A 115343-nucleotide genomic window follows, 5' to 3' on the forward strand; every position below is an offset into this window, starting at 1 on the left:
AGAGCTTCAGCCGACAGCCCCGTCGACGAACGTGTCGAGCCGTGTCATCGTCGGCTTCGCGGCCGAGACGGGTGACGCTGACGGCGATGTTCTCCACCACGCCCGCGCGAAACTGGCCCGCAAGGGCTGCGACGTCCTCGTCGCGAACGAGGTGGGTGACGGCGTGACGTTCGGTCAGGATTCGTCGACGGCTCACCTACTGCGCCGCGGCAGTGATGACGTCGTCACGGTCGGCCCGGCGCCCAAGTCTCACATCGCGGCGGCGCTGCTCGATCTCGTCGCCGACCTCGTCCCCTCTCAGTAACATCAACGATGGGTGCGTCGCACCCAGCCAGCAGCCGCTGCCCTAAGGAGTCATTCCGTTGTCTCGTCTCTTCACGTCCGAATCCGTCACCGAGGGCCACCCCGACAAGATCTGCGACCAGATCAGTGACGCGATTCTCGACGACATGCTGCGTCAGGACCCGCAGGCCCGTGTGGCCGTCGAGACGATGGTGACGACGGGTCTCGTCCACGTCGCCGGCGAGGTGCGCACCGAGGGGTACACGGACGTCGCGAAGCTCGTGCGCAAGGTGATCACGAACGTCGGCTACGACTCGTCCGAAAAGGGTTTCGACGGCCACAGCTGCGGCATCTCCGTCTCGATCGGCGCTCAGTCCGAGGACATCGCGCAGGGCGTGGACAGCGCTCACGAGCACCGCGTCGGCGGCGGCGAGGACCCCCTCGACAGCCAGGGCGCGGGCGACCAGGGCCTCATGTTCGGCTACGCGTGCGACGACACGCCAGAGTTCATGCCGCTGCCGATCCACCTCGCGCACCGCCTCTCCGAGCGCCTGACGAGCGTCCGCAAGAACGGCGACCTCGACTACCTGCGCCCCGACGGCAAGACGCAGGTGACGATCTCCTACGACGGTGACAAGGCCGTCGCGCTCGACACGCTCGTGCTGTCGACGCAGCACGACGCCGGCATCGACCTGGACGGCCAGCTCGCGCCCGACATCACGCGTCACGTCATCGAGCCCATCATCGCGGAGCTCGCGGCGAGCGGCGTCACACTCGACACGAACGAGATGCGTCAGCTCATCAACCCGACCGGCAAGTTCGTCATCGGTGGCCCGATGGGCGACGCGGGCCTCACCGGCCGCAAGATCATCGTCGACACCTACGGCGGCATGGCCCGCCATGGCGGCGGCGCCTTCTCCGGGAAGGACCCGTCGAAGGTCGACCGTTCGGCTGCGTACGCGATGCGCTGGGTGGCGAAGAACGTCGTCGCTGCGGGCCTCGCGAAGCGCTGCGAGGTGCAGGTCGCGTACGCCATCGGCAAGGCGCAGCCCGTCGGCCTCTACGTCGAGTGCTTCGGCACGGAGACGAAGCCGCTCGACGCCATCCAGAAGGCCATCGCGGACACGTTCGACCTGCGTCCGGCCGCTATCGTCGACGCGCTCGACCTGCTGCGCCCCATCTACCAGCCGACGGCCGCGTACGGCCACTTCGGTCGCACGAGCGCCGACGGCGTCGAGAACCCCTTCACGTGGGAGCAGACGAACCGCATCGAAGAGCTGCAGCGCGCGGCCGGCTGAGAGGCGTGATCCGTGCCGCGACCCGCTCGATCGGGCGGCGGCACGGTTGCGTTCAGGCCCCGAAACTCCCGGGATGCCGGGGTTGTCGGAGCACTCGTGTAGAGATGAGGTCATGACGAGCGACGACGTGCACGCCGCGAGCAGCGAACAACTCGCGCTGCTGCGCGACGCCGCGCGCGCCAAGGCACGCGGGGACGATGCCGGCAGCGCGAAGGCTGCTACGGGCGACGGCGGGAGCGAACGGGTCGCCGTGGTCTGGCCGATGCTCGAGGTGCCGCACCTCGATCGCGAGTTCGAGTACCGCATCCCCGCCGAACTGGCCGACGACGTGCGCTTCGGCGTCGCCGTCAAGGTGCGTTTCCACGGCAAGCGCATCACCGGGTACGTCGTCGGCGTGCGCGAGACCCCCGAGTTCACCGGCACGCTGAGCCCGCTGCTCGCCGTCGTGTCGCCCGAGGCCGTGCTCACCGAGCACATCTGGCAGGTGGCGCACGCCGTTGCCGCTCGCATGGGCGGTACCGTCTCCGACGTCCTGCGCCTCGCGATCCCACCGCGGCACGCACGCGCCGAGAAGGCACTCGACGAGCGGATGGCGAATGCGTCGGCGGCGGGTCGATCGATGCCCGAGGTGGCTGAGGCCGGGAACGCTGGTCCTGACGCCGCTTCGGCTGTGCCGGCTGAGCGTGACGACGAGGCTTCGGCTGTCACGGGCGGCGCTGCTGCCCATGATGGTGCGGCTGTCGCTGATAACGAGGCTGCTCCTGGCGAGGCGCTCGCGTCGTGCGGCGGGCATGCCTCGACGAGCGCGACGTCCAGCGGCGCGGTTGCGGCCGACGGGCCTGCACCGGGCGATGATATGGCCTCGACGAGTCATGCGACGAGCGGCGCGGTGGCGGCCAGTGCGCCGGCGCCGCTCAGCGCGTGGCGTCACTACGCCGGGGGATTGAGCCTGCTCACGCATCTTGCCGCGGGGGAGAACCCGCGTGGTTCCTGGGATGTCGCGCCCGGGCTGTTCGGCCCGGATGCCTGGCCTGCCGCCGTCGCGGACGCCGCGGCAGCGGTGCGCGATTCTGGGCGCTGCACCGTCGTCGTCGTGCCCGACGGGCGGGATGTCGATCGCGTCGCCGCGGCGTGTTCGGCCCGGTTGGGCGAGGATCAAGTCGTCACCCTCACGGCGGACATGGGTCCGCAGGCCCGCTACACCGCGTTTCTCAAGGCGCTGCGCGGCCTCGCCGATGTCGTCGTCGGAACGCGCGCGGCGATGTTCGCTCCGGTGCCCGACCTCGGCCTCGTCGTGTGGTGGGACGACGCCGACACCCTTCACGTCGACCCGCACGCGCCGTATCCGCACGTCGGAGCCGTGCTCGAGACTCGCGCCGACCTCGCCCCGGCCGCCCTGTTGAGCGCGGGCGCCGTGCCGTCGGTGCGGGTGCAGGCCCAGGTCGAGGCCGGCGTCAGTGTCCCCGTCGACCCCGTCGAACGCACGAGCGCGCGCGTCGTCGTCACGGGCGACGACCGCAGCGTCGAGCGTCACGGCGCCGCAGCCCGCGCGCGCATCCCCGCCGAGGCATGGCAGGGCGCGACCCGCGCGTTGCAGGACGGGCCGGTGCTCGTCCAGGTGCCGCGCCGCGGGTACATCCCGACGATCGCGTGCGCCCGGTGCCGCACGAAGTCGACCTGCGACGTGTGCCACGGGCCGCTCGGGCTCGACGGCGAGCACAGCGCCCCGACCTGCCGGTGGTGCGGCCACGTCGCGCACGTGCTGACCTGCCCCGAGTGCGGCAGCCACGAGATCCGGTCGCTGACGATCGGGGCCGGACGCACCGCCGAAGAACTGGGCCGTGCGTTTCCCGGGGTGCCGGTGCGGCGCTCCGGGGCGCCGGACGTGCTCGCGAGCGTGCCCGACGAGCCCGCGCTCGTCATCTGCACCCCCGGTGCTGAACCCGTCGCCGAGAACGGGTACAGCGCCGCGATCCTGCTCGACGCATGGGCCCTGCTCGACCGGGGCGGGCTCGACGCCGGTCAGCGTGCCCTCACGCACTGGTGCGCCGCGGCGGGCCTCGTGCGCCCGGCGTCGACGGGCGGCGTCGTCTACCTTGCGGGCGTGCCCCGGCACGTGCCGTTTCCCGCCGTCGAGGCGCTCGTGCGTTGGGCGCCGCGGTGGTTCGCGGCGCGTGAACTCGCCGAGCGCGCCGAGGTGATGCTGCCACCCGCCACGCGGATGGCAGCGCTCGAGGGCCCGCGACGCGCGGCCGCTCGGTACGCCGAAGCGCTCGAGAAGGCGGCGCGCGAGCACGACGTCAGCGTCGACGTACTCGGCCCGCTGCCGCTGCGGCGCCGGCACGTGTTCGACCGGGCGACGCCCCAGCGTCAGGCCACGTCGTCGGACGACGACGAGTCGCTCGTGCGCTTCCTCGCGCGGTGGAACGACCCGACCGATGCAGACGTCCCGGCGCTGCTGCGCGCCCTCACCGCGTCACGCTCAGCCGCGCGCGAACCCGTCATCACGGTGCGCCTCGACCCGCTCCTGGACGGCCTGGCATGACGAGCCCGAGCCGCTCCGCCCGCTACGGTGGCGCCATGATGTCTGGACCTAACCTCACGAGCGGCCTCACCTCGAGTGCCGGCCGCCGCGCCCGGGCGATCGACCTCGACGACCTCGACGGCCCCGACGCCGGCGACCTCGCGAGCCTCGCCGACCTGGGTGACGCGCCGCAGCCGAGCCCGGTCGACATGGTCGTGTTCGACATCGGCAACGTGCTCGTGCGCTGGCAGCCGCGCGCGGCACTGCTCGACGCCGTCGGCGAGGACGCGGCGACAGCGCTGCTCACCGACCCCGAACTCGACTTCTTCGCACACAACCTCGCCGCTGACGGCGGGCGCGCGTGGCGCGAGATCGTCGCCGAGATCGACGAGCGACACCCGCACCACACGGCCGCGGCGCAGGCCTACATCGACAACTTCCACCTCGCCATCGCCGACCCGATCGCGGGCAGCGTCGCCATCGTGCGCGAACTCGCTGAGGCGGGTGTGCCACTGTTCGCGCTGACCAACTTCAGCGCCGAGCTGTTCGAGGTCGCCCGTTCGCTGCACGGCGACGTGCTCGACCTGTTCGAGGAGATCATCGTCTCCGGCGAGGAGGGCGTGACGAAGCCCGACCCGGAGATCTGGGAGATCCTCGAAGAGGTGACGCGCCACCGCGGCGGGTTGAGCGACGCCGTCTTCATCGACGACTCAGCCGCCAACGTCATGGGGGCCGAGCAAGCCGGCCTCGACGCGATCCTGTTCACCGACCCCGACACCCTGCGCGACGATCTGCGCCTGCGCGGGCTGCCGTTGGAGCCGTCAGCCGGCCCGCGCCAGACGAGTGCCGGCGTGTCCGAGACGCCCGACGGCACCGCCGGGGCCGGCGCGGCTCAGCACTAGACTGATTCCTCACGACTCACCCCCTGCGGAGCTGCGCGAGCCGCCCGCTCGAACCGACGAAGGGCCCACCAGCCGATGCGCGTAGTTTTCGCCGGAACCCCGGAGGCGGCTCTGCCGTCGTTGCGGGCCCTGCTCGATTCGGCCCACGAGGTCGTTGCCGTCGTGACGCGCCCCGAGGCGCGTCAGGGGCGCGGGCGCAAGACGTCGCCGTCGCCGGTGCACGAGCTCGCGCTCGAGGCAGGCCTCGAGGTGCTGACGCCGACGAAACCGTCCGACGACGACTTCGTCGCGCGGCTGCGCGAACTCGAGCCCGACGCCGCGCCGATCGTCGCGTACGGCGGGCTCATCCCGCCGTCGGTGCTCGCGATTCCGCGGCACGGCTGGATCAACCTGCACTTCTCGCTGCTGCCCGCCTGGCGTGGCGCCGCACCCGTGCAGCACGCCCTCATGGCCGGTGACGACGTGACGGGCGCCTCGACGTTCCTGCTCGAGGAGGGGCTTGACACCGGGCCCGTCTTCGGCACGATGACGGAGGCGATCGGCCCCACCGACACCTCCGGCGACCTGCTGACACGCCTCGCCGAAGGTGGTGCGTCCCTGCTCGTGTCGACGCTCGACGCCCTCGCGAACGGTGACGTGACGCCGATTCCGCAACCTCGCGACGGTGTCTCGCTCGCGCCCAAGATCCAGGTCGACGACGTGCGTCTCGACTTCTCGGTGCCCGCGTTCGCCGTCGACCGCCGTATCCGCGGCGCGTCTCCGGCGCCCGGGGGGTGGGCGATGCTGCGTGGTGAGCGCGTCAAGCTGCTGCGCAGCCGCCTCGCCGACGCCGACGGGTGCCCGCCGCTGACACCCGGCGAGCTGCACGCCACGAAGACGCAGGTGTTCGCCGGCGCACTCGGCGGCGTCGTCGAACTGCTCGAGGTGCAGCCGCACGGCAAGAAGGTCATGCGTGCCGCCGACTGGGCGCGCGGGCTGCGTTTGAACGAAGGCGAGAGCTTCGGTGAGTGACGAACGACGCGGCGGCAGCGGCTCCAGCCGCCAGAGTGGCGGACAGGGCGGCCGTGACGAACGACGTATGGGCGGCCCCGGGCGCGACGGCCGAGGCGCGCAGCGGAGCGCCGGTCGTGGAGAACAACCTCCACGCGACGATCGCCGTGACGCGCGGGGCCGTCAGCGTTCGGATGCGCGCTTGCGCGGCGCGGGCCACCGCAGTGAGCAGGCGCCGTCAGCGCGCCGGCGCACGGGTGATCCCGCCCGCAGTGCGGCGCTCGCCGTCCTGCGCGCCGTCGACGACGGTGCCTACGCCAACCTCGAGATGCCGAAGGTCCTCACGCGCCATGATCTGAGTGGCCGCGACGCGGCGTTCGCCACGGAGCTGGCCCTCGGCACCATCCGTCGACAGGGGTTCTACGACCGCGTCATCGAGACGGGCTCGGGTCGCGCGCCGTCGCAGATCGACCCGGTCGTGCTCGCCGTGCTGCGCCTCGGCGTGCACCAGATCCTGTCGATGCGTGTGCCCGTCCACGCCGCCACGTCGGAGACCGTCGCCCTCGCCCGCGAGCACGCCGGCTCGGGTGCGGCGGGTTTCGTCAACGCCGTCCTGCGACGCGCGGGGGAGCGCGACCGTGAGACGTGGATCGCCGACCTCACGCGCAGTGTCGATGACGCCGACGAGGTGCGCGCCGTCGCGACTTCCCATCCGCGCTGGGTCGTCTCGGCGCTGCGCCAGTCGCTGCGCGGCCACAGAGCCGCGGGCGGGGACGGTCAAGCGAGCCTCGACGACGCACTCGACGCGCTGCTCGAGGCCGACAACACGCCTCCGCGCGTCAGCCTCGTCGCCCGCCCGGGCCTTGCCACCGTCGACGAGCTCGTCGCATCCGGAGCCGAGGCGAGCGACCTGTCGCCGGTCGGTGCGGTGCTGCCGTTCGGTGACCCCGCGAACATTCCCGCGATCCGGCAGACGAGGGCTGCGGTGCAGGACGAAGGTTCGCAGCTGCTCGCCCTCGCACTCGCCGACGCTGACGTGCCGCCGCGCACGGCATCGGGCGATGACGCACGCGAGGATTGGCTCGACCTGTGCGCCGGCCCCGGCGGCAAGGCCGCGCTGCTCGGCGCGGTCGCGCACCTGCGCGGCGACGTCCTCTATTGCAACGAGGCGAGCGAGCACCGCACGGACCTCGTGCGGCGCACCCTGCGCGCGCTGCTCGACGACGGCGCGGAGATCTACATCGGCACCGGCGACGGGCGCGACCTCGGTCGTGAGGAGCCCGGCACCTACGACCGCGTGCTGCTCGACGCGCCCTGCACCGGCCTCGGCGCGCTGCGCCGTCGCCCCGAGTCGCGCTGGCGCCGTCAACCCTCGGACGTCGCGGAACTTTCCGCTCTGCAGGTCGAACTGCTCGACTCCGCGATCGACGCGACGCGTGCGGGCGGCGTCATCGGATACGCGACGTGCTCGCCGCACCCCGCAGAGACCCTCGCCGTCGTCGCGGAGGTGCTCGGACGGCGCGACGACGTCGTCCAGGAGGACGCCTGGCCGCTGTTCCGCGACGCGTTCGACGAGCCCATCGAGCGCGTCGGCGACCTGCCGTCCGTCCAGTTGTGGCCGCATCTGCACGGCACCGACGCCATGTTCTTCGCCCTCCTGAGAAAGAAGTGACCCGCATGACCGACGCCCGTGACGTCCGCATCTCGCCGAGCATCCTCTCCGCCGATTTCGCCAACCTCGAACGCGAGCTCGACGCCATCAACAACGCCGACTGGGCGCACGTGGACGTCATGGACAACCACTTCGTGCCCAACCTGACGCTCGGGCTGCCGGTCGTCGAGTCGCTGCTGAAGGTGAGCCCGATCCCGCTCGATGCGCACCTCATGATCGACGACCCCGACCGCTGGGCGCCCGCCTACGCCGAGGCCGGGTGCAAGAGCGTGACGTTCCACGTCGAGGCCGCGGCCGACCCGAAAAAGCTCGCACGCGACATCCGCGCGGCCGGAGCTCGCGCGTCGATGGCGATCAAGCCGAACACGCCGTGGGAGCCGTACGCAGATCTGCTGCCCGAGCTCGACATGGTGCTCGTCATGACGGTCGAGCCCGGCTTCGGTGGCCAGTCGTTCATGGCGGAGCAGATGCCGAAGGTGCGCGCGGTGCGCGAGAGCATCCGCACGCACGGCGGTGACGTGTGGGTGCAGGTCGACGGCGGCGTCTCGGCCAAGACGATCGAGCAGTGCGCCGAAGCCGGTGCCGACACCTTCGTCGCGGGATCGGCCGTCTACGGTGCCGAGTCCGCTGCCGCCGCGATCGACGAGCTGCGTGCCCTGGCTGCGGGGCACGCGCACTGAACTGACGTGTGTCGCACCGAGCGGGGTGGGCGAGCTTGCGAGGGAAGACGCGCAGAAGAGCGCGAAGGAGTAACATGTTGGGCGTGTACCCGGGGTAGGTGAAATTCCTAGCCGGCGGTGAAAGTCCGCGACCCGGCCCGCTTCGACAGGGGTCGGTTGACTCGGTGAGATTCCGAGACCGACGGTTAAAGTCCGGATGGGAGGTTGCACGCGGTTGTTCGCGCTCTGCGCGGGCGGCCGACGAGCCGTTGCGGCGTGCCTGAGGGCATCGCGCGTGGCGTTTCGGCCGATGTCGTCGGCGCCTTCGTGGGGTGCGGCGGGCGTCAGCTTTCTCGTGCCCCGGTGATCGGTTGTTCGATCGGACCGGAAGGCATCTCGTGAGACTCGAGCGTCATAGCGCCATGGAGCGCGCCGCGCAGCTGGCTGCGCTATCGCCGCGTGTCGACCCCAATCCTCGTGTCGGGTGCGTCGTCGTCGACGCTGACGGCGTCATCCTCGCGGAGGGCTACCACCGCGGCGCGGGCACGTGGCACGCCGAGGCCGCGGCCATCAACGAAGCGATCGCGACGGGCGTCGACCTGCGTGGCGCGACGGCGTACGTCACCCTCGAACCCTGCTCGCACACCGGGCGCACCCCGTCGTGCGCGCGCGCTCTGATCCGCGCCGGCGTCGCCCGTGTTGTCTTCGGCCAACCCGACCCCAACGGCGCGGCCGCCGGGGGAGCGCAGATCCTGCGCGAGGCAGGCGTCGCCGTCGAACAAGACGACACCCTCGCGGCTGCGAGCCGAGACCTCAACGCGGACTGGACGTTCTCCGTCACCCACGCGCGCCCGTTCGTGCGCTGGAAGTACGCCTCGACCCTCGACGGGTTCAGCGCGGCGTCGGACCACACGTCCCAGTGGATCACCGGCCCGGTCGCGCGCGTCGACGTCCACGCGCAGCGTGCCGAGCACGGCGCGATCGTCGTCGGCACCGGCACCGTTCTCGCCGACGACCCGCAGCTCACAGTCCGCGACGCCCAGGGACGCGCGGGGGTGCAGCAACCGTTGCGCGTCGTCGTCGGCGACACCCCGATCCCCGACACCGCCCGCGTGCTCGACGACGCCGCTTCCACCCTCGTGCTGCCCCGGCAGAGCCCGACCGACGTCCTCGCCGCGCTGCACGCGCGCGGCATTCACGCCGTCTGGCTCGAAGGTGGACCGACGCTGGCCGCGGTGTTCCTGCGTGCCGGGCTCGTCGACGAGATCGTCGCCTATCTCGCCCCCGCCCTGCTCGGCGCGGGCCGCCCCGCGGCCGCCGACCTCGACATTACGACGATCGCGGAGGCCCGCCGCTTCGACCTCGTCGACGCCACGACGCTGCCCTCGAACGAACCGCCCACCACCGACCTGCGCCTGCGCCTGCGTCCCACGAAGGAGATCTGATGTTCACCGGAATCATCGAAGCGACCGGCACGCTCGAGCGCATCGAGCACACCGCCGACGCGGCGATCCTCACGATCGCGGGCGCCGCCGTCCTCGACGACGCCCACCACGGCGACAGCATCGCCGTCGACGGCGTGTGCCTGACGGTGACCACGTTCGACGAGCAGCGTTTCAGCGTTGACGTCATGAAGGAGACGCTCGATCGCACGAGCCTGGGCGCGCTCGTGCCGGGCAGCCGGGTCAACCTCGAATGCGCCATGAGCGCGCAGGCACGGTTCGGCGGTCACGTCGTGCAGGGCCACGTGGATGCGACCGTCCGCATCACCGCCATCGAACCGGGGGAGCGCTGGAGCGTCGTGCGTTTCGACCTGCCCGTCGACCTGGCGCCCTACGTCGTGGAGAAGGGTTCGGTGACGCTCGACGGCGTGTCGCTCACGGTCGCCTCGCGCCAGGAGGCGTCGTTCAGCGTCAGCCTCATCCCGACGACGCTCGAGCTGACGACGTTCGGCGCCGCCCGCGTCGGTGATCTCGTCAACGTGGAGGTCGACGTGCTCGCCAAGTACGTCGAGCAGATGCTCGCGCCGCGCCTCGCTGCGCTCGACATCCGTCTCGTGGAACTCGACGCCCGCCTGGCGGCCTCCGAGGGGCGCGCATGAGCATCTGGGAACAGGCCTACTCGGCGCACCTGACGATCGGCGGTGCGCAGATCACGTGGCGCGAGATCATCGGCAACGCGTTCGGGATGGCGTCCGCGATCGGTGGCATGCGCCGCAAGGTGTGGGCGTGGCCGGTCGGCATCATCGGCAACATGCTGCTGTTCACCGTGTTCGCCGGGCTCGTGTTCGGCATGGACGATCGCGCGCCGATGCTCGGTCAGGCCGGGCGGCAGATCTTCTTCATCATCACGAGCCTGTACGGCTGGTGGGTGTGGCGCGCGAGCCGCCGCGACGGCACGAGCGGTGAGGCCGTCACGCCGCACTGGGCGAGCACGAGCCAGCGCATCGGCTACCTGCTCGCCTGGGGCGCGGGCGTCGTCGTCGTGCACTGGATCTTCACGCTGATCGGCGCGGGTTGGCCGGCGCCGTGGTGGTACTTCTGGTGCGACGCCTGGATCTTCGTCGGCTCCCTGCTCGCGACGTTCGCGATGGCGCGCGGCTGGAACGACTTCTGGCTCATGTGGATCGCAGTCGACGCCGTCGGCGTGCCCGAGCTCATCTATTCCAAGTACTACCCGAGCGCCGTGTTGTACGCGCTCTACGCAGCCCTCGTCGTCGTCGGATTCGTGCAGTGGGTGCGCATCTCACGCCCCCACAGCTTCGCCGAACGCGAGATGGAAGCGGCCTGAGCGATGCACAGCCCGTCGAAGCAGACCGAGACGATGAAAACCGAGACGAGAGGGAGCCTGATGAGCGCCGCACCCAGCGCCGCAACGCCCGAGGAGACGCCGCTGGCGCTGTCGAGCATCGAGGACGCGCTCGAGCAACTGCGGCTCGGACGGCCGGTGCTCGTCGCCGACGACGAGAACCGCGAGAACGAGGCCGACATCGTCATGTCCGGCGCGACGATGACGCGCGAGTGGATGGCGTGGGCGATCCGGCACAGCTCCGGGGTCATCTGCGCGCCGATGCCGGACGCGATCGCCGACCGCCTCCTGCTGCCCCCGATGGTGTCGCGCAACGAGGATCCGAAGGGCACCGCCTACACGATCTCCGTCGACGCGAAGGACGGCGTGCACACCGGCATCTCCGCAGCCGACCGCGCGCTGACGCTGCGGTTGCTCGCCGACCCGAGCACCGAGCCGAGCGCGCTGACGCGCCCCGGGCACGTCTTCCCGCTGCGCGCCAAGCCGGGCGGCGTCCTCGAGCGCGACGGGCACACCGAGGCCTCCGTCGACCTGTGCCGCCTCGCCGGGCTCGAACCGGTCGCGATGATCGTCGAACTCGTCCACGACGACGGCGCGATGATGCGGCTGCCCGGCGCGATCGAGCTGGCGCAGCGCGAGGGCCTCGCTGTCATCACGATCGAGCAGCTCATCGCGTGGCGGAGCCGCCACGACCGCGTCGAACACGTCGCGAGCGCCGACCTGCCGACGCAGGTCGGAACGTTCCGCGTCGAGGCCTACGCCGATCGGGAGAACGGCGCCGAGCACCTCGCGCTCGTCGCGCCGACCGACGGTGATGACGTGCCGCTCGTGCGCGTCCACTCCGAATGCCTGACGGGCGACGCGCTCGGCTCGCTGCGCTGCGACTGCGGCCCGCAGCTCGCCGAGGCGCAGCGGCTCGTCGCGCGTGAGGGCGGCGTCGTCGTCTACCTGCGCGGGCAGGAGGGCCGAGGCGTCGGCCTGCTCAACAAGATCCGCGCGTACGCCCAGCAGGACGCCGGCGCCGACACCGTCGACGCCCAGACGAACCTGGGGTTGCCGATCGAGGCGCGCGAATACGGCGCCGCCGCAGCGATTCTGCGCGACCTCGGCATCGAACGGGTGAGGCTGCTGACGAACAACCCGGCCAAGGTACGCGAGCTCATCGAGCACGGGATCGACGTCGTCGAGACGGTGCCGCTCATCGCGGGGCGCACCGTCCAGAACGCCTCCTACCTGCGCACCAAGCGCGAGCGCATGGGGCACACGTTCGACGCGTGAACCGCGCGTCGCATCGGAACCACCTGCCCGGCACACCACCCGCACGCACGAACCACCACTGCAGATCGATCGAAGGAGAACATCATGAGCGGCCACGGAGCCCCCACCCTCAGCACGGACGCGGCGGGCCTGCGCGTCGCCGTCGTCGCGGCGAGCTGGCACGAGCAGGTCATGAACGGCCTCATCGACGGCGCCCGTCGCGGCCTCGCCGACGCCGGCGTGCGTGACGACGACGTGACGCTCGTGCGCGTGCCCGGCACGTTCGAGCTGACGGCGGCCTGCGCGCGCCTCGCGCCGCACTTCGACGTCCTCGTCGCGCTCGGCGTCGTCATTCGCGGTGGCACTCCGCACTTCGACTACGTCTGCAGCGCCGCGACGGACGGGCTGACGCAGATCGGCGTCACGACCGGCAAGGCGATCGGTTTCGGCGTCCTCACGTGCGACACCGACGCCCAGGCGCTCGATCGTGCGGGCCTCGAGGGTTCGAGCGAGGACAAGGGTCACGAGGCGGCGACGGCGGCCGTCGTCACGGAGATGACGTTGCGCTCGTTGCAGCTTCCGGCCGCGACGCTGTGAGCGGCGCGACGCCGGGCGCTGTCGGCCCGGCGCGAACGCAGCCGGTAGCCTTGGGCACCGTGAAGAGCTTTGAGCAACTGTGGGAAGAACTGAGCGAGAAGGCGGCCACGCGCCCCGAAGGGTCGGGCACCGTCGCCGAGCTCGACGCGGGCGTCCACTTCATCGGCAAGAAGATCGTCGAGGAGGCCGCCGAGGTGTGGATGGCCGCCGAGCACGAGGGCAACGCCGCCGCCGCCGAGGAGATCAGCCAGTTGCTGTACCACCTGCAGGTGCTCATGCTCGAGCGCGGCATCACGCTCGACGACGTCTACTCCCACCTGTGATCGAAGGGTCCTCCATGCTGCGCGTTGCCGTGCCCAACAAGGGCGCCCTGTCCGAATCCGCCGCGTCGATGCTCAAGGAAGCGGGCTACCGCGGGCGTCGCGAGTCGAAGGAACTCGTCGTCGTCGACCGCGACAACGACGTCGAGTTCTTCTTCCTGCGCCCCAAGGACATCGCCGTCTACGTCGGTTCGGGCACCCTCGACCTCGGCATCACCGGGCGTGACCTGCTGCTCGATTCCGGCTCGAGCGCCGTCGAACACCTGCAGCTCGGCTTCGGCGGTTCGACGTTCCGCTACGCCGGCCGCCCGGGTGTCGCGACGTCCGTCAGCGAGCTGGCGGGGCGCCGCATCGCGACGTCGTTCGCCGGCCTCGTGCGGGCCGATCTCGCCAAGAACGGCGTCGAGGCCGAGGTCGTACGTCTCGACGGCGCCGTCGAGACGGCCGTGACGCTCGGCGTCGCCGACGTCATCGCCGACGTCGTCGAGACCGGCACGACGCTGCGCAACGCGGGCCTCGAGGTCTTCGGCGAGCCGATCCTCACGAGTGAGGCCGTCCTCATCCGCCCGGACGCGCGCGAAGTCGGTGACGCCGCACTGACGCTCGTGCGTCGCCTCGAAGGTGTCCTCACGGCCCGCAACTTCGTCATGATGGACTATGACATCGAAGCTTCCCTCGTCGAACGCGCCGCGGCGCTGACGCCGGGGCTCGAGTCGCCGACCGTCTCGCCGCTGCACGACCCGAACAAGGTCGCGGTGCGCGCGATGGTCAACCGCAAGGTCATCAACCACGTGATGGACGAGCTGTACGCGCTCGGCGCGCGTGCCATCCTCGTCACCGACATCGCAGCCTGCCGCCTGTAGTCGAACCCGCGAGGAGCAACCATGAGTGACGTCGACGCCTACCGTCCCTTCGTCCCGCGACGCGGGCGGGCGATGGCGTTCACCGCGGCGGCGCTGTCCGTCGTCGTGTTCGGCATCGTCGCGTTCGTCCTCGTGCCCGGTGGCGGTGCGACGGGGTGGACGACGACGGACAAGTGGTCGCTGTTCTTCCTCGGGTGTGCGATCGGCTGGATGCTGTCGCGCTGGGGGCTGGTCAAGGCCGTGCCGAACGAGCGCGGTCTCAAGGTGCGCAACCTCATCCTCACGCGTGAGATCGAGTGGGCCGAGATCCTCGGCGTCCAGTTCGGCGGCGGGCGGGCCTGGGCGACGCTCGACCTCGCCGACACCGAGCAGCTCGCCGTCATGGCCATCCAGCGTGCTGACGGCCCGTCGGCCGAGGCGGAGGCCTCGCGCCTCGCGGCCCTCGTCGAGGTCGCTCGTCAGCGTGCCGCGGCCGCGGCGGGCGCGCACGACTGACGCTCGTTCAGCCCCGAATGGGGTCGTCCGGCACGGGAACGAGCGCGTCCGGGCGCGGTGGGTGCGCCGCGAACCAGGCGTCCTCCTGCAACTCCCACGCGAGCCAGTAAGGCACGAACGTCTCGCCGTCGCGCTCCAGCGCGCGCCGTCTGCGCGTCTCGCGCTCGGCCTCCAGCCACAGGGCGGCGTGGGCGAGCGAACGTCCGACCCAGGTCGCGCCGACGCCTTCGACGATGAGCGGACGATCGGGTGTGACGGTGACGCGTCCTCGCGCCGCCGTGCCCGGCCAGTGGGTCGGCAGGTAGGTGCTCGCGTTGTGGCGTGACCACTGCTCGGCGATGTGACGGGCCCGCACGAGCCCCGCCGACAGCCCGTCCCAGTCGCGGTACAGATCGTCGAGGTGGACGATCTGGGCGTCCGCGTGACGATCGTGCAGAGCGCCGGCGAGCTGCGTCTTGCCCGAGCCGGAGCGGCCGTCGATCGTGACGAGCCAGCGCGGGCGCGTCATCCGCGCCTCGACGTGCGCGAGGGCGTCGTCGTATTCGACGTGCGGCACGCACGCGAGGGCGGCGGCCTCGGGACGCACGGGGGCCGAGAGCGAGCCGGCGCGAGCGTCATCCACGGATCAAACCTATCGGCGCTGCGTCGCCGTGCCCTCTAATCTGGTGCCATGACTGTTGCCGTGCGTGTCATCCCGTGCCTCGACGTCGACGCCGGCCGCGTCGTCAAGGGCGTCAACTTCGAGAACCTGCGCGACGCGGGCGACCCCGTCGAGCTCGCCGCGAAGTACGGCGCCCAGGGCGCCGACGAGTTGACGTTCCTCGACGTGACGGCGAGCTCCTCGGATCGTTCGACGACGTACGACGTCGTCTCGCGCACCGCGGAGCAGGTCTTCATCCCGCTGACGGTCGGGGGAGGCGTGCGCACGGTCGACGACGTCGACCGGTTGCTGCGCGCCGGCGCCGACAAGGTCGGCATCAACACGGGCGCCATCGCCCGCCCCGAGGTCATCGGGGAGATCGCCGACCGGTTCGGCGCGCAGGTGCTCGTCCTGTCGGCCGACGTGCGCCGCGTCGATGGCCACTACGTCGTGACGACGCACGGTGGGCGTCGCGCGAGCGACCTCGACGCCGTCGAATGGTGTGCTCGCGCGGAGGCGCTGGGCGCGGGGGAGATCCTGCTCAACTCGATGGACGCCGACGGCACGAAGGCCGGTTTCGACCTCGACCTCGTCGACGCGGTGCGCCGCGAGGTCAGCGTCCCGCTCATCGCGAGCGGCGGCGCGGGCGCCGTCGAGCACTTCGAGCCGGCCGTCGCGCACGGCGCTGACGCGGTGCTCGCCGCGTCGGTGTTCCACTACGGCGAGCTGACGATCGGTGACGTCAAGGGTGCCCTTGCGGCGGCGGGGCACCCGGTGCGCTGACGCTCCGTCGTGCGCTCACGCTCAGATGCCGCGCGGTTCGGCGACGAACCGGTTGATGTCGTCGGGCTCGCCCTCGAACTCGACGAAGCTCATCCGCCCGGCCAGGTGCAGCAGCACCTCGCTCGGCTGGCCGGCGACGATGAACTCGCCGATCGGCTCCGACGGCGAGTTGAGCGCCAGCGGCGCGTGCCCCGGGCACAGCGCCGCGACGCGCATCGCCGAGCGGCGCAGCGTCATCCGCGCGGCCATGGGCAATGCGTCGTAGAGCGCGTTCTGCAGGTCGGCGCCCAGCACGCGGACGCCCTCCTGGTCGGCGGCCGGCAGCTGAGCGCGCAGGATGTCCTCGTGGTGGATGAAGTACTCCTGCAGGTTCGCGTGCGCATCGACGGCGGGGATGCGGAACGGCGAGAACTCGTGCGGACCCTTGCGCACCATGTCGACGAGATCCTCGAACGGGCGCAACGCGTAGCGCTCCCGGGTGCGTTCGGACGCGTCGCGCACCTGGGGCACGAGGATACCGAGGGCCTCCGGGCGGCGCTCACGCATCGCGAGGTGTGCCATGAGATCCCTGACATTCCAGCCGACGCACAGCGTCGGCGCGTCCGGGCCGAGGCGCAGGGCGGTGTCGCACAGGGCATGACGTTCGGCTTGGGCATACTTGCGCATGCCGCAATGTTGTCACCTGCGCGAATGCGCGAGCAAAGGAACCCCACGTGACCTCAGCCGACCTGGCCCCTGACGCCTCACCTGTGCGCGTGGCCGCCGCCGGCGCCCGCGAGCAGTGGCGAGCGTTCGCGCCCGCCGTCATCGGCGCGACGGCATACGGCATCCTCACCGTCCTCACCGCCCGCGTCATCGGCCACCTCGTCGCGGACGTCGTCACGCCGGCGGTGCGCGATCGTCACCTCGACGGTGCGATGGTCTGGCAGATCGTGTGGCAGCTCGGCGGCGTCGTCGCGCTCAACGCGGCCGCCGTCATCCTGCGCCGCATAGCAGCGGGCGTGGCGTACAACAACCTCATCGCCTCGACGCGGCGGCAGGTGACGCGCGCCTACCAGCTACTGCCCATGCGCTGGCACCTCGCGCACCCGTCGGGCCAGCTGCTGTCGCACGCGAACTCGGACGTCGAGGCGATCTGGAACATCTTCCAGCCGCTGCCGATGGCGCTCGGCGTCGCCGTCATGCTGGCGTTCGGGTTCGTCTCGATCTTCCTCGTCGACGTGTGGCTCGGCGTCGTCGCGCTCGTCGTGTTCCCGCTGCTCATCGTCATCAACTACTGGTTCCAGGTCGTCATGCGCGCCCGCGTGGAGGCGTCGCAGGCCGCGCGAGCGCGCGTCAGCGCCGTCGCGGACGAGAGCTTCGACGGCGCACTCGTCGTCAAGGCGCTCGGGCGAGCGGACGCGGAGGTGTCCCGGTTCGGTGACGCCGCGGGCGAGCTGCGCGACGCCAACGTCAGGCTCGGACGCACCGAGGGCATCTTCGACCCGATGACGAACGCGCTGCCGACGATCGGTTCGCTGCTCGTGGTCCTCGTCGGCGCCGAGCGGGTCGCGTCAGGCGCGATCACGGCGGCGGACGTCGTCGAGGTGGCGTACCTGTTCAACCTGCTCGCATGGCCGGTGCGTGCGTTCGGCTGGATCCTGTTCAGCCTGCCGCAGGTCGCGATCGGGTGGAAGCGCGTCAAGCCGATCCTCGACGAGGCGGGCTCAACAGTGGTGCCCGCCCGCACGCTTGTGCTACCCGGTGGGCCGATCGCAGTCGACGTCGAGCACGTGACGTTCCGTCACGACGCGCGGCCGGCGGCGGGGGCTGATGCTGAGGGCGGGTCGGAGGACGGTTCCGACGTGGCCGAGGGCCTTCAGGAGCGGCGCGCAGCGTTGACCGACGTGACGCTGCGCGTGCCCGCGGGGGGATCCCTTGCCGTCGTCGGGGCGACGGGTGCCGGCAAGACGACGCTCGCTCAGGTCATCGCGGGATTGACGACGCCCGATTCGGGCAGTGTGCTCTATGACGGCGTGCCCGCCGCGCATGCCGTGGCACGCGAGGAGCGGGTGGCGCTCGCGACGCAGGAGGCGTTCGTGTTCAACGAGTCGACGCGTGAGAACGTCGCGCTGGGGCGCGCCGGTGTGGATGCGGGGGCTATTGATGAGGCGCTCGGTGTCGCGCACGCCAAGGGGTTCGTTGCGGCGCTGCCGGAGGGGGAGGACACGTCGCTCGGCGAGCGCGGATCGCGGCTCTCTGGCGGTCAGCGTCAGCGCGTGGCGCTCGCGCGCGTGCTCGCGGGACGCCCCGGGCTCGTCGTGCTCGACGATGCGACGAGTGCCATCGACCCCGCGGTCGAAGGGCAGATCCTCACGTCCCTCGCGGAGGCGACGGACGGCTGCACGAGCGTCATCATCGCGCACCGCCGCTCGAGCATCCTGCTCGCCGACGAGGTCGCGTTCCTCGACGCCGGGCGCGTCGTCGCTCAAGGCACGCACGAAGAAATCATGGCGACGCAGCCGGCTTATGCGCTGCTTCTCACGGCGTACGAGACGCAGGACTCTTCAGCGTCCGGGGACGAGTCTGAGGGCGAGGGCCATGGCGACTCAGACCGCGGCGCATCGGGCGGGGCGACATCGGCTCCGCCTCATGAGGGGTCGGACGAGGCGCCCGCGGGGCAGGGGATCGCGGGGCAGACGGGGGTGTTCCACGAATCGGGTGACGCGGACGAACGCGGCGCGCTGGGAGCCGTGACCGCGGCACCCGAATCGTCGGTCGTCGATGCCGCCCGCGAGGAAGACGAGGCGCGATGAAGCGGCGCTCGACAACCGCCACGGAGACAGCCGCCACGGCGCAGGCGGCAGGCGCGACTCCCGTCGTCAGTGATCGCGGCACCCTGCGGCGCGGCCTGCAGCTCGCACCCGAGATGACGCGTGGGCTCGGGTGGACGCTGCTGCTCGCGCTCGTCGCGACGACGAGCAACGTCATCGTCCCCATGACGATCCAGCGCGCGATCGATGACGGCATCCTCGCGCCGGGCGGCATCGACCTCGGTGTCGTGCGCTGGACGTGTGCGCTCGCGGTGGTCGGCGTCGTCGTCGCCGGGATGTGCTCGTACGTGATGAACGTGCGGCTGTTCAAGGCGTCGGAGGCGGGTCTCGCGACGTTGCGCGTCAAGGCGTTCGCGCACGTGCACGCGCTGTCGACGTTGACGCTCAACGCGTCGCGGCGCGGTTCGATGGTGTCGCGCGTGACGAGTGACGTCGACCAGATCTCGATGTTCGTGCAGCGCGGCGGCATGATGCTCATCGTCTCGATCGGGCAGTTGCTCGTCGCGACGGCCCTGATGCTGTGGTACTCGCCGCTGCTGACGGCCGTCGTGTGGGCGACGTTCGTGCCGCTCGTGTTCCTGCTGCGGCACTTCCAGCGCGTCGTCGGGCGCGCGTACGGCGTCGTGCGTGAGCGCGTCGCGGACATGCTCAGTGCGGTCTCGGAGTCGGTCGCGGGCGCCGCGACGGTGCGGTTGTTCGGGGTGCAGGAGCGCACGCAGGCGCGCATGGACGAGACGATCGAACGTCAGCGTCGTGCGGCCATCAGCGCGCAGATCCGCGCCGTCGGCGCGTTCGTGTCGGGGCAGGGCATTTCGGGGCTCGCGCTCGTCCTCGTGCTCGCCGTCGGCGCGTGGCAGGGGGCGCACGGTCGGATGAGCGTCGGTGAGATCACGGCGTTCGTGTTCCTGACGAACCTGTTCACGCAGCCGGTGCAGACGGCGACGGAGGTGCTCAACGACCTGCAGAACGCGCTCGCCGGGTGGCGTCGCATCATCGAGGTGCTCGACACGCCACTCGAGGTCGAGCCGCCCACCGAGGCGGTGACGTTGCCGCGCGGGCCCGTCGGGGTCGAGTTCGATGACGTGACGTTCGCGTATCGCGCGGGCGACAAGCCCGCGATCGTCGGGCTGACGGCGTCGGTGGCCGCAGGTCGTCGTGTCGCCGTCGTCGGTGAGACCGGTTCGGGCAAGAGCACGCTCGCGAAGTTGCTGACACGACTCGTCGATCCGTCCGACGGTGTCGTGCGTCTCGGAGGCGTCGATCTGCGCGACCTCGACGACGCGTCGCTACGCGCGTCCGTCGCGTACCTGCCGCAGGAAGGGTTCTTGTTCGACGGCACGATCGCCGACAACGTGCGCTTCGCGCGCCCCGACCTGTCGAATGACGACGTCGCCGCCGCGTTCGACGCCATCGGCTGCGGCGCGTGGTTGGCGGGGCAGCCCGCCGGGGTGCTGACGCAGGTCGGCGCTCGCGGCGGGCGGTTGAGTGCGGGGGAGCGGCAGCTCGTGGCGCTCGCGCGCACGTACGTCGCGGGCCCCGACGTGCTCGTGCTCGACGAGGCGACCTCCAGCGTCGATCCCACGACGGACGTCGCCGTGGGTCGAGCGCTCGATCAGTTGATGACCGGCCGCACGAGCGTCGTCATCGCGCACCGCCTCGCGAGCGCCGAGAGTGCCGACGAGGTGTGGGTCATGGACGCAGGGCGCCTCGTGCAGCGAGGCCCGCACACGGCGCTCGTCGCCGCCGACGGGCCCTATGCGCGCCTGCACGCCGGCTGGGTGGCGTCGCACGCGCATTGACGTCTGGGCCATGGCGATCTGTCCCGAGTGGCCCGAGCGCCGGGCGCCCGATGGCGGGTAACTCACACGGAGGCAGGTCGCTACTCGGACTCTTCGGGGAAGGTGAGCGGTGACCGGCCGGTGACGGCGGGGTCTGCCGTGGCGGAGGTGATCCGGTCGAGGCGGAAAACGCGCCAGCCGCGACGGTGCAGGTCATGGCCGAGGAGGTACGAGCGGCCCTCGCGGATGAAGCAGATGAGCGGTTGCACCTGTCGATCGCAGACACGGCCGTCGCCGTCGGAATGGCTGAAGTACACGATGCCACGGTGGGCGGCTGTGTCGACGAGCAGACCGTGCAGGCGCGCGTCGACAGGCTCGAGCCCACTCGTCAGCACGTGGGTCGCCGTCGCGGTCGCGACGGCTCGTCGACGCAGCGACTTCGGCAGCAGGCGTTCGAGCTTGGCGGGCACGACTGTGGCGTCCGTCGCCCCGGAGGTGTCTCCTTCGAGACCCGCCCCCTCGAGCACGAGCAGGGCCGTGACGATCCTCGGGCCTTGCGGCCCCGGCTGCCCGTCAAACCGCGATGTGAAGTGGTCTGTGCTCTGGGTGCGCGCTGCCGCCCAACGCAGACGTGGCGTGGTCCGTGCTCTCGGTGCGCTGCCTATATCCAACCGCGACCTGACGTAGTCGGCGTTCTGGCGGCGCGATGCTTACTGAACCCTGATGTGTCCGGGTCCGCGCTGCCGGCGCGCTGCCGCTCAACCCCGACCTGGCGAAGCAGTCAGTCCCGGCCCTAACGCCGTCCCATTTCATGGCACCGGAACATTCAGGTCCCGGAGTGCAGGATGATCGACACTGCTGCGAGGATATCCGCGTCCGCCGCGCCGCGTTGCCTTGCCGCGCTCACGTAAGCGTCAGCCAGATCTGCAACTGAGACCGAGCCCGAACGTGCAGGCGGCAAGGCCCGCACCCGCGTACCTGCCGCGCGTCGCGTCTCGACATAGCCGGCGGCCTCAAGTTCCTTGTATGCACGGGCCACCGTGCCCGGCGCGACCTCGAGGTCACTCGCGAGCTGGCGAACCGTCGGCAGGCGGGCGCCGGCCTCCAGCGCGCCGGATCGCACGAGCGCGGCGAGTTGCCGCCGGATCTGCTCGAACGGCGGCGTCGGATCGCTGCCATCCACGGTGACGGCCGTCATCGCCCCGACTCCTCCATGGCGCCATCCTCGCCGACATTCTTGACCGCCACCGGACGGATCGCCCCGAGTGCTGTCGCGAGGGCGACGAGCAGCGCGCCACGTGCGACCCAGTGCATGGCCGAGGCCCACATCGGGGACCCGGCCGCGAGCACGGCCGTCGCACAGCCGATGACGAGGCTGACGCCCGCCAGCGTCACGGCGAGTGCCAGCAGCGCGGCGCGCATCACGAAGGCCACCGATTCGCGTCGCAGCGCGGCGTCATCGAGGGCGCTCCGCGCGTCCGCATTGGCCTGCACCCGCCGGGCCGCGGCGACGAGAGCCCCGCCGATGCAAGCAAGCATCACCACGAGCGAAGCACTCAGTGGCCAGGCGTAGAACGAACCCGGCCATGGCGTGTGGCTCTGACTCCCATCAGTGGTCATCCACTCCACGGCCCTACCCGCCCGGCCCTGATCGTCACTCGACGCAACGACCGAACTCCACGTGACCAAACCGGCGAGCGCGGCGAAGCCGGCGCCCAGGAGGAGCCACGTGACCGGCCGGACGACGCGTGAGGGTGAACGCGTCTCCAAGCTCGCCGTGCGGCGCGCGCCGGCCTCGGTCGGCGCGGTGCGCTCACCGACGAGGACGACCAGCGCGGCCAACGCCGCGCCGAGACTGGGCGCGACGAGCCACCCCTGACCGAACGAGCCGATGGAGAGGATCGTCACGACCGCGGTCAGTCCACCGGCCAGCAGCGCTACTCGGCGGGAGCGGCGCAGATGGAGGCGAGCCCGCTGCTCGGCGGGCGTGGCGTCCGCGTCGGCGCGACGGGACGTGACGGCGAGGCTGACAACCGCGATGACGGCGATGAGCGCAGCGGGCAGGAGGACGGGCACAGAAACTCCTTGTTTCAAGTGAGTGATACAAAGATGATGCGCCTTGAACCTTTTTGTGTCAACAACTCGACACAAGAAGGACGGTTGGAGCCCCACGCCATCGACCAGCGCGAGACACCCCGACGGGTTGTCCGGGCCGCTTGGCACAATGGCCCGCATGTCTTCCCCCGAGCCTTCATCCGCGCTCAGCCCCGACGTCGCGCAGCGCCTCAAGCGCGACGAAGCGGGTCTCGTCGCCGCGATCATCCAGGACGACACGAACGGTGACGTGCTCATGCTCGGCTGGATGGACGACGAGGCGCTGCGCCGCACGCTGAGCGAGGGGCGCGTGACGTTCTGGTCGCGCAGCCGCGGCGAGTATTGGCGCAAGGGCGACACGTCGGGCCACGCGCAGTACGTGCGCAGCGTCGCCCTCGACTGCGACGGCGACGCGTTGCTCGTCCGCGTCGACCAGGTCGGCGCCGCATGCCACACCGGCGAACGCAGCTGCTTCTTCACCGACCTCGACGCCGCCGTCTGCAGTGATGGCGCGACCGTGTCCACCGGAACCGACGCTGACGCAGCTACCACGGCGCCCACCGGAACCGACGCTGCGGACGCAGCCACGACAACGTCAACCCCAACCGTCGCCGCAGACGTACCCGCCACCACGCCCACCCCCAGGAGCAACGCATGACTGCCGCAGCCGAGCCGGATACGAGCCTCGCCGCCGACCTGACCTGGGGCGCGACGTGGCCAAGCGTCGAGTTGTTCGAGCACCTCGCGGGTGGGCGTCGCGTCATCCCCGTCGTGCGCAAGCTGCTCGCCGACGCGGAGACACCCATCGGCATCTACCGCAAGCTGGCGCGCGACGAGCCGGGCACGTTCCTGCTGGAATCGGCGGAGCACGGCGGCGTGTGGTCGCGCTACTCGTTCATCGGCGCCGCGAGCCGTGCGACGCTCACCGAGCGTGACGGCGACGTCGTCTGGCTCGGCGACGTGCCGACGGGGCTGCCGACGACAGGCCTGGCGGTCGATGCCCTACGCGCGTCCCTGCAGGCACTTCACACCGAACGCATCGCCGGCCTGCCGCCGCTGACGAGCGGTTTCGTCGGCGCGATCGGCTACGACGCGGTGCGTCGCTGGGAGAAGATCGGCGACCACGCCGACGACGTTCTCGCGATCCCCGAAGTCACGATGTTGCTCGCCACGGATCTCGCCGTCATGGACCATCAGGACGGCTCGCTCCTGCTCGTCGCCAATGCCGTCAACTTCGACGGCCTTGAATCCGGCGCGCGCGCCGCGTACGACGACGCCGTCGCCCGCCTCGACGCGATTCAGACCCGCCTCGCCGAACCGGCAGCTTCGACGGTGGCGATCCCGCACGAGCGCGCCCAGGACGTGCGCAGCAGCCACACGCGCGAGCAGTTCCACGACATGGTCGAGTCGTGCAAGGAGGACATCCGCGCGGGCGAGGCTTTCCAGATCGTCGTCAGCCAGCGATTCAGCGTCGACACGCACGCCGACGCGCTCGATGTCTACCGCGCCCTGCGCGCGAGCAACCCCAGCCCCTACATGTATCTGCTCCGCCTGCCGCACCCTGACGGCGGCGCGTACGACGTCGTCGGCAGCTCGCCGGAGGCGCTCGTCAAGGTGACAGGAGAACGCGTCATCACGCACCCGATCGCCGGTTCGCGCCCGCGCGGCAAGACCCCGGAACACGATCAGGAGCTCGCCGACGACCTGCTGGCCGACCCCAAGGAGCGCAGCGAGCACCTCATGCTCGTCGACCTGTCGCGCAACGACCTGCAGCGCGTCTGTCGCGCGGGCACCGTCGAGACGGTCGAGTTCATGAACATCCGCAACTACAGCCACGTCATCCACCTCGAGTCGACCGTCATCGGCGCACGCCGCGACGACGTCACCGCCTACGATGTGCTCGAGGCGACGTTTCCCGCGGGCACCCTCTCGGGCGCGCCGAAACCACGCGCGATGCAGATCATCGAATCGCGCGAGGGCACCCGTCGGGGCATCTACGGCGGCGTCATCGGCTACTTCGACCTCGCGGGCGACGCCGACGCCGCCATCGCCATCCGCACCGCCGTGCTCAAGGACGGTGTCGCGCACGTCCAGGCGGGCGCCGGCGTCGTCGCCGACTCGGTGCCGGAGAGCGAATACCAGGAGACGATCAACAAGGCCGCCGCGGCGTTGCGCGCCGTCGCGACCGCCGACGGCATGACGGGAATCGCATGAGCACCTTCACGACGAAACGCAGCGTCATCCTGCTCAGCCTCATCGCGGCCGTCCTCGCCGCGATCGTCTCGGGGCGCACGTGGATCAACGGCTCCCTCAACGATGGCGTCATCGCGAGCAGCAAGGTCGACGTCACGGGCAACCAGGCGGTGCCCGGCTACTTCGGCATCGCCCTCGTCGCCGTGGCCGGCGTCCTTGCCGCCGCGACGGCCGGCCGCATCGCGCGTTGGCCCGCCGCGCTCGTCTCGCTCATCGCCTCGGTCGCGCTGCTCGTCGTTACGCTGCTGACGCTGGGCGACCCGGCCTCGGCGGTCAAGACTCGGATGACGTCCGTCACCGGCCACAACGGTGAGGCCGTCGCGCGCGGCACGTTCACGCCATGGTTCTGGGCCGCGGTGTTCGCCGGCCTGCTCAGCGTCGCCGCGTCCCTGCTGGCGCTGCTCGGCGTGCGCCGCTGGGCGGGGCTGTCGAGCCGCTACGACGCGCCGACGGAGACCAAGGCGCCGACCACGCACGAGAGCGACTGGGATCTCATGAACCGCGGCATCGACCCGACGGACACCGAGACCGCCCCCGGCTCGCACGAGCCGGACGGGCCTGACACAATGATCCAGAACAGTTCATCAACGCGCGTGACGGAGACGTCGGCTGCGCAGCACGGCTCCAAGGAGAAATGACGATGTCCGGAGACAGCCCGTACCTCGACCACGGCCACAGCCCCGCCGCCTGGACGGGCGTCGGCATCTGCATGGTCGGTTCGCTCCTCATCGCGTTCGGCGTGTACTTCGGCAACGAACTGCTCGACATCATCGGCGCGGTCCTCGTCGTCGTCGGCGGCGTCGTCGGGTGGCTCATGGGCAAGGCGAACCGCCGCAGCGCTGCCGCGCACGGCTCGATGGACTCCGAGCGCAAGCCCGCCTGATCCGCGCCGCGGCCTGACGGGCCCGGCGCGCGCCGTGACCACACGCTGGAACCGGCGGCGCCGTGCCCTGTCACGCTGATTGGATTCGACCGTGACCACTGTTCTCGACTCGATCATCGCCGGGGTGCGAGACGACCTCGCCGAGCGCGTGCGCGCGCGCAGCCTCGCCGACGTCACGCGTGACGCCGACGCCGCACCGCCCGCACGCGACGCGCTCGCCGCGTTCCACGCCGCCCGCGACGCGCGGCGCATTGCCGTCATCTCCGAGGTGAAGCGATCCAGCCCGAGCAAGGGCGCGCTCGCGCAGATCCCCGATCCGGCCGCGCTCGCCGCGCAGTACGCCGACGGGGGAGCGACCGCGATCTCGGTGCTCACCGAGCAGCGCCGGTTCGGCGGGTCGCTCGCCGATCTCGACGCCGTGCGCGCCGCCGTCGACATCCCGGTGCTGCGCAAGGACTTCATGGTCGAGCCGTACCAGTTCTTCGAGGCCCGCGCCCATGGCGCCGACCTCGTCCTCCTCATCGTCGCCGCCCTCGACGACGCGCAGCTGCGCGACTTCGCGGCTCTCACGCGCGAACTCGGGATGACGGCGCTCGTCGAGGTTCACGACGCCGCCGAGACGGAACGGGCACTCGCCGTCGAAGCGCAGCTGCTCGGCGTCAACGCCCGCAACCTCAAGACGCTCGACGTCCACCCCGAGGTGTTCGGCCCGATCGCCGCGACGCTGTCGGCGCACGTCGTCAAGGTCGCCGAGTCGGGCATCTCCGGGCCCGCCGATGCCGCCCGCTACGCCCGCGAGGGCGCACAGGCGCTGCTCATCGGCGAGGCACTCGTCAAGAACGGCGACCCCCAGCAGGGGCTTGCCGACATCATCACCGCGTGCGCGGACGCCACGAACGCGTCAGCCGTCGAAGGGACGCCCGCATGACCGACCCCACCCCGCTCGGCGAACCGCGCCACGACGGTCTCGCGCCGCACGGCCTCGGGCGCTTCGGCGACTACGGCGGACGCTACGTCCCCGAGGCCCTCGTCGCCGCGCTCGAAGAGCTCGACGAGCAACGCCAGAAGGCGATGGTGGACGATGAGTTTCGCCACGAACTCGCCGAACTGCACCGCACATACACGGGCCGTCCGAGCCCGATCACCGAGGTCAAGCGCTTCGCCGAGCACTGCGGCGGCGCGCGCGTCTTCCTCAAGCGCGAGGATCTCAACCACACCGGCTCGCACAAGATCAACAACGTCCTCGGCCAGGCGCTGCTGGCCAAGCGCATGGGCAAGACGCGCGTCATCGCGGAGACGGGGGCCGGCCAGCACGGTGTCGCCACTGCGACGGCCGCGGCGCTCATGGGCCTCCAGTGCGTCGTCTACATGGGCAAGGTCGACACCGAGCGTCAGGCCCTCAACGTCGCACGCATGCAGCTGCTCGGCGCAAGCGTCGTGCCCGTCGAGCACGGCAGCCAGACGCTCAAGGACGCCGTCAACGAGGCGTTCCGCGACTGGGTCGCCAACGTCGACACGACGCACTACGTGCTCGGCACGGTGACGGGCCCCTACCCGTTCCCCGAGATGGTGCGCGACTTCCACAAGCTCATCGGTGAGGAGGCCCGCGAGCAGATCCTCGCCGAGGCCGGGCGCCTGCCCGACGCAGTCTGCGCCTGCGTCGGCGGCGGCTCGAACGCGATGGGCATCTTCCACCGCTTCATCGGTGACGACGGCGTTCGCCTCGTCGGCCTCGAGGGCGGCGGCGAGGGCATCGCGAGCGGCAAGCACGCGTCGCGCTTCAGCGGCCAGGGCACGCCGGGCGTCCTGCACGGTGCGTACACCTACGTCATCCAGGACGAGGAGGGCCAGACGATCGAGACGCACTCGGTCTCCGCGGGCCTCGACTACCCGAGCGTCGGTCCGGAGCACAGCTACCTCAAGGACATCGGTCGCGCCGAGTACCACCCGATCACCGACGTCGAGGCGATGGAGGCGTTCCGGCTGCTGTCGCAGACCGAGGGCATCCTGCCGGCCATCGAGTCGGCGCACGCCCTCGCGGGCGCGATGAAGGTCGGCGCCGAGCTGGGCGAGGACGGGCTGATCCTCGTCAGCCTCTCCGGGCGCGGCGACAAGGACGTGCACACCGCCGCCCGCTGGTTCGGGCTCATCGATGAAGACGAGAGCGTCGTCAGCGGCGAGGACGAGGAGACGAAGCTGTGAGCACCCCCATCCCGCTGGACGCGGTCTTCGCCGCCACCCGTGACGAAGGCCGCGCCGCCCTCGTCGGCTACCTTCCCGCGGGCTTCCCGAGCATCGCGGATTCGATCCGCGCCGCGCAGGTCATGGTCGAGAACGGTTGCGACATCGTCGAGGTCGGCCTGCCGTACACCGATCCGCTCATGGACGGCCCCGTCATCCAGACCGCCGCGACGCAGGCTCTCGCGGGCGGTGTGCACACCGCGGACGTCTTCCGCGTCGTGCGGGCCGTCACCGACGCCGGTGGCGCGGCCGTCGTCATGACGTACTGGAACCCGGTGCTGCGCTACGGCATCCGCCGTTTCGCGGAGGAGTTGAAGGCCGCCGGGGGAGCCGGCCTCATCACCCCCGACCTCGTGCCCGACGAGGCCGACGAGTGGATCGCCGTCGCCGACGAGCTCGGCCTCGCGAAGATCTTCCTCGTCGCGCCCAGTTCGACGCCCGCCCGCGTCGCGGCGACGACGGCGAACTGCTCGGGCTTCGTCTACGCGGCGTCCGTCATGGGCGTCACGGGTGCGCGCACGAGCGTCGGCGACGCCGCGAAGGGTCTCGTCGAGCGGACGAAGGCCGCCACCGACCTGCCCGTCTGCGTCGGCCTCGGCGTCTCGACGGCGGAACAGGCGCGCGAGATCGGCCGATACGCCGACGGTGTCATCGTCGGTTCCGCGCTCGTCAAGACGCTGCTCGACACCGACCCCGAACGCGGCCTGGCGGCCCTCGCCGAGGCCACGAAGGAACTGAGCGACGGAGTACGACGTTGAGCACCAGCATGGACACGAGCACGACCAAGCCCACCGCCGAGCGCTCGAACCGCTGGCCGTGGATCGCCCTCGTGCTGCGCCTCGTGCTCGCCGGCGTCTTCCTCTATGCAGGCCTGCCGAAGCTCACGCACCTCGACGCCTCGCGCCGCTCGGTGCGCGCATACGACCTGTTCTCCTACGACGTCGCGAACGTCATCGGCACGATCCTGCCGCTGGCGGAGGTGGCGCTCGGCGTCATCCTGCTCGTCGGCCTGTTCACCCGCTTCGCGGCGATCATCTCCGCGCTGCTGCTCGTCATCTTCATCGCGGGCATCGCCTCGGCGTGGGCGCGCGGCATCTCGATCGACTGTGGGTGCTTCTCCGAGGGCGGGGCGGTTGCCGCGAGCCAGACGAAGTATCCGCAGGAGATCGGCCGCGACATCGTCTTTCTCATCCTCGCCGGGCTGCTCGCCTGGCGCCCGCGCAGCCGCTTCAGCGCCGACGGGGCGCTGTGGGGCTGAACGATCTTCGTGACTCAACGCCCCCGCCATCTGTGAAAGGCTTCACCCATGCGACCTGATGCTTCCACCAAGCTGCAATCCGTGGCGCCCAAGCAGGGCCCCAGCAAGGGCTTGATCGCCGCGATCGTCGGCCTCGTGGCCGTCCTCGCGATCGCGGCCGTCGCCTTCCTCTCGCTCAACAAGAGCGATGACACCGACACCCCTGTCGCTGCCGGTGACACCCCGACGGGTGCACTCGCCAACGGCCAGGGCATGCCGGTGTTCGCCGACAAGGCCAAGGCCGACGCGAAGAAGGTCGACGTCTACTTCGACTACCAGTGCCCGTACTGCAAGCAGTTCGAGCAGGCCCAGGGAGCCAAGCTCCTGGACATGGCGAAGGCCGGTGACGTCAAGCTGACGTACCACGTCAAGACCTTCCTCGATGAGAACCTGCCCGGCGACAGCTCTGCCCGAGCCGCGAACGCCGCGTTCTGCACCGCCACCGCCGGAAAGTTCTCCGACTTCACGACGAAGGTGTTCGAGAACCAGCCCAAGGAGGGCGTCGGCTACACGAACGAGACGCTCATCAAGCTCGCGAAGGAGGTGGGCGTCAAGGGCTCGTCCTATGAGAAGTGCGTCAACGACAACCGGTACTCGGCGTACGTCAAGAAGACCGAGTCCGAGACCAACAAGGCCGGGGTCAACTCCACGCCGGTCGTCAAGATCAACGGCAAGGACGTCGACAACGCCGACATGGCCGGCATGATGAACATCGAGAACTCGACGCCCACCACGATCGACAAGGTGCTGGCCAAGTTCTGATGCTGACGGAGATTCCTTCACCGACCGAAGGGGTGCTGTGGCTGGGCCCGGTGCCCCTTCGGGCGTATGCGATCTGCATCCTGGCGGGCGTCGTCATCGCGACGATGATCACCGGGCGGCGCCTCGAAGGGCGCGGCTACTCGCGTGACGCGGCCGTCGACGTCGCCCTGTGGATCGTGCCGTTCGGCATCGTCGGGGGGCGGCTGTACCACGTCATCACGACGCCGCAACCGTACTTCGGCGAGGGCGGGCACCCGCTCGACGCGTTCAAGGTGTGGGAGGGCGGCCTCGGCATCTGGGGCGCCGTCGTCCTGGGCGCCGTCGGCGCCTGGTTGGGCGCGCGCAAGGCGGGCGTCCCGTTCCCGGTGCTCGCCGACTGCGTCGCCCCCGCGCTGCCGCTCGCGCAGGCGATCGGCCGGTTCGGCAACTATTTCAACAACGAGTTGTACGGTCGCGCGACGAACGTGCCGTGGGCCCTCGAGATCCACCAGTGGGACATGAACAAGGGGCGTTCGGTCGTCGACTCGACCGGTGCCCCCGTCGTCCTCGGCACGTTCCACCCGACGTTCCTCTACGAGGCGATCTGGTGCATGCTCATCGCCCTCGTCATCTGGCGCCTGTCGGATTCGGGGCGGCTGCGCCAGGGGCAGGCGTTCGCGCTGTACGTCATGCTGTACCCGCTAGGCCGCATCGTCGTCGAGTTGATGCGCAGCGACTTCGCGAACCGCATCCTCGGTGTGCGCGTCAACGTGTGGGTGTGCGGCATCGTCTTCCTGCTCGGCCTCGCGATCTTCATCGCGCGCCGGCGTGCGTCCGCCGACCCACGGGCGGCGCACCAGCTCGAGCCGGATGCCCACGGTGCACACGATGCGGACACCACGGCCGACGAGGCCTCCTGAGCTGTATCGTCAGCTGAGACGCGCTCGTCCACGTGGTGAGCGCGCATGAACATTCGATAGAATGCATAAAACCCGCAGGCCAATGCCGTCCCGCGGTGGTTTCGACCCGACCCGATGCCTCGTGCGCCCTGCGCTCGGGCGTCCCGACGACGAACAGGACGGTGAGTCATGTCTGCTCATGCTTTCTCCGCCCAGCCCGCTGCCCAGGGGTTGTACGACCCCACGTTCGAGCATGACGCCTGTGGTGTCGCGCTCGTCGCGACGATGCGGGGCCACGCCGGCCACGACATCGTCGACGCGGCGCTGCTGGCCCTGACCAACCTCGACCACCGCGGTGCCACGGGCGCCGACCCGCTCGTCGGCGACGGCGCCGGCATCCTCACGCAGATCCCCGACGCGTTCCTGCGCGAGGTCGTCGACTTCGAGCTGCCCGCGAAGGGCTCCTACGCCGTCGGCATCGCGTTCCTGCCGCAGGACGCCGACGGCCAGTGGCACGTCGGCGAGGGCTTCGACCGCATCGCCGACGAGGAAGGCCTCGTCGTCCTCGGCTGGCGTGACGTCCCCGTCAACCCCGACGTCGTCGGTGAGTCGGCGCGCGGCACGATGCCGGTCTTCCGCGAGGTGTTCGTCGCGGCGAAGGACGGCGACGCCTCGGGCCTCGAACTCGACCGTCTCGCGTTCTGTGCGCGCAAGCGCGCCGAGAACGAGCTCGACGTCTACTTCGCGTCGCTGTCGGCGCGCACCATGGTCCACAAGGGCATGCTGACGACGGCGCAGCTCGAGCAGTTCTACCCCGACCTGTCGGACGAGCGGTTCGAGACGGCGCTGGCCCTCGTGCACAGCCGGTTCTCGACGAACACGTTCCCGAGCTGGCCGCTCGCGCACCCGTTCCGCTTCATCGCGCACAACGGTGAGATCAACACGGTGCGCGGCAACCGCAACTGGATGAGCGCACGCGAGTCGCAGTTGCGCAGCGACATCATCCCCGGCGACCTGTCTCGCCTGCTGCCGATCTGCACCCCGAACGCGTCCGACTCGGCGACGTTCGACGAGGCCCTCGAACTGCTGCACCTGTCGGGTCGCAGCCTGCCGCACTCGGTGCTCATGATGATCCCCGAGGCGTGGGAGAACCACGCGACGATGGACCCGGCGCGTCGCGCGTTCTACGAGTACCACGCCGCGTTCATGGAGCCGTGGGACGGCCCCGCGTGCGTGACGTTCACCGACGGTTCGCTCATCGGCGCCGTCCTCGACCGCAACGGCCTGCGTCCCGGGCGTTACTCGGTGACGAAGGACGGCCTCGTCGTCCTCGCCTCCGAGGCGGGTGTGCTCGGCCTCGCGCCGGAGGACGTCGTCGAGCGTGGGCGCCTGCAGCCGGGCAAGATGTTCCTCATCGACACCGAGGCCGGGCGCATCATCCCGGACGAGGAGATCAAGGGCGAACTCGCCACGGCGAAGCCGTATCAGGAGTGGCTCGACTCGGGCATCGTCAAGGTCGGCGACCTGCCGGATCGTGAGCACATCACCCACTCGCTCAGCTCGGTCACGCGCCGTCAGCAGACGTTCGGCTACACGAACGAGGAGCTGAAGATCCTGCTGACGCCGATGGCGTCGACGGGCGCCGAGGCGCTCGGTTCGATGGGCACCGACACGCCCGTCGCCGTCCTCAGCTCGCGTCCGCGCCTGCTGTTCGACTACTTCACGCAGCTGTTCGCGCAGGTGACGAACCCGCCGCTCGACGCGATCCGCGAGGAGCTCGTCACGAGCCTCGGCACGACGATGGGTCCGGAGGGCAACCTGCTCACCGACGGCCCCGAGCACGTCAAGCAGGTCGAGTTCGGCTTCCCCGTCATCGACAACGACGAGCTCGCGAAGATCGTCCACATCAACGCCGACGGCGACCGCGCCGGCTTCGCGGCGTACGTCATCCGCGGCACGTACCGCGTCGACGGTGGTGCGAGCGCGCTCAAGGCGCGCCTGCAGGGCATCTTCGCCGAGGTCGACCAGGCGATCGCCGACGGTCACCGCTTCGTCGTCCTGTCCGATCGTGACTCGAACGCCGAGTTCGCGCCGATCCCGTCGCTGCTGCTGACGGCGGCGGTGCACCACCACCTCATCCGTCAGAAGACGCGTCTGCAGGTCGGGCTCGTCGTCGAGGCCGGCGATGTGCGCGAGGTCCACCACGTCGCGCTGCTCGTCGGCTACGGCGCGGCGCTCGTCAACCCGTACCTCGCGATGGAGTCCGTCGAGCAGCTCGCCCATGAGGGTGCGCTCGGTGACACGACGCCCGAGCAGGCCGTCAAGAACCTCATCAAGGCGCTCGGCAAGGGCCTGCTCAAGGTCATGTCGAAGATGGGCATCTCGACCGTCGCCTCCTACCGCGGCGCGCAGGTGTTCGAGGCGCTCGGCCTCAGCCAGGGGGTCGTCGACGAGTACTTCACCGCGACGACGTCGCGTCTCGGCGGCATCGGTCTCGACGTCATCGCGGCCGAGGTCGCGGCGCGTCACGCGAAGGCCTACCCGAGCGACGGCCAGGGCCCCGCGCACCGCGAGCTCGAGGTCGGTGGCGAGTACAAGTGGCGCCGCGAGGGTGCACCGCACCTGTTCAACCCGACGACGGTGTTCCGCCTCCAGCACTCGACGCGCGCGCGTCGTTACGACATCTTCAAGCAGTACACGCAGGCCGTCGACGACCAGTCGGCAGAGCTCATGACGCTGCGCGGGCTGTTCAAGTTCGCCTCCGACCGTCCGTCGATCTCGATCGACGAGGTGGAGCCGGCGAGCGCCATCGTCAAGCGCTTCTCGACGGGTGCGATGTCGTACGGCTCGATCTCGAAGGAGGCACACGAGACGCTCGCGATCGCGATGAACCGTCTCGGCGCGAAGTCGAACACCGGAGAGGGCGGCGAGGACGTCGATCGCCTGCTCGACCCGAAGCGTCGTTCGGCGATCAAGCAGGTCGCCTCGGGTCGCTTCGGCGTGACGTCGCTGTACCTCACGGAGGCCGACGACATCCAGATCAAGATGGCGCAGGGCGCGAAGCCCGGCGAGGGCGGTCAGCTGCCCGGGCCGAAGGTGTACCCGTGGGTGGCGCGCACGCGTCACGCGACGCCCGGCGTGGGTCTCATCTCGCCGCCGCCGCACCACGACATCTACTCGATCGAGGATCTCGCGCAGCTCATCCACGACCTGAAGAACGCGAACCCGAGCGCGCGCATCCACGTCAAGCTCGTCTCCGAGGTCGGCGTCGGCACCGTCGCCGCCGGTGTCTCGAAGGCCCACGCGGACGTCGTGCTCATCTCCGGCCACGACGGCGGCACGGGAGCCTCCCCGCTGACGTCGCTCAAGCACGCCGGTGGGCCGTGGGAGCTCGGCCTCGCCGAAGCGCAGCAGACGCTGCTGCTCAACGGCCTGCGCGACCGCATCGTCGTGCAGACCGACGGCCAGCTCAAGACGGGCCGTGACGTCGTCATCGCCGCGCTGCTCGGCGCGGAGGAGTTCGGTTTCGCAACCGCGCCCCTCGTCGTCAGCGGCTGCATCATGATGCGCGTGTGTCACCTCGACACCTGCCCGGTCGGCATCGCGACGCAGAACCCGGAGCTGCGCGAGCGTTTCAGCGGCAAGCCGGAGTTCGTCGAGACGTTCTTCGAGTACATCGCCGAGGAGGTGCGCGAGATCCTCGCCGAGCTCGGTTTCCGTTCGATCGAGGAGGCCGTCGGGCACGTCGAGGCGCTCGACACCGACGAGGCCGTCGAGCACTGGAAGGCCAGTGGTCTCGACCTCGCGCCGATCTTCGCGAAGGCGGAGATGCCGTTCGGCGGTGAGCTGTTCAACACCCAGGGTCAGGATCACCACCTCGACGCTGCGCTCGACAACGAACTCATCGCGAAGGCGAAGGACGCCATCGAGCACAAGACGCCGGTCGCGTTCGAGACGAAGGTGTCGAACGTCAACCGCACCGTCGGCACGATGCTCGGCCACGAGTTGACCAAGCGCTACCTCGATGAATTGCTCCACGACGACTTCGTCGACATCACGCTGCGCGGTGCGGGCGGGCAGAGCTTCGGCGCCTTCATCCCGAAGGGCCTGACGCTGCGGCTCGTCGGCGAGGGCAACGACTACGTCGGCAAGGGCCTGTCGGGTGGGCGCATCATCATCCGTCCCGATACCGAGACGGCCCTCGTCGCCGAGGAGAACGCCATCGCGGGCAACGTCATCGGTTATGGCGCGACCAGCGGTGAGATCTTCCTGCGCGGCAAGGTCGGCGAACGCTTCTGCGTCCGCAACTCGGGAGCGACGGCCGTCGTCGAGGGCGTGGGCGATCACGGCTGCGAGTACATGACCGGTGGTCGCGTGCTCATCCTCGGCGCGACCGGACGCAACTTCGCGGCCGGCATGTCGGGCGGTGAGGCGTACGTCCTCGATCTCGACGCCGACCTCGTCAACCGCGAGCTCGTCGAGGTCACCGGCCTGCGCGCCGAGGACGAGGACGTCGTCAAGGAGCTGCTGACGAAGCACGCCGCCGAGACGGGTTCGTCCGTCGCCGAGTCGTTGCTGAACGACTGGCCTGCGAGCCTCGTCCGTTTCTCGCTCGTCACGCCGCGTGAGTACCAGCGCGTGCTGAGCATCCGCAAGGACGCCGAAGGCATGGGCGTCGACCCCGACAGCGCCCAGGTGTGGGACAAGATCATGGAGGTGAGTTGACGTGGCTGACCCCCGCGGATTCCTCAAGACCCGGGAGCGCGAGCTGCCCGAACGTCGCCCCGTTCCCGTTCGCATCCGCGACTGGAAGGAGGTGTATGAGGAGCAGCAGCTCGGCACCCTGCAGCGTCAGGCCGGCCGATGCATGGACTGCGGCATCCCGTTCTGTCACGCGGGCTGCCCCCTCGGCAACCTCATCCCCGAGTGGAACGACCTGTCGTGGAAGGGTGAGTGGGAGGAGGCCATCGAGCGCCTCCACGCCACGAACAACTTCCCCGAGTTCACCGGACGCCTGTGCCCCGCGCCCTGCGAGACGGCGTGCGTGCTCGGCATCAGCCAGCCCGCCGTCACGATCAAGCAGGTCGAGAAGACGGTCGTCGAGGAGGGCTTCGAGCGTGGTTACGTCAGGCCGCAGGTGCCGACGCGCCTGACGGGCAAGACGGTCGCCGTCGTCGGTTCGGGGCCCGCGGGCCTCGCCGCCGCGCAGCAGCTGACGCGCGCCGGGCACACCGTCGCCGTGTTCGAGCGCGACGACGCCCCCGGTGGCCTGATGCGCTACGGCATCCCCGAGTTCAAGATGGAGAAGGGCATCCTCGATCGTCGCATCGAGCAGATGAAGGCCGAGGGCACCCGTTTCCGCTGCAACACCGAGATCGGCGTGACGCTGACGGCGGAGCAGCTGCGCTCGCGCTACGACGCCGTCGTCCTCGCGATGGGCGCGACGGTGCGTCGCGACCTGCCGGTGCCGGGGCGTGAGCACACGGGCACGTACCAGGCGATGGAGTACCTGCCCCAGGCCAACCGCGTCGCGCTCGGCGGCGAGGTCGAGGGTCAGATCCTCGCGACCGGCAAGGACGTCGTCGTCATCGGTGGTGGCGACACCGGAGCCGACTGCATCGGTACGGCGCTGCGTCAGGGCGCGAAGTCGGTGACGAGCCTCGAGATCATGCCGCAGCCCGGCGAGGAGCGTCCGGCCAACCAGCCGTGGCCGACGTACCCGATGATCTTCCGCGTCGCCTCGGCGCACGAGGAGGGTGGCGAGCGCGTCTACTCCGCCTCGACGAAGGAGATCCTCGCGGACGACGACGGCAACGTCAGCGGTCTGAAGATCGTCGAGGTGAAGTTCGTCGACGGCAAGTTCGAGGAGGTCGAAGGCTCGGAGCGAGTCATCCCGGCGCAGCTCGTGCTGCTCGCGATGGGCTTCCTCGGCCCGCAGGGCGAGGGTCTGCTCGAGCAGCTCGGCGTCGACACCGACGAGCGCAGCAACGTGCAGCGCGACGCGAACTACATGTCGAGCGTGCCCGGCGTGTTCGTCGCCGGTGACTGTGGGCGCGGCCAGTCGCTCATCGTGTGGGCGATCGCCGAGGGCCGCAGCGCGGCGCGCGGCGTCGACATGTGGCTCATGGGTGACTCGACGTTGCCCGCGCCGATCAAGCCGACGGATCGTCCGCTGACGGTGTGATCGTCCGCATGTGTTGACGCCTGATCGCGCGTCGTGGAAGCCCCTGCCGCCCTCGTGGGGGCGGGGGTTTCCGCGTCGTCGCGGGCCTACCCGCGAGTACGGTGACGGGGGTCTCACCGGGCGAGATGGTCGACTGAGGGAACGCTCGCGCGGGCGATAGGGTTGGCAGCATGCGTCGCGCGAAAATTGTTGCCACCCTTGGCCCTGCTACCGACTCTGCCGAACGGACGCGTGAGCTCGTCGAGGCCGGCCTCGACGTCGCCCGCTTCAACCTCTCCCACGGTTCGTACGAGGAGCACCAGACCCGGTACGACCACGTCCGCGCCGCCGCTGCGGCGACGGGTCGCGCCGTCGGCGTCCTCGCCGACCTGCAGGGCCCGAAGATCCGCACCGCTCGTTTTTCCGCGGGCCCGGTCGACCTCGCGAAGGGCGACCGCTTCACCATCACGACCGAGGACGTCGACGGTGACTCCGAGAGCGTCGGCACGACGTACAAGGGCCTGCCGGGCGACGTCAACGTCGGCGACATGCTGCTCGTCGACGACGGCAAGGTCGCGCTGCGCGCGGTCGAGGTGACGGCCACGGACGTCGTGACCGAGGTGGTCGTGCCGGGCCGCGTCTCGAACAACAAGGGCATCAACCTGCCCGGTGTCGCGGTGAGCGTGCCCGCGCTCAGCGAGAAGGACGAGGCTGACCTGCGCTGGGCGTTGAAGGCCGGCGCCGACCTCATCGCGCTGTCGTTCGTGCGCGACGCCGCCGACATCACGCGCTGCCACGAGATCATGGACGAGGTGGGCATCCGTCGCCCCGTCATCGCGAAGATCGAGAAGCCGCAGGCGGTCGAGAACCTCATCGAGATCATCGAGGCGTTCGACGGCATCATGGTCGCGCGCGGTGACCTCGGCGTGGAACTGCCGCTCGAGGACGTGCCGATCGTGCAGAAGCGTGCCATCGAGCTCGCGCGCCGCGCGGCGAAGCCCGTCATCGTCGCGACGCAGGTGCTCGAGTCGATGATCGAGAATCCGCGCCCGACGCGCGCCGAGGCCTCCGACTGCGCCAACGCGGTGCTCGACGGCGCGGACGCCGTCATGCTGTCGGGGGAGACGTCGGTCGGTGCGTGGCCGATCGAGACGGTCAAGACGATGGCGCGCATCATCTCCTCGACGGAGGAGCACGGCCTCGAGCGCGTGCCCGACCTCGGCATCCAGCCGCACACGAAGGGCGGCGTCGTGACGAAGGCCGCCGTCGAGGTGGGGGAGACGCTCAGGTGCACGCATCTGGTCAACTTCACGACGACGGGCGACTCGGCGCAGCGCATGTCGCGTCTGCGTCCGCGCCTGCCGATCGTCGCGTTCACGCCGTCGGAGACGGTGCGTTCGCAGCTCGCGCTCGTGTGGGGCGTGCAGACGGAGTGCAGCCCGAAGGTCAAGCACACGGACGAGATGTCGATGCAGGTCGACGAGATCTTCCTCGGCGACGGTCGCTGCATCGAGGGTGACCTCGTCGTCATCGCCGCCGGTTCGCCTCCCGGCATCCCCGGTTCGACGAACGCGCTGCGCGTGCACAAGATCGGCGACGCGAAGAACCGCGTCGCGCCGGCCTACGAGGACCACGAGAAGGCCCGTAGCGCCGCCGCGCAGAACTGATACTGCCTCAGTCCTTGATCGGCGCTGCTGCCCCCGCGCCCGGTGCGCGGGGGCAGCGCGCGTTCGGGTAAGGTGAGCGGGCACCAGCCGACGTGGTGGAATGGCAGACACGGAGCACTCAAAATGCTTTGCCGCAAGGCGTGGGGGTTCGAATCCCCCCGTCGGCACGCGCACAGGGCTCGACCGTCGAGGTCGAGCCCTTCGTCGTTCCGCGGCGGCGGCGCTAGGCTGGCGCGCATGCTCTCCAAGGACACGCAGCTGTGCATCTCGATGTCGGGGCGCCCGAGCAACATCGGCACGCGCTTCCACAACCGGCTCTATGACGAGCTGGGGCTCGACTTCGTCTACAAGGCGTTCTCGCCGGTTGATCTCGCGCAGGCCGTCGCCGGCATCAGGGGGCTGCCGATCCGGGGCGCGGCAGTGAGCATGCCGTTCAAGGAGCAGGTCATCCCGATGCTCGACGCGCTCGACGAATCGTCGAAGGCCATCGACTCCGTCAACACGATCGTCAACGACGACGGCGTCCTCACCGGCTACAACACCGATTACGTCGCCGTCGCGTCGCTGCTGCAGACCCACGGCGTGCCGACCGACCTGCGCATCGCCGTGCGCGGCTCGGGCGGCATGGGCAAGGCGGTCGTCGCCGCGTGCCGCGACACCGGCTTCACGCGCGGAACGATCGTCGCGCGCAACGTCGAGGCGGGGGAGAAGCTCGCCGCGCAATACGGCTGGGAGCACTCGCGCGATGTGCCGGAAGGCACCGACGTCCTTGTCAACGTCACGCCCCTCGGCATGGCCGGTGGTGAGGGCGTGGGGCGGTTGAGCTTCACCACCGACGAGATCGACGCCGCGACGTGGATCTTCGACGTCGTCGCGAGCCCGAGCGACACGCCGCTCGTCGTCGCCGCGCGGGAGCGGGGCAAGAACGTCATCACCGGCGCCGAGGTCATCGCGCTGCAGGCCGCCGAGCAGTTCGTCCTCTACACCGGCGTACGCCCCAGCGACGAGCAGATCCGTACCGCGTCCGAGTTCTCGCGCCAGGACGCGTAGGATTTTCGCCGTGAGTGAGACGAGCGACCAAGACCAGCGCCTGCGCGTCGTCGTGGCGGAGGACGAATCTCTCATCCGCCTCGACCTCGTCGAGATGCTCGATGCGGGCGGCTACGACGTCGTCGCCGCCGTCAGCGACGGGGAAGCGGCCGTGGCTGCGATCGCCGAGCACCGACCCGACCTCGCGCTGCTCGACGTCAAGATGCCCCGCAAGGATGGCATCAGCGCCGCCGAGGAGATCGGCGCCGACGGCCTCACCCCCGTCGTCCTCCTGACGGCGTTCAGCGACCGCCACCTCGTCGAACGCGCGAGCGACGCGGGCGTCATGGCCTACGTCGTCAAACCGTTCACCTGGAACGACCTCGGCCCGGCGCTCACCGTCGCGACCCGCCGATGGCGCGAGATGCGCGCCCTGCGTGACGAACTCGCGGCGATCAACGCCAAGCTCGAGACGCGCAAACAACTCGACCGGGCGAAGGGCATCCTCACCACCAAGCTCGGCCTCGACGAACCCGCGGCGTTCCGCTGGATCCAGAAGACCGCGATGGATCGTCGTCTGTCGATGCAGCAGGTCTGCGACGGCGTCATCGCCGAGTTCGGCGACGCCTGACGCGAGAAGGGTTGTGGAGGTTCGCGCGATGGGTATCGCGAGCCTCCACAACCCTTCGTCGCCAGAGGAGGCGTCTCAGCCCTTCGGCAGATCCCGCAGCATGCACGTGATGCGGGCGGTGCAGGTGCGGTTGCCCTCATCGTCGGTGATGACGACGTCGTACGCCGCGAGGGTGCGCCCGATCGACAGCGCCGTCGCGGTCGCCGTCACGATGCCGCTCCTCGCGGAACGGTGATGCGTCGCGTTGATGTCGAGCCCGACGGCGAATCGTCCCGGCCCGGCGGCCATGTTCGCGCCGATGGAGCCGACGCTCTCGGCGACAACGACGTTCGCGCCGCCGTGCAGCAACCCGAACGGCTGCGTGTTGCCCTCGACGGGCATGGTCGCGACGACACGCTCGGGGGAGGCCTCGAGCACGCGGATGCCCATGCGCTCGTCGAGCGTGCCGCGGCTCATTTGCGCGAGTTCGTCGAGCATCTGCTCCTGCGTCATCTCGGGCGCGTGGGTTGCGGTCTCGGGCGTGGGGGAGCTCGTCATGGTCTCGCCTTTCGGGTTGTCGGTGCTGGGACATAGGCTGCCACGTGTGAAGCGCTTGTTGTTGTTGGACGGACATTCCCTCGCCTACCGGGCCTTCTTCGCGCTGCCCGCGGAGAATTTCTCGACCTCGACGGGGCAGCACACGAACGCCGTGTACGGCTTCACGTCGATGCTCATCAACCTGCTGCGCGACGAGGAACCGACGCACCTCGCCGTCGCGTTCGACGTGTCGCGTCAGACGTTCCGCAGCGAGGAGTACGCCGAGTACAAGGCGGGCCGCGCGACGACGCCGAGCGAGTTCAAGGGGCAGGTGAGCCTCGTCAAGGAGGTGCTCGACGCGATGGGCGTCACGCATCTCGAACTCGACGGGTACGAGGCCGACGACATCCTCGCGACACTCACCACCCAGGCGACGCAGGCCGGTTTCGACGAGGTGCTCCTGTGCTCCGGCGACCGCGACGCGCTGCAGCTCGTGCGCGACAACGTCACTGTGCTGTACCCCGTCAAGGGCGTCTCGGAGCTGACGCGCATGACGCCCGCCGCCGTCGAGGAGAAGTACGGCGTGCCGCCCGAGCGCTACAGCGACCTCGCCGCGCTCGTCGGCGAGAAGAGCGACAACCTGCCCGGCGTGCCCGGTGTCGGCCCCAAGACGGCCGCGAAGTGGATCGGGCAGTACGGCGACCTCGAGGGCCTCGTCGCCAACGTCGACCAGATCAAGGGCAAGGCCGGCGAGAACGTGCGCGCCCACCTCGACGGCGTGCTGCGCAACCGACGCCTCAACCAGCTGCTCGTCGACGTGCCGCTGCCGGTGACGCCGGACGACCTCGCGCGCCACGACTGGAACCGTGACGAGGTGCACCGCGTCTTCGACGGTCTCGAGTTCAAGGTGCTGCGCGACCGCCTGTTCGCGACGCTCGGCACGGCGCAGCCCGAGGCGGAGGGCGACGTCAGCGTCGACGGCGTCGTGCTCGGCGACGGCGAGGTCGAGACGTGGCTCGCCGGTATCACCGGGCGCGCCGGGCTGTTCGTCGACGGCACGTGGGCGAAGGGCGCGGGTGACGCGAGCGGCCTGGCGATCGCCGACGAGAGCGGCCGCGCCGCGTACGTCGACCTGACGACCCTCGCACCCGAGGACGAGCAGGCGCTTGCCGAGTGGCTCGCCGACGTGACGAAGGCGAAGGCCCTGCATGACGCGAAGGGCCCGATGCACGCCCTCGCCGCGCGCGGTCTCACCCTCGCAGGGCTGACGAACGACACCGCCATCGCGGCCTACCTCGTGCGACCCGACCAGCGCTCGTACGGGTTCGAGGATCTGCTGCTGCGCTACTGCCACATCGAACTGCCCGAGACCAGCAAGCAGGCAGCCGGTCAGGGGATGCTCGACCTCGGTGACGTCGGCGCTACGCAGGGCGACGACGCCATGGCGCGCGCCGCGGCCGTCGCGACCCTGGCCGCCGCGCTCGACGAGGCGGTCGCCGACGTCGGTGGCATCGAGCTCATGGCCGAGCTCGAGCTGCCGATCGTCGAGGTGCTCGCGACGATGGAGCAGGCAGGCATCGCCGTCGACCTCGACGCGCTGCACGAACTCGAAGCCGACTACGACGCGCAGGTCGTCGCCGCGCAGCAGGACGCGTGGGACGCGATCGGTGGTGATCAGGTCAACCTCGGCTCGCCGAAGCAGTTGCAGGTCGTGCTGTTCGAGACCCTGGGCCTGCCGAAGACCAAGAAGACGAAGACGGGGTACACGACGGACGCCGAGGCGATCGCCGACCTGTCGGAAAAGGCACCGCACCCGTTCCTCGACGCGCTGCTGCGTCACCGTGACGCCTCGAAGCTGCGCTCGACGGTGCAGGGCCTCATCAAGTCGATCGGTGACGACGGCCGCATCCACACCACCTACCAGCAGACGATTGCGGCGACCGGGCGTCTCAGCTCGACCGACCCGAACCTGCAGAACATCCCGATCCGCACCGAATCGGGTCGACGCATCCGTCGTGTCTTCGTGGTCGGCGAGGGCTACGACTGCCTCATGTCCGCCGACTACAGCCAGATCGAGATGCGAGTCATGGCGCACCTGTCCGGCGACGAGGGCCTCATCCAGGCCTTCAACGACGGCGAGGACCTGCACCGGTTCGTCGGCTCACGCGTGTTCGGCGTCGAGCCGAGCGAGGTGACCTCCGAGATGCGCGCGAAGGTCAAGGCGATGTCGTACGGCCTCGCGTACGGGCTGTCGGCGTTCGGCCTGAGCAAGCAGCTGCGCATCTCCACGGCCGAGGCGCAGCGCCTCATGGACGGCTACTTCGAACGCTTCGGTGGGGTGCGCGACTACCTGCGTCAGATCGTCGACGACGCGCGCGCGACCGGCTACACCGAGACGATGATGGGCCGGCGCCGCTACCTGCCCGACCTGACGAGCGACAACCGTCAGCGCCGCGACATGGCCGAGCGCATGGCGCTCAACGCGCCGATCCAGGGCTCGGCGGCCGACATCATGAAGAAGGCCATGCTCGGCGTCGACGAGGCGTTGCGCGCGGCGAACCTGCGCTCGCGGGTGCTCCTGCAGGTGCACGACGAACTCATCGTCGAGGTCGGCGCGGGCGAACGCGACGAAGTCGAACGCATCGTGCGCGAGCAGATGGGTGCGGCCGCCGACCTCGCGGTGCCGCTCGACGTCAACGTCGGCACCGGACGCAGCTGGCAGGACGCCGAGCACTGACGGCCGCCGCCCGTGAGGGTCGACAGCCGGCACGTCGGGTCGGCCGGTGAGAAGAAGACGTTCGCAGCTGCCTCTCGGCCGAGCAGCCGACCTAGAGTGGAAGATTCCGGTTGGGGATCTTTTTCACTCATCTCGGAGGTGCTCATCACCGCTTCGGGCCCGGGGGCCAGCGGTTTCGGCCGGGGACCCTTCGAGCCGTTGATGGGGCTCTTGGCCCAGTCGCTCACCGACGTCGAGTGTCACACGGCGGGCGCGCACACCCGGTGCGACGACGGCGTCGTCACCGATGACGCAGTCCTCCAGCACGGCGCCCGCCCCCACGACCGCGCCGGGCCCGATGATGCAGCCGTTCACGATGGCGTCGGCGGCGACGCGTGATCCGCCCAGCAGCAGGCTGCCGGAGATCGCACCCGCGTCAGGGGTGCCAGCAACCCCCCGCAGGTCGACGGCGTCGAGGTCACGCTCACGCGCCCAGGCGAGGTTCGCCGCCAGCAGGGCGGCGGGCGTACCGATGTCGTGGAACGGTGCGTCGTCGCGGTTGACGAACACCCCGCCGCGCTCGCTCGCCTCAGGAAACACCTCGCGTTCGAGGGAGACGACCGCGTCGACGGGCACGAGATCGACCAGGGCGGGGGAGACGACGTACGTGCCCGCGTTGACGACGCCCGCCGGCGCACTCGGTGGCTTCTCCTCGAACGCCGTGACGCGCCCGGCCTCGTCGAGGTGTAGCAACCCGTACGCCGACGCGTCGGGCACGGCGCGTCCGTGGATCGTGGCGAGCATCGGGGGTGCGTCGCCGGCGCGAACGGCACACGCCCGGTGCGCCCGGTGCGCGGCGACCTGCGCGCCGAGGTCATGCTCGGTGATGAGGTCGCCGTTGAGGACGAGCACGTCGTCGTCGGACGCGAGATCGAGCAACCCGCACGCGTGACGCAGCGCGCCGGCGGTGCCGAGCGGATGCTCCTCACGGCTGTAGCGCAACCGGACGCCGTACGCGTCGCCGTCACCGAGCGCCGGACGAAAGGCGTCCGCGTGGTACGAGGTCGCGAGCACGACGGATTCGACGCCCGCCGCCGCGAGACGATGAAGTTGGTGCGCGATGACGGGTTCGTCACCGATCGGCAACAGGTGCTTCGGCGTGCGGCGCGTGAACGGCAGCAGCCGGGTGCCGTACCCACCGGCCAGGACGACGGCGTGCAGGCTCATCGGCCGCTGGTGCTCGACGCACTCGACGAGCTGGTGCTCGACGCGCCCGACCCGTCACCGTGCTGCTGGATCTGCGGGGCGAGCCAGTTCCAGAAGATCGGGCCGGACTCGCTGGTGAAGTGCAGCCCATCGGCGTAGAGGTTCACGCCGTTGATGCGGCCGTGATACTGCCCGCCGGGGCAGAGGAAGCCGAACTGGTCGATGAGGGTGACTCCGTTGGAACGCGCCCAGCCCTTCGCCACGTCGTTGAGATGCTCGACCTTCGCGGTGTCGTTGGTCGCGACGACCGTCGGGTCGGTTCCTATCGTCGGCACGCGGTGGCACGACAGGTCGACGAGGTAGGGGTGGGTGATGTTCTGCTGCTTCGCCTTCTGCGCGACGCCGTCGAGGCTGGAGCGCACGAACGCGTCGTGCTCGGCGCTGCCGGTGCGCAGCGTCCGTCCGTCGACCGCGTAGTCGTTGAGCAGGTTCTGCGGCAGGAAATACAGCATCGTGTCGCGCCCGGCGAGGCCGTAGTACCAGTCGTCGTGGAACTGGTCGCACTTCGACAGCGACGGCACCGGCTGGCCGCCGCTGCTCTCCTGCCCGGCGAACGTCGTGCATCCAAAGCTCGCTGATTCCGTCAGCTGCAGGTCGGGAAAGCGTGTCTGCGGGAAGTTGGCGAACAGGCTGTGCGGGATCGAGTTGCCGACGAGGATCGCCTTGACGTCCTCACCGGGCGTGTACGTCTTCATCGCGTACGTCAGTTCGCCGCCACCCGAACCGGCTTCCAGATCTGAACCGCCACCCGAGACGTGCGGTAGCGCCAGCGCCCCACCGGCGACGACGAGTGCCGTCGCGGCGGCCGCGATCGGGGCGAGCCGACGAGGTGCAGGCGAGCGCGGCCACAGGGCGCGCACCCCGCCACGGCGCACGGGCTGCTCCACGAAGCGGTAGGTCGCCGTCGCGAGCACGAGGGCGGCGACGGCCTGGACGACGCCCGCCCACGCCGCGTCGAGGCCGAGACGCTCGGGCGCGAGGTAGACGTGCAGCGGCCAGTGCCACAGGTACAGCGCGTAGCTGATGAGCCCGAGCCGGCGCAGCCACTCGAACGACAGCACGTGCTGGAAGCTGTTCGGGTGCGGCGAGGCTGCCGCGAGGATCGGCACGAGCGCGACGACGCAGAACGCGACGAGCCCGCCACGGAACAGCCCGGACGACGACTCGTCGAAGGTCAGCATCGCGATGACCAGCGCGAAGAGCGCCGGCCACGCGAGACGTTCGAGCCACAGCAGCCACGGCGCGGGGCGCGCATGACCCCACTGCGACGGCCCGATCCAGGCACCCGCGGCGGCGCCGATGAGCAGTTCGAACGCGCGGGTGTCGGTGCCGTAGTAGATGCGCGTCGGGTCGACGCCGGGCACGTACAGGTGCGCCATCCACAGCGCCGACGCAGCAGCGAGCGCGAGCAACCAGAACGCGAGGTGGCGGCGGCGCGTGAGGAACCGCGTGAGCGCGAGCAGCAGGAGCGGGAACAGCAGGTAGTACTGCTCCTCGATGGCGAGCGACCATGCGTGACGCAGGGGAGAGGGCGTGCCGTTCGAGGCGAAGTAGGCCTCGTCACCGGAGATGAAGTGCCAGTTCGCGACGTACGCGAGGGTCGAGAGCACGTCGAGCGAGACGGCGTAACGACGCGACGGCAACGTCCAGAACGTCGCCATGACGAGCACCGCGAGAAGGACGACGACGAGCGTCGGCATGAGCCGTCGGGCGCGTGCCAGCCAGAACCCGCGCAGGTCGATGCCGCCGCGTTGGACGTACTCGCGTACGAGCAGCGTCGTGATGAGGTAGCCGGACAGGACGAAGAACAGGTCGACGCCGAGCCACCCGCCGCGCGCCGCGTTCGGCCACAGGTGGAACACGAGGACACCGAGCACCGCGAGCGCCCGCAGGCCGTCGAGGGCCGGGCGGTATGTCAGGGGGGTGTGGGGGCGGCGAGCCACGGTCGATCCTCTTCCACGAGTCATTCGTTCGAAGCCCTGAGTGTATTTGTGACATACACCTCATTGCAGGTGAATCCACCGCTAGCATGCGGTCATGCTGAACACGAACGATGAGGCGGGCCCCACGGGTCTCGCGACCGGCACGAAGATCGCTGCCATCATCTCCGCGCTGCTCCTGGCCGTCGCGGTCTACTTCTTCGTCTCCCCGACGAACTTCCGGGGCAAGGACGGCAGCCTGTTCGGCTGCGGTTCGCCGATGTCCCCCAACACCTCCGGCCTCGCGAAGGGGCAGTGCAACATCATCGAGGGGCAATCGCTGCACCGCGCGCTGCTGTTCCTCGCGCTCGCGCTCACCACCGCCGCGCTCGGCTACCTCCTGTTCGGCACGCACGGCTCCGGGCGCGCCGCGCGCGGACGCGAGCGCTACGACCGTTATGAAGAGCACGACGACGATGACGACGAGCGTCCGGTGCGCCCCGCGCGGCGCGAGCGTCGTGACGCCGAGGAGCGTCCCGCACGTCGTGCACGCCTCGGTGACGAGGACCGCGACGCAGAGCGCCACGAGCGCGGCGTGCGCATCGAGAAGGTCGAGCGGGCCGCAGGCGAAGACGGCGAGGACGACGACGTGCACGAGCGCCGCACCGCGCGCGGGCGCAAGCGCCTGTCGGACCAAGAGCGCGACTGACGCTGCCCGTACCGGCCCCGCGAAACGAGGCCAGGAGAAACGACGATGGCCTCAAAACTGTTCGCCTACCGCCCCGGGCTCGACGGCATCCGCGGCTACAGCATGGTCGTGTTCATGCTGTGGCACGTCGGTGTACTGACGTTCCTGCCGGCGCGTGGATCCTCATGAACGTCTTCTTCATCCTCTCGGCGTTCCTCATCACGCGCCTGCTGCTCGCCGAGCAGCGTGAGTTCGGGTGGATCAGCGTGCGTGAGTTCTACCGACGGCGCGTGCGTCGCCTCGCGCCGGCGCTGCTCGTCATGGTCGGCGCCGTCACCCTCGACGGGTGGGCGTTCGCGCCAGCCGCGGAGCGCACGTACCTGCGCGGCGACATCCTCGCGACCCTGACGTACGTCATGAACTGGCGCCTCGTGCTGCGCGACGATCAGTACTTCGAGGAGTTCACCCACCCGAGCATCACGCGCCATGCGTGGAGCCTGTCGGTGGAGGAGCAGTTCTACCTCGTCGTGCCGTTGCTCATCATCGCGGCGCTGACGTACGCGCACCGCCGCAGCGCGCGCACCGCGGGGTTCGTCGTCCTCGCGCTCGCGTCGGCGGCGTGGGCGTCGACGATCGATCTCGACTCACCGGGCGGGCAGGCACACGCCTATTACGGCACCGACGTGCGCATGCAGGCCCTCGCCCTCGGTGTCGCCGCGGGCGTGTGGACGGGGCATCGTGGACGTGGTGGTGGGCTGCTGCGGGCACGGGATCGTCGCGATCCGCTCGATGCGGGAGACCGCCGGCTCGAGATCCTCGGTTGGGTCGGCCTCGTCGCGACGCTCGCAGGCATCGCGCTCATCGAGCCGCTGAGTGACTGGATGTTCACCCGCGGCGGGATGCTCCTCACGAGCCTCGCCGGCCTCGCGTGGATCATCGGGTGTGCCCAACGCGTGCCGACGCCGCTCGTGCGGCTGCACGCCAACCGTCTCGCGGTGCACACCGGCAAGATCTCCTACGGGCCGTACCTCTACCACTGGCCCATCTACCTGTGGCTCGTGCGCGCCTTCGGTCGCGGGCACGTCATCCCGCTCGCGGTGGCGACGCTTGTGCTCTCGTACGCCGCCGCCGACGCGAGCTACCGCTGGCTCGAGAAGCCCGTCATCAAACGCGGGGTGCGGGCCTTCGGTGGGCGGCGCGCGGGCGCCGTCGGTCTCGTCGGGGTCCTCGTCGCGGCGCTGGCCATCCCCGCCGGGGCGAGCACGGCGGCCCACGAGGTGTCTGCGCCGCAGTACCCGCAGTACGTCGCGCACATCCCGACGCTCGTCGAGGGCCAGGCGACGTACACGCCTCCCGCCCGACCACTCGCCGTCACGCTGTACGGCGACTCGGTGCCGTACTTCCTCGCCCAGCGCATGCCGAAGGACAACTTCTCGAACCTCGTCGTGACGAACGCCGGCGCCCCCGGCTGCGACCTGCTCGACGCGCCCGTGCAGTGGATGGCGACGCGTCAGCAACCCAACGACGCGCCGTGTCGCGAGGCGAAGGCGGCGTTCGGGCCCACGGTGCGTTCTTCCGACTCCCGGCTGGCCGTGCTCATGCCGACGCTCTACCTCGCACTGCGTCACGACGTCGACGGCAAGGTGCTGTGGCTCGACGACGCGGCCTACCGCGACCTCATCACCCGCACGCTGACGAAGACCCTCACCACCGCGCGCACCTCGGGCGCGGCGAAGTTCGCCGTCACGACCGTGCCGTGCCGCACCATCGACGAACTGCAGGTGCCGCCCGAGTACCGTGGCGACTTCGACAAGTTCCCCCAACTCGTCGCCGAGGCTGGGCACCCGAAACGGGTCAACGCGATCATCACGGCGTGGGCGAAGGAACACCACGTGCCCGTCCTCGACCTCGCGGGCGCGGTGTGCGGTTCGTCGTACCAGCCGACTCGCCACGGCATCACGCTCTACGACGACGGCATCCACTTCTCGCCCGAGGCGACCCCGATGATCTGGGGCTGGCTCGCGCCGCAGATCGTGGCGGCCGCCCGATGAACGAGGCAGCCCGATGAGCATGGTGGCCAGACGATGAGCACATCCGCACGCTCGCGCGGGAGCCGTGTCGAGCGTCCCCGCACCGATCGTTACGCGGCCATGGACGGCTACCGCGGCCTGTTCGTCCTACTCGTCATCGCGTATCACTTCGGCGCGACGGGCCTCGTCGGCGGCTGGGTGGGCATCAACCACTTCTTCGTGTTCTCCGGCTTCCTCATCGCGCGCATCCTCATCAAGGAACGTCAGCGCACCGGTCGCATCGACGTGCGCCGCTTCTACGTGCGTCGCGCGCGGCGCGTGCTGCCCGCGATGTTCGTCCTCGTCGCCGCAGTTCTGACGCACACCGCCTTCCTCGAGCAACCCGCCCAGCAGAAGCAGTTCGGCGGCGACGCACTCGCCACCCTGGGCTTCTACCTCAACTGGAGGTTGATCGGCCGGAGCGACAGCTACTTCGACCAGATCGGCAACCCGTCGCCGCTGCGTCACGCCTGGACGCTGTCTGTCGAGGAGCAGTTCTACGTCGTCATCCCGTTCCTCATCCTCGCGATCTGCGCACTCACGCGCTCGCGCCGCCTGCGCTTCACCCTCGTCATGGCGCTCGCCTGCCTGAGTGCGTGGTGGACGGCGCACCTCGGGCTCGCCTCGTTCGAGGATCAGGCGCGCCTGTACTACGGCACCGACACCCGCGTGCAGGCGCTGCTCGTCGGTGTCGCGTTCGGGTTCGCCTTCGGCGTCGGCGCCGACGGACGGGGGCCGCGCCTGCCGTCGCGCGAGGTGACACAGACCCTCGGCATCCTCGGCACGATCGTGTCGATCAGCGCGGCATTCCTGCTCGACGCGCAGACCGAGTGGGTCTACGCGAAGGGCGGCGTGCTGCTGTTCGCGCTCGGCGCCTCGCTCATGGGCTGGTCGAGCATCGACCCGCGCGGCCTCGCCATCAACCGCGTCTTCGGCTGGCAGCCGCTGGCCTTCGTCGGACAGATCTCCTACGGCCTCTACCTCTACCACTGGCCGGTGCACCTGTGGCTGCGCCCCGACGTGCCGCAGCCCGCGCTCGGGTTCCTCCAGTTCGTCGTGACGTTCGCGCTCGCCGTCGTGAGCTTCCGCTCCCTCGAGGCGCCGATCCTGCAGGACGGGTTGCGTGGCGTGTGGCCGCACCTGCGACGCAGCCGTCGCCGTGCCCTCGCCATCGGCGCGTCGGGGGTGCTCGCGGTGGCGAGCGCCGCCCAGGCCCGCACGAGCGCACCCGGCGTGCCGACGGACGTGCCGCCGCTCGTCGCGGGGACGCCCGCTTACCGCACGGGCGCGCACCAGGACGCCGGCATCGTGGGCGACAGCGTGGGTTCCTCACTCGCGCAGGGTTTTTCGCCGTCGGTCTACACCGACCTGTCGATGAGCGATGCGACGATGATCGGCTGCGACCTCGTGCCCGCGCCGATCAGCCACGACGGCCAGGACGTCGCCGAGTCCACGCGCTGCGCGAGCTGGCGCGCGGGCGTCGAGAAGCAGTTGCGCGACGCGCATGCGCGCTCTCGTCATCGTCGGTGACGCCCACTTCCTCACGACGCACCGCCTTGACGGCGTGATCGCCGCGCCGCAGACGCCGCAGGGCGCCAAGGCGATCGAGCTGGCCCTCGACTCCTGGAGACAGCGCGCCCGCGCCGCAGGCGTCGAGCGCACGGTCGTCGTCAATCTCCCGTGCCGACGCATCGACCCGGTGGGACTCGATCCGTCGTTGCGCTTCTTCGCCGAGCAGGGCTCGAACGACGCCGCCGTCGACTGGGCGAACGGCGTCATCGCGGCGTGGGTGAAGCATCACCCCGATGCGGTGCTCGCCGACCTGCACGCCCAGACGTGCAGCGCCGGTTACCGCTCGGTCATCAACGGGGTGAGCCTCTACGAGGACACGCTGCACTTCACCCCGCGCGGCGCCGCGATGATCTGGACGTGGCTCGCGCCGCAGGTGCAACGCGCGGGCGCCGCACGGTGAGGTTCACCCCGCGTGGGGCGGCGCGCGAGTTGTCGAACACCGCATGCGAAAGTGCGCCCGACGTGTGACCATGGTCACCGGTTACCGCGCGGTACGCGCGCACCTCTCGACCCTCACGACGGACGGAACGCCATGGACACCTCGACCTTCTTCCGCGACCTGCCGGCCCTGTTCGCCGGTGAGCCCGCGACGTCGGACCCGATCGACCCGCGCTGGTCGGCCCTGTGCGACGAGGTCGCGGGGTACACCGCGCCCAACGAGCTCGCCGTCCTCAACCATGCCGCCGCAACGATGCCCGCCGACGAGGCCTACCTCGAGGTCGGCACGTTCAAGGGTCGCTCGATCTGCGCCGCCGTGCAGGGCAACGACGACAAGACGTTCGCCGCGATGGAGAACTTCATGGAGTTCGGCATGGCGGGGGAGCTCGCGCGCCGCGAACTCATGACGAACCTCGAGACCCACGCCGGGGAGGCCGACGTCACGCTGCTCGAAGGTGACTGCTTCAAGCTCATGGTGCGCCCCGGCGCACTCGATCGCCCCGTCGGGGTCTACTTCTACGACGGTGAGCACACGCTGCTGTCGCACTACCTCGCGCTCGCCGCCGTCGAGCCGCTGCTCGCCGACGAGGCGCTCGTCCTCATCGACGACGCGTCGTGGCCGGTCGTGCAGAAGGCGCACAGGCTGTTCCTGACGCGCCACCCGGGCTGGCAGATCGTCGAGCAGTGGGACGCTGCGCACGCCGACGACCCGCGCTGGGCGAACGGCCTCCACGCGCTGACGTTCCGTCGCCGCCCCGGCAGCGCGAAGCGCCTCAGCCGTCAGGACGAGATGCTGCGCCGTTACCAGACGACGGTGCAGGACCGCCTCAACGCGGCGATGTGGAAGGCCGTCGGGGTCGTGCCCGGGCCGATCACCGCCGTCGCGAAGGTGCTGCTCGGCCGCTCGCGTCAGATCGGTGACGACGGTGTGAAGAGCGACGGCCAGAAGAGCACTGACCAGCACTGAGCCCTGTTGGGCCGCGCCGAGCGAAACCGGCCCCCCGATGGGGGCGGTAGGACTAGGCCGACCAGCCTGAGCGGATGGGTCCGGTTCGAGCGGTGCGAGCCGACCTTGAGGTCGAAGGACGTCGGGGGTCAGCTCGTGTGATCGAGCACGAGCAGGTCCTCGGCGTCCTCGACGTGGGTGACGCGCGTGCTGCGCGAGCGCCACGCGCCGGCCACGACGACGACGCCCGCGCAGGCCGCGGCGAGCGTCACGATCTGCCAGACGCTGTCGTGCCACCAGAGCCACCCGGCGACGAGTTCCACGGCGACCATGACCCACGTCAGCATGCCGAGGCGCGTGTCGTCGCCCGCCATCTGCGAGAACAGCCACAACTGCGCGAGCGCCCAGACGGTGCCGAGTGCGAGGCACGCGATGACGAGGGAGCCGTTGCCGTCGAACGCGTGGCCACCGACGGAGGCGATGACGGCGTCAGCGTCGAGCAGCGACCCGACGACGCAGCCGGTCACACCGAGCGCGACGACGAAACCGGCGGCCCGCCACAACGCGCGGGTGCCGTTCGTCGCGCCAGTATTCGCACCCGAATCGGCGTGCGCCGCGGAGGCGCTCGAGGCTGCGAGGCGCGGCACGATGAGCAGCGCGAGGAACTGCGTGCCCCAGCACATGGCGCGCGCGAACGTCGAGGCGAGACCGTAGGCACCGGACGTCTCGGGGGCGAGGAAGTGACGCACGAGGACGACGTCGACGTTCGTCAGCGCCGTGAACGCGGCGAGCGTCGAGTTCGATCGCCACATCTCGCGCGCCAACCCGTCGCTGCCCGCGCCGACGCCGACGAGCGCGTCGCGGCTCGCCCACAGGCCGAACGCGGCGGCGCACCACGCGGTGAGCGCCATGACGACGAAGACCTCCGTGACGTTCGCGCCCGCCGCCGCGCACCCGAGCGCGCCGGCGACGCGGGTCGCCGCCGTCACGACGTAGAGCGCGGCGAGGCGGGCGATGGCGCCGCTGCCGAGCAGGACACCCTGGTAGGCGCCCGTCAGCGTCATCGGCAGGAGCATGAACGCCATCGCGATCGTCGGCTCGAAACCGCCGAGGTGGAACAGCGCGTCGACGCCGGGGGAGGCGAGCATCGTGGCGACGCTCAGCGCGACGCCGACCCGCACGGCGAGCCCCAGCCCGCTGGAGCGCAGCGACGGGTGTGCCCAACGTCGTGCGATGACGACCTGCAGCGCGCCCGCTGGGATGACGAGGACGATGCCGAGCGTGATGAGCGCCGAGTACGCGCCGAAACCGGCCGGCCCGAGCGCGCGCGTGAGGATGAGGACGAAGACGTAGCTGAGCAGGTTGCCGAGCCCCATCGCGACGGCCAGCACGACGCCGCCGCGCCCCGACGGCGCCTCCGACGTGGCCTCCGCCGCGTCGGAGGCCGGAACCGGGCGCGCGTCGGCGGATGTGGCGTTCACCAGCACGACCCTACTTCCGAACGCCCGTGTGACGTGGGCTACCTGCTGGTTATATTAGGTGCTTCACGGTCGACCGTCCGTGAACCCCCTCGGCCCAGGCCCGGAAGGACGCTCGTGCGACGACCCATCCTGCGCCGCGGACGCCCCGATGCCTACGCCGTGGCCTGTGCCGTCGCCGCCGTGGTGCTCGCGGCCGTCGTCTTCCTCAACGATCTCGGTCATTTCAACACCGACATCAAGCCCGAGGTGTACCTCGCGCCGTGGGAAATGGTGGGTCGCTACCTGTCGTCGTGGACGGCGTCGCCGTACCTGGGCTCGGCGAACTTCAACGTCGGTCTCGTGCCCGTGCTGCTCGTGCTGTCGGCGCTGCGCGGCATCGGGCTGTCGCCGGAGTGGACGTTCAAGATCTTCCACCTCGCGCTGTGGCTCGTCGCGGCGTGGGGCGCCGCGCGCTTGACGCGCACCGTCGCGCCGCGCTCGACGCGCTGGCTCGGGCTCGCCGCCGCGGTGTTCTACCTCGCCAACCCGTACGCGATCGCCGCCGGCAACACGCTCGCCATCGCGTTGCCGATGGCGTTCCTGCCGTGGCTGCTGCTGTGCTATCTACGCGCCCTGCAGCGGCCGTCGTCGTGGGCGTGGTCGGCGCTGTTCGGGCTCGCGTTCTTCGCGATGAGCGGCATGAACGTCGCCGTCGTGCCGCTGTTCCAGCTGTTCGGCATCACCCCGATCGCCGCCGTCGCGCGCTGGCACCTGCACCGCACATGGCGTGAGATCGCCGCCGTCACCGCGAAGTGCGCACTGTTCGTCATCACCGTGTCGCTGTACTGGCTCGTGCCGGCGATGTCGGCCGTGGCCACCGGCAGCCAGATCGTCGGCACGTCGGAGACCCTCGACGGCATCCACAAGGTCTCCTCGTTCACCGAGGTGCTACGTGGGCTGGGGCTGTGGCCGCTGTACGGCCACGGTGATGCCGGTCCGTGGGTGCCGCAGAACGCCGCCTACATCACGAGCCCCTGGGTCATCGCCCTGACGGCGCTGTGGCCCGCGCTGGCGCTCGTGTCGCTGCGCTGGGCCCGCACCGGGGTGCGGCGCGCCGCGGCGCTGACGGCGGCGATCGCGGCCGTCGTCATGGTCGGGCTGTTCTCGGGGGAGAACCATGCGGAGAGCCCCGCGGGCTGGCTCATCCAAGCCGCGTTGTCGTTTCCGCCGCTCGCCGCCTTCCGTACGACGAACAAGATCGGCGCGCTGCTCGCGCTGTCGTTCGCGCTCGCCCTCGCGTTCGGTGCCGTCCACCTCACGCGTCTCGTGCGCCGCCGTTCCGGTCTCGCGCCGATCGCCGCGGCCCTCGCGAGCATCATCGTCGCCGCCTGGATGCTGCCGGCCCTCGCGAACGGGCTCTACATCTCGCGCATGGACATCCCGTCGTACTGGGACGACGCAGCTCGTGCCGCCGACGACGGCACGCCGCACTCTTCGACGCTCGTTCTGCCGGGTCAGACGCGCCCGACGTACCGCTGGACGGTGCAACGGCCCGACGACCTGACGAACTCGCTGCTCAAGCGCGACGCCGTCATCCCCGAGACGACGCCGAACGCGAGCGCGCCCGGCGGCAACTTCCTCGCGGCGCTCGACGACACCGTCCAGTCGGGAACGGCCTCTGGCGACATGGTGTCGACGTTCGCGCGCTACCTCGGCTCCGACAACGTCCTGGTGCGCCACGACACCGTCTGGGAGAACGACGGGGGAGCACGCCCGGCCCTCGTGCAGGCGCTCATCGGCACCGACACCGGCCTGTTCGGTTCGGGCAACTTCGGCAAGCCCGGGCAGAACGTCCTGTCACCCGTCGCCTCGCCCGCAGGGTACGACGAGGCGAGCCTGCGCCCCGTGCAGCTGTACACCGTGCGTGACCCGCGCACGGCCGTGCGGGCGCAGAGCATGGCGAACTCCCTCGTCGTCGCGGGTGACGGCTGGTCGTTCCCCGAGATGGTGAACGCCGGGCTGCTGCGCACGTCCCCGAGCGTGCAGTACGCGCAGGATCTCGACGCCGCCGCCCTGACGCGCGCGCTGCAGGCCAAGGGACGCCTCGTCATCACCGACACGAACGCGCGACGCTCTGCCATCGCGCAGCGCCTCACCGCGAACAACGGCGCGCTGCTCGCCGCAGGCGACCCGCTCGGCACGACGCGCACGCTCGGCGACTCTCCCGACGATCAGACGGTGCTGCTGCGCTCCGGCACGCTGGTCACCGCGTCCACCTCCGGCGGCACGTTCTTCGACCTGCCGTACGCGGTGCCCGAGAACGCGTTCGACGGCAACCCCGACACGAGCTGGCGCTTCGGCGATTTCCGCCGCGCCGTCGGCCAGCGCCTCGACCTCACCCTGCCCGCGAGGCAGACGCTCGGTGTTGTCACGATCGCCCAACCCGACCTCGGCCCCGTCAAGATCGACAAGGCGACGATGACGGCGGGTGGCCGCTCCGTCACGGTGCGCGTCCCCGATTCGGGCAAGGCGACCTTCAACATGGGCGGCGCGAGCGCGGACCGGGTCAGCGTCCACATCGACAGCATCCGCGGCGACGGCTTCAACCTCGTCGGTATCTCCGAACTGGGCCTGCCCGGGCCGAAGGCGACGCGCGCCGCGCGCACGCCGACGACGCTGACACGCCTCTACACGAACCTCGACGACAAGGGCCGCTCGGCGTTCTCGTCCGCGCCCCTCGACGTCCTGCTGCGCCGCGTCGAGAACACGCCCGCGGCCGCCGACGACAGCGAGATCGCGTTGCGTCGCGTCGTCTCCCTGCCGCAGGGCCGCACGTTCACCGCGGACGCGCGCGTGCGGATCGACGGCGACGACCTGGAGAAGATCTACGACGAGGTCGCCGGGTACAGCGACGCGGTGCGTGCGACGTCGTCGGGCGTGTGGTTCGACAAACGCCAGTACCGTGCCTCGGCCGCGGCCGACGGCAAGAGCGACACGGGCTGGGTGCCCGGGGGAGCCTCGCCCAAGGGCGCCTGGTGGCAGCTGACGACGGCGCCGCGCGACATCACCAGCGTCGACCTCACGCAGAAACCGACGCTCGGCGACGCGAAGCGCACGCAGTGGGCGACGAAGGTGTCGGTGCTCGTCGACGGCAAGAAGGTCGCGAGCTCGTCGGTGAACAAGAACGGCGACACGCACATCGCGCTGCCCGACGGCACCCGCGGCTCGCGCGTGCGGGTCGTCATCGACGCCGCCGACGGCCCGGAGCTCGCGACGCCCGCCGAGTTCACCCGCATCGACACGGGCGCGTCGATGAAGACCTCCGACCTCGGCCCGTTCGACTCACCCGGCAAGAACCGCTGCCTCGACGTCGCGACGATCGACGGGCGCGCCGTGCCGATGCGCCTCGACGACGACACGATCACCCGCTCCTCGCAGGAGGGCACGCGCTGGGTCTCGTGCACGCCGGTGACGCTCGACGCCGGCGATCGCCGCATCGAGCAGGCCCCAGGGTTCGTCCTCGACTCCCTCGACCTGCGCGACAACCGCAAGCAGGCGACGAGCGTGCCCGCGGCGCCCGCGTTCCGCGTCACCGACGACACGCCGACGCACAAGACGATCCGCCTCGAATCGAGCGCGACGCCGAGCGCCGTCGTCATCGGCCAGAGCTACGACGCACGCTGGAGCGCGACGCTCAACGGCAAGGCGCTTCCCGCCCCGACGACGATCGACGGCTACAGCACCGGCTGGATCCTGCCCGCCGGCGCGCAGGGCACCGTCGAGATGCGGTTCGCGCCGCAGCGCTGGGCGAACGCGGCGCTGATCGTCACGCTGCTGACGCTCGCGGTGATCGCCGCCATCGTCATCGTCGCCGCCCGACGCGGCGGCCTGCGCGCGCCTGTGCCGCACCGCAGCGAGACGTACACGCGCAGCATGCGCCGCACCGACGCACTCGCACGGCGCAGCGACGCTCAGTACCTGCGCCTCGACGTGGCATGCGTCGTCGCCGCGACGTTCGGCGTCGGCGCCGCGGGCCTCGTCGCCTCGCTCGTCGCGGTCGCGGCGCTGCGCCTGTCGCGGGTGCGCTCGCGTCATCTCGTCGTCGCGGGGGCGCTGCTCGTGCTCGCAGGCGTCGGGGCGTTCCTCCTGCTCGACCCGAGCCTCGGGCAGGTGAGCGCCGACGCCATCGCCGCGAACATGTGGCCGCACCGCATCGCGGGCGCCGGCTTCGTCATCGCGCTCATCGGGTTGTTGCGTCAGCACGACGCGCCACGAACCGCACGCCGCAGCGGCGGCAGCCACCGCGCGGGGCCGCACACCGAGGCGGCCACGGACCCAGCCACGAAGACAGCCACGACCGACCGGGCGATCGCAGAACGAGGATGATGATGGACGAGCCAACCCCTGACGCGATGTTCGAGCGTGGTGTCAGCGTCATCGTGCCCACGCGCAACAACGAGCGCACCCTCGAAGCGACGCTGCGCTCGGTCAAGGAGCAGAGCGAGCCGGGCGTCACGCTCATCGTCGTCGACAACGCCAGCACGGACGCGACGAAGGACATCGCGCGCAGCTGGGCCGATGTCTACCTCGAGGGCGGGCCGGAACGTTCCGCGCAGCGCAACCGCGGCATCGATGCCGCGCAGACGCCGTGGATCGTGTGGCTCGACAGCGACATGATCCTGCCGCCGCGGGCGATCGAGGTCGCCCTCGACACGGCGCAGCGCACCGGCGCCGACGGCGTCGCGCTGCCCGAGCGCACGATCGGCGACGGCTTCTGGACGGCCTGCCGGGCCCTGGAGCGCGAGTGCTACCTCGACCAGCCGTGGCTGCACAACCCGCGGCTGCTGCGGCGTGACTTCATGCGCACCGACGGCGAGTTCCACCTCGCGATGTCGGGGCCGGAGGACGCGGATCTGCGGCTCAAGATGCGCCGCGCGGGTCAGCGGATCGAGCTCGCCCCCATCATCATCGACCACGACGAGGGCCGCCTCACGCTGCGCGACGTCTTCTCCAAGCGCTATTACTACGGGCGCAGCATCCCCGCGTTCGCGGCCGAGCACGACGGCGCCGTCGGCCAGCAGGGCCGGGACGTGCTGACGGCGTACTGGGCGCACCGCGACGACCTCGCGCGTCGCCCGCTGCACGCGGTCGGCATGGTCGGCATGCGCGCGATGGAGGCCGTCGGCTACGCCCTCGGCGCGGCGAGCGCACGGCGCGATCACGCGCGATGACCCGCGAGCTGCTGTGGCTGTCGCTGCCCGATCAGCGGCCGCGCCGTGAGCTGTACTGGATGTCGCGGATGCCGGGCACACACGTCACGGCGATGGCGCGCGAGGAGCCGTTCGGCGACCTCACCTGGATGCCGACGACGTACCGTCGCCCCGTGACGCGCTTCATCGAGGCCGGCGCGTTCGCGTGGGCGCAGGGGCTCGACGAACAGCTCGAGCGGACGCGCCCCGACTGGGTCGCGAGCCTCGAGCTGTGCTCGCTCGTCACCGGCCAGCTCAGCGCGCGGCGCCGACGCCGCCCGGGGCTGCGGCAGGCCGTCATCACGTGGGAGAACCTGCCGCGCCAACCGTTGTACGCGTTGCCGCCGTACCGTCAGGCGTTCGAGAGCACCCGGGACGCCGACCTCATCCTCTGCATGGTCGACGCGGCGCGCGACCACCTCGCACTCAACGGATTCGACCTGTCGCGCGTTCGCGTCGTCAAGCCGGGCATAGACGTCGAACTGTTCCACCCCGCGGCCGAACTCGCCGACCGACCGCGGGTCGTGTTCACCTCGCCGCTCGCGGCGAACAAGGGCATCGACACCGTCCTCGACGCGATGCGCCTCGTGCGCCGGCGCGTGCCCGACGCACAACTCGTCGTCGCCGGTAGCGGGCCGCTCGCGGGGCTCGTCGAGGAGGCCGAGCAGGCCGAACCGGGCGCCGTCGTGCGCGCCGGATCACTCGACGCGCCCGGCGTCGCCGAGCTGCTGCGCTCCGCGCGCGTCTTCACGACGGCGCCGCGCCCGACGTGGAAGTGGACCGAACAGCTCGGCCTCGCCTACCTCGAGGCGCAGGCGTGCGGGTTGCCCGTCGTCACGACCGCGTGCGGCACCAATGACGAAGCCGTGCGCGCACCCAACCTGCTGACGGAGTCGGGCGCGTACGCGCTCGCCGAGGGTCTCGTGCACTTCCTCACCGACGACTCGGCCGCGCGTGCGGCGTCGGCGGCGAACCGCGCGCGGATGCTCGCCGAGCACGACATCCGCCGTCAGAGCGCGAAGATGGGCGAGGCCTTTGCCGAGTTCGAGTGACGCCGTGACGACGTCCGGCCGGCGAGCGACGCACGGGGCTGCGCGGGGCGCGACGCGCTGGGCGGGCCGTCACGCCGGGATGCTCGCGAGCGCGGTGTGCGCCGCCGTCATCCTCGGCCCGATGCTGCTGACGCGCGGGTTCTGGCTGCACTACGACATGGTGTTCGTCCCGCACCTGTCGTTGTCGGACACGACGCTCGGTACGGCCGGGCAGGTGCCGCGCGCGGTGCCGAACGACGCGATCGTCGCACTGCTCGACCTCGTCCTGGCCGGGGACATCACGCAGAAGATCATCCTGCTCGGGGCGTTCCTCGCCCTCGGCGCAGGCGTCGATCGATGGCGCGCGCCGGTGCTCGCGCGCGTGTGCGCGAGCGTCCTGCTCGCCTGGAACCCGTGGGTCGCCGAGCGTCTCGCGATCGGCCACTGGGGGTACCTCTGGGGCTACGCGGCGTGCGTGTGGGCGATCGTCGGGGCGCTCGAGGCGCGCCGCGCTCGCACACGTTCGTCGGACGGCGTCGCGGCCGGCCGCGCGGAGGCCGAGACTGCTCGCCGCGCTGATTCGGCGGGAGAAGTCGACGCCTGGATCGACACGGACCGCGCCAGAGAGAGCGTCGCTCACCGCGACGCCGATGCGACGCACGCCCGCCGCAGCGTCGCCGTCGCGCTCGTCATGTCGGCGGCGTCCGGTTCGACGGGGGCCGTCCTCGTGGCCTTGGCCCTCGCCGCTGTGACGTTCGCACCCGGCGCGGGACGGCTGGCATGGCGCGCCGGGTGGCGCCCGACGTTGCTGACGGTGCTCGCCTGGGTCGGCCTCAACGCCTCGTGGTGGTGGCCGTTCCTCACGGCCGCGCCGAGCGACGCCGCCGACGCGGCCGGCGTCGAGGCGTTCGCGGCCCGCAGCGACGGCGCGGGGCCCGTGTGGACGTCCCTGCTCGGCGGTGGCGGCATCTGGCACGCGCCGTCATGGTTCGCCGAACGCAGCTCAGCGCCCATCGTGCTCGCCTCCGCCCTCGTGTGCCTCGCCGGCGTCATCGCCGCCCGGCGCCTCGGTCGCGGGCCGATCACGGCGCTCGCCGTCACGGGGCTGTTCCTCGCGGGCGCGAGCACCGTGCCGGGGCTGCGTGACGTCATGACGGCGATCGTCCTGCACGTGCCCGGCGGCGGGCTGCTGCGCGACGGGCAGAAGTTCGTCGCCCTCTGGGTCGTCCCGGCGGCCCTCGGCTGGGGGCTGCTCATCGACGCCGAGGTGCGCCGCGCTCGCGGCAGCATCCTCGCGCCCGTCGCCCTCATCGGCGGCATCGTCGCCCCGCTCGTGCTCCTGCCGGGCCTCGCGTGGGCACGCGGCGGACAGTGGCGCGCCGTCGATTATCCGGCGCCGTGGACGCAGGTCGCGCGCGACCTCGACGCCGGGACCAACGGCGCAACGCTCGTCCTGCCCTGGTCGACCTACCGTCGCTACGCCTGGAACGGCGAGCGCACCGTCCTCGACCCCTGGAACCGTTTGCTCACCGGTCGCGTCATCGCCGACGACGCGCTGGCCGTGCGTCAGGGCTCTGGCGTGCGGGTCGTCGCGGGGGAGGACCCGCACGCCGCCGCCGTCGGTCGCGCGCTCGTTCACCGCTCGGCCGACGAATTGCGTGACGCGATGGCTCGGGCCGACGTCAGCCGCGTCATCGTCCAGACCGACCAGCCGGACGCCGCCGCCGTCGCGGATCTCGTCCGGCGGGCGGGGGCGACGCCGCTCGCCGCCGCGCCGCCGGTCTCGCACCTCACGACGTGGTCCGTCCCCGGTGCGACGCCTCGCCCGGCGACGCCGTGGTGGCGCGCGCTCGGCCTCGCAACGAGCCTCATCACCGCCGGTGTGGTCATCACGGGTGCGAGCCGAACCGGGCGATTGCGCCGAAAGCGATGCACCCGCGCGCCGGAGCAGCTAAGCTGAACCAAACGCGTCGCCCCGGCGATGCTCCGTCGTGCCACCCGGTGGCGCGGCGGCTGACCACGAGCGAAGGTGAAGGCGGTCAACCCCATGGGCGCATCCACGAACAAGACGATGTACAACATCATCGGAGCCGTTGTCGGCTTCCTGCTCGCCCTGTTCGCGATCTGGGGTCTCGTCCAGTCGCAGAACTCGAGCCAGCCGCAGCAGTACCAGTCGAAGATCAGCTACGACAGCTGAGTCTCCGGCTCCCTCATCTCACCCGAGAGCGGGGAACGACCTCGACGGTCGTTCCCCGCTCTTGCATGCCCTGACGCGGCTCAGTGGACGCCCGCGCCGGGTGGCGCATGACGTCAGTTCAGCTCGGCAGCGCCGCGGCGGGCATCGCGTTCGGCGACGAGCTCGCGCAGGCGTCGCACGTGCAGGTGCGTGTCGGGCGGCTGGGGTGCGCGCTCGGCGCGGCCGAGGACGTCGAGCAGCGTGTGGTGCACGTTGCGGCCGGCCGATTCCCAGCTGAACGAGCGCGCGTACGTCACAGCGTTGCGTCCATAGGCCTCACGCACGTCGTTGCGCGACAGCAGCACGCGCACGTCGTCGATCATCTCCGCCGTCGTCGAGGCGAGCGCGCCCGTCGAGCCGTGCTGGATCGACTCGCTCGGCCCTCCGGCTTGCGCGAACGCGACGGCCGGGGTGCCGTGCAGGCCGGCCTCGACGATCGTCAGGCCCCACCCCTCCTTGTAGGACGGCATCATGACGACCCAGGACGAAGCGAGCAGCGTGTGCTTCGTCGCCTCGTCGACGAACCCGTGGAAGTGGACCGCGTCTTCGACGCCGCGTTCACGGGCATGGCGCTCGATGTTCGGCTGCCAATAACCCGAGCCGACGACATTGAGGTGCAGGCCCGGGAACTCCTCACGCAGTTCGGCGAGGGTGTCGACGGCGATCTCGACCTGCTTGTGCGGCACGAGCCGGCCGAGGACGGTGAGCGATGGCGCGGCGCTGCGGGGCACGTCGGCGTAGGAGTCGAGGTCGCGCGGGTGGTCGTTGCCGGAGTAGACGAGGTCGACGCGCTCGGCGTCGACGCCGAGGCTCGCGAGTTCGCTGCGGCTCGCCTTCGAGACGGTGATGTAGCGGCAGCGCCGGTACACCCACGGCGCGACGCGTGACTCGAGCAACCAGCCGAACCTTGCGAGGCGCGGGCCGAAGATGCTCGCCCACTGGTCGCGGTGGACGTGGTGGACGACGGCGACGACGGGGATGCGCGCGACGAGCGGCGACCAGAACGGCACGCCGTTCTGCACGTCGATGACGACGTCGTAGTCACGCTGGTGCCGCACGAGGTGCCACAGCCCCGCGGCGTAGCAGGTGAACCGGTTGCCGGCGCGAATCACGGTGACGTCCCCATGCATCGTGCGGCGTGCGGCGCCGGGGAAACGAGCCGTGTGGATCGTGACGTCGGCGCCAAGCTCGCTCATCACCTCGCTCGTGCGTTCGACGAACACCTCCGAGCCGCCCGCCTCGGGGTTCTCGCGGTCGCGCCACGACAGATAGAGGACGCGCAGAGGCTCGGCGTCGCGCTCGTCGTGCATCCTGTGGCTCTCCTCGCCGTTCGGCTGCCTGCTTCCGGGTCGCCCGTTAGAGTATCGGGGTCGAGGAAGGCAGGTGGCCCGTTTCCATGAGCGCGTGCGAAGTGTGCGGTGGTCCGTGCACGGATCTGCCCCTGGGAGGCTCCGTCCTCGACGCCTGCACCCGTTGCGGGCACCTGCGTCGCGACCTCGATCGCGCGCCCGCGCGCCACCGCGATCATGCCTACGGCGGTGACCCGACCCTCGACGCGGCCCGCCTGCACCTGACCCACCGTGCCCTCGTCGCCGACGGCGCGCCCGCGTCGGTCTTCGAGATCGGGTACGGCGCCGGGGGATTGCTGCGCGCCTTCCATGACGCGGGGGCGCGCGTCGCGGGCGCCGACCCGGATCAGCTCGACCGGGACGTCGACCCCGTCGTCGTCGCGCACGGTCGCCTGCACGCCTGCGGCATCGAGGAGGTGCCGGCGGGGGAGCCGCCCGTCGACCTCGTCTACGGCATCCACGTCCTCGAGCACGTCGTCGACCCGATCGAGACGCTGCGCCGCACGCACACACTGCTGCGCCCCGGCGGTAGCGCCCACTTCTTCACCCCGGCCGGCGACTGGGCCGGCCTGCGCCTCGCGAGCGACGGCTGGTGGATGCTCGAGGACCCGACGCACGTGCGCTTCTTCACCGCCGATTCCCTCATCCGCGCCGCGCGTGAGGCAGGCTTTGACGACGTCGAGATCCGTCGTCCGCCGCTCGATTCGCTCGTCCACGACGCCGCGAGCGCCGTCCGCCGCGTACGGCCTGCGCCGCGGCCGCAGGGGGTTCTCGCACAGCGCTCGACGCTCGCTCTCGCCGGTGCGACGCTGCCGCTGACTCTCGCTGCACGCGCGCTCGTGCCCCGGCTGCGCCCGACGCTGCACCTCGTCGCGCGGAGGCCGGAGTGACGTCTCGCCCACGTGCCGCGACGCGACGGGGCCTCGGGCGCAGCGTCCGGTTGTTCCGTGCGTTCCTCGTCGAGCAGAGCGACCCGCACCGCTTCTACTCGGCTCTCGCCGACGACTCGATCGCGATCCTCGCCGAGCACGTCGACCTCGACGGTGCGCGCGTGCTCGACGTCGGCGCGGGCCCGTCCGAGTTCGCGGACGCCTTCCTCGCGGCCGGCGCCCACTATGTGCCGTTGGACGCCGACGCGAGCGTCCCCTCGGTGCGTGGCGGCGGCGTCGTCGCGGACGCGGAGCACCTGCCGTTCGCACCGCGAACCTTCGACGTCGTGTTCAGCTCGAACCTGTGGGAGCACGTGAGACGCCCCGAAGCGGTCGCCGATTCGTTGCTCGACGCGCTCGCGCCGGGGGGCGTGCTGTTCCTCGCGTACACGAACTGGTTGAGCCCGTGGGGTGGGCACGAGACGTCGCCGTGGCACTGGCTCGGCGGCGAACGGGCGGCGCGACGCTACGAGCGTCGGCACGGCCACCCGCCGAAGAACCTCGTCGACGAGAGCCTTTTCCGGGTGAGCGTCGCGCAGGGGCTCGCCTGGGCGCGCTCGGTCGAGCAGCACGGCGGTGAACTGATCGACGCCCGTCCCCGCTACTGGCCGGATGCCGCCCGCGCCGTCCTGCGGGTGCCGGGGCTGCGCGAGATCGTCACGTGGAACCTGCTCGTCCTCGTGCGCCGCGGATGAACGCGACGCGCGCACGGCTGCTCGCGCTGCGCGTCGCGTTGGTCCTCGCGTTCGTGCCGTGGCTCGTGCAGCCGGGCATCATCCAGCCGGACACGAAGGTCGACCTCGTCGTCTCGCCGTGGCGTTACCTCGCGCGCTCGCTCGACGCGTGGTCGACGCACTCGGGTTTCGGCGAACTGCAGAACCAGGCCTACGGCTACCTGTTCCCGATGGGCCCGTTCTTCGGCGTCCTGCACTCGCTCGGCGTGCCCGGCTGGGCGGCGCAGCGCGCGTGGTGGTCGTTCATCCTCGTCGTCGGCTTTCTCGGCGCGGCCCTCGTCGCGCGCCGCATCGCCGGGCTGAGCGCGGGGGCGGCCTGCGTCACCGGTGTCGCGTACGCGCTGAGCGCACGCGTGCTGACGCTGCTGTCGGAACTCAGCGTCGAGACGTGGCCGGGCATGCTGCTGCCGTGGCTCGTCCTCGCCGTGTGGTGGGGATGGCGCAGCGGCCGCCACATCAGGTTGCTCGCGTCCACCGGTGTGCTCGTCGCGTGCCTCGGCGGCGTCAACGCGACGGCGTCGCTCGTCGCCGTCCTCGGCGCCGGATTGTTCGCGCTCGTCGTGACGCGCGAGTGGCGCCTCGTCGGCGCGTACGTGATCGGCGCCGCGCTCGGCAGCGCCTGGTGGCTCGGGCCCCTCGTCGTCCTCGGCGGGTACGCCTACCCGTTCCTCGACTTCATCGAGACCGCGCGCATCACGACGGCCGTGACGACGCTGCCCGCCATCCTGCGCGGTGCGTCCGACTGGGTCGCCTACATCGTCGACGCCGACGGTCACCCCATCTGGCAGTCGGGGTGGGTCGTCGCGCAGGGCACCCTCAGCATCGTCGCGGGTTCGACGCTCGCCGGCATCGCGCTCGCAGGGCTCATGACGACGCGCGGTGGTGCCTCGCGGGGCGCGCAGGATGACGTCATCCGCGCCGCGCGCCGCGTCCGCGTCGCCTGCGTCATCCTGCTCGCGGGCGGCATCGTGGGCATGGCCCTGCCGTACGCCGGCACGCCGAGTGGCCCGTTCTCCGGTCCGATGCGCGATCTGCTCGACGGCCCGCTCGCTGCGGCGCGCAACGTTCACAAGCTCGACCCGCTCGCCAGACTGCCCCTGGCCATCGGCGTTGGTGCGGCGTGGGATGCGCTGGCGCTCAGGAAAACTCGTGCGGATCACCCTCGCGCCGCACGCACCGCGTGGGTGGCGCGGGCCGGCATCCTCGTCGTCCTCGTCGGCACGTTGGCACCGTTGCTCGTCGGGCGTCTCGGTGACGCGAACGGCGTGCGCGCGTGGCCCGCCTCGCTCGTCGCCACCGCCCGAGACGTGGACGACGCGGCAGCCCGCGACGGCGGATCAAGTCTCGTCCTGCCGTCGACGCGATCGGCCCAGGCGGACTGGGGGAACGCCACCGACGAACCGCTCACCGCGTTCGCCGCGTCGCCCATCGTCGTGCGCGCCTCGGCTCCGCTCTACCACCCGGGTGCGCAGCGGCTCGTCGATGCCGTCGACACGGCCCTCGCGCCGGGTTCGGCGAGTGATCGGGGACGGGCGAGCGAGGCCGTGCAGGCGGCGGCACGGGCGGGGGTGCATCGCATCGTCGTGCGCTGGGGGAGTTCCACGTCGCAGCAGACGTCACCGCCGCAGGCGTACGTCGCAGCCCTGACACACGCCGACGGAGTGAGCGCCCATCGCGTCCACGGCAGCGGCGCCACGCGCTACGACGTCTTCGACCTGGCCCCCACACCGTCGACTACGGGCGCTGCGGTCTCCGTCCTCGGCGGTCCGGAGTCGACGCTGACGCTCGCCGGCGTCGGCGTCAGCGCGAGGCGCCCGTTCGTCACGGGCCGTGCCGACGGGTGGATCACCGACGACGTGCGACGCCGCGCGTACAACAACGGCCAGGTCGTCGGACGGGCCTTCGGGCCTGCCCTCACCGCCGATGACCCCGCGCCCACGCGCGTCGGCGCGCACGACCTCGACTTCCCCGGCCGTGACGCAGGAAGCAGCGTCCGCCGCGTCACCGGCGCCTCGCGCATCGAGGCGACATCGTCGACCGCCGACCCGTTCGCCTCGCTCTACCTCGGCCCGGGCACGTCTGCGGACGCGGCGTTCGACTTCTCCGACGCCACGCGCTGGCTGACGCGCGCCGACCAGCCCGGCACCCTGAGCGTGACGTGGGACGGCGGCGCCCCCGCCCAGACGATGACGCTCGTCCCTGCGGCCACGGGCGACGCGCGGGTGGCACGCGTCGACGTGCGCATCGACGGGCGATCCGTGAAGCCGCAGCAGGGCGCGGGTAGCACCTGGAGAATCGACGTGCCGGCCGGGACGCGCGCGGTCGCGGTCACCCCGCGCGCGGCGCCGGGGACGGGCACGAAGAATGCAGCCGTCGGGTTGGTCGAGGTGCGCTTCACCCGCCCCGTCGTCAGCGTCGTACACCTGCCGGGCACCGTCGATGGCACCCGAAACGGCGTCGTCGTGACGCGCACGCACCCCTGGTTCGACGGTCACGCGCTGGCGTCGGAGGATGACGGTGCGTGGACGCGAGCATTCACGGTCTCGCGTGCTGCGACCATGAACGTCACGCTGACGTTCAAGGCTGGCGTGGCGCCCGGATCGGTGCGAGAGCCCCTCATGATGCGGTCCGGATCCGGCGCCTGGCAGCCTGCCGGAACACCTGGTGGAGGGGCCACTACTGCAGGGAGAACGAGGTTGATGGCCCTGCCTGCCGGCGAGGCCAACCTGAAGGTTTCACCTGAGGTCGAACGTGTGACACTTGTTCCGGCCGCCGCGGCGGCCAGGGACCAGCTCGGACTCACTGCGGATTCGAGCACGGACACGCCGGCCAACCCGACGCTCGCCTCGACGCAGGGCGCCAACGCCGGTTGGGCTCTCGACCCGGCATCCCCCACCCCCGCATCTGGCACGCCCGCCGGTAGCACGCGCCTCGTGACCCTCGACGGATGGCGTGAGGGCGCCGAGTACGCCGCCCCCGGACAACGCTTCGTCTTCGCACCGCAGCACCTCCACCGCCTCAGCCTCGTCGTCGGTGCGGCCTGCGCACTCGCGTGCCTCGTGCTGCTCATTGCCACGACGTGGCGTACCGCGGCGTCATCGCGACGCGTTGCGCCGATACGACGCCAGGCAGCTTCAGACGACTTCGCGCTGCAGACACCGCGGGCACCCGCAGCGCACGCAGAATCTGCCGTGCCGGCCTCGCGCCCCCGCGCCGCCCTCGCGCTTGCCGTCCTCACCGCCATCGCGGCGGCACTCCTGGGATGGGTGGCGATACCCGTCGTCCTCGTCGCCTGCTTCGTGCCGCGGCGTCGACGGCGGGTGCTCGTCATCGCGCTCATGGTCGCGGTCGGCCCGATCATGGCGGCGCTCGGCGTCGTCGATCGCGGATCGCTCGGCGCGGTCTCCGGCCAGGTGCTGACGGCGCTCGCGCTCGTCGTGTTCAGCCTCGAGGTGAGCGGTGTGCCCAGCGGATGGCGGGTGCTTCGACGACGCGCCAACTGAGTCGCGCCAGCGCGAGTGACACGACGAGCGTCACGATGAGCACGAGAGCGAACGGCGCGTGGAACAGCCTCAGGTGCAGGGTCGTGAACAGCACCTGCAGCACGAGAACATGCCACAGGAACAGGCCGTAGCTGACGTCGCCCGCGCCGCTCAGCAGGGCCTGCGCCTCGGCGCGCGTCGGCCACGTCTCGTCTTCTGACGCTCGGACGGCCGCGCCGAGCAGCAACGCCGCGATGAGCGCGTACGCGAGTTCCTTGACGAGCGCCTGCCCGTGCGTCGGTGTCTCGAGGTGGATCGGCCCGCCGAGCGGTGTGGCCACCGCGACGTACGTGACGCCCGCCCATCCCAGCAGTGCTGACGGCGACGCCTCACGCACCGCGAACCCCATGCGCGCCCGGCGGCCTGACCCGCCGGTCGTCGGATCGGCCGTGAACACCCACCCCGCCGCCACACCGACGGCGAACCACGCGGCGTGTCCGATGACGCTCGTGCTGACGGCCCCGAGGTTCGCCCGTCCGCTCGAGGCGGCGAGTGTCTGCACGACGAGACCGGCGACGGCGACGAACATCAGGACCGGCAGCGGAGAGCGACCGTCACGGCGACAGCCGCGCAACCACCGGCAGATCAGCGGCACGAGGGCGTAGAACGTCACCTCCGTCGTGATGCTCCAGGCCTGCGTGAATCCACGGAACGACTCACCCGCGTACCCCTGCAGCAGCGTCACGTGCGACAGGACCGAGCGCGCGCCGACCGCACCCGGTTCGACCGCCAGCGTGACGGCGAGGACCGCCGCGAGCGCGACGAGGTAGGCCGGCAGGATGCGTGCGGCGCGCTTGCGCCAGTAGTGCCTCGTCGGGGCCGCCCCCGCGCTGGCACCGCGCGTCAGCAGGTAGGCCGAGACGGCGAAGAAGACGGCGACGCCGACGTCACCGCGGGCGAGCAGACGCCCCACGCCGTCGATGCTCGAGCCGCCGCTCCAGTACGCGACGTGGGAGACGAGGACGAGCCCGGCAGCGACGCCGCGCAGCGGGTCGATCCATGGAATGCGCTGCATGTGCCCTCCCTCACATCTACCATCGGGTAGCGTGCGTCCGGCACGCATCATCGAATGGAGGCTAGCCGCCCATGAACGACGAGGCGCGATCCACCCCCGAATCTTCTCCCGGGCCCTCGCCCGCGGGTCGGGCGTACGTCGACTACCGACGTCCGGTGCTGCGTGCGCGAGCGCCGCTGCGCGTCAGTTTCGCCGGGGGTGGCACCGACGTCGCGCCGTTCCCCGAGCGTGAGGGGGGCTGCGTCCTGTCGGGCACCGTCAGCCAGTTCGCGTACTCGACGCTGCGTCCGCGCACGGACGGGCGCATCACGGTGCAGTCGCTCGACTTCGGCTATTCCATCGGCTTCGGCGTCGACGACCCGGTCGAGTACAACGGTGAGCTCGATCTGCCGAAGGCCGCGATCGCACGCATCCGTGAGGTGCCGGGCGCGCTGCCGGTCAGCGGGTTCGACCTGTTCCTCCACACCGCAGCGCCGCCCGGTTCGGGCCTGGGCAGTTCGAGTGCCGTCATGGTCTCCGTCATCGGCCTCGTCGCGCAGCACTGCGGCCTCGACCTCACGCAGTACGAGATCGCCGAGCTCGCCTACCGCCTCGAACGCGAGGATCTCGGCATTCCCGGCGGCTCGCAGGATCAGTACGCCGCAGCGTTCGGCGGGTTCAACTTCATCGAGTTCACCGCCGACCAGGTCGTCGTCAACCCGCTGCGCGTGCGCAGCGCCACGGTCCACGAGCTCGAGCACAACATGCTCCTGGCGTTCACCGGGCAGACACGGGTGAGCGACCACATCATCGAGGATCAGCGCAGCCGCTACGAGACGGGCAACGCCGAGGCCATCGAGGGTTTGCGGGCGCAGAAGGAGCTCGCCGAGCGGATGAAGATCGCGCTCGTGCGCGGTGAGGTCGACACGATCGGCCGGCTGCTCGGCGAGGCGTGGCGCGAGAAGCAGAAGATGTCGTCGCGCATCACGACGCCGCTCATCGACGAGGCCATGCGTCGTGCCCTCGATCACGGCGCGCTCGGCGGCAAGGTGACGGGCGCCGGCGGCGGTGGCCACATGGTGTTCATCTGCGAGTTCGAGCGCCGTCACATCGTCGCGCAGCAGCTCATCGACCTCGGCCTCACCGTGAGTGAGCCGATCTTCAGCCATGACGGCGTCACGACGTGGAGGGGGCAGAACTGATGGAGCATCCCATCCACACCCTGGCCGACGGTGCGGCCTCGCCCGCGCTCACCTCACGTCTCGACGCCGGTATCGCCGCGTGGGCGCAGCTCGTCGACGCCGTGCGCGAGGCGGGGCTGCACGCGCAGGTCGTCGCCGCGGGGGAGGCGGTGACGAACGCGCTCACCGGCGGACACAAGATCCTCATCGCCGGCAACGGCGGCTCTGCGGCGATCGCCTCGCACGTCGCCGCAGAGTTCCTCGGCAGGTGCGTCCACGACCGTGCGCCGCTGCCGGCGATCAACCTCGCCGAGAGCCTGTCGTCGGTCACGGCCATCGGCAACGACTACGGCTACGAGCAGGTCTTCGTCCGCGGCGTGCGCGGCCTCGGGCGCGCGGGCGACGTCTACGTCGCGATGTCGACGAGCGGACGCAGCCCCAACATCGTCGCGTCCCTGGCCGAAGCGCGCGAGCTCGGGATCACGACGATCGCGATGACGGGCGCCGGGGGAGAGCACCTGCGCGACGACGTCGACCACCTCCTCGTCGTGCCGTCGCACGAGACGCCGCGCATCCAGGAGGTCCACATGCTGTGGGCGCACGCGTGGTGCGAGGCCGTCGACGATCTCAGCCAGCCCGGCGCGTGAGCCCCGATCCGAGCGGACGCACCCACACGCGTCTGCCGCGTCCTGGGGCCGGCGCCCCGTACGACGTCGTCCTGCTCGATCGTGACGGCACACTCAACGTCCTCGCCCCCGGGTATCGCACGCCCGACGACTTCGCGCTCCTGCCGGGGGCCGTCGACGCGGTGGCGCGCCTGAGCGCTGCGGGCTGCGCGATCGTCGTCGTCACCAACCAGCAGGGCCTTGCGACGGGACGGCTGACGTGGGCGCAGCTGAGCGCCGTCAACGCCCGGCTGATCGCCGAGGTCGAGGCCGCCGGTGGCCGCATCGACGACGTCCGCCTCTGCCCGCACGCGGCCGACACCTGCGTGTGCCGCAAGCCGGCGCCCGGCCTGCTGTGCGCGCTGTTCGACGAGAATCCGCACGTGTCGCGCGAGCGCAGCGTCATGGTCGGTGACGCCGAGACGGATGCCGCAGCGGCCACAGCCGCGGGGGTGGCGTTCATGCGATGCGAGCCGACGATCGGGCTCGCCGGCGTGGTCGATTCGCTCGTCGATGACGAAACGGGCACAATTGCATCTCGTTGGTGAAACCGGTCACATTGCCCCTGCTGCAGGTGTTACCGTCGCGTAAGTTCCAGTCCCTGCCTAGGAGGCTCTCCCGTGCGCAAAGCCGCAGTCATGATCGGATTCGGTGCGTTCTTCCTGACGTTGGCCCTCCTGATGCGGTTCTACGCGTACCCGAAGCTGGCCGTGATCCCGAGTGATCAGAACACCCAGCAGACGGTCACCGACGATCACGCCAGCTACTTCGACGCCGACACGGTCAAGCCGGGGTCGGGCAAGATCATCACGAAGAGGACCGTCGTCGCCAACAAGGAGATGACGAAGAAGGCCTCCAAGGAGCTCGGCCGCGACGTCATCGTCATCGACCAGTGGCAGACGACGGACAACGTCAACGACAAGGGCCAGACGGCGCCGCCGCCGATGGACGCCTCGACGCAGCAGTACGCCGTCGACAAGTCCTCGGGTGGGGCCGTCAAGTGGAGCGGCAACATGCTCGACGGCAAGCCCACCAACTACGAGGGCCAGACCATCAAGTTCCCGTTCCAGGTCGACAAGAACAAGACTTACCGCTACTGGGACTCGACGCTCGGCAAGGCCTTCCCGATGACGTACGCGGGCTCCGAGGACATCAAGGGTCTGAAGACGTACAAGTTCACGCAGACGATCCCGAAGACGAAGTTCACGACGATGGACGTGCCGGGTGAGATCTTCGGTCTGCCGAAGGGCTCGAAGCTCGCCGACCGCTACTACACGAACGACCGCACGGTGTGGGTCGAGCCGGAGACGGGCGTCATGATGAAGCTGCAGGAGAAGCAGCACCAGACGCTCGAGGTGCCGAACGCGAAGCCCGTCGACGCGATGCTCACGACGTCGACGATGACCGACGAGACGATCAAGAAGAACGTCGACGACTACAAGACCAAGTCGAGCCAGCTCAAGATCCTGCGCCTGTGGGCTCCGCTGCTGCTCGGTCTGCTCGGCCTGTTCGCGCTGTTGCTCGGCCTGTTCGTGTCGCTGCGCGCCGGCCGCCAGCGTCGCGCCGCCCGTCACGAGCGCCGTGACGAGCGCGAGGTCGACGACGTGCACCACGACGACGACTCGACGCTCGTGTTCGGTGACCACCCGCACTCGCGTGGCGCGCACTCCGCCGATGAGCGGGGTCAGTACTGAGCATGCGCATCGTCATCACGGGAGGTGCGGGCTTCCTCGGCTCGCACCTGTCCGAGACGCTCGTCGCGCGCGGTCACGAGGTCGTCGCCGTCGACAACCTCGTGACCGGGCGCCGCGCGAACGTCGCGCAGTTGGAGGCGTCGGGGCGTTTCGAGCTGATCGAGCACGACGTGACGGAGCCCTTCGACGTCGACGGTGACGTCGACGGCATCCTCCACTTCGCGTCGGCGGCGTCACCCGTCGACTATCTCAAGCTGCCCATTGAGACGCTGCGCGTCGGGTCGCAGGGCACACAGAACGCGCTGGAACTCGCGGCGCGCAAGGGCGCTCGGCTCGTGTTCGCCTCGACGTCCGAGGTGTACGGCGACCCGCAGGTGCATCCGCAGCCCGAGACGTACTGGGGTCACGTCAACCCCGTCGGCCCGCGTGGCGTCTACGACGAGGCGAAGCGGTACGCGGAAGCGCTCGTGCTCGCCTACCGTCAGGCCCGTGGGATCGACGCCGGCATCGTGCGCATCTTCAACACGTTCGGCCCGCGCATGCGACCCAACGACGGCCGCGCCATCCCGAACTTCGTGCGTCAGGCGCTCGCCGGTGAGCCGGTGACGGTCAGTGGTGACGGCGAGCAGACGCGGTCGATCTGCTACGTCGACGACCTCGTTGCAGGCATCCTCGCGATGCTGCTCGACACGCACGACCCGGGCCCGGTCAACATCGGCAACCCGCACGAGATCTCCATGCGCGACCTCGCGCAGTGGATCATCGAGCTGACGGGGTCATCCTCGACGCTCGAGTTCATCGAGCGCCCAACCGACGACCCGACGGTGCGTCGCCCGGACACCTCGAAGGCGCAGCGCCTGCTCGGCTGGGCCCCGCAGGTGCCCGTCGAGACGGGGCTGCAGCGCACGATCGAGTGGTTCCGTACCGAGGCGGCGTCGGCACCGGCCCTGACGCCCGGTCAGACCGAGGAGATCCTCAACCGCTGACGCCGACCTCGCCCGCGGCCGATCCTGTCGGCGGTATTCGCGCGACGCACCCTTCAGGCAGGTCTGCGGCCGGCGAGGATGAGCGTGCCGGGCACGAGCCGTCCGCGCAGGGGGCTCCAGCCACCCCAGGTCGACTCGTTCGACTCCTTCCACGGCAGTTCGCGCAACTGCTCGAGTACGAGCCCGGCGTCGAGCAGTTCGCGCACGCGTTGCTCGAGAGTGCGGTGGTGCTCGACGTACACGACGTCGTCGCCCGCCGCCTCGGCGTAGGGCGTCGTGTCGAAGTACGAGTGCTGGATCGTCAGCCCGGCGGCGTCGGGCACGTCGGGCAGGCTCCAGCGGACGGGGTGCGTCGTCGAGAACGCGACGAGCCCGCCTGGGCGCGTGACGCGCGCCAGTTCCCGCATGAGGGCCGAGGTGTCGGCGATGAACGGAACGGCGCCGAAGGCCGAGAAGACGACCTCGAAGGAGGCGTCCGCGAACGGTAGTCGGCTCGCGTCGCACTGCACGAGCGGCAGTGACGTGCCGGTGCGGGCGTCGAGTTGCGCGGCCGTGCGCAGCATCCCGCCGGACAGGTCCGTCGCGACGACGCGTGCACCCAGCCTGGCGCACCAGCGTCCGGCCTGCGCGGCGCCGGCACCGAACTCGAGGAGGTCGCGGCCCGCGAGCCCGCTCGGCTCGCCGAGGACGTGGAGATCGTCCTCGCGCCACCCCTCCGGCCCCCAGACGAACTCGGCGTCACCGAGGAAGGCGCCGTGCTCGTCGAGATAGTTGCGCGCCTCGGCGTCCCACCACGAGCGATTTCCGCGGGCGGAGGAGGCTGCGTCGACGTCGAAGCGTCCGGCACGGTCGGGGGTCTGCATGAACCCACGCTACGATGCCCTTCCCATTTGGCCCTGATGGCCCCGCGTGCCTAGGATGAGAGGGCGTGTCGTACGTGCCCACGCTCCCCGTTGCTCGCAGACGGGGCCGGGCGCGCCCGAGACGTTGTTCGATTTGTCCGCAGAGGCGGTCCGCCTGCGCGCATTGTCGCGCCAGATGGTCTCGCCTCCCGAATTGCCCACCGAAAGTTACTTCTTACACATGACTTCCACCACCACGTCCCCGATCGCTGTCAACGACATCGGTTCGGAGGAGGAGCTGCTCGCCGCGATCGACGCGACGATCAAGCACTTCAACGACGGCGACATCGTCGAAGGTGTCATCGTCAAGGTCGACCGTGACGAGGTTCTCCTCGACATCGGTTACAAGACCGAGGGTGTCATCCCCTCGCGAGAGCTCTCGATCAAGCACGACGTCGACCCGGGCGAGGTCGTCAAGGTCGGCGACGACGTCGAGGCTCTCGTCCTCCAGAAGGAGGACAAGGAAGGCCGCCTGATCCTGTCCAAGAAGCGTGCGCAGTACGAGCGCGCCTGGGGCACGATCGAGCAGATCAAGGAAGACGACGGCGTCGTCACCGGTACGGTCATCGAGGTCGTCAAGGGTGGTCTCATCCTCGACATCGGCCTGCGCGGCTTCCTCCCTGCGTCGCTGGTGGAGATGCGTCGTGTCCGCGACCTGCAGCCGTACGTCGGCAAGGAGATCGAGGCCAAGATCATCGAGCTCGACAAGAACCGCAACAACGTGGTCCTGTCGCGTCGTGCGTGGCTCGAGCAGACGCAGTCCGAGGTTCGCACGACGTTCCTCAAGGAGCTGCAGAAGGGCCAGGTCCGCTCCGGCGTCGTGTCCTCGATCGTCAACTTCGGTGCGTTCGTGGACCTCGGTGGCGTCGACGGTCTCGTCCACGTCTCCGAGCTGTCCTGGAAGCACATCGACCACCCGTCCGAGGTCGTCGAGGTCGGTCAGGAAGTCACCGTCGAGGTTCTCGACGTCGACATGGACCGCGAGCGCGTCTCGCTGTCGCTGAAGGCGACGCAGGAAGACCCGTGGCAGCACTTCGCTCGCACGCACGCCATCGGCCAGGTCGTGCCGGGCAAGGTCACGAAGCTCGTCCCGTTCGGTGCGTTCGTGCGCGTCGAGGACGGTATCGAGGGTCTCGTCCACATCTCCGAGCTCGCCGAGCGTCACGTCGAGCTGCCCGAGCAGGTCGTCACCGTCGGTTCCGACATCTTCGTCAAGGTCATCGACATCGACCTCGAGCGTCGTCGCATCTCCCTGTCGCTGAAGCAGGCGAACGAGGACGGCGCTGCCGCCTCCGAGTTCGACCCGACGCTGTACGGCATGGCTGCGGAGTACGACGAGCAGGGCAACTACAAGTACCCCGAGGGCTTCGACCCGGAGACGAACGAGTGGCTCGAGGGCTTCGACGCGCAGCGTGAGAAGTGGGAGAAGCAGTACGCCGAGGCCCACTCGCGCTGGGAGGCCCACCAGGCCCAGATCGAGCAGGCCCGCAAGGACGACGCCGAAGCTGCGGCGTCCGGCGAGACCGCCCCGACGTCGTACTCGTCGTCGAACTCGGGCTCGAGCTCGCAGGGTTCGTCCTCCTCGTCGTCGAGCTCCAGCTCGAGCTCGGCTCCGGCCGAAGGCACCCTCGCCTCCGACGAGGCGCTGGCTGCTCTGCGCGAGAAGCTCACGGGCAACTGATCCACGCGATCAGCTGAGAGCCACGGCTCTCACCCGCTGAACGTCGGCCCCTCTCACTGCGGTGAGGGGGGCCGACGGCGTTGTCGGGGCACGGGTCGGTAGGCTGCGGGCGTGTCATCGACGAAGGTGCTCGTCCTCGGCGGAACGAGTGAAGCCCGCGCTCTCGCAGCACGCCTCGACGAGCTGGGGATCGCGTTCGTCAGTTCCTTGGCCGGGCGCGTGTCGCGGCCAAGGCTGCCGGTCGGCGACGTCAGGATCGGCGGGTTCGGCGGCGTCGCAGGGCTGACGGCGACGCTGCGCGACGACCGCTTCACGCACGTCGTCGACGCGACGCACCCGTTCGCGGTCACGATGCGTTCCCACGCGGTGGCTGCCTGCGCGGCCGCCGACGTCCCGCTCGTGCGCCTCGCGCGCCCCGGTTGGCGTGAGCACCCGGATGCGTCCACCTGGCACTGGGTCAGCACCTACGCCGGCGCGCGGGCGCTCGTCGACGCGCAAGGGTGGCGTCGACCGTTCGTGACGACCGGGCGTCAGACGCTCGAGCACTACCGCGGGTGGGACGACAAGGCCACGCTCGTGCGCATCGTCGAACCGCTCGACATCCCCGCGCCGCCCGCGTGGACGGTGTTGCACACCCGCGGCCCGTTCGACGTCGACACCGAGATCGCGACGATGCGGGAGCACGCCGTCGACGTCGTCCTGACAAAGGACTCCGGCGGCAGCTACACCGCCGCGAAGCTCACCGCAGCACGCCGACTCGGCGTCCCCGTCGTCGTCGTCGCACGGCCCGCGGCACCGGCCGGGCTGCGTGAGGTGAGCACGCTCGACGAGGTCGTGACGTTCCTGCGGAGCTGACGAGCGGGGCTGTTCCTGCGTTCGAATACGCGCGCGGTTCGGCTGTGCCCGCACACGCGAACCGGTCAGTTCGTCGTGCGACGCCGCGCGAGGAGACGCGCGCCGAGCGCGACGACGAGGACCGTGCGTCCGACGCGTCGGGTGAGCCGTACCGCACGCGGGATGTCAGTGACGTCGACCGCGCGTCCGTCGCCGAGTTCACCGCGATGCTCGCTGCGACCGGCGTACACGTTCGTCCCGCCGAGGCGCACCCCGAGTGCGCCCGCGGCGGCGGCCTCGACGGGCCCGGCGTTGGGGCTCGGATGCGCGGGGGCGTCCCGGCGGACGGCGCGCACGACGTCGCGCACGCGCGAGGGCTCGCCCGCCACGACACAGCTGATCGCCGTCGCGAGCACGCTCACACGGGCCGGAACGGCGTTGAGGACGTCGTCGAATCGTGCCGCGGCCCAACCGAACTGCTCGAGCCGCTCGGTCCGGTGCCCGATCATCGCGTCAAGCGTGTTGGCGCAGCGGTGCAGCACGACACCAGGCGCCCCGAACGCCGCGCCCCAGACGAGGGTTGCCGCGACGGCATCCGACTGGTTCTCGGCAAGCGACTCGACGACGGCCCGGGCCAACTCGTCGGGGCCGGCCTGCGACGTGCCGCGTCCGACGAGCGAGCGAATGCGGTGACGAGCGCCGTCGAGGTCGTCGGCAGCGAGCAGGTCGTGCACCGCCATCGCCTCGCGCTCCAGCGAACGTCCGCCGAGGGCCGCCCACGTCACCAGCGCCGTGATGAGGGTGCGCGTCAGCGGCCGGCGTCGATCGAGAACGAGCGCACCGGCGACCGGCGGAGCGAGCGTCACGACGAGATACGCGATGCCCCGCGAGCGTCGCTGCGCCCACAGCCGGTGCTCGCAGGCCGCCGCCCAGCCACCGAACCAGGCGACGGGGTGATGCCGGGCCGGGTCACCCCAGCGCCGGTCGGCGAGATACCCGAGCGCCACACCGGCCGCGATCGGATCCCAGCCGGCGCTCGCGCGCGCTGTCCGCGTCAGAAGCCCTGTCCGCGTCAAGAACCTTGGCGCGGCGGTGGTCGTCGCGCAGCGCGAGACCGCACCGTCGAGGCGCGCGAGTCGCAGGAGAAGAGGATGGCTCACGATGCCCCCGATGGGTTCTTCGGCTCGCCCTTGATCACGAGGGGGCAACCCGCCACGACGAGGACGACGTCGTCGCACGCTCGCGCGAGGCGCTGGTTGAGGCGGCCCAGCTCGTCGGTGAAGAGGCGCCCCGACTGGTAGGGAGAGACGAGACCGAAGCCCACCTCGTTCGTCACGATGACGAGGTCGTGTTCGAACGCCGCGATCGCCGCGACGAAGGCATCGGCCCTGGCGGCGTACCGCTGGTGCCACGTCGGCATCGGCATCGGCGGGGGCGTCGATGGCTCCTCGTCGCCTCGGCGAGGGCCTTCGCCGGTGTCAGAAACCCAGGCGCCGGACTCCTCGAGGGCGGAGGTCAGCCACGACCCGACGTCGTCGAGCAGGCACGGACCATGGATCTTGCTGAGCGCGCGGGGAACATCGACCGACTCGAGGCTCGACCAGTGTGACGGCCGCCGCTGCTGATGGGCTGCGACGCGGGCACGCCACTCGTCGTCGTCGGGGCGTGTCGGCCCCGTGGCCAGGTACGTCGCGGGCGCCTCCCACAACAGACGTTCGGCGTACGTCGACTTGCCCGAGCGCACGCCGCCGGTGATGAGGACGCGGCGCGGGGCGCTCATCGCCAGACTCCGAGCGTGAGGACGATGAGCATGACGGTGAGGCCCACCTCGATGCCGGCTCCCATGACGTCACCCGTCAGGCCGCCGAAGGTGCGCGTCGCGCGACGAGCGAGCCATTCCAGCGCGATGCCGGCGGCCACCGAGGCGACCAGGGGAGCGGCGAGAAGCGTTGCGCCGGTGGAGAACCCATCGTCACCTGAGGCATCAGCCAGGGCAGATCCGCCGACGAGAACCAGCCATCCCACGACGCTTGCGGCGACGAGCTCCGGGGTCCGGACGGCCGACAGCACGACGGCGCCCATCCCGTGAGGCCGTGCAGCGCTCCACCGTCGGTGGGCGAGGGTCGTGCACGCCACCCGCGAGACGATGACGGTGGCGCCGGCCAGCCACGGCGCGTCGAGGAGCGCCGCGAAGCACGCCGTCTGCACGCCGGCCGTCACGACGACGGCGATGACACCCATCGGGCCGACGTCGCCACGCTTCATCACCTCGAGGGCGCGCTCCCGGTTCCACCCCGCGCCGAATCCGTCGACGGTGTCGGCCAATCCGTCGACGTGCATGGCGCGCGTGCCGGCCGCGAGGGCAGCGACCGAGCCAAAACCGGCCACGAGCGGAGGCGCGTCGACCCAGTGCCCGACGAGCAGGACGAGCGACGTCACCACAGCGAGCGGGACGGCGGCCAGGGGCGCGAGCGTCATCGCCCAGCGCGCCACCGGCGTGGTGATCGGCGGGATCGAGCCGACGGGAATGACGCTCAACGTCCCCGTCGCGAGGCGCAGCCCCTCCCATGCCGGTCGGGTGACAACAGCATCGCTCATCACACCGCTCCGGTGTCGTCGGACGACGCATGGAGCCGGGTGCCGTCGAGAGCTGCGACGACGTCGCCGATCACGGTGATGGCAGGTGCGCCGAGGCCGGCGTCGGCGACGGCGTTCGGCAACGTCGCAAGGGTCGCGACGACGCGTCGCTCGCTCGGCATGGCGCCGTCGGCGATCGTTGCGGCGGGCGTCGAGGCGGCGAGGCCACCGTCGACGAGTGCCGATGCGATGGCGCGCAGGTGCGCGACGCCCATGAGAACGACCAGGGTGGTGCGGGTGCGGGCCAGTGCCGCCCAGTCGAGATCCGAGCGCGGGTCGCCAGGCGCGACGTGCCCCGAGACGACCGTGAACCCCTGCGATGATGTCCGGTGCGTCACGGGGATGCCGGCGAGCGCCGGCACGGCGATCGCCGACGTCACCCCCGGCACGACGTCGACGCTGAGACCGGCTTCTCGACAGGCGATCACCTCCTCGCCGCCGCGACCGAAGACGAAGTTGTCGCCGCCCTTGAACCGCACGACGTCACGCCCGGAGAGCGCGTGCTCGACGAGCAATCGGTTGATCTCCTCCTGCGGCGTGAATGCGCCGCGCGGAATCTTGCCGACGTGGATGATCGTCGCGTCGGCTCGGGCGTGTGCGAGGGCGTCGAGGGGAGCGAGGCGATCGCAGACGATGACGTCGGCGCGCTCGATCGCGCCCAACCCGGCGACGGTGAGCAGGCCCGGATCACCCGGGCCGCCGCCGACGAGCGTCACCCGCCCAGGACGCTTGGCCTCACCGGCAGGTCCGTGGGGAGCCTCCTCGCCCGGCTGGTTGAGGGTGAGGCGACGCACTTCGTCATAGCGCAGCGGATCGGCGTCCGTGACGAGTCGACACAGCCCGCGTGAGGCAAGGTCGTCGAGGTGGGGTGCATGAGGGTCGGGAGCCTGGAGGTGGGGAGAGCTGCGGTGAGCAGCGCCGGCGCTCGCGTTCTCGCCCACATCCAGAAGGACATCGACCTGTGCCCCCGCGCGGGCGAGCTCGGCGATGATCCCGGGCAGGCTGGGGCCGAACACCCCCGGTCCGTGGAGCAACACGCGCGTCACGATGCGGCCTCCCCGCTCTGGCGGAACGCGTCGAACGCGGTGAGGAGGGCATCCGTCGTCAGCGGGTCTCGGACGGCGAGGCGCACCCACGAGCCGTCGAGGCCGGGAAAGGTGTCGGCGCGGCGTGTCGCGAACCCGGCGTCCCGCCACGCGGCGTGCGCGCCCGCTCCGACGCGCGCGAGTACGAACGGGGCGGCCGACGCCAGCACCGGCACGCCGCGTGAACGCAGGCCGCGGTCGAGATGCTCGCGCCACTGGCTCGTCTCCTCGGCCCACTCGGCGACCTGACGCGCGGCGGGGGCCGTCATCGCGTACCGCGTCGCCTCGAGGGCGAGTGAGTTCACCGACCAATGCGGCTGCTGCGCGCGCAGCGTCGCGATGAGGGCCGCGTCGCCGACGACATGGCCGGCGCGCACCCCGGCGATCGACCACGTCTTCGTCAGCGATCGCACGACGAGCACCCCGGTCATGTCGCCACCGATGAGGCTCTCGCTCTCACCGGGCACGAGATCCATGAACGCCTCGTCGACGACGAGCACGCGTCCGGAACCGCGCAGCTTCTCGAGCTGCGCGCGCGGGTGGAGCACGCCCGTCGGGTTCGTCGGGTTGCCGAGGACGACGAGATCGGCGCCGTCGAGCGCCGCGACGTCGGCGTCCCCGAGGTGAGCACCGGAGCGGACGTGGAGCACGTGCGCCCGGGCCGGGCACCCGGCGCGACGCAGCGCGGCGTCGGGCTCGCTGAACTGCGGGTGGACGACGACGGGTGCGCGCGGCGCCAGCGCCCGCGCGATGAGCGTGAACGCCTCGGCTGCTCCGTTCGTGAGGAGCACCTGCTCGCGTGCCAGCCGATGGTGCACGGCGACCGCGTCGGTGGCGGTGCGTGTATCGGGGTAGTGAGCCGCCTCGTCGAGCACGCCGCGCAGGGCGAGCCGCAGGTTCGCCGGGGGCGTGCTCGCGCGGACGTTGACGGCGAAGTCGACGAGCCCGTCACCGACCTCGGCGTCACCGTGATGCTCGTCGCCGGGCGTCGCACCGCCCGGCAGCGCCGCGTCCACTCGCGCGTCGACACGCGGGCGGGGCAGGCTCGGCAGCGTCGTCGCGACGAGGCCCAGGCCCGCCGCGCGATGCGTGGCGGCGGCGAAACGGTCTGCGAGCTCGGGGTGCCCCGCCCAGTGCGTGTGCAGGTACGAGGCGTGGACGGTCGGCTCGCTGCCGGAGCCGTGGGCGGCGGAGAAGCCGTCGGCACCCGCGTCGAGCAGCCAGGCCGCGTGGCCCCCACCTTCGCCGTCACCGGCGGCCGGCGTCGTCAGCGTGCGGTGGAACTCGTGGCCGCGCACCCGCGTGCCCGCGTCGGCGAGAAGCGTGTCGACGGGTGCTTCGGCCTCGCGGTAGCCCAGCGTCAGCCGTGGTGACATCGCCGCCGTCGCGGGCAGTACCCCGGAGAAGCGGTGACCATCGACGGCCTCGAGGAGATAGAGCATCCCGGCGCACTCGGCCACGGTCGGCAGCCCCGACGTCACGGCGTCCCGCAGCTGGGCCAGCAGGCTCGTGTTGGCCGCCAACGAGCGCGCGTGCACTTCGGGGAAGCCGCCGCCGAGGTAGAGCGCGCGGGTGCCAGCGGGCAGTGCGCGATCACGGACGGGGTCGAACACGACGGGTTCGAGACCTCGCGCGCGCATCATCTCGAGCGTCTCGGCGTAACGGAACGTGAAGGCACGACCCCCAGCGACGGCGACGACGGGGGCGTCCCGCCCGGCCGTCGTCGGCGCCGCAGACAGGGGTGCGGGTGACCACGGTTCGTCGGCGAGATCGGGTGCGCCCGAGGCGATCTCGAGCAGCGCATCGAGGTCGATGTGAGCGGCGGTGCGTTCGGCCAGTCGGTCGAGTGTCGCGCGTGCGGCGTCCCGTTCGTCGGCCGGGACGAGGCCCAGATGCCGTGACGGGACGCTCACCCCCGCGTCACGCGGCAGCACACCGAGCACCGGCACGCCGATGCGTTCGCACGCGCGCCGCACCTCGCCTGCGTGACGTTCGGAGCCGGCCTTGTTGAGCACGACGCCCGCGACGTCGAGCTGCGGGTCGAACATGCGCAACCCGTGGATGCTCGCGGCGACCGAACGCGACGACGAGCTGATGTCGACGACGAGGACGACGGGGGAGTGCGTCAGCGTCGCGACGTGCGCGCTCGAGGCGAACCCCTCCGTGCCGAGGCGCCCGTCGAACAGCCCCATGACGCCCTCGATGACTGCGACGTCGGCGGGCGCCGGCGTCATCGCGCCGTGCACGAGCATCGGTGCGACGCGTTCGGGGCCGACGAGCCACGGGTCGAGGTTGCGCCCGACGCGTCCTGTCGCGAGCGCGTGGTAGCCGGGGTCGATGAAGTCGGGGCCGACCTTCGCGGGCGCCACCTGCAGGCCGCGCGCGGCGAGGGCGGCCATGACGCCGACGCTCACCGTCGTCTTGCCCTGCCCGGACGCCGGCGCGGCGAGCACGACGCGCGGCAGTCGCGTCACCATTCGATACCTCGCTGGCCCTTCTGGCCGGTGTCGAAGGGGTGTTTGACCTTCGTCATCTCGGTGGCGATGTCGGCCACCTCGAGCAGCGCCGGGTGCGGGTCGCGCCCGGTGATGATGACGTGCTGATTGCCGGGTCGCTCCGCCAGGGTGCGCGCGACCTCCTCGCCGTCGATCCAGCCCCACTTGATCGGGTAGGTGAACTCGTCGAGCACGTACATCTGGTGCGTCTCCGCCGCGAGGCGACGCTGGATCTCGCGCCAGCCCTCGAGCGCGTCCGCGGCGTGGTCGGCCTCGGTGCCGCCCTTGCGCGACCACGACCAGCCCGAACCCATCTTGTGCCACTCGACGGGCCCGCCCCGGCCGGTGCGCTCGTGCACCTCGCCGAGCGCCATGAGCGCCTCCTGCTCGCCGATCTTCCACTTCGCGGACTTGACGAATTGGAACACGCCGATCGACCACCCCTGGTTCCAGCCGCGCAGTGCCAGCCCGAACGCCGCGGTCGACTTGCCCTTGCCCGCGCCGTAGTGGATGGCGACGACGGGTCGGTTGCGGCGCTGACGCGTCGTCAGGCCGTCGTCCGGGGTGACGGTCGTTTCTCCCTGGGGCATCAGGCGGCCTTTCCGTGCGGCGCGCGAGCGGCGGCGACGGCGTCGACGAGGCCCGAGGCGGAGACGTTCTCGAGGGGCACGTGCGTCGCGCCCATGCGGTGGGCGAGGTCGGCGGCTAGGCGCATGCGGAAGCGTCCGCTCTCGCAGTCGACGACGACGGTGTCGACGCCGAGGCCCGGCCACGCCGACGCGGTGCGCTGGGCGCGCGCGAGGGCATCGGGCCCGCTCGTGGCGCGCCCGTCGGTGACGACGACGACGAGCGCGCGCCGGCGCGGGTCGCGTCGGCGTTCACGTTCGAGGGTGCTCGCGGCCAGCGTGAGCCCTTCCGCGAGGGGCGTGCGTCCGCCGTGCGGTAGCTGTGTCAGTGCCGCGGCCGCCCGATCGACGGACGACGTCGGGGCGAGCAGGACGTGCGCGTCGGCGCCGTTGAACGCGACCAGCCCGACCTTGTCGCGACGCTCGTACGCATCGAGCAGCAGCGACAGTACAGCCGTCTTCACCTCGTCCATGCGCTTGCGCGCCGCCATCGAACCGGAGGCGTCGACGCAGAACAGCACGAGATTCGACTCGCGCCCCCGCAGCCGGGCGTGGCGGACGTCGTGCGCCGCGATGTCGAGGCGGCCCCGCGTCCCCGCGGTGCGACGCGACGCTGCGCTCGTGATGGTGGCCGTGACGTGGACGCGGCCGGTCGTCGTCGGGGAGACACCGATGACGCGTCCGCGCGTCGTCTCGGACGCGCTGCGCCGACCGGCCTCACCGCGACCGACACCGCGCACCTCGAAACGGCGCGGACGGTACGGCGTGCCCGCCGAGGCCGTGCCGACGGCGGCGGCTGCGCCGGTTCGCTGCTCGGAGGACGGCTGCTCCTGGGAGGACTCCTCCGCATCGGACGGCGAATCGTGCTGCGGATCAACCGAATCCGACGAGGACTCAGTCGCCCGATCGCTCGATGCCGGTGGCTGCTGCGAGCCAGCCGGTGGAGGCCCGGCGTCATCGTTGCCCGGCGCGTCGTCGTCGTTGTCAGGCGCGTCGTCACCGTCACCCGGTTGGCCGTTCGGGTCGTCGTCCGAACCACCCGACGGGGGCTGCGGATCGTCGGGGCCTTCGGGGTCGGTCGGCGGTTCGGGTTCTTCGTCGAGCAGCCGGTCCAGCAGCTCCTCGTCGAGGCCGGGCGGGTCGAACGGCCCGCGTCGGCGACGGTGCGACAGCGCGAACCGGGCGGCGACGCGGATGTCCTCACGCGTCACTCGGTCGCGCTCGCACCACGCGGCGTGGGCGCGCGCCGCGCGGGCGATGACGATGTCGGCGCGCATGCCGTCGACATCGAATCCGGCACACACACGGGCGATGGTGCGTAGCGCCCACGCGCTCAGGTCGACGCCGTCGAGGGCCTCCTGCGCCCGGACGATGCGTGCCCCGAGCTCGGTCTCGGCTGCCGCGTAGCGGGCAGAGAACGCGTCCGGGTCGGCATCGAAGGCGAGGCGACGGCGCACGACCTCGGCACGCTCGTCGGGGTCGCGGGAGGCATTGACGTCGACCGACAGCCCGAAGCGGTCGAGCAGCTGCGGGCGCAGCTCGCCTTCCTCGGGGTTCATCGTCCCGACGAGCACGAAGCGGGCCGGGTGCGTCACCGACATGCCGTCACGTTCGACGGTGTTGCGACCCATCGCCGAGGCGTCGAGCAGCAGGTCGACGAGGTGGTCGGCGAGCAGATTGACCTCGTCGACGTACAGCAGCCCGCGATGCGCCTGCGCGAGCAGACCGGGGTGGAACTCGGTGCGGCCGGCGCCGAGGGCCTGCGCGAGGTCCATCGAGCCGGTGACGCGGTCGTCGCTCGCACCGACAGGAAGTTCGACGAGGCGCGTCGGGCGTCGCTCAGCGGTGACGGCCGCATCAGCGCCGATCGGGTGCGGGCCGTCCGGGCAGTCCGGCGCGGGGTCGGCGGGGTCGCACGAGAAGCGGCACCCGGCGACGACGTCCACCCGCGGCAGGACGCCGACGAGACCACGCACGATCGTGGACTTCGCGGTGCCCTTCTCACCCCGAACGAGAACGCCGCCGATGGCGGGGGAGATGGCCGTCAGGACGAGGGCGGTGGACAGGTCGTCGGCGCCGACGACGGCGGTGAAGGGAAAACGGGGCATCAGTTCGCCTCCTGGCAAGTGACCACGCTTGCCGCTCGGGGGCACCGACGCCGGACGACGCCAGTGGTCGCGGCGACGTCCTGGCTTACCCCGTCGGGGATCACAGTGGCGGGACCGCTGCCGGATTCGCACCGGCATTCCTCGCGCGCGACGGCCCCATCATGACAGACGCCGACGCCGCCCGAGGCCCCGGCGGGGCATAGGGTGTCGCCCATGATCGAGGTCGTCGGCATCGAGGACGGTGGGTGGGCGCTGCTGCCCGCCCACCTTCGGCAACTCGTCACGGACGCTGACGTCGTCGTCGGCGGGCGACGGCACCTGGAGCTGCTGCCGCAGGTGGAGGGCCAGGAGCGCCGCACGTGGCCGCGCCCGTTGCGCGACGGGCTGCGCGAGCTCCTGTCCCATGCCGATGACCATGCCCATGGGCGCGCCACGTCGTCCGACGCCGACGAGACGGACGATGCCGCGTCCGGGCGCGTGGTCGTGCTCGCCTCTGGCGATCCGCTGCGCTCGGGTGTCGCGACGACGCTCATCGACGAGTTCGGTGCGGGCGCCGTCCGCGTCCATCCCGCACTGTCGAGCGAGACCCTCGCGCGCGCCCGGATGGGGTGGGCGGCCGAGAGCGTCGACGTCGTGACGACAGTGGGCCGCAGCATCGAGCGAGTGCGCCCATTCGTCACGCCCGGAGCGCGACTCGTCGTGCTGTGCTCCGACGCGCGCGGCCCGGGCGAGCTCGCCGCGCTGCTCGTGCACTCGGGAGCACCGGAGGCGAGGCTGACGGCCTGGTGGCACCTCGGCGGGCCCGGGGAAGGGTCGCTACAGGCCACCGCCCAGGGGTGGCCCGACGGGGAACGCGACCTCGCCGAGCCGATTCCCGACCTCGTCCTCGTCTGCGTCGAGGTGCCCGACGAACTGGGCGCGGCCGACGTCGTCGGGACGGTTCCGGGCCGCGCCGAGACGTGGTTCGGCAATGACGGGCTCATCACGAAACGCGACGTGCGGGCTGCGGCGCTCGCGCGATTGCGCCCCACGCGCGGCGCGCTGCTCTGGGATCTCGGCGCCGGCTCGGGGGCCGTCGGCATCGAATGGGCGCTCGCCGCGCCCGATGCTCGCACCGTCGCCGTCGAACGCGATGCCGTACGCGCCGAACGCGCCCGCGAGAACGCCCGCGCCCTCGGAGTCCATCATCGCGTCGACGTCGTCGAGGCGAGCGTCCACGATGTAGCCGTCCACGGCGCGCAGCACCCCGATGGCACCGCCTGCGGCCCCTGCCGTGACGGCGTCGCTCGCGCCACGAGCGACGCCCGTCACAGCGCTCCCGATGCGGTCTTCTTCGGTGGCGGGCTGAGCGCTGAGGCTGTGGACGCTGCCCTCGCGGCTCTACGCCCCGGTGGCCGCCTCGTCGCTCACGCCGTCACGCTCGAGAGCGAGAGCATCCTCCTCGACGCCTGGCGCACGCATGGCGGCGACCTCACGCGCCTGGCCGTCGAACACCTCGAACCCCTCGGCCGACTGCACGGCTGGCGCCCCGCGCGCGCCGTCGTCCAGTGGAGCTACGCGAAGGATCTGACATGACCGTTCACTTCATCGGTGCCGGCCCCGGCGCCGCCGACCTGCTGACGCTGCGCGCGGCGCGCCTGATCGAGAGTGCGCAGGTGTGCTTGTACGCCGGCACCTACCTCGACGACGCCGTCCTCGCCCATTGCCCGCCGGGCGCGCGCCGCGTCGACACACAGCACCTCACCCTCGACGAGATCATCGACGAGATCGTCGCCGCGGATGCGCTGGGGCACGACGTCGCGCGTCTGTGCTCGGGCGACCCTTCCGTCTACAGCGCCGTGGCCGAACAGGGCCGTCGCCTCGACGCAGCCGGTATCGCCTGGGACGTCTGCCCGGGCGTGCCGGCCTACGCGGCCACAGCCGCGCGTGTCGGACGCGAGCTGACGGTGCCCGAGGTGACGCAGTCGGTCGTCCTGACGCGTGCACAGCGCGATTCGACGCCGATGCCGGCGGGTGAGGAGCTCGCGAACTTCGCGCGGACGGGGGCGACACTCGTGCTCCACCTCGCGATCCGTCACACGCGGCGGCTCGCACGCGAGCTGGCCGAGCACTACGGCACCGACTGTCCCGTCGTCGTGGGCTCGCAGGTCAGTAGCCCCGACGAACTCATCCTGCGCGGCACGCTCGCCGACATCGCCGATCAGGTCGAGGACGCGGGGCTGCGGCAGGCCGCCGTCATCCTCGTCGGGCCTGCGCTCGCGGCCCACGGCTTCGCCGAGTCGCACCTCTACAGCTGCAGCCGCGAACGAACGTGACGCACGAGAGCCACCGCGTCATCGGCGGTGGCTCTCGGGTGGCCTGCTCGGTCGGTGTCCTGACCGGCCTCGCTCAGAACCGGTGCGTCGGGTTCTGCCCGTCGACGTCGTTCGTGCCGTTCGCGCCGGGGTAGGGGCCCTGTTGCGCCTGGTAGGGGCCGTTCTGGGTCTGACGACGCTGCTGTTGCGCGAAGGCTTGCTCGCGCTGCTTGCGACCGCGACGCACCATGAAGAACAGGACGAGCGCGGCGACGACGAGCAGCGGCAACCCGATGAACATGAACACGAGCCCGCCGAAGAATCGCCCGACCCCGCCGCTGCGACGCTTCTTGCGGGACGGCGTGCGCCGCCGCTCGGGCTGCTGCCCGATGGACTGATGGTTCGTCGACGCGTCGACGAACGCGACGTTCTGGGCACCGGGCGCCGCAACGCCTGCCGTCCCAACGCCCCCGGTGACAGCTGCGGCTCGTGCTGACGACGCAGACCAGACGCTGGTCGACGCGGCAGCCACCGACGTGGGTTCAGCAGCGGACGCCGGGCCCGCGCCTTCGACGAGCAAGCAGACGACAGCCGCGCCGGCGACAAGAATTTGACCCATCGTTCTCCCCCTTGAACGGTGATGTTCCGGTATCACGTGCATCTAACCGGGGTTCGTGACGGCCCGCAACCGAGCCCGCACCCCGCGTCGGCCTGATATCTGTCTCAGGCAGACTCGCGTGGCTCAGGCGGGCTCGTCCAGCGCGAACTGATCGAGCAGCGCGTCGATCTCGGCGGGGTCGTGTCGGCCGGGCTGCTCCGGAGCCCCGGCTTCGGCGGAGGCCTCGACGAGCGCCTCCCCGAGGTGATGGGCCTCGGCGGGCGAGAGGTTGGTGTCGCGGATGAGGTCGTGGACGTCGCCGCGGGCGACGAGATGCACCTGGGCCCCATCCACCTCGACACCGAGCGTCGAGCCGTCGGGGTAGGTGACCGACGGCGACTCGGAGGAGCCGGCGTGGGGGGTGAAGTCGCTCATATCCCTGACGCTACGTGCCCGCGGGTCTCCTGTGTCCATAGAGACCCGACGGTTTTTCGACCGCCGACGTGATCACCTCGTCGGGACGTATCGCGCCGTCCACACGCGCCCGTCCGCCGTGGTGCGGGTGCCCTGGGAGCCGACGATGACGAGGCAACCCATGTCGATCGTCTCGGGGTCGAGCGCGGCCACACTCGTCACCTCTAGGGCCTCCTGCTCGCGGCCCACATGACGTGCGACGACGACGGGTCGATCGCCTGGCAGCTCTTCACGCAGCACGGCGAGCGCCTGGGCGAACTGGTGAGGGCGGCTCGCCGAGCGGGGGTTGTAGAACGCCATCGCGACGTCGGCGCGGGCACAGGCGCGCAGACGCGCGTCGATGACGTCCCACGGCTTGAGGCGGTCGGACAGCGAGATGAGCGCGTGGTCGCCACCGAGCACGGCTCCGGCCAGCGCGGCCGCGGCGTGCGCCGCCGTCACGCCGGGAACGACATGCACGGGCACCGAGGCGAGTGCGGCGTTCTCGGGTCGCTCGCGCGCCTCGAAGACGGCCGACGCCATCCCGAACACCCCGGCGTCGCCCCCGGAGACGACGGCGACATCGTGCCCGTCATGCGCCAGTTCGAGGGCCTGGGTGCCGCGATCGACCTCGACCGTGTTGCCGCTCGGGAGCCGGACGAGGCCATCGCGTGTGGGGACCCGGGCCACGTAAGGCGCATAGCCGATGACGCACGAGACGCGCCCCAGGACGTCAGCCGCCTCGGGCGTCAGCCAGGCGTCGGGGCCGGGCCCGAGCCCGACGACGAACACGGTTCCGGGCTCGCCCGACCTCTCGGACGTCGCTGCGGCGGGCACCACGCCGGGGACTCGCTGCATCGCGGTCCGGCTCGAACTGCTCGCGCTTCCCGACGCGCGGCCGGCGGCGTCGGCGCGTCGATCGAGCCCGGGCACGACCACGAGCGACATGTACGGCACGTGCGCCGGGTCGACCTGTGTGACAGGGAGGAGGCGTTCACCGTCACGGCTCGCCCGCTCGACGTACCAGGCGCGCTCGAGCAGGCCCGCCTGGGCGAGTGCTTCGCGCACGTTCGCGAAGGTGCGGCCCAGCTTCATGATGACGGCGGCGTCGGTGTCGGCGAGGCGGCGCGCCATCTCGGTGACGGGGAGGGTGCCGGGCAGCACGGTGAGCACGTCCTCGTGCCTGCACAACCCTGTCGACAGGCCCGCGGACGCCGCGGAGACCGACGTCACCCCGGGCACGACATGGGCGTCGAAACGCTCGGCGAGCAGGTCGTGGACGTACATCGACGAACCGAAGAACAACGGGTCGCCCTCGGCGAGCAGGACGACGCTGCGTCCGGCCTCGAGGTGGGCGCCGAGGCGCTCGGCGCACTCGAGGTAGAACGCCGCCATCGCACCGTGGTAGCCGCCGGGATGGTCGATCTCACCCGTCGTCACGGGGTAGACGAGCTCTTCCTCGACGACGCCGTCCGGGATGAGATCGGCCGCGATGGCGCGCGCGGTGCTCGGACGATGACCGGCGCGGTGGTAGGCGACGACGTCAGCGGTCTCGATGAGCCGAGCGGCCTTGCGGGTGATGAGCTCGGGGTCACCGGGGCCGACGCCGACGCACCACAGGCTGCCCGTCATCACAGGATCTCCTGCTCGGTCGCGAGGGCGTTGACGGCGGCCGCAGCCATGGCTGAGCCTCCCCGGCGCCCATGGACGGTCAGCCAGGGGATCTGTGATCCGTCGTCGAGACGATGCTCGGCGAGAGCGACCTTGGACTCGGCGGAGCCGACGAAACCGACGGGCATCCCAACGATCGCAGCCGGGCGCGGGGCGCCGTCGCGCAGCATCTCGAGCAGGTGGAACAGGGCCGTCGGGGCGTTGCCGATGGCGACGACGGCGCCGTCGAGGTGCGGTGCCCACAACGACGCGGCGGCGGCCGAGCGAGTCGTCGACCAGGCCTGTGCGAGCGCCGGCACCTGCGGTTCGCGCAGTGTACAGATGACGTCGTTGTCGGCGGGCAGTCGGCTGCGCGTCACGCCCGCGGCGAGCATGTGCGAGTCGGTGATGACGGGCGCGCCGGCGCGCAACGCGGCGAGAGCGGCCTCGCCGACGTCCGTGCTGCCGGCGATCTCGTCGATGACGCCGACGTCGCCTGCGGCATGCGCGACCCGCACCGCAGCACGGTGGACGCCCTCGGGCAGGTGGTCGAGCGTCACCTCACGACGGATCGTCGCGAACGACTCGCGATAGATGACACGCCCGTCACGCTCGTAGTCGTAGCGGCGGGTCGGGGGAGCGATGTCGGTCATGAGCGGCCGTTCGGGTCGAGGATGTCGGTCAGGTTGTGAGGGGCGACGACGAGATGATGCTCGCCGGCGGGGCGGCCGCACGCACGCTCGCACCCGACGACGTGGACGCGGGGTGCGGCGGACACGGTGGCACGTCGATCATCGGCGCTGGCATGCTCGGGCGTGCTCGCAGCGATGACGCTGCCGATGCGGCTGTCATCGAGCGCCGTGTCACACCAGTTGCCGTCGTCGAAGATCCTCGCCGCGGCCCGCGTGAGGTCGAGCGTCGAGACGTCGGTGCGACGGCAGTACGGTGCGCCGACGCAGGCGCTGAATCGCGCTCGGGCCGAACCGGGTTCGGTGACGAACCCGGCGCCGCGCAGATGCCTGGTCGCGCTGGGCAGGTCGGCGCCGTCGCGCAGCGTACGCACGACGATGCTGCGCTCGGGGGTGACGACGACGTCCTGCGTCACCTCGTCCAGGGCGCGAGCGGCCGGCGCGTCGAGCAGGCCGAGCGGGAGATGAACCTCCAGGCGGCTCTTGGACGTGGCCGCCGCGGTGCCGGTCGCGGGCCGGGCCTCGGCGCGGGGCATATCGGCGGCGCTCACCTCGGCGGCGCGCACCCGCTCGTCGAGTCGGGCGAAGAACGGATGATCGTCGGGCAGGTCGGTGACGTTCCAGAACCGCCCGTCATCATGCTGCGTCGTCGCGACGAAGTCCTCCGCGACAGCGACCAGCGTCGCCGCGGCCTGGTGCGCAGCACATGCGAACGACCGGCCACCGACGCGCACTTCGCCGGCACGCATCTGATCGACGTGCATCTCACCGGCCCGCGAGCCGTCGTCGTCCGCGCCGAGAGCGAACGCGACATCGGCCGGCACCGCGGGCAGCGTCTCGTCCCCGGCGGCCAGCGCGAAGATCCATCGCCCCGACAATGACGCCAACGACGGCGTGTCGACGATCGCCGAATCCAGTTGCTGCACCAGGGAATCGAGCGACGCATCCGGCCCCGCGACGATGTTGCGCACCCGCTCGTGGGTTGCTGACGGCAGCATCCCGAGCGCCGCGACGGCGTCGACGAACGCGCCCGGCAGCGGCTCGTCCAAGCCGCGAAGCTGCAGGTTGCCGCGTGACGTCAGCTGCACGAACGGCTGGCCGAATCGTTCGGCAAGATCGCACACCGTCACGAGGTCATGGCTCGACACGCGGCCACCGGGCACGCGCAGGCGGACAATGGCGCCGTCGGCAGCTGCGAACGGGCGCAGCACACCGGGGCAGCGGTCGTCGACATCTCGTACGGGCACAGCGAGCAGCATACGAGCCGTCTCCGTTAGGCTCGGGCACGGTCGTCAGGTGATGGAACCCGGTGCGAATCCGGGACGGTCCCGCCACTGTGTGTCCGACGCGTGCGTCGGCGAGTCAGGAACGCCCTGACGATCGACTCCCGTGCCACGGGAGCCCTCTCATGACGACGCGGGCGTGGACACCCGCGAAGGAGCTGCCCTCATGGCGCGCATCGCCCTCATCTCGACCTCCGACACCGACCTGCTCAGCGCTCGCGCGAGCGGCGCCGACTACGCCGTCTCCAACCCGGGGCGCGTCCCGACGCACGGCGACGCCTCCGAGGGCGCCGACATCGTCGTCGTCCGCCTGCTCGGCGGCCCGCAGGATCTGTGCAGTGGTTTCGCGGCGTACGCCGCCTCCGGCCGTCCCGTCGTCGTGCTCGGCGGTGAGCAGGAGCCCAACGCGGCCCTCATGGAGCGTTCGACGACGCCGCCCGGTGTCGCGGCGCAGGCCCACGAGTACCTCGCGCAGGGCGGTGCGGCGAACCTCAAGGAGCTGCACGCGTTCCTCAGCGACACGCTGCTCATGACCGGCGAAGGCTTCGAACCGCCCGTCGTCACACCCTCGTGGGGTGTGCTCGAGCGTGCCGAGATCGCCGATGACGCCGAGAGCACCGACGGCGCCACGGCCACGAAGAAGCCCCGCGTCGCGGTGCTCTTCTATCGTGCCCAGTACGTCGCGGGCAACGACGCGTACGCCCATGCCCTCGCCGACGCGATCGACCGCGCCGGCGGCATCGGGGTGCCGATCTACGTCTCCAGCCTGCGCGAGGCCGACGCCGAACTGCTCGACCACCTCGCCGGTTACGACGCGCTCGTGACGACGGTGCTCGCGGCCGGCGGGTCGCGTCCGGCGTCCGCGGGCGCGGGGGAGGACGACGAGAGCTGGGACGTCCAGGCCCTCGCCGCGCTCGACGTCCCCATCGTCCAGGGGCTGTGCCTGACGTGGAGCCGTGAGCAGTGGGCCGCCTCCGATGACGGGATGACGCCGCTCGACGTCGCGACGCAGGTCGCGGTGCCCGAGTTCGACGGGCGCATCATCTCGGTTCCGTTCAGCTTCAAGGAGTTCGACTCGGACGGCCTGCCGTCCTACGTCGCCGACCCGGAGCGCTGCGACCGCGTCGCGGGCATCGTCGTCGGGCACGCGCGGCTGCGTCATCTCGACCCGTCGGAGCGCCGCATCGCCGTCATGCTGTCGGCGTACCCGACGAAGCACTCGCGCATCGGCAACGCCGTTGGCCTCGACACGCCCGTCTCGACGATCCGGCTGCTGCGCGCCATGCGCGAGGCCGGTTACGACCTCGGCGAACGCGGCGCGATCCCCGGTCTCGACGACGTCGAACCGATCGAGGGCGAGGAGCTCGACACGACCGCGGGCAACGCGCTCATCCACGCCCTGATCGCCGCGGGCGGGCAGGACCCGGAGTGGTTGACGGACGCGCAGCTCACCGACGCGCACGTACGTATCCCCTCAGCGCTCTACCGCGAGTGGTTCGCCCGCCTGCCCGAGGACCTGCGCGAGGGGATGAGCGAGCACTGGGGTGAGGCGCCCGGTGAGCTGTTCGTCGACCGCTCCCATGACGAGGCCGGCGAGATCGTCACCGCGGCACTGCAGGCGGGCAACCTCGTCATCCTCGTGCAGCCGCCGCGCGGCTTCAGTGAGAACCCCATCGCGATCTACCACGACCCCGACCTGCCGCCGACGCACCACTACGTCGCGACCTACCGGTGGATCGAGGAGGAGTTCGGCGCCCACGCCGTCGTCCACATGGGCAAGCACGGCAACCTCGAGTGGATGCCGGGCAAGAGCCTCGGCATGTCCGCCTCGTGCGGCACCGATGCCGCGCTCGGCTCGCTGCCGCTCATCTACCCCTTCCTCGTCAACGACCCCGGCGAGGGCACCGAGGCCAAACGACGCGCGCACGCGACGATCGTTGACCACCTCGTGCCGCCGATGGCGCGCGCCGAGAGCTACGGCGACATCGCCCGCCTCGAGCAGCTGCTCGACGAGTACGGCAACGTCAGCGTCATGGACCCGGCGAAGGCGCCGGCGCTGCAGGGCGAGATCTGGACGCTCATCCGCGCGGCCGAGCTGCACCACGACCTCGGCCTCGAGGACATGCCGGACGAGGACTCGTTCGACGAGTTCGTCATGCACGTCGACGGGTGGCTGTGCGAGATCAAGGACGTGCAGATTCGTGACGGTCTGCACGTGCTCGGCGCCGCGCCCGAGGGCGAGGGCCTGACGAACCTCGTCGTCGCGATGCTGCGCTCCAACCAGCTCTTCGGCGGTGCGAAGGACGGGCTGCCGGGCTTGCGCACCGCGCTCGGCCTCGACCCGACGAGTGACGACCGCGACGCCACCGACAACGCCGAGCGGCACGCGCACGCCCTCGTCACCGCATTGGCTGCTGCCGGGTGGGATGCCGCGTCGGTCTCCGATGTCGTCGAGGCGCACCTCGCGGGGTTGGCGGACGACGAGGTCGTCGGCGTCGACCGCGCCGGCGTCGAGGCGTCCCTGCGGTTCGCCTGCACCCAGATCGTGCCGCGTCTGCAGCAGACACCGCAGGAGATCACCTCCGTGCTGCACGCGCTCGACGGTGGGTACGTCGCCGCCGGCCCGAGCGGTTCGCCGCTGCGCGGGCTCGTCAACGTCCTGCCGACGGGCCGCAACTTCTACTCGGTCGACCCGAAGGCGATCCCGAGCCGCCTCGCGTACGAGACGGGCCGCGCGATGGCGGATTCGCTCATCGCCCGCTACCGCGAGGACGAAGGCGCGCTGCCCGAATCGGTCGGGCTGTCGGCGTGGGGCACCTCCGCGATGCGCACGAGCGGCGACGACATCGGCGAGATCCTTGCACTGCTGGGCATCATGCCCATTTGGGACGAGCAGTCACGCCGCGTCGTCGGGCTCGAACCGATCAGCCTCGAGGAGCTCGGGCGTCCGCGCATCGACGTCACCGTCCGCATCTCGGGGTTCTTCCGTGACGCCTTCCCGCACGTCGTCGCGATGATCGACGACGCCGTCAAGCTCGTCGTCGACCTCGACGAGCCGCTCGATCAGAACTTCCCGCGCGCGCACGCCCTCGCCGACGTCGAGACGCACGGCGACGAACGGCGCGCCCGCACCCGAATCTTCGGTTCGAAACCGGGTTCGTACGGCGCGGGCCTGCTGCAGGTCATGGAGTCGGGCAACTGGCGCAGCAACGACGACCTCGCGGAGGTCTACACGGCGTGGGGTGGGTTCGCGTACGGCCGCGACCTCGACGGCGCGCCCGCACGCGACGACATGGAGCGCAACTATCGACGCATCCAGGTGGCGGCGAAGAACGTCGACAACCGCGAATCCGACATCCTCGACTCCGACGACTACTTCCAGTACCACGGCGGCATGGTCGCGACGGTGAAGGCACTGACGGGTGCCGAACCCAAGGCGTACGTGGGAGATTCGACGAGCCCTGACGCCGTGCGCACCCGCACGCTGACGGAGGAGACCGCCCGCATTTTCCGCGCCCGCGTCGTCAACCCGCGCTGGATCTCGGCGATGCAGCGCCACGGCTACAAGGGCGCATTCGAGCTCGCCGCGACCGTCGACTACCTGTTCGGTTTCGACGCGACGAGCCAGGTCGTGCCCGACTGGATGTACGAGTCGATCGCGTCCGAGTACGTGCTCGACGAGACGAACCAGGCGTTCATGCGCCATGCGAACCCGTGGGCGCTGCGCGGCATCATCGAGAAGCTCGGCGAGGCGGCCGAGCGTGGACTGTGGGCGGAACCGAACCCCGAGACCGTCGCCGCGATGCAGCAGGTCTACCTCGACGTCGAAGGTGAGCTGGAGGAGTGAGCCCCGACGAGTCGCTGCGTGGAGTGCCGGCAGGGCCTGCGCGGGGTGCGCCGTCCCCGGATGTGGAGGGGATTCTGCGTCACGCCGGGGACGCCTCGCTCGCGGATTCTTCTCGGATCGCCGACTCGAGCGACGGAGATGGCTTCCGTCGTCCGACGCCTGTCATCGGTGACGCCTCGTCGGCGCGCGAACGCCGCGATGATCCGGCTGGCTGGTCCATGGGCGCGCAGGTGCAGGAAGCCCTCGCCGACGTCATCGGGGCGCGTCGTGACATTCGGCGTTACCGCCCCGACGCGGTGCCGGACGAGCTCGTGCGCGAGGTGCTCGCTGCGGGTCATGCCGGGCCGTCGGTCGGCCATTCACAGCCGTGGCGGTTCATCGTCGTGAGCGATCCGGCAACCCGGGATCGCGCTGCGCACCTCGCGGACACGGCACGCTTGCGGCAGGCGCGTCAGATGCTGCCCGAGCGGGCGGCGCGGTTGCTCGACCTCAAGCTCGAAGGGCTGCGCGAGGCGCCCGTCGGCGTCGTCGTTGCCTGTGACCGGCGCGTGCCCGCAGCGGGCGTGCTCGGGCGGGCGACGTTCACCGACACGGACGTCTGGTCATGCGCGTGCGCCATCGAGAACATGTGGCTGACGGCGCGCGCCCACGGCCTCGGCATGGGGTGGGTGACGCTGTTCGAACCCGCCGATCTGGCTGATCTGCTCGGCCTGCCCGACGGCGTCGAGACCCTCGGCTGGATGTGCCTCGGCTGGCCCGACGAGCGTCCGCCCGAACCAGGTCTGCAGCGCGCCGCATGGTCGGCCAAGCTGGCCCTCGACGACGTCGTGCTGGCAGAACGCTGGCCCGAGACGGGTGAGATCGATGCCACGGCACGCGGACCGGAGACCGTGGGTGTCGACGGCGGCCCTACGGCGTTCGGTTCAGGGGCCCCCGCGTCAGGCTTGCGTCCGACCGGGCCGCCACCGTCCTACCTCGCAGGACCCGAAGGCGCCCGTCTCGTCGTCGCCAGCGACGACGCCGACCGCCTGCTCGCTCCGCCGGAGGCGCTCGGGGTGCTCGACCGCGTCGTCAACCGGGTCGCCGCCATCGCCGGGCCGGACGTCGCCGGCGGCACACTGGTCCTGGCCGGTGCCGACCACCCGGTCACCCGCCACGGCGTGAGCGCCTACGCCTCGTCCGTGACGGCCGACGTCATGCGCGCGGCCAGGGCGGGCACTTCCCTTGGAGCGGCACATGCGCGTTCGGCCGGCCTTGCCTGTCTTGTCGTCGATGCCGGCGTGGACGGGCGGCAGCCGGCGCCTGCATCGGGTGCCGATGAGCTTCCCGCGGGCGTCCCCACCGAGCGCGTGGACCTCGTGGGGCCGCGGGGTGACCTGGTTGACGCCGACGCGCTCACCCCGCACGACGTCGAGGCGTGTCTTGCGGCCGGGCGGCGGCTCGGGGCGAGGGCCGGGGCGAGCGGTCTCGTCGTGCTCGGCGAGGTCGGCGTCGGCAACACGACGATCGCCGCTGCTCTCGCGGCGGCGCTGCTCGAGGCTCCGTCCGACGCTGTGCTCGGCCTCGGATCGGGCGCGGATGCCGCGATGATGGCGCGCAAGAAGCGCGTGGTCGAGGCCGCACTGGAGCGCAGCCAAGGCTCACGTGACGTCGCCACGAATCGGGGCGAGCGTGCCCGCCTGGCACTCACGCAGGTCGGTGGGCCGGAGGTCGCGGTGCTCGCAGGTGTCGTGCTCGGCGCCGCTGAGGCGCACGCGCCGATCGTCCTCGACGGACTGGCGACGTCTGTCGCGGCTTTGGCGGCCGCACGGATGGAGCCGTCGGTCCAGGCGTATCTCGTGGCGGGTCAGCGCAGCCGGGAGAGCGCGCACGGTCTCGTGCTCGACGAACTCGGCCTCGAACCACTGCTCGACCTGCGCCTTCGCGCCGGCGAGGGCGTCGGTGCGTGTCTCGCTGCGGGGATGATCTTGCAGGCGCTGGACGCGCGCCGCGCCTCCGTGCGCACGACCGATGCCGGCGGCGTACTCGGCGACGGTGATGCGGCAGGAGACAGCTGATGGGGCTGTATCTGTCCCACACGACCTGGGACGCGCGCGATCCGTTCGCCGTCGCGCAGTTCTGGCGCGCACTCATGGGATGGGAGATCGACGAGCCGGAGTCATACCGTCCCGGCTCGGACGAGTGCTCACTCGAGGCCCCGAACGGCACCATCGTGCTGTTCTACCGGGTGCCCGATGCGAAGCAGGTGAAGAATCGCGCCCACATGGATCTGCGGGCTCAGGCCTCGACGCGTGATGCCGAGATCGAGCGTGCCCTCGCCCTCGGCGCGGCGATGGTCGACGATCGCCGCAGCGACCTCGGCTGGGCCGTCCTCGCCGACCCAGAGGGCAACGAGTTCTGCATCCTCGACGGTTGAGAGCTGAAACCCTGTGTGGCGCGATCGCGGCTCTCACGACACCCCGCCTCTCAGGAACGAGACCCAGGAGTGCGGTGGCCGACGGCGGGGCCACTCGTCAGGATGCCGGCAGGCTCATCGCGTAGACGTCCATGACCCAGCCGTGCTCCTGCTTCAGGCGGGCACGAACGTCGACGATCTCGTCGATGACGTCGACGAGGCGGCCCGCGCGCAGCGTCTGCTGGGGCATACCGACATACGCGCCCCAGTGGATGACGAGGGCAGGGTGCGTCTCGACGAGGTGGCGGCAGGCGAGGTGCCCGTCGAGCATGACGACGACCGTTCCGAGGCCGGGGGACCATTCAGTCACGAGCCGTCGACCGGTCGTGACGTGCACCGGTTGGCCGATCTGGTGCAGCACGATGCCGTGCGCCGCGGCGAGGGTCTGGAACGCCGAGATGCCCGGAATGACAACCGAGTTCACCGGCCGATGGCGCGCCAGACGATCGACGACGCGGATCGTTGAGTCGTAGAACGCGGGGTCACCCCAGACGAGAAATCCGACGACGATTCCCGGCTCTAGCGCGTCGATCACCTCGCCCCACGCGTGAGCGCGCGCGTCGTGCCAATCGAGAACACCGTCGGTGTACTGGCGCGCGTCACGCTCGGCGTCGGGGCCGCGCCGCGGATCGGGGAGCGCGACGAACCGGTAGCTGCCCTCGGCCAGATGCGTGCGGCACAGTGCCTCGCGCACCTCGACGAGCTCGCGCTTCTCATCGCCCTTGTCGGCGACGAGGAAGACGTCGACCTCACGCATCGCGTCGATCGCCTCGAGCGTCAGATGACGCGGGGAGCCCGCGCCGATACCGATGACGCGAACCTCGCGAGGGGTCGTGGTGTCCGTCATGATTCAGCCCTTCCTCATCGCCAGGTCTAGCAGCGCGTCGACGTCGAGGTGTTCGTCGCAGGCGTCGGCGAGGGCGTCGATCATGGCTGAACGTCGGGCACGGAACCCCGTCGCGCCGCCGCGAGGCACCCACGCAGAGCCCGACGCGCGGGCGACGTCACTCAGCCACGCCCGCCGGAATCCGTCGTTCTCGAGGGTGCCGTGCCAGATCGTGCCCCACACGGCCCCCGCGCACGTACCGCCGGGAAAGTTCGGTTCGGCGGTGACGACACCGTGGTGGATCTCGTAGCCGTCGACGTCCTCGCCCCGCCACGTTCCAGCGGGCCGAGCCAACGTCTTCTCCGCCTCGAACCTCACCGATCCGCGCAGGTGCCCGAGCCCGTCGACCGCCCCGACACCGGATTCCACGGAATCCTCCAGCCGGTCGACGAGCATCTCGTAGCCGCCGCAGATGCCCAGCACCGGCGCCCCACGCCGAACGCGGTCGGCGACGACGTCGGCGAGCCCGCGGGCGCGCAGCCAAGCCAGATCACTGACGGTCGCGCGACTGCCCGGCAGGACGAGCAGGTCGGCCTCACGGCACAGGTCGGCGTCCGTCGTCACCCGCACGTCGACGCCCGGTTCGGCGGCGAGAGCATCGACGTCGGTCGCGTTGCTCGTGCGCGGAAACCGGACGACGGCGACGCTCAGACGCGCCTCGTCTGCATCGCCGCCCGCAAGACTCGGTCGCCACCGACCGATCGACAAGGCATCCTCAGAGTCGAGCCACACGTCCTCGAGCCATGGCAGCACGCCGCGGCAGGGCAGGCCAGTACGTCGCGTGATCTCGTCGAGGCCGGGCTCGAGGACGGACGCGTCGCCGCGAAACTTGTTGATGACGTACGCCGCGAGATGGCGACGATCGTCGTCGTCGAGCAACGCCCACGTCCCGTACAGCGCGGCGAGCACACCGCCGCGGTCGATGTCGCCGACGAGGGCGACGGGCAGGTCGAAGCGGCGCGCGAGCCCCATGTTGACGTAGTCGCCGCCGCGCAGGTTGATCTCGGCGGGGGAGCCGGCACCCTCGGCGATGACGACGTCGACGTCGCCCGCCAGCTCCTCGAAGGCCGTGAACGCCGCGTCCGCGAGGTGACGGCGGCCCGTCGCGTACTCACCGGCGCGCAACCGCCCTGCCGGTCGGCCACGCAGGACGACGAACGCCTCCCGGTCGCTGCCCGGCTTGAGCAGGACTGGGTTGTGCGCGCTCGCGGCCTCGACGCCCGCAGCCTCGCACTGCAGGTACTGCGCGCGCCCGATCTCGCTGCCGTCACGGCACACCATCGAGTTGTTCGACATGTTCTGCGACTTGAACGGGGCCACACGCACCCCGCGTCGCGCCCACGCCCGCGCGAGCCCGGTGACGACGAGCGACTTGCCCGCATCGGAGGAGGTACCGGTCACGAGGAGGCCATTCACGCCCCCACCCTAAACGTTTCACGAGGTCTCGCTCTGCGGCATGATGGCTGCGTCGGGCCCGCGAGATCCGCGGGGCCACCAGCTCGAAAGGCGCACCGTGCCTCGTTTCATCTCCTCCCGTTACCAGGCGGGTTCCGCGACGCAGATGTCCGTCATCGCCGAACGTGCGCGCGAGTTCGACGACGTCATCAACTTCAGCCTCGGCGACCCCGACCTGACGACCGACGCCGGCATCATCGAGGCTGCCGCGGCCGACGCGAAGGCCGGCCACACGCACTACACCTCGAGCCTGGGTTACCCGGAGCTGCGCCAGGGCATCGTCGACATGTACCGCGACGACTACGGTCTCGAACGCAGCATCGACGACGTCATGGTGACGACGTCGGGCTGCCACGCGATGTGGCTCGTCATGGAGACACTGCTCGACGACGGTGACGAGGTGCTCGTCATCGAGCCGTACTTCACGCCGTACCCGCACCAGGTGCGTCTCGCGCGCGGCGTGCCCGTCTTCGTGCCGACGACGAAGGAGAACGGCTTCCAGGTGACGATCGCCGACCTCGAGGCCGCCATCACGCCGCGCACGCGCGCCGTCATCGTCAACACGCCGTGCAACCCGACGGGTGTGCAGTGGAGCCGCGAAACGCTCGAAGGCGTCGCGCGGGTCGCGACGGAGCACGACCTCGTCGTCGTCGCGGACGACATCTACACGCTGTTCACCTACCGCGAGCCGTTCGTGCCGTTCGCGTCGCTGCCCGGCATGGCGGAGCGTACCGTGACGATCGGGTCGTTCAGCAAGGACTACCTCATGACGGGCTGGCGCATCGGGTGGATCCTCGCCCCGGCCGACTTCGTCTCGACGGCGCGTGACGTCAACGAGAACAACGTCTTCACCGCGCCCTCGATCTCGCAGCGCGCGGCCCTCAACGCTCTCGAACGACGCGCCGAGCTGCGTCCGCCCGTCAAGGAGCTCTACCGCGGCCGCCTGCAGCGCGCATATGAGCGCGTGCAGCGGCTGCCGCACATGGACGCCTTCGAGCCGCAGGGCACGATCTACCTGTGGGTCGACATCCGCGAGACCGGTCTGACGTCGCTCGAGTGCGCCGCGCGCATCGTCGAGGAAGCCCACATCCTGACGATCCCCGGCACCGCGTTCGGCGCGTCGGGCGAAGGGTTCCTGCGTCTCGCTGTCACCGTCGGCGAGGAGCAGATCGACGAGGCCTTCGACCGCCTGGAGCGCATGAGCATCTTCGGCGGCTGACGGCGGCCTGGGGGCGCTCGGCGCGAGCCGCGGGCACCACGTAGGGTTGGCCCTCGTGCCACGAGGGCACGACCCGGCTCGTGGCGATCGTCCGCGGGCTTGGGCCCCACCGACCCCGAAGCGTTGATGAGCTCCTTCACCACCCGTCTGCACGACCGTCTCGGCCTACGTACGTCACCGCGGATCTTCTTCGGCTCCGCTGCGCTGATCGTCGTGTTCACCGCGTCCATGGCACTCTTCCCCGACCCGGTGCGTTCCGTCTTCGGTGCGGCGGCACACTGGTTGCGTTTCGATCTCGGCTGGTTCTACACGGCGGCCGCGACCCTTCTCGTCGTCTTCTCGCTGGGGCTCGCCGCAAGCCGTTACGGGCGCGTCAAGCTCGGCCCTGACGACGCCGAGCCCGCCTATTCGGGGCTGTCGTGGTTCGCGATGATGTTCGCGGCCGGCGTCGGCGCGACGTTGATGTTCTGGGGCATCGCCGAGCCGATGAACCACTACGCGCGCCCGCCGCTCGGCGCGGCGCCCTACTCGGACGAAGCGGCGTGGGACGCGCTGTCGATCGCGAACTTCCACTTCGGCATCCACATGTGGGCCATCCTCGTCGTGCCCGGCCTGTGCTTCGGATACTTCACGTACAAGCGCAACCTGCCGCCGCGCGTGTCGTCTGCGTTCCATCCGCTGCTCGGCGACCGCATCCACGGCCCCATCGGCCAGGCCATCGACATCATCGCCGTCGTCTCCACCGTCTTCGGTCTCGCCGTCTCGACGGGTCTCGGTGCGCTGCAGATCAACTCGGGCATGAACGATGTATTCGGCGTGCCGATCGCCGGGTGGGTGCAGGCCGCGATCCTCGCCGTCATCACGGCGGCTGCGCTGGCGTCTGTGCTCGCCGGCATGGACAAGGGCGTCAAGAACCTGTCCTACGCCAACATCCTCATGGCGATCGCGTTGCTCCTCTTCGTGGCGATGACGGCGATGTCCGCCTCCGACGTGGCGCGCGGCATCGTCGAGTCGGCCGGTCGCTACCTGTCGCAGCTGCCGATGCTGTCGACGTTCAACGACACGATGCACCACGGCGCGTGGTCAGGTCAGTGGACGGTCTTCTACTGGGCGTGGACGGTGACGTGGGCGCCGTTCGTCGGGATGTTCGTCGCCAAGATCTCGCGCGGACGCACCATCCGCGCGTTCGTGACGGCATCGATCGGGCTGCCCAGCGCCTTCGTCATCGTGTGGATCGGCGTGTACGGCCTCACGTCGATCACGAGCGACCGAGCGAGCGCGAAGGCTGCGGGACAGGGCGGTTCGCTCGCGCACACGATCGTCGACGAGAACAACCCGCAGGCGGCGCTGTTCCAGTTCTTGCGCGACCTGCCCGGCTACCTGCCCGTCGCAACGCTGGCGCTCGCCGTCATCGTCATCTTCTTCATCACCTCGATCGACTCGGGCGCGCTCGTCATGGACGCCATGGTCAACGGCCACGAGGACGCGTCGGTGCGCCGTCAGCGCGTGTTCTGGTCGCTGTCGGTGGGCGCCGTCTGTGCTGCGATCATCCTCACGGCGGGCGAGGACGGGCTGTCGGCGCTGCAGGAGGTCATCATCGTCATCGGGTTCCCCATCACGGTCCTGACGGTCCTGCAGGCCTGGCTGTTGCTCCAGGCGCTGCGTGAGGACGCCGGAGCGGCACGCCCGATGCGGACCCGCCAGTGGAAGCAGGTGCTGCCCGCCGAGGAGTACGAGCGGCGCGCCGCCGAGGGCGTGCTCGACGAGGACGCCTACGTCGTCCTGCCCGAGTTCGAGGAGGGCACCGAGCCGGAGTTCGAGACGCACGTCCCGACGACGGCGCAGACGCAGCAGCAGGCCGCGGAGCGCGCCGCCGTCTCCATCGGGCTGACGGGGCCGGTCGCCGCGGGCAAGTCGGTCGTCGGCGACGCGTTCGAGCGCCGCGGCGCGGTCGTCGTCGAGTTCGACGAGGTGATGCGCGAACTGCTCGTGCCGGGCGAGGAAGCCCTCGACCGGTTGCGGGAGGTGTTCTCCGAGACGATCGCCCACCCCGACGGCTCGATCGACTGGCACACGCTCGACGACCTCACGACGCGCAGCCCCGCGGCGCGCGAGCGGATGTATGCCGTCATCGGCCCGTTCGTGCGTGCGGAGGCCGACGCCCGGGCCAAGGCCGTGGGCGATGACTCGGTGCTCGTGCTCGACCTCGCGCTGCTGACGGACGCCGCGACGCCGCGCGACTTCGACCACGTCGTCGTCGTGGAGGCGCCGGCGGAGGTGCGCGTCGAACGGCTCATGGCCGAGCGTGGACTGGATCTTGAGCAGGCCTGGGCGGAGATCGACGCCGACACGCAGGGGCGCGAGCGCAGCGACGCGGCCGACGTCGTCCTCTCGAACGAGGGCAGCATCGACGAGCTCGACGCCGCTGTCGGTGCGTTCTGGGAGGATGAGGTCGCACCGGCGCTGAACAGTGCCGCGACGCGCGTCTGAGGAGGCGAAGATGAAGGTCGGGTTGACGGGTGGGATCGGTTCGGGCAAGTCTGCGGTGGCCCGATTGCTCGTCGAGCAAGGGGCGCTGGTCGTCGACGCCGACGCCGTCGCGCGCGAGGTCGTCGCGCCCGGCAGTGCGGGGCTCGCGCAGATCGCCGACCGCTTCGGTGACGGCGTCCTGACGGCGCGGGGCGAGCTGGATCGCGGCGCGCTGGGGGCCATCGTCTTCGCGGACGAGGGCGCGCGGCGCGACCTCGAAGCCATCACGCACCCGCTCATCGCGGCGCGCACGCTCGAGTTGTTCGCCGCGGCGAAACCGGGGCAGGTGCTCGTGCACGACATTCCGTTGCTCGTCGAGCTGGGGCGCGAGGGCGACTACGACGTCGTCATCGTCGTCGATGCGCCCGTCGAGACGCGTCTGCAGCGGCTCGAGGAGCACCGCGGGATGCCGCGTGAGGTCGCCGAGGCGCGCATGCGCAGCCAGGCGAGCGACGAGCAGCGCCGCGCCGTGGCCGACGTGTGGATCGACAACGCGGGGGACGAGGACGCGTTGCGTCGCCGCGTCGACGACGTGTGGCGCACGCGCTTGCAGGGCTGAGAACCGCGGGAGTCCGGGGTTGTCGGTGGGCGGGTCTAGGGTTGCGGCATGCGTCCAGTCACCGATCTGCAGCGTTCTGTCGCACCCATCAAGGTCGAATCCGAGTTCGAGCCCGCCGGCGATCAGCCGAAGGCCATCGCCGAGTTGTCGAAGCGCGTCAAGGCGGGGGAGCAGGACATCGTCCTGCTCGGTGCGACGGGTACCGGAAAGTCGGCGACGACGGCGTGGCTGATCGAGCAGGTGCAGCGCCCGACGCTCGTGCTCGCGCCCAACAAGACGCTCGCGGCGCAGCTCGCCAACGAGTTCCGAGAGTTGTTGCCGCACAACGCCGTCGAGTACTTCGTCAGCTACTACGACTACTACCAGCCCGAGGCGTACGTGCCGCAGACGGACACGTACATCGAGAAGGATTCCTCGATCAACGAGGAGGTCGAGCGGCTGCGTCACTCGGCGACCAACTCGCTGCTGACGCGGCGTGACGTCGTCGTCGTCGCGTCCGTGTCGTGCATCTACGGTCTCGGCACGCCGCAGGAGTATGTCGACCGGATGGCCCGTCTCAAGGTGGGTCAGGAGATCAACCGCGACGAGTTGCTGCGCCGGTTCGTCGAGATGCAGTACACGCGCAACGACCTCGCGTTCACGCGCGGGACGTTCCGCGTGCGCGGCGACACGGTCGAGATCATCCCCGTGTACGAGGAGCTCGCGATCCGTATCGAGTTCTTCGGCGACGAGATCGACCGGCTCTACACGTTGCACCCGTTGACGGGGGAGATCGTCAACGAGGAGTCGGAGATGTACGTCTTCCCGGCGACGCACTACGTCGCCGGGCCCGAGCGCATGGAGCGCGCCATCGCCGGCATCGAGGTCGAGCTGGGCGATCAGCTCAAGCGGTTCGAGGCCGAGGGCAAGATGCTCGAGGCGCAGCGCTTGCGGATGCGGACGACGTACGACATCGAGATGATGCGGCAGGTCGGGTCGTGCGCCGGCATCGAGAACTACAGCCGTCACATGGACGGTCGTGGCCCCGGTACCGCGCCGAACACGCTGCTCGACTACTTTCCGGAGGATTTCCTCCTCGTCATCGACGAGTCGCACCAGACGGTCCCGCAGATCGGGGCGATGTACGAGGGTGACATGTCGCGCAAGCGCACCCTCGTCGACCATGGTTTCCGTCTGCCGAGCGCGATGGACAACCGGCCGTTGAAGTGGGAGGAGTTCCTCGAGCGCATCGGGCAGACGGTGTACCTCTCGGCGACGCCGGGCGACTACGAGATGAGCAAGAGCGACGGCTACGTCGAGCAGGTCATCCGCCCGACGGGTCTCGTCGATCCCGAGATCGTGCTCAAGCCGACGAAGGGGCAGATCGACGATCTGCTCGGCGAGATCCGCACACGGACGGACAAGAACGAGCGTGTCCTCGTCACGACCTTGACGAAGAAGATGGCCGAGGATCTCACCGACTATCTGCTCGACAAGGGTGTGCGGGTGCGCTATCTGCACTCGGAGGTCGACACGTTGCGCCGCGTCGAGTTGCTGCGCGAGTTGCGCATGGGTGAGTTCGACGTCCTCGTCGGCATCAACCTGCTCCGTGAGGGTCTCGACCTACCGGAGGTGTCGCTCGTCGCGATCCTCGACGCCGACAAGGAGGGCTTCCTGCGGTCCGCACGAAGCCTGATCCAGACCATCGGTCGCGCTGCGCGAAACGTCTCCGGTCAGGTGCACATGTACGCCGACAAGGTGACGCCGTCGATGCAGGAGGCGATCGACGAGACGTCGCGCCGCCGTGAGCTGCAGATCGCGTACAACACGGAGAAGGGCATCGACCCACAGCCGTTGCGCAAGAAGATCGCGGACATCACCGACATGCTGCAGCGCGAGTCCGCCGACACGGACGCACTGCTCGGTTCCGGCCGTTCGATGTCGCGTGGTAAGGGTCGCGGCGGCAGCGGTGCGGCGAGTGCCGACGCGAACGTCGCCGCGGGCGCGAAGCGCGAGGCGAGCAGCGCCGCCGACCTCGCGGGCCTCATCCAGGAGTTGCAGGCCCAGATGAGTGAGGCGGCCTCCGAGCTGCAGTTCGAACTCGCAGCGCGTCTGCGCGACGAATTACGTGACCTCAAGAAAGAACTGCGCCAGATGACGGAGGCGCAGAAGTAGCGCCCTGATGGCGTCCGCGGCGCCGGGTGGGATCTCGGCGCCGCGTGGTCATCGCCCCTTGTTGCGAGGATGGTTGCGGGCCTGACGCTCATTGCCGCGGCGATAGTTGCCGGTGAGGCGCGCCATGATCTCCTGAGCGTCACCGTCCTCGACGTCTTCCAAGAAGTCCGCAGCACGCGCGCCCCTAAGAGTCGTCGCTGTGCGTCCGTGATGAGTGATGACAACGACGCCATCACGTTCGAGAAAGGCGAAGCCAGCAGGTTGGGGCATGCTCGACACGCTATGGGCGAGGCAGCCGACCGGCAAGCGAAATACGGTCACGCCACGCCGGGGCTGATGTCATTCGATCGCCCGGATGAGCCTGACGAGGTCCTGACACCCCGCATGATCGGCCATGGCCAACCGGGGCAGTTCGCTCTCGGCGAACCAGCCGATGTCGTCGTGCTCGTCGGGCGCGATGTTGCGGGGGTTCCCTACCCAGCGCGTCGCGAAGAACGCATGCTTCAACAGGGCTGGATCCTTGCAGGCCATCGGAAATCGCTCTGGATCGATCACCGTCACTCCGAGCTCTTCGACGCACTCGCGACGGGCAGCGCACTCGGCGGACTCGCCGGGTTCGACGTGTCCCCCGGGCAGGTCCCACAGGTCCGGATAATTCATCCGGTTCGGGTGGCGGTGAGCGAGTAGCACCCTCGCGTCCCGAACGAGTGCCACGACGGCAATGTGCGTGGGCAGCGTCGCTGAGGCCATGGGATGAGTCAACCACCAGTCGCCTGTACCTCGTCTGCCGTCAGGCGGTAGACCAAGCGGGTGCAAACCAGCGCCGCCTGATCGCAGGGTTGCACGCGGCGGGTGCTCTTGTGATTCGTGATGCAGCCCTGGCGCGGAGGAAGGGCCGGCCAGTGGGTTCACTCACTATCCCTTTGACCCTACCAAGATTCGAACATGTGTACTAAACTAGTGGCATGGATCAAACGCTGGCAGTGACGGCCGAGACGGTCGCCGCCATGCCGTCCACCGAGCTGGTGGGCGCATGGGTTCTGCTGACGCGCGCGATCGCAGAGCAGGCGCTGGCCGACCCGGAGACATTGGCGCCCTGCTCGGGCGACGCGTTGCCGCGAACCTTCGATGAGCGCCACACGCGCACGTTCACGCTCCAAGCACAACTGGAAGACATCGCCGTTGCTGCGCAGGAGGTGACGAGGGCCGCCGACGCGGTGCTTCACGCCGTCGCCGTCGAACACGAAGACACGGTCGCCCAGCGTGCTCACCTCGACGAGGAGAACTATGGGCTCTGCGAACGCCCTCCGACCGCAGGCGAATTCGCGGGGGATGATCTCGGGAACGCCCTCGGGTGTTCGAGCGCCACCGCGTCGCGCCTCGCTGTCGACGGACGCATGCTCCGCGACCGCGCGCCCGCTCTGCACGAACTGACGCTGCGGGGAGCCTGCCGCACCATGGTGGCCGCCACGCTGGCGCGTGAGATGGCGCACCTCGACGACGAGTTGGCTGCAGAGGTGCTCACGGATCTCGTGAGCGGGGGAGCACACCACCTCAGCGTCGACGGTGCCCGCTCCCGGGCGCGCAAACTGCTGCACGACAGGCGGCTGGCGCAGACCGAGGCCGACACCGTCGACCCCCGTCGTGAGCACGGGCTATGGTTCACGCCCCACCTCGATTTCGACACCCTCACCGAGGTGCGTCTGATCATGGCCACCGAGGACGCTGCCCGTCTCCGCGCCGCGATCGAAGCGCACGCTCAGACGCTCAACGACCATGCGCCAGATCCACGTGACGAACTCGCGCGGTGGCGCGCCGCGAGCCACGTCAGTGTGGCAGGGAGTGGCACCGAACCCCTCGGCGCCGTTCGCGTCGACGCACTGCTCGACCTTGTCTTCGCGAACTCAACGGTCAACACCGTCATGCACCTCAAGGTGCCCGTCCACGCGAGCTCACCAGCGCCTTCCGACCGGCGGTTCGGAACGCTGGAGCCCCCTGCGTCGCTCGCCTCCGTCCCCAACTGCGGTCTCGACGAGGGCGGTCTTGATGAGGACGGTCTTAGTCGGCCCCGTCAGCACGCTGAGGCCGGGCCGATCGGCGTCATCACGCGACCCCCGGACACATTGGGCGCGGCCCACATCCCCGGCCTGGGCCACGTCGACGCGGCAGCCGTTCGCCTCGTCGCGGCGCTCGTCGACACCACGTTCACGATCGACCTCGTTGACGGTGCGTGGACGACGCTCGCGAGTTGCTCGACGACGTATCGTCCCGGCGCGCGAGTGGCGCGGCTTGTCCGTGAGCGTGACGTGCACTGCCGCTTCCCGCACTGCACCCGGGTCTCGACGAACTGCGACCTCGACCACGTCGTCCCGCACGCCGACGGTGGGCCGACGAGCGTCGGCAACCTGCAGGCCCTGTGCCGCCACCATCACCGCGCCAAGACCTTCGGCGGCTATGCCGTGACCATGACGCCAGACGGAGTTTGCACGTGGGAGTCACCGACCGGCCGCCGCTGGACGACTCTCCCGAGCGGGGAGACGGTCGCGACCACGCTCGCTCCCGCGAGCTGAGCTGTTGGCAGGCACGCTCCATCGGCCGGCACTCAGGCCGTCTCAGTAGAATCGCCGCATGTCTCGAATCTTCAAGATCTTCGCGTTCGCCGAAGCTGTTTCCTGGGGTCTGCTTCTCATCGGCATGTTCTTCAAGTGGGTGCTCAAGACCACTGAGGTCGGAGTGCAGATCGCCGGGCCCATCCACGGCGTCATGTTCATCGGGTACGTCCTGTGCGCGCTCAAGCTGTGGCAGGAGAAGAGCTGGCCGAACAAGACGATCGGCATCGGCCTGCTCTGCGCCGTGATCCCGTTCGCGACGATCTGGTTCGAGAAGCGCGCCGAAGCGCGTGGCGAACTCGGCGACGAACCGCGTCAGAAGCCCCTCGCCGGCTGACGATCCCCCTGCACGTGCGACCGGCGGGGCCGCGAACCGCGAGGGTTCGCAGCCCCGCCGCTCGTTCGTCATGACACGCCAGTCGACGAGACGCACCGACGACGCCGGCCCCTGCCTGCGCGTCACTCAGCCGCGGCTGCGATACGAGACATCGCCGGCGCTCAAGGCACCAGAGGTGTTCGCGCACCTGGTCGAGGCATGACCATCCGGTTGGTCACCGCGGCGCGCCGCAGACCCGCGTCGTCGTCGGCGCTCAAGTCGCCAGGCCTGCCCGCGCCACGCATCCAGGTGCGGTCATTCACGCAAAGACCGCATCGTGCAGGCAAGGGCGGCGATGATGTCGGGCGCCCAGGTCGCCAGGCCTGCCCACGCCACGCATCCAGGTGCGGTGGTCACGCAACGACCGCATCGTGCAGTCAGGGGACCATGCAGTCAAGGGCGACGATGATGTCGGGCGCTCAGCTCACCAACCGCGTTCGCGCCACTCGTCGAGGTGCGGGCGTTCGACAGACAGACGCGTGTCGTCGCCGTGGCCCGGGTGAACGTCGGCATCGTCGAAACGCCCGAAGATGCGATCGCGAACCATGGTGAACAGCTCGTCGAACGACTGCTCATCGGAATGCGTCGTCGCGCCGACGCCGCCAGGAAACAGCGTGTCGCCCGTCCACAGCTGAGGCAGAGCGTCGCTGCCGGCGGGTGGCGTCCACGACAACACGACGCTGCCGGGGGTGTGGCCTGGCACGTGGTGCGCGACGAGCGTCTGCGCGCCGAACTGAATCGTGTCACCGTCACTCAGCGTCCGCGCGGGCGCGACCGGGAGGTGCGGTCCGTCCTCGAGACCGGCGAGCGTCGCGTCAGCACGCTCGGCGAGCTCGGGCAGGGCGCGGTGATGATCCCAGTGCTTGTGGGTCGTCACGACGGCATCGAGACGATCGACGCACGCCTCGTCGAGCATCGCCGTGATGGCTCCGGCATCTGCCGCAGCGTCGATGAGCACCGCCGCACCACCCGTCTCGGGCGTCGCATCACGCAGCAGATACACGTTGTTGTGCATGTCGGAAACTGACAGCTTCCACATCGTCAGCCCCGGCAGGTCGAGTCGTGACGGCGCGTCGCCCGGTTTCACATCGGAGAGGTAAGCACTCATGCCTCTACCATCTCACCCACCCAGCCACCGGTGCCACAGGTACCGGCGCCGGGTGGCCCGGGCACGCCGCGCGCAGGGGCGGCCCGGGCCCGTGACAGCGCGAGCGTGCAGCCGATGCCGCGTCATCAGTGTCGTCGCTCTGGGCCGCCGGGGCAGGAAACCCCGCTACCACCGCGTCAGACGTTCGCCCCGCGCGCAGCGACCTGCGCCTCATGCAGGTCGTAGCCAGCGCCGATGAGAGTGAGGTGACTGAAGGCCTGCGGGTAGTTGCCGACCTGGGTCATCTCCTCGGGGTCGTACTCCTCGGCGAGCAGTCCGACGTCGTTCGGCAGGTCGCACAACCGGTCGAACAGCTCCTCGGCCTTGTCGAGCTCACCGATCTTCGCGTACGCGGAGACGAGCCAGAACGAGCAGGCGAGGAACGGGTGCTCATCTCCGGCGAGGCCGTCGACGCCCGATTCGGTGCGGTAGCGCAGGAGGAAACCGCCGCGCATGAGGTCGTTCTCGATGGCCCGCACCGTGCCGATGACGCGAGGATCGTCGGCGGGCAGGAACCCGACGGCCGGGATGAGCAGCAGCGACGCGTCGACCTCGGTCGTGTTGTAGTGCTGCGTGAACGTGTTCTTCTGCACGTTGAAACCCTTCGTGAGGATCTCCTCACGCACGAGCTCGCGCACCTCGCGCCACCGCTCGACGTCGCCCGGGTGGCCGTGCTTCTCGACGGCGGAGATCGCCGCGTTGAACGCAGCCCACACCATGACGCGCGAGTGCGTGAAGTGCTGCAGCGGCCCGCGGATCTCCCATAAACCGTTGTCCGGCTCGTCCCAGTGCTCGGCGAGCTGGTTGACTAGCGCGGCCTGGATCGCCCAGGTCTGCTCGTTCTCGTACCCACCCTTGGCGCGCGCGTGCTCAAAGGCGATCATGACCTCGCCGAGGACGTCCGTCTGCTTCTGGTCGACGGCGCCGTTGCCGACACGCACCGGCCGCGAATCCGCGTACCCGGGCAGATGGTCGAGTTCACGCTCGGGCAGCTCGCGCCCACCGTCGATCGTGTACATGATCTGCATGTCCTCGGGATCACCGGCGAGGGCACGCACGAGCCACTCGCGCCACTTGATCGTCGCGTCGACGTAGCCGGCGCGCAGCAGCGACTCGAGACCTAGCGAGGCGTCGCGCAGCCAGCAGTAGCGGTAATCCCAGTTGCGTTCACCACCGAAGTCCTCCGGCAGCGACGTCGTCGGCGCCGCGACGATGCCGCCGCGGCGGCTGTCCGTCAGCAGGTTGAGCACGAGCAGGCTGCGACGCACGACGTCGGCGTGCGGCCCGTCGTAGGTGCAGTGGCCGATCCAGTCGTTCCAGCGCCCCAGCGTCGACGCGATGCGCTTGTCGGTGTCGAGCGGGATCGGGATCGGCTTGTAGCTCGGCACCCACGTCATGCTGAAGTCGAGCGCCTCACCGGCGGAGACGTCGAACAGGTCACGGTGACGCCCCTCGTTGCCGACGGGCAGCCGGTCGCCGCGGAAGATGAGCATGTCGGGGCCGGCGATCGCGACGAGCACCTCCTCGTCCTGCACGTGCCCCGGGTGGTGGCTCACCCACGGCTTCACCTTGCCGTAGTTGAGGCGGACGACCCACTCCTGCTCCAACGTCACGGTACCCTCGAGGCCCTCGACGCGACGCAGGACGTCTGCGCGGCCGTCGCTGACGGGCATGAGATCGGTGACCTTCACCTTGCCGGTCGCCGTCTCGTGGATCGTCTCGAGGATGAAACTGTCCTCGCGGTACGCCCGCGTCGTCGTGGCCTCCTCGGCGGGCCCGAGCAGCCAGCGTCCGTGATCCGGCGTGCCGAGCAGCGCCGTGAAGCAGCTCGACGAGTCGAAGCGGGGCAGGCACAACCAGTCGATGGACCCCCGGAGGCTGACGAGCGCCGCCGTCTCGGTGTCACCGATGATGGCGTAGTCCTCGATCGGGGTGGTGTTGACCTCGGAAGGGGTGAAATCCACAGACATGCGCCCCAGACTAATCGGACCGGCGCCATGGCCTGATCCGTCG

The 115343-nt window shown here is 70.6% G+C and carries 95 protein-coding genes, 1 tRNA gene, 1 pseudogene and 3 riboswitches (1 of these 100 only partly in view); of the genes and pseudogenes, 67 read left to right on the forward strand and 30 right to left on the reverse strand.

The window, feature by feature from the left end; translation table 11 throughout:
* The 15 genes from ABH936_RS05400 to ABH936_RS05470 all read left to right on the forward strand — a co-directional run.
* Positions 1–304 carry the 3' portion of a bifunctional phosphopantothenoylcysteine decarboxylase/phosphopantothenate synthase gene (locus tag ABH936_RS05400; RefSeq protein ID WP_404602782.1) on the forward strand. 1010 nt of this gene lie to the left of the window's left edge, so the window shows 304 of its 1314 coding nt (coding positions 1011–1314); its start codon lies off the left edge, out of view; its stop codon occupies positions 302–304.
* A 58-nt stretch (positions 305–362) separates the two neighbouring features.
* Positions 363–1580, forward strand: coding sequence for a methionine adenosyltransferase (gene metK, locus ABH936_RS05405; RefSeq protein ID WP_144694911.1), 1218 nt, complete (start codon positions 363–365; stop codon positions 1578–1580).
* A gap of 112 nt (positions 1581–1692) precedes the next feature.
* Positions 1693–4125 (forward strand): hypothetical protein, encoded by a 2433-nt coding sequence (locus tag ABH936_RS05410; RefSeq protein ID WP_051805922.1) that lies wholly within the window; start codon positions 1693–1695, stop codon positions 4123–4125.
* A gap of 35 nt (positions 4126–4160) precedes the next feature.
* Positions 4161–5006 (forward strand): HAD family phosphatase, encoded by an 846-nt coding sequence (locus ABH936_RS05415; protein WP_260853055.1) that lies wholly within the window; start codon positions 4161–4163, stop codon positions 5004–5006.
* A gap of 75 nt (positions 5007–5081) precedes the next feature.
* Positions 5082–6017 carry a methionyl-tRNA formyltransferase gene (fmt, locus tag ABH936_RS05420; protein ID WP_115296155.1) on the forward strand — a complete coding sequence of 312 codons (936 nt, stop codon included), beginning with the start codon at positions 5082–5084 and terminating at the stop codon, positions 6015–6017.
* 181 nt (positions 6018–6198) lie between these two features.
* Positions 6199–7668 carry an RsmB/NOP family class I SAM-dependent RNA methyltransferase gene (locus ABH936_RS05425; RefSeq protein WP_038568489.1) on the forward strand — a complete coding sequence of 490 codons (1470 nt, stop codon included), beginning with the start codon at positions 6199–6201 and terminating at the stop codon, positions 7666–7668.
* 5 nt (positions 7669–7673) lie between these two features.
* Positions 7674–8348 carry a ribulose-phosphate 3-epimerase gene (gene rpe, locus ABH936_RS05430; RefSeq protein ID WP_038570995.1) on the forward strand — a complete coding sequence of 225 codons (675 nt, stop codon included), beginning with the start codon at positions 7674–7676 and terminating at the stop codon, positions 8346–8348.
* 81 nt (positions 8349–8429) lie between these two features.
* Positions 8430–8560: riboswitch (FMN riboswitch) on the forward strand.
* A 189-nt stretch (positions 8561–8749) separates the two neighbouring features.
* A complete protein-coding gene (ribD, locus tag ABH936_RS05435) occupies positions 8750–9772 on the forward strand; it encodes a bifunctional diaminohydroxyphosphoribosylaminopyrimidine deaminase/5-amino-6-(5-phosphoribosylamino)uracil reductase RibD (protein WP_404602783.1) in 1023 nt (340 codons plus the stop codon).
* The gene (locus ABH936_RS05440) at positions 9772–10428 is read left to right on the forward strand and encodes a riboflavin synthase (RefSeq protein WP_144694907.1); all 657 of its coding nucleotides are present in this window, start codon (positions 9772–9774) and stop codon (positions 10426–10428) included. The genes ribD and ABH936_RS05440 overlap by 1 nt, the downstream gene beginning before the upstream one ends.
* Complete coding sequence (locus tag ABH936_RS05445) at positions 10425–11117, forward strand: nicotinamide mononucleotide transporter family protein (RefSeq protein WP_144694905.1); 693 nt, start codon at positions 10425–10427, stop codon at positions 11115–11117. Before ABH936_RS05440 ends, ABH936_RS05445 begins: the two co-directional genes overlap by 4 nt.
* 60 nt (positions 11118–11177) lie before the next feature.
* Positions 11178–12413, forward strand: coding sequence for a GTP cyclohydrolase II (ribA, locus tag ABH936_RS05450; protein WP_404602784.1), 1236 nt, complete (start codon positions 11178–11180; stop codon positions 12411–12413).
* 84 nt (positions 12414–12497) lie between these two features.
* Complete coding sequence (gene ribH, locus ABH936_RS05455; RefSeq protein WP_038568481.1) at positions 12498–12989, forward strand: 6,7-dimethyl-8-ribityllumazine synthase; 492 nt, start codon at positions 12498–12500, stop codon at positions 12987–12989.
* Between the two features lie 59 nt (positions 12990–13048).
* The gene (locus tag ABH936_RS05460) at positions 13049–13312 is read left to right on the forward strand and encodes a phosphoribosyl-ATP diphosphatase (protein ID WP_006943831.1); all 264 of its coding nucleotides are present in this window, start codon (positions 13049–13051) and stop codon (positions 13310–13312) included.
* A 14-nt stretch (positions 13313–13326) separates the two neighbouring features.
* Complete coding sequence (hisG, locus tag ABH936_RS05465; RefSeq protein WP_038570985.1) at positions 13327–14172, forward strand: ATP phosphoribosyltransferase; 846 nt, start codon at positions 13327–13329, stop codon at positions 14170–14172.
* Between the two features lie 21 nt (positions 14173–14193).
* A complete protein-coding gene (locus ABH936_RS05470; RefSeq protein ID WP_038568479.1) occupies positions 14194–14667 on the forward strand; it encodes a PH domain-containing protein in 474 nt (157 codons plus the stop codon).
* 7 nt (positions 14668–14674) lie between these two features.
* Here ABH936_RS05470 and ABH936_RS05475 read toward each other — a convergent pair whose 3' ends face one another.
* A complete protein-coding gene (locus tag ABH936_RS05475) occupies positions 14675–15289 on the reverse strand; it encodes an AAA family ATPase (RefSeq protein WP_051805920.1) in 615 nt (204 codons plus the stop codon).
* A 48-nt stretch (positions 15290–15337) separates the two neighbouring features.
* Here ABH936_RS05475 and hisF point away from each other — a divergent pair, with 48 nt between their 5' ends.
* Positions 15338–16090, forward strand: coding sequence for an imidazole glycerol phosphate synthase subunit HisF (hisF, locus tag ABH936_RS05480; RefSeq protein WP_038568477.1), 753 nt, complete (start codon positions 15338–15340; stop codon positions 16088–16090).
* A gap of 21 nt (positions 16091–16111) precedes the next feature.
* Here the strand turns inward: hisF and ABH936_RS05485 are convergent, their stop codons facing one another.
* Positions 16112–16756, reverse strand: a complete 645-nt coding sequence (locus tag ABH936_RS05485) for a TIGR03085 family metal-binding protein (protein WP_404602785.1) — start codon at positions 16754–16756, stop codon at positions 16112–16114.
* Between the two features lie 47 nt (positions 16757–16803).
* On the opposite strand from ABH936_RS05485, the gene ABH936_RS05490 reads away from it, so the two are divergent.
* Positions 16804–18885, forward strand: a complete 2082-nt coding sequence (locus tag ABH936_RS05490) for an ABC transporter ATP-binding protein (protein WP_081873671.1) — start codon at positions 16804–16806, stop codon at positions 18883–18885.
* The gene (locus ABH936_RS05495) at positions 18882–20702 is read left to right on the forward strand and encodes an ABC transporter ATP-binding protein (RefSeq protein WP_038568475.1); all 1821 of its coding nucleotides are present in this window, start codon (positions 18882–18884) and stop codon (positions 20700–20702) included. Before ABH936_RS05490 ends, ABH936_RS05495 begins: the two co-directional genes overlap by 4 nt.
* 80 nt (positions 20703–20782) lie before the next feature.
* Here ABH936_RS05495 and ABH936_RS05500 read toward each other — a convergent pair whose 3' ends face one another.
* From ABH936_RS05500 to ABH936_RS05510, 3 genes are all read right to left on the reverse strand, one after another.
* Positions 20783–21208 carry a helix-turn-helix transcriptional regulator gene (locus ABH936_RS05500; RefSeq protein WP_404602786.1) on the reverse strand — a complete coding sequence of 142 codons (426 nt, stop codon included), beginning with the start codon at positions 21206–21208 and terminating at the stop codon, positions 20783–20785.
* A gap of 299 nt (positions 21209–21507) precedes the next feature.
* Positions 21508–21879, reverse strand: a complete 372-nt coding sequence (locus tag ABH936_RS05505) for a GntR family transcriptional regulator (protein WP_281710954.1) — start codon at positions 21877–21879, stop codon at positions 21508–21510.
* Positions 21876–22757 (reverse strand): hypothetical protein, encoded by an 882-nt coding sequence (locus ABH936_RS05510; protein ID WP_404602787.1) that lies wholly within the window; start codon positions 22755–22757, stop codon positions 21876–21878. The genes ABH936_RS05505 and ABH936_RS05510 overlap by 4 nt, the downstream gene beginning before the upstream one ends.
* A gap of 157 nt (positions 22758–22914) precedes the next feature.
* Here ABH936_RS05510 and hisI point away from each other — a divergent pair.
* The 16 genes and pseudogenes from hisI to ABH936_RS05590 all read left to right on the forward strand — a co-directional run.
* A pseudogene (gene hisI / locus ABH936_RS05515) lies at positions 22915–23268 on the forward strand (phosphoribosyl-AMP cyclohydrolase); the annotation flags it as partial.
* A 161-nt stretch (positions 23269–23429) separates the two neighbouring features.
* Positions 23430–24989: an anthranilate synthase component I gene (locus ABH936_RS05520; protein WP_404602788.1), complete on the forward strand. Its 1560-nt coding sequence runs from the start codon at positions 23430–23432 to the stop codon at positions 24987–24989.
* Positions 24986–25666, forward strand: coding sequence for a Trp biosynthesis-associated membrane protein (locus ABH936_RS05525; RefSeq protein ID WP_006943802.1), 681 nt, complete (start codon positions 24986–24988; stop codon positions 25664–25666). The genes ABH936_RS05520 and ABH936_RS05525 overlap by 4 nt, the downstream gene beginning before the upstream one ends.
* Before the next feature lie 2 nt (positions 25667–25668).
* Positions 25669–25911: an HGxxPAAW family protein gene (locus ABH936_RS05530; protein WP_074039567.1), complete on the forward strand. Its 243-nt coding sequence runs from the start codon at positions 25669–25671 to the stop codon at positions 25909–25911.
* Positions 25912–26002: 91 nt separating this feature from the next.
* Positions 26003–26839 (forward strand): indole-3-glycerol phosphate synthase TrpC, encoded by an 837-nt coding sequence (gene trpC, locus ABH936_RS05535; protein ID WP_259877961.1) that lies wholly within the window; start codon positions 26003–26005, stop codon positions 26837–26839.
* On the forward strand, positions 26836–28113 hold the full coding sequence (gene trpB / locus ABH936_RS05540; protein WP_259877960.1) for a tryptophan synthase subunit beta: 1278 nt from the start codon (positions 26836–26838) through the stop codon (positions 28111–28113). The genes trpC and trpB overlap by 4 nt, the downstream gene beginning before the upstream one ends.
* The gene (trpA, locus tag ABH936_RS05545; RefSeq protein ID WP_259877959.1) at positions 28110–28910 is read left to right on the forward strand and encodes a tryptophan synthase subunit alpha; all 801 of its coding nucleotides are present in this window, start codon (positions 28110–28112) and stop codon (positions 28908–28910) included. Before trpB ends, trpA begins: the two co-directional genes overlap by 4 nt.
* A gap of 8 nt (positions 28911–28918) precedes the next feature.
* Complete coding sequence (locus ABH936_RS05550; RefSeq protein ID WP_006943796.1) at positions 28919–29410, forward strand: MauE/DoxX family redox-associated membrane protein; 492 nt, start codon at positions 28919–28921, stop codon at positions 29408–29410.
* Positions 29411–29458: 48 nt separating this feature from the next.
* Entirely contained in the window at positions 29459–30211 is a 753-nt protein-coding gene (locus ABH936_RS05555) for a thioredoxin domain-containing protein (RefSeq protein ID WP_006943804.1), read from the forward strand.
* Complete coding sequence (gene lgt / locus ABH936_RS05560) at positions 30211–31110, forward strand: prolipoprotein diacylglyceryl transferase (protein WP_006943814.1); 900 nt, start codon at positions 30211–30213, stop codon at positions 31108–31110. The genes ABH936_RS05555 and lgt overlap by 1 nt, the downstream gene beginning before the upstream one ends.
* A gap of 168 nt (positions 31111–31278) precedes the next feature.
* Positions 31279–35814, forward strand: a complete 4536-nt coding sequence (gene gltB, locus ABH936_RS05565; protein ID WP_404602789.1) for a glutamate synthase large subunit — start codon at positions 31279–31281, stop codon at positions 35812–35814.
* Between the two features lies 1 nt (position 35815).
* On the forward strand, positions 35816–37273 hold the full coding sequence (locus ABH936_RS05570; RefSeq protein ID WP_259877958.1) for a glutamate synthase subunit beta: 1458 nt from the start codon (positions 35816–35818) through the stop codon (positions 37271–37273).
* Between the two features lie 170 nt (positions 37274–37443).
* Complete coding sequence (pyk, locus tag ABH936_RS05575) at positions 37444–38919, forward strand: pyruvate kinase (RefSeq protein WP_259877957.1); 1476 nt, start codon at positions 37444–37446, stop codon at positions 38917–38919.
* A gap of 86 nt (positions 38920–39005) precedes the next feature.
* A tRNA-Leu gene (locus ABH936_RS05580) sits at positions 39006–39086 on the forward strand.
* A gap of 70 nt (positions 39087–39156) precedes the next feature.
* Positions 39157–39969 (forward strand): shikimate 5-dehydrogenase, encoded by an 813-nt coding sequence (locus ABH936_RS05585; RefSeq protein ID WP_259877956.1) that lies wholly within the window; start codon positions 39157–39159, stop codon positions 39967–39969.
* 10 nt (positions 39970–39979) lie between these two features.
* A complete protein-coding gene (locus ABH936_RS05590) occupies positions 39980–40579 on the forward strand; it encodes an ANTAR domain-containing response regulator (protein ID WP_006943731.1) in 600 nt (199 codons plus the stop codon).
* 75 nt (positions 40580–40654) lie between these two features.
* On the opposite strand, the gene ABH936_RS05595 is transcribed toward ABH936_RS05590, so the two are convergent.
* A complete protein-coding gene (locus ABH936_RS05595; protein WP_006943746.1) occupies positions 40655–41116 on the reverse strand; it encodes a PaaI family thioesterase in 462 nt (153 codons plus the stop codon).
* 46 nt (positions 41117–41162) lie between these two features.
* Here ABH936_RS05595 and polA point away from each other — a divergent pair, with 46 nt between their 5' ends.
* Positions 41163–43832: a DNA polymerase I gene (gene polA, locus ABH936_RS05600; RefSeq protein ID WP_404602790.1), complete on the forward strand. Its 2670-nt coding sequence runs from the start codon at positions 41163–41165 to the stop codon at positions 43830–43832.
* Positions 43833–43955: 123 nt separating this feature from the next.
* Here polA and ABH936_RS05605 read toward each other — a convergent pair whose 3' ends face one another.
* Both ABH936_RS05605 and ABH936_RS05610 read right to left on the reverse strand, forming a co-directional pair.
* Positions 43956–45038 carry a sugar phosphate nucleotidyltransferase gene (locus ABH936_RS05605; RefSeq protein WP_404602791.1) on the reverse strand — a complete coding sequence of 361 codons (1083 nt, stop codon included), beginning with the start codon at positions 45036–45038 and terminating at the stop codon, positions 43956–43958.
* Positions 45035–47020, reverse strand: a complete 1986-nt coding sequence (locus tag ABH936_RS05610) for an acyltransferase family protein (RefSeq protein ID WP_404602792.1) — start codon at positions 47018–47020, stop codon at positions 45035–45037. The genes ABH936_RS05605 and ABH936_RS05610 overlap by 4 nt, the downstream gene beginning before the upstream one ends.
* Positions 47021–47114: 94 nt before the next feature.
* On the opposite strand from ABH936_RS05610, the gene ABH936_RS05615 reads away from it, so the two are divergent.
* The 6 genes from ABH936_RS05615 to ABH936_RS05640 all read left to right on the forward strand — a co-directional run bounded on the left by ABH936_RS05615 (position 47115) and on the right by ABH936_RS05640 (position 52730).
* Positions 47115–47705, forward strand: coding sequence for a hypothetical protein (locus ABH936_RS05615; protein ID WP_404602793.1), 591 nt, complete (start codon positions 47115–47117; stop codon positions 47703–47705).
* Between the two features lie 45 nt (positions 47706–47750).
* Positions 47751–47873, forward strand: coding sequence for a hypothetical protein (locus tag ABH936_RS05620; protein ID WP_268746208.1), 123 nt, complete (start codon positions 47751–47753; stop codon positions 47871–47873).
* Entirely contained in the window at positions 47870–49735 is a 1866-nt protein-coding gene (locus ABH936_RS05625) for an acyltransferase (RefSeq protein WP_038568434.1), read from the forward strand. Before ABH936_RS05620 ends, ABH936_RS05625 begins: the two co-directional genes overlap by 4 nt.
* Before the next feature lie 33 nt (positions 49736–49768).
* On the forward strand, positions 49769–51283 hold the full coding sequence (locus ABH936_RS05630) for an acyltransferase family protein (RefSeq protein ID WP_404602794.1): 1515 nt from the start codon (positions 49769–49771) through the stop codon (positions 51281–51283).
* Entirely contained in the window at positions 51258–51725 is a 468-nt protein-coding gene (locus tag ABH936_RS05635; protein ID WP_038568428.1) for a hypothetical protein, read from the forward strand. Before ABH936_RS05630 ends, ABH936_RS05635 begins: the two co-directional genes overlap by 26 nt.
* Before the next feature lie 132 nt (positions 51726–51857).
* Positions 51858–52730 carry a class I SAM-dependent methyltransferase gene (locus ABH936_RS05640; RefSeq protein WP_404602795.1) on the forward strand — a complete coding sequence of 291 codons (873 nt, stop codon included), beginning with the start codon at positions 51858–51860 and terminating at the stop codon, positions 52728–52730.
* Positions 52731–52858: 128 nt separating this feature from the next.
* On the opposite strand, the gene ABH936_RS05645 is transcribed toward ABH936_RS05640, so the two are convergent.
* Positions 52859–54190 carry a lipopolysaccharide biosynthesis protein gene (locus ABH936_RS05645; protein ID WP_241724470.1) on the reverse strand — a complete coding sequence of 444 codons (1332 nt, stop codon included), beginning with the start codon at positions 54188–54190 and terminating at the stop codon, positions 52859–52861.
* Between the two features lie 114 nt (positions 54191–54304).
* Between ABH936_RS05645 and ABH936_RS05650 the strand changes: the two genes are divergently transcribed.
* From ABH936_RS05650 to ABH936_RS05670, 5 genes are all read left to right on the forward strand, one after another.
* Positions 54305–58555, forward strand: a complete 4251-nt coding sequence (locus ABH936_RS05650) for an alpha-(1->3)-arabinofuranosyltransferase family protein (RefSeq protein WP_404602796.1) — start codon at positions 54305–54307, stop codon at positions 58553–58555.
* A 2-nt stretch (positions 58556–58557) separates the two neighbouring features.
* Entirely contained in the window at positions 58558–59400 is an 843-nt protein-coding gene (locus tag ABH936_RS05655) for a glycosyltransferase family 2 protein (RefSeq protein WP_165583529.1), read from the forward strand.
* Entirely contained in the window at positions 59397–60470 is a 1074-nt protein-coding gene (locus tag ABH936_RS05660) for a glycosyltransferase (RefSeq protein ID WP_165583530.1), read from the forward strand. Before ABH936_RS05655 ends, ABH936_RS05660 begins: the two co-directional genes overlap by 4 nt.
* A gap of 4 nt (positions 60471–60474) precedes the next feature.
* Positions 60475–62409, forward strand: a complete 1935-nt coding sequence (locus ABH936_RS05665) for a hypothetical protein (protein WP_404602797.1) — start codon at positions 60475–60477, stop codon at positions 62407–62409.
* 87 nt (positions 62410–62496) lie between these two features.
* Positions 62497–62646: a hypothetical protein gene (locus ABH936_RS05670; RefSeq protein ID WP_165583532.1), complete on the forward strand. Its 150-nt coding sequence runs from the start codon at positions 62497–62499 to the stop codon at positions 62644–62646.
* Between the two features lie 113 nt (positions 62647–62759).
* On the opposite strand, the gene ABH936_RS05675 is transcribed toward ABH936_RS05670, so the two are convergent.
* Positions 62760–63995 carry a glycosyltransferase family 4 protein gene (locus ABH936_RS05675; protein ID WP_241724473.1) on the reverse strand — a complete coding sequence of 412 codons (1236 nt, stop codon included), beginning with the start codon at positions 63993–63995 and terminating at the stop codon, positions 62760–62762.
* 86 nt (positions 63996–64081) lie between these two features.
* Here ABH936_RS05675 and ABH936_RS05680 point away from each other — a divergent pair, with 86 nt between their 5' ends.
* From ABH936_RS05680 to ABH936_RS05690, 3 genes are read left to right on the forward strand one after another with little or no spacing between them, the layout of a single operon-like run.
* Entirely contained in the window at positions 64082–64924 is an 843-nt protein-coding gene (locus ABH936_RS05680; protein WP_404602798.1) for a class I SAM-dependent methyltransferase, read from the forward strand.
* Positions 64921–65658 (forward strand): class I SAM-dependent methyltransferase, encoded by a 738-nt coding sequence (locus ABH936_RS05685; protein WP_404602799.1) that lies wholly within the window; start codon positions 64921–64923, stop codon positions 65656–65658. The genes ABH936_RS05680 and ABH936_RS05685 overlap by 4 nt, the downstream gene beginning before the upstream one ends.
* The gene (locus ABH936_RS05690; protein WP_404602800.1) at positions 65655–69200 is read left to right on the forward strand and encodes an alpha-(1->3)-arabinofuranosyltransferase family protein; all 3546 of its coding nucleotides are present in this window, start codon (positions 65655–65657) and stop codon (positions 69198–69200) included. Before ABH936_RS05685 ends, ABH936_RS05690 begins: the two co-directional genes overlap by 4 nt.
* Here the strand turns inward: ABH936_RS05690 and ABH936_RS05695 are convergent.
* Positions 69139–70254, reverse strand: a complete 1116-nt coding sequence (locus tag ABH936_RS05695; protein WP_404602801.1) for an acyltransferase family protein — start codon at positions 70252–70254, stop codon at positions 69139–69141. The genes ABH936_RS05690 and ABH936_RS05695 overlap by 62 nt on opposite strands.
* A 71-nt stretch (positions 70255–70325) precedes the next feature.
* Between ABH936_RS05695 and ABH936_RS05700 the strand changes: the two genes are divergently transcribed.
* The 5 genes from ABH936_RS05700 to ABH936_RS05720 all read left to right on the forward strand — a co-directional run bounded on the left by ABH936_RS05700 (position 70326) and on the right by ABH936_RS05720 (position 74759).
* Complete coding sequence (locus ABH936_RS05700) at positions 70326–71435, forward strand: GHMP kinase (RefSeq protein WP_404602802.1); 1110 nt, start codon at positions 70326–70328, stop codon at positions 71433–71435.
* Positions 71435–72061, forward strand: a complete 627-nt coding sequence (locus tag ABH936_RS05705; protein WP_404602803.1) for an SIS domain-containing protein — start codon at positions 71435–71437, stop codon at positions 72059–72061. The genes ABH936_RS05700 and ABH936_RS05705 overlap by 1 nt, the downstream gene beginning before the upstream one ends.
* Positions 72058–72627, forward strand: a complete 570-nt coding sequence (locus ABH936_RS05710) for a D-glycero-alpha-D-manno-heptose-1,7-bisphosphate 7-phosphatase (protein WP_404602804.1) — start codon at positions 72058–72060, stop codon at positions 72625–72627. Before ABH936_RS05705 ends, ABH936_RS05710 begins: the two co-directional genes overlap by 4 nt.
* Before the next feature lie 72 nt (positions 72628–72699).
* On the forward strand, positions 72700–73773 hold the full coding sequence (locus ABH936_RS05715) for a DUF3068 domain-containing protein (RefSeq protein ID WP_404602805.1): 1074 nt from the start codon (positions 72700–72702) through the stop codon (positions 73771–73773).
* Between the two features lie 2 nt (positions 73774–73775).
* Positions 73776–74759 carry a UDP-glucuronic acid decarboxylase family protein gene (locus ABH936_RS05720; protein WP_404602806.1) on the forward strand — a complete coding sequence of 328 codons (984 nt, stop codon included), beginning with the start codon at positions 73776–73778 and terminating at the stop codon, positions 74757–74759.
* A 53-nt stretch (positions 74760–74812) separates the two neighbouring features.
* Here the strand turns inward: ABH936_RS05720 and ABH936_RS05725 are convergent, their stop codons facing one another.
* A complete protein-coding gene (locus tag ABH936_RS05725; RefSeq protein WP_404602807.1) occupies positions 74813–75622 on the reverse strand; it encodes a class I SAM-dependent methyltransferase in 810 nt (269 codons plus the stop codon).
* A 220-nt stretch (positions 75623–75842) separates the two neighbouring features.
* On the opposite strand from ABH936_RS05725, the gene rpsA reads away from it, so the two are divergent.
* Positions 75843–77342 (forward strand): 30S ribosomal protein S1, encoded by a 1500-nt coding sequence (gene rpsA, locus ABH936_RS05730; RefSeq protein ID WP_006943310.1) that lies wholly within the window; start codon positions 75843–75845, stop codon positions 77340–77342.
* 111 nt (positions 77343–77453) lie between these two features.
* The gene (locus ABH936_RS05735; protein ID WP_404602808.1) at positions 77454–78197 is read left to right on the forward strand and encodes a cobalt-precorrin-6A reductase; all 744 of its coding nucleotides are present in this window, start codon (positions 77454–77456) and stop codon (positions 78195–78197) included.
* A gap of 65 nt (positions 78198–78262) precedes the next feature.
* Here the strand turns inward: ABH936_RS05735 and ABH936_RS05740 are convergent, their stop codons facing one another.
* The 7 genes from ABH936_RS05740 to ABH936_RS05770 are packed head-to-tail and all read right to left on the reverse strand — an operon-like array spanning position 78263 to position 87127.
* On the reverse strand, positions 78263–79336 hold the full coding sequence (locus ABH936_RS05740; protein ID WP_404602809.1) for a cobalamin biosynthesis protein: 1074 nt from the start codon (positions 79334–79336) through the stop codon (positions 78263–78265).
* A complete protein-coding gene (locus ABH936_RS05745; protein WP_404602810.1) occupies positions 79333–79956 on the reverse strand; it encodes a bifunctional adenosylcobinamide kinase/adenosylcobinamide-phosphate guanylyltransferase in 624 nt (207 codons plus the stop codon). Before ABH936_RS05745 ends, ABH936_RS05740 begins: the two co-directional genes overlap by 4 nt.
* Positions 79953–80774, reverse strand: coding sequence for an adenosylcobinamide-GDP ribazoletransferase (locus tag ABH936_RS05750; protein ID WP_404602811.1), 822 nt, complete (start codon positions 80772–80774; stop codon positions 79953–79955). The genes ABH936_RS05745 and ABH936_RS05750 overlap by 4 nt, the downstream gene beginning before the upstream one ends.
* A complete protein-coding gene (gene cobA / locus ABH936_RS05755) occupies positions 80774–81829 on the reverse strand; it encodes a uroporphyrinogen-III C-methyltransferase (protein WP_404602812.1) in 1056 nt (351 codons plus the stop codon). Before cobA ends, ABH936_RS05750 begins: the two co-directional genes overlap by 1 nt.
* 26 nt (positions 81830–81855) lie before the next feature.
* Positions 81856–84372: a cobyrinate a,c-diamide synthase gene (locus ABH936_RS05760; protein WP_404602813.1), complete on the reverse strand. Its 2517-nt coding sequence runs from the start codon at positions 84370–84372 to the stop codon at positions 81856–81858.
* Positions 84369–84983: a cob(I)yrinic acid a,c-diamide adenosyltransferase gene (cobO, locus tag ABH936_RS05765; protein ID WP_239303011.1), complete on the reverse strand. Its 615-nt coding sequence runs from the start codon at positions 84981–84983 to the stop codon at positions 84369–84371. The genes ABH936_RS05760 and cobO overlap by 4 nt, the downstream gene beginning before the upstream one ends.
* Positions 84983–87127, reverse strand: a complete 2145-nt coding sequence (locus tag ABH936_RS05770; RefSeq protein ID WP_404602814.1) for a VWA domain-containing protein — start codon at positions 87125–87127, stop codon at positions 84983–84985. The genes cobO and ABH936_RS05770 overlap by 1 nt, the downstream gene beginning before the upstream one ends.
* A 77-nt stretch (positions 87128–87204) precedes the next feature.
* A riboswitch (cobalamin riboswitch) is annotated at positions 87205–87268 on the reverse strand.
* A 72-nt stretch (positions 87269–87340) separates the two neighbouring features.
* Between ABH936_RS05770 and cbiE the strand changes: the two genes are divergently transcribed.
* Entirely contained in the window at positions 87341–88702 is a 1362-nt protein-coding gene (gene cbiE / locus ABH936_RS05775; RefSeq protein ID WP_404602815.1) for a precorrin-6y C5,15-methyltransferase (decarboxylating) subunit CbiE, read from the forward strand.
* A complete protein-coding gene (gene cobM / locus ABH936_RS05780; protein ID WP_404602816.1) occupies positions 88699–89442 on the forward strand; it encodes a precorrin-4 C(11)-methyltransferase in 744 nt (247 codons plus the stop codon). Before cbiE ends, cobM begins: the two co-directional genes overlap by 4 nt.
* 73 nt (positions 89443–89515) lie before the next feature.
* Here cobM and ABH936_RS05785 read toward each other — a convergent pair whose 3' ends face one another.
* The 5 genes from ABH936_RS05785 to ABH936_RS05805 all read right to left on the reverse strand — a co-directional run bounded on the left by ABH936_RS05785 (position 89516) and on the right by ABH936_RS05805 (position 94070).
* Positions 89516–90040 (reverse strand): hypothetical protein, encoded by a 525-nt coding sequence (locus ABH936_RS05785; RefSeq protein ID WP_404602817.1) that lies wholly within the window; start codon positions 90038–90040, stop codon positions 89516–89518.
* 123 nt (positions 90041–90163) lie between these two features.
* Positions 90164–90454, reverse strand: a complete 291-nt coding sequence (locus ABH936_RS05790) for a hypothetical protein (protein ID WP_208065319.1) — start codon at positions 90452–90454, stop codon at positions 90164–90166.
* Positions 90455–90526: 72 nt separating this feature from the next.
* Positions 90527–92104: a precorrin-2 C(20)-methyltransferase gene (locus ABH936_RS05795; protein ID WP_404602818.1), complete on the reverse strand. Its 1578-nt coding sequence runs from the start codon at positions 92102–92104 to the stop codon at positions 90527–90529.
* Positions 92104–92775 (reverse strand): precorrin-8X methylmutase, encoded by a 672-nt coding sequence (locus ABH936_RS05800; RefSeq protein ID WP_074039381.1) that lies wholly within the window; start codon positions 92773–92775, stop codon positions 92104–92106. The genes ABH936_RS05795 and ABH936_RS05800 overlap by 1 nt, the downstream gene beginning before the upstream one ends.
* Positions 92772–94070 (reverse strand): hypothetical protein, encoded by a 1299-nt coding sequence (locus ABH936_RS05805; RefSeq protein WP_136788397.1) that lies wholly within the window; start codon positions 94068–94070, stop codon positions 92772–92774. Before ABH936_RS05805 ends, ABH936_RS05800 begins: the two co-directional genes overlap by 4 nt.
* Before the next feature lie 10 nt (positions 94071–94080).
* Positions 94081–94202, forward strand: a riboswitch (cobalamin riboswitch).
* Positions 94203–94260: 58 nt separating this feature from the next.
* On the opposite strand from ABH936_RS05805, the gene cobN reads away from it, so the two are divergent.
* Genes cobN through ABH936_RS05820 form a run of 3 tightly spaced genes read left to right on the forward strand, consistent with a single transcriptional unit; the run spans position 94261 to position 100357 of the window.
* Positions 94261–97941 carry a cobaltochelatase subunit CobN gene (gene cobN / locus ABH936_RS05810; protein ID WP_404602873.1) on the forward strand — a complete coding sequence of 1227 codons (3681 nt, stop codon included), beginning with the start codon at positions 94261–94263 and terminating at the stop codon, positions 97939–97941.
* On the forward strand, positions 97938–99998 hold the full coding sequence (bluB, locus tag ABH936_RS05815; RefSeq protein WP_404602819.1) for a 5,6-dimethylbenzimidazole synthase: 2061 nt from the start codon (positions 97938–97940) through the stop codon (positions 99996–99998). Before cobN ends, bluB begins: the two co-directional genes overlap by 4 nt.
* Complete coding sequence (locus tag ABH936_RS05820; protein ID WP_239303002.1) at positions 99998–100357, forward strand: VOC family protein; 360 nt, start codon at positions 99998–100000, stop codon at positions 100355–100357. Before bluB ends, ABH936_RS05820 begins: the two co-directional genes overlap by 1 nt.
* 97 nt (positions 100358–100454) lie before the next feature.
* Here the strand turns inward: ABH936_RS05820 and cobF are convergent, their stop codons facing one another.
* Positions 100455–101243 carry a precorrin-6A synthase (deacetylating) gene (gene cobF / locus ABH936_RS05825; protein WP_074039370.1) on the reverse strand — a complete coding sequence of 263 codons (789 nt, stop codon included), beginning with the start codon at positions 101241–101243 and terminating at the stop codon, positions 100455–100457.
* 3 nt (positions 101244–101246) lie between these two features.
* Entirely contained in the window at positions 101247–102698 is a 1452-nt protein-coding gene (locus ABH936_RS05830) for a cobyric acid synthase (protein WP_404602820.1), read from the reverse strand.
* Positions 102699–102795: 97 nt separating this feature from the next.
* On the opposite strand from ABH936_RS05830, the gene ABH936_RS05835 reads away from it, so the two are divergent.
* The 4 genes from ABH936_RS05835 (at position 102796) to uvrB (ending at position 109198) form a co-directional block, all read left to right on the forward strand.
* Positions 102796–103956, forward strand: coding sequence for an aminotransferase class I/II-fold pyridoxal phosphate-dependent enzyme (locus ABH936_RS05835; protein WP_404602821.1), 1161 nt, complete (start codon positions 102796–102798; stop codon positions 103954–103956).
* A gap of 126 nt (positions 103957–104082) precedes the next feature.
* Positions 104083–106446: a dephospho-CoA kinase gene (gene coaE, locus ABH936_RS05840; protein WP_404602822.1), complete on the forward strand. Its 2364-nt coding sequence runs from the start codon at positions 104083–104085 to the stop codon at positions 106444–106446.
* Positions 106447–106456: 10 nt separating this feature from the next.
* Positions 106457–107044 carry a dephospho-CoA kinase gene (coaE, locus tag ABH936_RS05845; protein ID WP_165583558.1) on the forward strand — a complete coding sequence of 196 codons (588 nt, stop codon included), beginning with the start codon at positions 106457–106459 and terminating at the stop codon, positions 107042–107044.
* Between the two features lie 48 nt (positions 107045–107092).
* On the forward strand, positions 107093–109198 hold the full coding sequence (gene uvrB, locus ABH936_RS05850; protein ID WP_074039365.1) for an excinuclease ABC subunit UvrB: 2106 nt from the start codon (positions 107093–107095) through the stop codon (positions 109196–109198).
* Between the two features lie 48 nt (positions 109199–109246).
* Here the strand turns inward: uvrB and ABH936_RS05855 are convergent, their stop codons facing one another.
* Entirely contained in the window at positions 109247–109468 is a 222-nt protein-coding gene (locus tag ABH936_RS05855) for a hypothetical protein (RefSeq protein WP_038570941.1), read from the reverse strand.
* A gap of 69 nt (positions 109469–109537) precedes the next feature.
* Positions 109538–109948 (reverse strand): NUDIX hydrolase, encoded by a 411-nt coding sequence (locus ABH936_RS05860; protein ID WP_404602823.1) that lies wholly within the window; start codon positions 109946–109948, stop codon positions 109538–109540.
* 215 nt (positions 109949–110163) lie between these two features.
* Between ABH936_RS05860 and ABH936_RS05865 the strand changes: the two genes are divergently transcribed.
* Entirely contained in the window at positions 110164–111768 is a 1605-nt protein-coding gene (locus tag ABH936_RS05865) for an HNH endonuclease (RefSeq protein ID WP_404602824.1), read from the forward strand.
* 58 nt (positions 111769–111826) lie between these two features.
* Positions 111827–112144 carry a DUF3817 domain-containing protein gene (locus tag ABH936_RS05870; protein WP_006945470.1) on the forward strand — a complete coding sequence of 106 codons (318 nt, stop codon included), beginning with the start codon at positions 111827–111829 and terminating at the stop codon, positions 112142–112144.
* A 463-nt stretch (positions 112145–112607) separates the two neighbouring features.
* Here the strand turns inward: ABH936_RS05870 and ABH936_RS05875 are convergent, their stop codons facing one another.
* Entirely contained in the window at positions 112608–113291 is a 684-nt protein-coding gene (locus ABH936_RS05875) for an MBL fold metallo-hydrolase (protein ID WP_074039360.1), read from the reverse strand.
* 176 nt (positions 113292–113467) lie between these two features.
* Positions 113468–115300 carry a glycoside hydrolase family 15 protein gene (locus tag ABH936_RS05880; RefSeq protein ID WP_074039359.1) on the reverse strand — a complete coding sequence of 611 codons (1833 nt, stop codon included), beginning with the start codon at positions 115298–115300 and terminating at the stop codon, positions 113468–113470.
* Between the last annotated feature and the right edge of the window lie 43 nt (positions 115301–115343).

Source organism: Dermacoccus sp. GAS27A, assembly GCF_044909235.1.
Classification (GTDB): Bacteria; Actinomycetota; Actinomycetes; order Actinomycetales; family Dermatophilaceae; genus Dermacoccus; species Dermacoccus nishinomiyaensis.

Coding starts and splice junctions, on each gene's coding strand:
- ABH936_RS05505 (WP_281710954.1), bottom strand. CDS start 21,879: ATGACGGCCGTCACCGTGGATGGCAGCGATCCGACGCCGCCGTTCGAG.
- ABH936_RS05625 (WP_038568434.1), top strand. CDS start 47,870: ATGAACGTCTTCTTCATCCTCTCGGCGTTCCTCATCACGCGCCTGCTG.
- ABH936_RS05615 (WP_404602793.1), top strand. CDS start 47,115: ATGCTGAACACGAACGATGAGGCGGGCCCCACGGGTCTCGCGACCGGC.
- fmt (WP_115296155.1), top strand. CDS start 5,082: ATGCGCGTAGTTTTCGCCGGAACCCCGGAGGCGGCTCTGCCGTCGTTG.
- ABH936_RS05705 (WP_404602803.1), top strand. CDS start 71,435: ATGGAGCATCCCATCCACACCCTGGCCGACGGTGCGGCCTCGCCCGCG.
- ABH936_RS05860 (WP_404602823.1), bottom strand. CDS start 109,948: ATGGCCTCAGCGACGCTGCCCACGCACATTGCCGTCGTGGCACTCGTT.
- trpB (WP_259877960.1), top strand. CDS start 26,836: ATGACCGACCCCACCCCGCTCGGCGAACCGCGCCACGACGGTCTCGCG.
- ABH936_RS05750 (WP_404602811.1), bottom strand. CDS start 80,774: ATGAGCGATGCTGTTGTCACCCGACCGGCATGGGAGGGGCTGCGCCTC.
- ABH936_RS05585 (WP_259877956.1), top strand. CDS start 39,157: ATGCTCTCCAAGGACACGCAGCTGTGCATCTCGATGTCGGGGCGCCCG.
- ABH936_RS05800 (WP_074039381.1), bottom strand. CDS start 92,775: ATGACCGACATCGCTCCCCCGACCCGCCGCTACGACTACGAGCGTGAC.
- ABH936_RS05630 (WP_404602794.1), top strand. CDS start 49,769: ATGAGCACATCCGCACGCTCGCGCGGGAGCCGTGTCGAGCGTCCCCGC.
- ABH936_RS05440 (WP_144694907.1), top strand. CDS start 9,772: ATGTTCACCGGAATCATCGAAGCGACCGGCACGCTCGAGCGCATCGAG.
- ABH936_RS05870 (WP_006945470.1), top strand. CDS start 111,827: ATGTCTCGAATCTTCAAGATCTTCGCGTTCGCCGAAGCTGTTTCCTGG.
- ABH936_RS05525 (WP_006943802.1), top strand. CDS start 24,986: ATGAGCACCTTCACGACGAAACGCAGCGTCATCCTGCTCAGCCTCATC.
- ABH936_RS05640 (WP_404602795.1), top strand. CDS start 51,858: ATGGACACCTCGACCTTCTTCCGCGACCTGCCGGCCCTGTTCGCCGGT.
- ABH936_RS05415 (WP_260853055.1), top strand. CDS start 4,161: ATGATGTCTGGACCTAACCTCACGAGCGGCCTCACCTCGAGTGCCGGC.
- ABH936_RS05485 (WP_404602785.1), bottom strand. CDS start 16,756: ATGCGCAAGTATGCCCAAGCCGAACGTCATGCCCTGTGCGACACCGCC.
- ABH936_RS05725 (WP_404602807.1), bottom strand. CDS start 75,622: ATGCAGACCCCCGACCGTGCCGGACGCTTCGACGTCGACGCAGCCTCC.
- ABH936_RS05550 (WP_006943796.1), top strand. CDS start 28,919: ATGGACACGAGCACGACCAAGCCCACCGCCGAGCGCTCGAACCGCTGG.
- ABH936_RS05635 (WP_038568428.1), top strand. CDS start 51,258: ATGCGCGCTCTCGTCATCGTCGGTGACGCCCACTTCCTCACGACGCAC.
- ABH936_RS05805 (WP_136788397.1), bottom strand. CDS start 94,070: ATGCTGCTCGCTGTGCCCGTACGAGATGTCGACGACCGCTGCCCCGGT.
- rpsA (WP_006943310.1), top strand. CDS start 75,843: ATGACTTCCACCACCACGTCCCCGATCGCTGTCAACGACATCGGTTCG.
- ABH936_RS05620 (WP_268746208.1), top strand. CDS start 47,751: ATGGCCTCAAAACTGTTCGCCTACCGCCCCGGGCTCGACGGCATCCGC.
- uvrB (WP_074039365.1), top strand. CDS start 107,093: ATGCGTCCAGTCACCGATCTGCAGCGTTCTGTCGCACCCATCAAGGTC.
- ABH936_RS05655 (WP_165583529.1), top strand. CDS start 58,558: ATGGACGAGCCAACCCCTGACGCGATGTTCGAGCGTGGTGTCAGCGTC.
- cobN (WP_404602873.1), top strand. CDS start 94,261: ATGGCGCGCATCGCCCTCATCTCGACCTCCGACACCGACCTGCTCAGC.
- pyk (WP_259877957.1), top strand. CDS start 37,444: ATGCGTCGCGCGAAAATTGTTGCCACCCTTGGCCCTGCTACCGACTCT.
- ABH936_RS05770 (WP_404602814.1), bottom strand. CDS start 87,127: ATGCCCCGTTTTCCCTTCACCGCCGTCGTCGGCGCCGACGACCTGTCC.
- ribA (WP_404602784.1), top strand. CDS start 11,178: ATGAGCGCCGCACCCAGCGCCGCAACGCCCGAGGAGACGCCGCTGGCG.
- ABH936_RS05410 (WP_051805922.1), top strand. CDS start 1,693: ATGACGAGCGACGACGTGCACGCCGCGAGCAGCGAACAACTCGCGCTG.
- ABH936_RS05595 (WP_006943746.1), bottom strand. CDS start 41,116: ATGACGAGCTCCCCCACGCCCGAGACCGCAACCCACGCGCCCGAGATG.
- cbiE (WP_404602815.1), top strand. CDS start 87,341: ATGATCGAGGTCGTCGGCATCGAGGACGGTGGGTGGGCGCTGCTGCCC.
- lgt (WP_006943814.1), top strand. CDS start 30,211: ATGCTGACGGAGATTCCTTCACCGACCGAAGGGGTGCTGTGGCTGGGC.
- hisF (WP_038568477.1), top strand. CDS start 15,338: ATGACTGTTGCCGTGCGTGTCATCCCGTGCCTCGACGTCGACGCCGGC.
- ABH936_RS05795 (WP_404602818.1), bottom strand. CDS start 92,104: ATGACGGGCAGCCTGTGGTGCGTCGGCGTCGGCCCCGGTGACCCCGAG.
- ABH936_RS05695 (WP_404602801.1), bottom strand. CDS start 70,254: ATGCAGCGCATTCCATGGATCGACCCGCTGCGCGGCGTCGCTGCCGGG.
- ABH936_RS05530 (WP_074039567.1), top strand. CDS start 25,669: ATGTCCGGAGACAGCCCGTACCTCGACCACGGCCACAGCCCCGCCGCC.
- coaE (WP_165583558.1), top strand. CDS start 106,457: ATGAAGGTCGGGTTGACGGGTGGGATCGGTTCGGGCAAGTCTGCGGTG.
- ABH936_RS05700 (WP_404602802.1), top strand. CDS start 70,326: ATGAACGACGAGGCGCGATCCACCCCCGAATCTTCTCCCGGGCCCTCG.
- ABH936_RS05790 (WP_208065319.1), bottom strand. CDS start 90,454: ATGAGCGACTTCACCCCCCACGCCGGCTCCTCCGAGTCGCCGTCGGTC.
- gltB (WP_404602789.1), top strand. CDS start 31,279: ATGTCTGCTCATGCTTTCTCCGCCCAGCCCGCTGCCCAGGGGTTGTAC.
- ABH936_RS05670 (WP_165583532.1), top strand. CDS start 62,497: ATGGGCGCATCCACGAACAAGACGATGTACAACATCATCGGAGCCGTT.
- ABH936_RS05880 (WP_074039359.1), bottom strand. CDS start 115,300: ATGTCTGTGGATTTCACCCCTTCCGAGGTCAACACCACCCCGATCGAG.
- ABH936_RS05720 (WP_404602806.1), top strand. CDS start 73,776: ATGCGCATCGTCATCACGGGAGGTGCGGGCTTCCTCGGCTCGCACCTG.
- cobF (WP_074039370.1), bottom strand. CDS start 101,243: ATGACGGACACCACGACCCCTCGCGAGGTTCGCGTCATCGGTATCGGC.
- ABH936_RS05785 (WP_404602817.1), bottom strand. CDS start 90,040: ATGGGTCAAATTCTTGTCGCCGGCGCGGCTGTCGTCTGCTTGCTCGTC.
- ABH936_RS05855 (WP_038570941.1), bottom strand. CDS start 109,468: ATGCCCCAACCTGCTGGCTTCGCCTTTCTCGAACGTGATGGCGTCGTT.
- cobO (WP_239303011.1), bottom strand. CDS start 84,983: ATGCCCCAGGGAGAAACGACCGTCACCCCGGACGACGGCCTGACGACG.
- rpe (WP_038570995.1), top strand. CDS start 7,674: ATGACCGACGCCCGTGACGTCCGCATCTCGCCGAGCATCCTCTCCGCC.
- ABH936_RS05495 (WP_038568475.1), top strand. CDS start 18,882: ATGAAGCGGCGCTCGACAACCGCCACGGAGACAGCCGCCACGGCGCAG.
- ABH936_RS05470 (WP_038568479.1), top strand. CDS start 14,194: ATGAGTGACGTCGACGCCTACCGTCCCTTCGTCCCGCGACGCGGGCGG.
- ABH936_RS05745 (WP_404602810.1), bottom strand. CDS start 79,956: ATGAGCGCCCCGCGCCGCGTCCTCATCACCGGCGGCGTGCGCTCGGGC.
- ribH (WP_038568481.1), top strand. CDS start 12,498: ATGAGCGGCCACGGAGCCCCCACCCTCAGCACGGACGCGGCGGGCCTG.
- coaE (WP_404602822.1), top strand. CDS start 104,083: ATGAGCTCCTTCACCACCCGTCTGCACGACCGTCTCGGCCTACGTACG.
- cobM (WP_404602816.1), top strand. CDS start 88,699: ATGACCGTTCACTTCATCGGTGCCGGCCCCGGCGCCGCCGACCTGCTG.
- ABH936_RS05865 (WP_404602824.1), top strand. CDS start 110,164: ATGGATCAAACGCTGGCAGTGACGGCCGAGACGGTCGCCGCCATGCCG.
- ABH936_RS05675 (WP_241724473.1), bottom strand. CDS start 63,995: ATGCACGACGAGCGCGACGCCGAGCCTCTGCGCGTCCTCTATCTGTCG.
- ABH936_RS05820 (WP_239303002.1), top strand. CDS start 99,998: ATGGGGCTGTATCTGTCCCACACGACCTGGGACGCGCGCGATCCGTTC.
- ABH936_RS05660 (WP_165583530.1), top strand. CDS start 59,397: ATGACCCGCGAGCTGCTGTGGCTGTCGCTGCCCGATCAGCGGCCGCGC.
- ABH936_RS05555 (WP_006943804.1), top strand. CDS start 29,459: ATGCGACCTGATGCTTCCACCAAGCTGCAATCCGTGGCGCCCAAGCAG.
- ABH936_RS05875 (WP_074039360.1), bottom strand. CDS start 113,291: ATGAGTGCTTACCTCTCCGATGTGAAACCGGGCGACGCGCCGTCACGA.
- ribD (WP_404602783.1), top strand. CDS start 8,750: ATGGAGCGCGCCGCGCAGCTGGCTGCGCTATCGCCGCGTGTCGACCCC.
- ABH936_RS05520 (WP_404602788.1), top strand. CDS start 23,430: ATGACTGCCGCAGCCGAGCCGGATACGAGCCTCGCCGCCGACCTGACC.
- ABH936_RS05690 (WP_404602800.1), top strand. CDS start 65,655: ATGAACGCGACGCGCGCACGGCTGCTCGCGCTGCGCGTCGCGTTGGTC.
- ABH936_RS05680 (WP_404602798.1), top strand. CDS start 64,082: ATGAGCGCGTGCGAAGTGTGCGGTGGTCCGTGCACGGATCTGCCCCTG.
- hisG (WP_038570985.1), top strand. CDS start 13,327: ATGCTGCGCGTTGCCGTGCCCAACAAGGGCGCCCTGTCCGAATCCGCC.
- ABH936_RS05605 (WP_404602791.1), bottom strand. CDS start 45,038: ATGAGCCTGCACGCCGTCGTCCTGGCCGGTGGGTACGGCACCCGGCTG.
- ABH936_RS05445 (WP_144694905.1), top strand. CDS start 10,425: ATGAGCATCTGGGAACAGGCCTACTCGGCGCACCTGACGATCGGCGGT.